The following is a 112,613-nucleotide window of genomic DNA, read 5'->3' as shown; positions in this document are numbered from 1 at the left end:
CGGGGCGTCTTCTGCCGGTGATCGCGCAAGCTCTCCGCGCCGCCGGCCGCCACGACAGGCTTCCTGTCGTCGAATGCGTCGCTTGATCCGCGATGGCCTGGAAGATGGTTGAGCGCTGCTGGCGCCGGTCGTTGCAGGCGACGGCGCCACTTCCGAAGGCCTCCTAGCGGTGCGAAATAGCGCCCCTCAATTGCGCACCTGATCATCGTGCCCTTGCTCCTCCATCCTGGCCATCGATCGCCGTTCAACCGCAACGGCCGGAAGGAGAAACCTCATGAACGCCGACGCCGCGCCATTGCCGCCGCGCTACCTGCGCACTTCTGAAGCCGCGCATTTCCTCAGTCTCTCGGCGCGCACGCTTGAGAAACATCGCACCTACGGCACCGGGCCTGCCTATCGCAAACTTGGCGGCCGCGTGGTCTACGCCGTCGATGACCTCCAGCTCTGGGTTCAGCGCGGCGCGATGACATCGACGTCCGATCCGCATGGCTCGGTGCTGCCCGCCAAGCCTCAGGCCGCCCGCCTGATCCCCTATGCCGGGCGCGAAAGGCGCTGAGCCCGCTGATTTCCCGCTTGTCGGCACGACTACGCCCACCATTGGAGCGCGAACAGCTCGACCTGTTCCAGGCGCTGCCGGGCGTGGTCGCGCCTCGCGATGCGCAGGACCTCATGGCCTATCCCTTCTTCTCCCTCGCCAAATCCAGGCGCATCGCGCCGATCGACTTTCACGCCGGCGATGTCGCGATCCGTGTCGAAGCGATGCCCGATCACGGCATGGCGACGATCTGGGATGCCGATATCCTGATCTGGGCCGCGAGCCAGATCGTCAGCGCGCGGGACGCCGGATTGCGCACATCCCGCCTGATGGCCGCGACGCCATACGAGATGCTTACCTTCATCGGCCGCGGGGTCTCCAAGCGAGACTACCTGCGCCTCAAGGCGGCGCTCGATCGCCTGCAGTCGACAAGCGTCGTCACCTCCATCCGCCAACCCGCCGAGGGCCGGCGTCATCGCTTCTCGTGGATCAATGAATGGCAGGAGCGCTCGGGTCGAAACGGCCGCCCGCTTGGCGTCGAGCTGATCCTGCCAGATTGGTTCTATCGCGCCGTCATGGACGACGCGCTGATCCTGACGATAGACCGGGCCTATTTCGGGCTGACCGGCGGCCTGGAGCGTTGGCTCTATCGCCTGGTACGAAAGCATGGCGGGCGCCAGCGCGCCGGCTGGCGTTTCGGCATCAGCCACCTGCATCGGAAATCCGGCAGCCTCTCGCCGCTCAAGCGCTTCGCCTTCGAGCTGCGTGACATCGTGCGTCGCCAGCCTTTGCCGGGATATCTGCTGTTCACGGAGGTCGAAGCCAGCGGCCGTGTGTTGTTGGCTTTCGAACCCGCGCCGAGGCCTGTGGACAGCGTCGTGCCATCGGGAACCCGAACTATCGTGCCATCGGGAACCGCTTCCTCGTGCTTTCGGGAACCGCGATCGGCCTTAAGGAACGGACCCGAAACGAAAAATCGCGCTCTTAACTTGGAGTCTAACTCTCAATCTAACAGTCTTGCGCACAAGCCGCAGCCTGGGGGCGGGGAGCAAAAGCCGCGATTTGTCGGCCGACGCGGTGGAGGCGACGCATGACGCGGTCTCCTCAATCGACGCCGCGCACCGGCCTCACGATGGTGGAGCTGATCTGGATCGAGAAACGGATCGAGCACCGCATCCGCTTCGGACGCCCTGCCGATCAGACGATCATCGACACGCGGCGTCGCGTCGTGGGATTTGCGCCGGGCAGCGTTTTTGCGTTCGTCCGCTGGGCGGCGAATGACTTTGGCACCATCGTTTCGCGCATCGACATCGTGCGCGCCGTCTTGCCCGCTGAACCCTATCAGACGCTGCCTTACATCCGGCCAGGCGCCGAGATCCTGCTCAAGATCGCAGGCTGGGACCAGGTTGAGCGGGTTCTTCAACTGATCGATGCGATCGAGGCGATCGGCCTCGATCCGGTCGATGCCGCCCCTGACTATTGGCGTCAGTCCCACAACCGACTGGTTGCCGGCGGAACGCCGCGTGTCTATTCGCTCGAGCAGCACCGGGCCTTTCTGTTGCGCAAGCGAGCGACATCATGAGCCGCGCCGCCTGCATGGCCGTGACGCTTGCAGCCGTTGCCGCGATCGTCGCTCCAGCTGCTGTGGAAATGCCGCCGCTGCTGCTATGGAACGCATCGGCCAGCGCACCCCTCGGGCTCTATGCGATCCGGAGAATGGCCGTTCCAACGGCCGGCGCGCTCGCCGTCATCGAACCGCCGGAGATCGTCGCTCGGTTCGCCGCCGAGCGCGGTTACCTTCCGCTCGGCGTGCCAATGCTGAAGCACATCGAAGCGCTTCCTGGACAGGAAGTTTGTCGCGTTGCTGGCGTCATCATGGTCGACGGAATCGCGATGGGCACCGCACTGGAGCGCGATCGCAAGGGACGCGCGCTGCCTGACTGGCAGGGCTGCCACATCATCGCCGCCGACCAAATCTTCGTCATGAACCGGGATGTCCAGGACAGTCTCGACGGCCGCTACTTCGGCCCGTTCCCGGCGAGCTCGATCATTGGGCGCGCAACGCCGCTTTGGACCGACGAGAGGGGCGATGGCCACTTCACCTGGCTTGCTCCCGCGAACTGAAATTCAGCCCAGCCAACAAAAGGAAGGAGACAGACCATGGCCGAAATCGGCGTCTTCCATGAAACGGAATCCGGTTACTCCGGACGCATTCGAACACTGCTCGTGGACGTCGCGCTGGTGCTTGTCCCGATCAGGACGTCCAACGGCAATGCGCCGGATTTTCGCATTCACATCGGCGACGGCAGCGGCCCCGAGGTCGGCGCGGCTTGGAAGGAAACCGGGCAAACGGCTGGTGACTATCTGTCTTGCCGACTGGAGGATCCGCTGTTTGGTCGACGCTTTCGCGCCGGTCTCTTCCGCTCCGATGACGGTTCCTGGTCGCTGCGCTGGATCCGGCCGAAATGGCGGCCGGAGCGTGCTCGATGAGGGCGCCATCGGCGCCGAAATATGCGCACGAAAGCCGCCCCGTCAGCTGGGTGACTGGTCGGAGGCAAGCACGTCGGCTTATCGCTGGCATGCTGATTTTTTGTCACGCGATGACGGAGGCCGTCGCACAGAGCGCCCCGGGGCCACGTATGCCTGCGGACGATCCATATGCCACCCATATCGCCGAGGCATCGCATCGCTTCCGTATTCCTCAGCTCTGGATACGGGCAGTCATGCACATCGAGAGCGCCCGCGACCCACGCGCCGTGTCGCGCAAGGGTGCAGTGGGTCTGATGCAGATCATGCCCGCAACCTGGGCCGAACTGCGTCTTCGTCACCAACTCGGCAGCGATCCCTACGATCCGCACGACAACATCCTTGCCGGCACCGCCTATCTTCGCGAGCTCTATGATCGATACGGTTCACCGGGCTTCCTGGCCGCCTACAATGCGGGGCCGGGGCGCTACGAAGCCTCCTTGAAGGGCCTCCCGCTGCCGGCAGAAACCCGGGCCTATGTTGCGAAGCTTCGCCCTTTGTGGCGCGGCGGTGATGCGCCCGGCGCGCTCACCGCCGGTCATGCCAAGGCCATCACTTGGAACCTCGCGCCGCTGTTCATAGTGCGGTCCGGGTCCTTGACCGATTCCGGTCTCTCGTCCGGCGAGCACGCTTCTGTCGAGGTCTCATCGTCACTGTTGGTGCGCAAACTTTTTGCGGCCAGTTCGCAGCCGCGCCGACTGTTCACCGGGTCTTACGTCCGGACATCGCGGCGATGATGAAGTCTCCGCCAAATCGCGCCCCGGCGCCTCTTTGGGCGTCGTGGCCTTTGAGGCGCATAGGGCACAAGGCAACAACCGAGGGATGGCAAGATAAAAGGGCGCACATTGTGCTGCGGTCGGTTGGTTGCATTTATTGGGTTTTTTGCCGTTTCTCGCACATTGCGGCGCCTCGGCGCAATGTGCTGAGAACATGCAAATTATTGTATTTGCCGTACTTATGGCAAGGTGAGGGCGGGCGCCGTGTCTGATGAGCACGAGTTCCGTATCCGTCCAGGCCTCATTCGCTCGACGCGAGCTCAATCGTCGCGGCCCTTCATCGCCCAAGCGCTTGCGGCAGCGCAAAAGGCTGGCGGCAGCGTGTCCCGGTCAGGCCGGATCGGGACAGGCAAGCGCTCGCAGTTCGGACGCGGCAGGGCAGCGAGCGTTCAAGCCAATCGCTTCCTCACCGGCCGCTCCCGCCTCGCCACGATCAAGACCCGCGTGGTCCGCCATTCGAAACGTGGCGCGCCGCTGGCGACCCACCTCAATTATTTGCGCCGCGAGGGCGTCACACGCGACGACACGAAAGCCCGAATGTTCGGACCGGAGGTCGACGATGCGTCGACTGCGGATTTCGTCGATCGCTGCAAGGACGACCGGCATCATTTCCGCTTCATCGTCTCGCCCGAGGATGCCGCCGAGATGGCCGACCTGAAATCCTTCACCCGTGATCTCATGGGTCGGATGCAGGAGGATCTCGGCACGTCGCTCGACTGGGTCGCGGTGGACCATTGGAACACCGACAATCCCCATGTCCACGTCATCCTGCGCGGCCGGGCCGACGACGGCCAGGACCTGGTCATCTCGCGCGACTATATCAGCCGTGGCATGCGCGATCGCGCCAGTGACCTCGTCACGCAGGAGCTCGGCCCCCGGTCGGATCTTGAGATCCGCCGGCACGTCGAGCGGCAGGTCGAGGCCGAGCGGTGGACCGGGCTCGACCGCCAGTTGCTCCGCGACGCGCGCGACAACGGTGTCATAGATCTCGCGCCACATGCGGATCGCCAGCCTGATGAATTCATGGCGCCAAAGATCGGGCGGCTGCGCAGGCTGGAAACGCTCGGCCTCGCCGAGCAGCTTGGTCCTGGCCAATGGATCCTCAGCGACAGAGCCGAGGCGACGCTGCGCGCGATGGGTGAGCGCGGCGACATCGTCAAACGCATGCATCGCGCATTCTCGGTCCACGATATCGAACGCGCGAGCGCCAGCTATGTGCTGGCCGCTGAGACCATCGACGAGACGATTGTCGGCCGTCTGATCGAGCGCGGACTGGATGACGAACTCAAGGGCACGGCCTATGCGGTCATTGATGGCGTCGACGGACGTTGTCATCACGTCCGGCTCGCCGATCTCGAGGCGGCGGGCGACGGCGCGCCGGGCTCAGTCGTTGAACTGCGCAAATTCGAGGATGCTCAGGGCCGCCGGCGGCTGGCGCTTGCCGTGCGCTCCGATCTCGATATCGACAGACAGGTCGTTGCGGACGGGGCGACCTGGCTCGACCGCCAGGCGCTTGCCCGTCCTGCGGCGGCTCTTTCCGACGGCGGCTTCGGCGCTGAGGTGCGCCAGGCGCTCGATCGGCGCGCCGAGCACCTGGTCGGACTGGGGCTGGCGGAGCGGCGGCCGGGCGGGACCGTCTTTGCTGGCAACTTGATCGACACGCTGCGTCGAAGGGAACTCGACGCGCTGGGCGGCAGGATCGCGGCCCAGACCGGCCGTTCGTTCAACCGTGCCGCACCTGGCGAGTCCGTGTCCGGTACCTACAGCCAGCGCTTTGCGCTTGCGTCCGGCCGTTTCGCGATGATCGATGACGGTCTCGGCTTCAAACTCGTGCCCTGGACGCCTTCGTTGGAACGCCATCTCGGCAATCACGTCTCCGGTGTTGTTCGCGGCGACGGAGGCGCCGATTGGAGCTTTGCCCGCAAGCGCGGGCTAGGTCTCTAGCAGTTGAACGAATGATCCTGCCATGTCCGCCGCGAGAATCCTTTGGGAGCAGATCTCACGGTTTTCCTGAGCCGTGGTGCTGACGACTTGGACGCCGACACAATCGCGGCATGGAGACTTGGCGTTCGGCGGCACCTCGGGCCTCGCTGGTCGGTCGCGCCGGCCTGCCCGTCACTTATGTGCCTGCACGCCCGAGCCGCGCGAGGGATCGGCGAACCATAAGAGGCCTTCGTCACCGCGCGGGACAGCCTGGCGAAAGGGGGCGAAGCTGCGCCAAGAGATTTGGGAAGATACGATCCGGTGTACCGAGAAAGGGCAGTTTTAGCTGCGCAGCAGGGGATCTCGATATCAAATGTCAAGGTTGGGTGACCCTGAATGCTTGTGCGGCCGCCCACTGAGCTTGATCAGTGTATCTCGCCGAGGATTGCCGCGCGCCTGATTATCGCCGACCTGACCGACTCGACGAGCTGCGCGGGAAAGTGACGTGGCAACGACGAAATCACGGCCTCGATCCGCCTCTCGGCGTTTGCGGAGATGTCTTCGAAAATCTTGCGCATCAGGGATCTCCCCACGCCGGAAACCTCGGCGGTCTGCATGAAATGGCGGGGCACAATTTCATGTATGGAATAATGCCGGCTCTTGCCGGCAGACATCGCCAGCTTGAATTTCTTGCGGGGGATCTGTCCAGCATCAAGGCTGGGCTGCGCGGTCAGCACGTCATAGAGCGGCGTCATCCGAAACCGCCCGCCGGGCCCGAGAAAAATGCTGAAGTTCTTCGCGTGACCGTCGGTCGCGCCAATGAGCCAGAATATTATGCAAGCACGCAAAAACAGAGAGATGTCGTCTTCGGGCCTGTCACTGCCCTTAAGAAGCTCGATAATCGACGGCATGCCGGGACCGCCCTCTGACTGGTACTTGCGTGTTGGCGGGACCGACAGTGCTTGACACATATCCTCCTGTGGTAGGCGCATGAGACGGCCATCCCTGGCCCACAACCGGTCGAACCGCTCGACGATCAGCGTACGGCGCTCCCCGAAGTCGGCGATCTCAGTTCTGGCGGCGGGAACGCCGAACGCGTCGATCAGCTTAAGGCACAGATATTCGTTCTCAACGCTGTTGGAGAGATCGATGCCGTTCGGCAACCTGCCGATCTGCGGTTTCAGGATGTGGGTGGTCGCCGCCGTGCCGACCGGCTTGTACCAGCGTCCGTCCTTGCGTAGCAGCGCCGTCTTTTCCTGGGCGCCGGCGATCGAGATGCGGAAATCCTCATCCTCGCCGAGGCCAAGCGGGGCGACAGCGAGGTTTGCGATTATCCCGGCAATCTCCTTTTTGCTGACCGGCTTGCCTTCGCTGCTACCAGGGCTGCCGGGATCGACGCCATCAGGCAGGAATTGCAATGCGCCGACGCAGTCATGGCCGAGGGCGGCAAGCATGCTGTAGGCGTCGGTGCCATCTGCGCCGACACGTTCGGCAATCCGCTTGCGGATGGCGTCATTGTCGGGAAGCAGGTTGTCGAAGACGTTGACTACAGGCGCGCCGATATAGCGGTCCTCCCGCAAGGGAAGCGAAAGCGAGACAGGGAAGGTACCGTGCCAGTCCAGCCATTCGCGGGCATATTGAAAGTCCACGGCGCCGGTGGATTGCCTGCGCAGCACGCCCACCAGCCGACCGTTCACGAAGACATTTAGCGGCGTGTGAGCCGGCCGCCGCGCCATCAGAACAGGTCCGCGATCTCGGTCGCGCTGCTTTTGCTGCGCGGGCGAACGACGAGTTCAAGGTCGAGGGCGGAGAGCGCAGCCATCAACGTACTGAGCTGCACTGCCGGCTCGCCGGCTTCAAGGCGAGACACGGTGGCCTGACGCAGATGGATTTGGCTGCCAAGCATCTCTTGCGTGAGATCGGCTTGCCTGCGGGCGCGACGCAGAATGGCGCCGAGTTGCTTTTCGTTGCGAGCGATCTGGTCGGTCATGATAGTCTCCTGGAGCTTATATATACGCGATCGCGTATGGTTTTGCAATATACCTGATCGCGTATAGATGTGCCGTATACGCAAATGCGTATATAAATCATATATACGCGTTCGCGTATGGCGTCTGCTAATCAAATGCGCAGTCCAAGAGGACGGCGCCCTCGCTCGCGCCCCGGGCTCTTGGGCTTCCCGATTCCCTGTCTTCCTTGCCGACATTACGACACGACGCGATCGGCGTGAGCCCGCTGTTGAATCTCGCGCCAACCTTGCTGACCTCTCGGCACAAGGAGAAGCGAATGTCGGGAACGAAAGTCCTTTGGGGACAGATCGTCGTTGTCTTCCTGATCGTGCTCCTCACGATCTGGGCCTCGACGCAATGGTCGGCCTGGCAGCTGGGCTACCAGGAACGGTTGGGAACGCCTTGGTTCGTCATTGACGGCATGCCAGTCTATTATCCGCCCGCCATCTTCTGGTGGTGGTATTTCTACGACGCCTACGCACCGGCCATCTTCGCGCGCGGCGGTCTGATTGCCGCCTCGGGCGGCTTCATCGCGATCGCCGTAGCGATCGGCATGTCGCTGTGGCGTGCTCGCGAGGCGACGAAGGTCGCGACCTATGGCTCCGCGCGCTGGGCCGAAAGGAGCGAGGTGCAGGCGGCAGGCCTGCTTGCCCCCGACGGCGTGGTGCTGGGGCGCTATGGAACTCACTATCTGCGCCACGACGGGCCTGAGCATGTGCTTTGCTTTGCGCCGACGCGTTCGGGAAAGGGTGTCGGGCTTGTTGTGCCGTCGCTGCTGACCTGGCCTGGCTCGGCGATCGTCCATGACATCAAGGGCGAGAACTGGGATCTGACCGCCGGCTTCCGCGCCCGCCACGGCCGGGTGCTGCTGTTTGATCCGACCAATGCGAGGTCGGACGCATACAACCCTTTGCTCGAGGTTCGCCGCGGTGAATGGGAAGTCCGTGACGTGCAAAACATCGCCGACATCCTGGTTGACCCCGAAGGCTCGCTTGAACGGCGCAACCATTGGGAAAAGACGAGCCACGCGCTCCTGGTCGGCGCGATCCTGCATGTGCTCTATGCCGGACCGGACAAGACGCTTGCCGGCGTCGCGGCATTCCTGTCCGATCCGAAGCGGCCGATCGAATCGACGTTGGCCTCGATGATGACGACGCAGCATCTGGGGGAGGGCGGTCCGCATCCAGTCATCGCCAGCGCGGCCCGTGAGTTGTTGAACAAGTCGGACAACGAACGCTCCGGCGTGCTCTCGACCGCGATGTCCTTCCTTGGGCTCTATCGCGATCCGGTGGTGGCGGAGGTGACGCGCGCATGCGGCTGGCGCATCGCCGACCTGGTCGCCGATCCTCGTCCGGCGACGCTCTATCTCGTTGTTCCACCCTCCGACATCAGCCGTACCAAGCCGCTGATCCGTCTCATTCTCAACCAGATCGGCCGCCGTCTGACCGAGGATCTGCAGGCCAGGACAGATCGCCATCGATTGCTTCTGATGCTGGACGAGTTCCCGGCGCTGGGACGACTCGACTTCTTCGAATCCGCGCTCGCTTTCATGGCCGGCTATGGATTGAAAAGCTTCCTGATCGCGCAGTCGCTCAACCAGATCGAGAAGGCCTACGGCCCAAACAATTCTATTTTGGACAACTGTCATGTACGGGTCAGCTTCGCGACCAATGACGAGCGCACCGCCAAGCGTGTCTCCGATGCCCTGGGCACCGCGACCGAGCTGAAGGCGATGAAGAACTATGCCGGTCACCGTCTCTCGCCCTGGCTCGGTCATCTCATGGTGTCGCGCTCGGAGACGGCGCGACCATTGCTGACGCCCGGCGAGATCATGCAACTGCCGGCAGGCGACGAGATCGTCATGCTGGCCGGCACGCCGCCGATCCGGGCGAAGAAGGCGCGCTATTTCGAAGACCCGCGGTTGCGGGAGCGCATTCTGCCGCCACCGGCTGTCACGGCTCGAGCCGAGCCGGAGCCTGACGATTGGACGGCGCTTCCGTTGCCGCTCCCGCCACCCGGGACGACAGCCGCAACTGCCCTGGCGAAAGTTCAGGAGGAATCGACCGAGTCCGAATTGCGACGTCAGCCCGAGCTCGATCCTCTTCTCCCGGCTGCGGCGGAGCTGCCGCCCGTCAACGAATTCGAGATCGAAGCGCCTGACGAGACGGATAATCTCGCATCGAGCAGCAGCCGGATGGCTCGCCTTGTCCGGGGCGTGGCGCGCCAGATCGCGCTCGACCCTGACGACGGCATGGAGCTGTGAAGGTCATGACAGCACGAACGAAGAAGGTCCAGATTTCCGTCTATCTCGACCCTGCCGTGATGGCCTTGCTGGTCGATTATGCCGCCCGGCGCGATCGCTCGCAGTCGCTCGTTGCTGAGGCGGCGATCGCCTCCTTCCTTTCTCCGGATGCCGACGCGCAACGCGAGGCGGCTATCTCCAAACGTCTCGACCGGATCGATCGCCGGATCGCGCGGTTGGAGCGCGACGTCGGCATCTCGGTTGAAACCCTCGCGGTCTTCATCCGCTTCTGGCTTGCCACCACTCCGGCCTTGCCTGAGCCGATGGCCCAAGCAGCGCGCGCCAAGGCAAGCGAGCGCTATGAAGCTTTCGTTTCCGCGCTTGGCAGGCGGCTGGCCAAGGGGCCGAGCTTGCGGCAGGAAATCCCCGAAGACATCGTGCCATCCAGCGATCCTGAGCGGCAGTGATGCGAGGGCGTGCGGGCGAAGGCGCCGCCCGGGCTCGCGCGGCGCCGCCAGGTCCTGTTGATTGCTGGGCGGCTTCCCGTTGCCAATCCGGTCAGTTGGCGGCTCCGCACAACTGCGAGGTCGTCAATCCTGGCCGCACGTTTTCCGTGGGGCCGAATCCGTACTTCGCCATGATGGTGGCAATCGTGCCGTTCGACATGACCTTGGCCAGCCCCTGATTGTAGAGGTCGCGCAGGTCACCATCATCCTTCCTGAACGCGATCGCGACGTAGCTGATCGACTTCTCGTCGGTCGTGAATGGGTTGGCGCGCTCCAGATCGGGGCTCTTTTTGCCGGCCAGCAGCCCGATGACCGTCGGGGAAGAAAACACCGCGGCGTCGATGCGGCCGGCGCGCAGTGCCGCGATGTTGGTCTCGATGTCGGGAAACTGCAGGATGCGATCGGCAGGGACGCCCTCGGCGATGGCGTTCTGGATGACGTTGCTGCCGCGGCCGCCGCCCATGATGGTATCGGATTTTTTGGCAAGATCCGCATAGCTATGGATCGCCTTGGGATTGCCGGCGAGTACGATCGCTGCATCGTCCTGCCTCAGGTCGGGAGCGCCGAAGGCGACCTGCTGGCACCGCGGCGGCGTTATCGACAAGCCGGACGCCACGGCATCGAAACGCCCGGCCATCAAGCCAGGAATCAACGCGCCGAACTCGGTGACCTGGAAGTCGATCTGCTTGACGCCGAGGTCGGCGAACGCTGCTCTGAGCAGGTCCGGATGCCAGCCGAGCAACTCGCCGGTTTCTTCCTTCTTGTAGCCCCATGGCGCGCGGTTGTGGATGCCGATCACGATCCTGCCCCCTCTCAAGACGCGTTCCTTTGTCGTTTCCGCCGTGGCCGGCAGCACAGATCCAACAATCGCGGCATAGGCGATGCAGGCCAGGCCAATGGCGGCCGATCTGGCTCGAAATTTCATCGTGCAGTCCTCCCGTGAGATTGAGTTGCGCGCAGGGGGTTCGGCCCCAGCCCTTCAACGCTACGTTGAGGGTCGCCAGTGCGTCAATATAGATATACAAAATATGTACAAAATATTGCTGGATGCGCGCCAATGAAAGGTGGGGTGACCGGGGCTGAAGTACTCGGAACCTTCGATTTTCGGCCCCCAAGCCCGCAGTCAGCAGACTCAAGGTCAGGCGCGCCTTTCACGGTTCGGTCCTCGGTGGTCGAGCCCTTTTGGCGGGTCATAGCTGGATTGGCCGTTGAGCGAATGAGGCTCAGCGCTCGATCATCGCCTACAAAGTTTCGAAGAGCTTCAGAAATAGCAGCCGACAGCGCCGGCGGCCGCGATCATATTCAATTTTGCTAAACTCTTCGGAACCGATTGCTCCGGCCCGGTTTGAATCCCGGTCCAGGAGTTCGAGAGCATGCGCAAATCGACCGGTCACCTCGCCTTCATCGAATTCCAATCACCGACGCTGGTCGAGAACGCTCCTGCCGACACGGACTGGCTGCACGAAATCAAATACGATGGCTACCGGACCGAGCTTATCGTTGAAGGCGGCGCGGCACGTGCCTTCACGCGTCGCGGCTATGACTGGTCGCATCGATACAAACGGATCGTCCAGATGGCGGCGAACCTATCGGTCAAATCCGCAATCCTCGATGGCGAAGCGGTCGTCCTCGGCAAGACTGGCTTACCGGATTTCCAGGCTCTCGAGCGGGAGCTGGCAAACCCGAGCTCGCCGAAGCTCATGTTCTTTGCGTTCGATCTTTTGTACCTCAACGGCCGAGACCTTCGACAGCAGCCGCTGATCGAGCGGAAAGCCGTGCTGCACAGGCTCCTGCAGGAAACGGCTCCAACGCTGACCTTTGTCGAACACCTGGACATTAGCGGCGAGGACGTGTTCGACCATGCCTGCCGCATGGGCCTGGAGGGGGTGGTCTCAAAGCGGGCTGACTCTCCCTACCGTTCCGGTGTCCAAACGAGCTGGCTCAAGGTGAAGTGCGTCAAGAGCGACACGTTCCCGATTGTGGCTTTCGTCGAAAAGCTTGGCGCGCAGCCGCGCCGCATTGCTTCCCTGTATATCGGCAGATGGGAGGGCGAGCGGCTGCTTTATGCTGGAAAAGCGCAAAGCGGCTATACGCTGGAGGCAGCCCGGCGAGTTCGCGAGCGACTCGATCCGCTCATCATCAGCAAATCACCTCTCTCAGAGCCGATCAAAAAGCCCAAGGCAACGTGGGTCCGGCCGGAGGTGCTGGCGGAGGTGCAATTCAGTGGCGTCACAGACCGGGGCATCTTGCGCGAGGCGGTGTTCAAGGGATTGCGCGAGGATCTCCAGGTGATCCCGGCGAAGCCGCCGTCGCCCTCCAAGCGCAGGTTGGAGGGCCAACATGGCGTTCCGCGCGAGAACATTCTCCAGCTGCTACCCGATGCAGTTTCACCTTCCAGGGAAGAGCTTGTGGGCTACTGGCGGCGGGTGGCCGACCGAGCGCTGATCCATCTGGGACGAAGACCACTGAAGCTGGTACGTCATGCGCACGGGGCCACCTTCTATCACAAGGGACCGCTGCCTCCGATACCAGGACCGGTGCACCAGATACGCGTTCAGAAGCGCGAGGGCGGCGAAGGTGTTCGGGTCTGGGTAGATGATCTCGACGGGCTGCTTGGGTTGGTCGAAATGGACGCTGTTGAGCTACATCCCTGGAACGCTACGGTTGGCGATATCGAGCATGCTGACCAGCTCGTGCTCGACCTCGATCCTGGCGAAGGCGTGCCATGGGATGCGGTGATCGAGGCGGCGCTGTCGCTACGTGAAATCATGCAAGCGGCTGGGTTGCGGAGTTGGCCGAAGGTCACCGGAGGCAAAGGCATTCACCTGACGGCTCCGCTGGCTTCGGGTGTGACCCACGACACGGCGCGGCAACTGGCCAAATCGCTCGCTCAGTGCCTCATCGATGCCAAGCCGGACCGTTACCTCTTGTCAGCCGATCCAGCAGCCCGACGGGGTCGCATCTTCCTCGACTACCTTCGCAACGGGCGCGGCAATACTGCAGTCGGTACGTTCTCGCCACGAGCGCGGCCCGGCTTTCCTATTGCCCATCCTGTCACGTGGACCCAGATCGAGCGAGGAATCCAGCCGGACGTCTTCACCATCGATCATCCATTCAGGGCTGCTGTTCGAAAGGTAGCGTAGTGCGAAGTCGCTTAACTTGCCGCTCAGTTCACCCACCTTGGACGCCAAGGCGAGAAGCCACGCGGGCCAATGACATTTAAGACCTCCGCCCCTTCGATGCCGATCACCTGCGCTTGCGAAAAGCCATCAGAACGGCGGTCCAGCTATGCACCCAGTAAGCGAGCCCGTAGAGCGCCATCAGATATGCGTGGGCAAAGCACTAATTTCGTCGAGGCGCAACATCCGAGGATTGTGTGCGTTCTTTAGATTGGAGAGCTGCGGCCGATCTGCCGTATCCCTCATGCGCTGAGCGGTCGGAGGCGGCCAGAAATGTCCAAGTTCAAAGAGGCCCTTGAGCGGGGCAAGAAAGCTCACCATCGGCAGGACGAGAGCGCGGATGGGAATGCTCCAAAGGTGGACTTCGGCGCCCAAGCCAGAGATTGGCTATTGGAGGTCGTCGTCGCGTCGTTGGAGGCGGCCAAGGCAGACGTGGCAGGAGAGGTGACCATCGATATAGACCCCATCCCACGCCCCGAGGATAGCGCCATTGCGCCGTCTGTTGAATTCCGAATTTCCGGGAATGGAACAGTGGAGAAAAACCACGCAAGGGCGTTCAAGGTCAGCGTTTCGATAAGTGGGGAGGCGTCGGTTTGTGCACCCGGCAGGGTGGCGGAAGATATAGGAAGCATCGGGGATAAGTCCGACCAAAGATTCCGCCATTTGCTGGCGAGATTGATCGAGGATGCGGCCAGGGGCGCCTGATGCCGGGGGTTCCCTTTTCGTCAGAATTCTCCGGGCGCAATCAGCGGCGCCGATCGACCGCGAAGCCACTCGCTTGCGCTCACGATGTCATCAGAACGAAGTGCGTATGGCGAAAAGCCCGCCGCTTAGCTGCAGCGGACTTCCAACCGGCTGGAGGAAGGAGAGTGTCACAACGGGCCTCCTGCCTGTTCACACTTCCGTCCTGCAGGCCAGACTATCGGCGCGATATCATCAGGCACAGTTGGCGCAGGTCCCGATCGTAGCTGTCCTGACTGCCCAGCACATCGACACAACGCTTTTTCATCCGAGCCAATTGAGTGCCAGACAAGCCAGAGACAGCGCTGGCCACCTTGGGAGTCGTCGGGTTAACCGGGCTTGTCAGGCCGCTCGGATTGGTTCCTACCCCGACCTCGGCAGTAACGTCGTTGCCGACCCCAACACCAACTCCGATGCCCGTCCCACTGGTGCCGCCTACCGTAGCGCCTAAGCCAGCCGTGACGCCGCTCGCACGCCCACTGTCGCCCCAGCGCCTGCGTTCACCCCATTAGAGCCGCCTACGGAAGCACCAGCTCCGGCATTGGCACCACCTGATCCGCCAATGGAGGCACCGAGCCCGGCGTTCACCCGTTGGAGCCGCCCAAGGAGGCCCCAGCCCCGGCATTAACACCTCCACTGCCGCCGACTGATGCGCTGACGCCAATTCCGGCTGCATTTGCCGACACGCACATGATCGCGATGACAGCACCAGCCGCGAAAGTTTTAGCAAGTTTTCCGAAGACGCTGGCCATAACATTCTCCTGTCGTTGCTTTGAGCACCTGCAAGAAGTTCGCCAATGCTGCGAGCCGCGCGTTGCAGGTCACCGAGCGGCGCTTGGCTTAGCCATGATGAATACGCACATTCAACTCACGTAAATTGAAATGCCAACATATTCCGGAACGGCCCATCGCGGACCCGCTCGAGAGCATCACCGTGTCGAGCGAATATGTTTACGTCCCGCTGGGTCGGGTGTGTGGAGCAGCACTCGGTTTCGGCCGGTTTGCTTGGCCAAATAGAGTGCGGCGTCCGCTTTACCCTGTAGCTGCTCCGGTGAAATGGCTTCGTCAGCGGTCTGAACTGCAACTCCAATGCTGAGAGTGACGCTGCGCGAGACGCGCGATCCTGGGTTGGGCAAAGCGGCGGCCTCAACGCTCTTACGAACCCGTTCAGCCACTGAGACAGCCTCTTCCTCTGTCACCCCGGGCAGCAGCACGAGGAACTCTTCCCCACCGTAGCGGGCAACATGATCTCGATCGCGCCTGACGTTTTCCTGGATAATGTTGGCGACCCCCACCAGACAGCGATCGCCCTCGGCATGGCCGAGGTGATCGTTCAGCTTCTTGAAGTGATCAATGTCGCACATCAGCATCGCGGCCCCGTCGAGGCAGCGTTGGTCGGTTCCCCACAGATGGTCGAGCGTTTCCGTCATCCAGCGCCGGTTGGCGATGCCTGTGAGCGGATCGGTCTTCGCCAGCAGTTCCAGCCGGTCGTTCGCTTTGGCCAATTCGGTGACCCTGCGCCGGTCGCGAAGCTCAAACAGGAAAGTCTTTTGAGCGAGAATTGTCATGATGCGCCGGGCTGCAACCGTCGCGAAGATACCGCTGGCGAAGAACAGCGTTCCATCGATCGCGCTGCCATGCTCAATGGCCGGATTCTGCACCTGAAACACGAGATACAGTCCCAGCGCCAGCGCCGCGATCGCGACCGTCCAGACCAGCGGGATGCCGAAGATGATGATGGCTGTAATGGCTACGAACAGCATGACGTTCAATTGCCGTTCATAGAACTCGCCGCCAGCGGCTACGCCGACCAAGGCTACCGACAGCAAAATCAGGAACATACCTGTAATCAGCGAACCCCCTTCGAGCCAGGAAGGGCGCGGCTTCCGCCATACGAGTACCACTGCGATGACGGCAGGGGGGATAATGGCTCCGGGCAGGAGCATGGACTGCGCGATTGCGCTTGGGAGCATCAGCATGTTGAGCGCCAGCGTCAGCACGTCCAACAAGGCCACCCAGATCATCCAGGCGCGGATGATCTTCGCCGTTTGCGACCAGACCCGTGCCCGAAACAGACGCCTGACCTCACCTTTGAGGCGGATGTCGCGCGTTCGGCGCGCCAGAAGTCGGTCAACTTCGGCACTTAAGGCAGGGTCATCCTGCGCATCGAGGTGCATGAGGTCTGACAAGTCGATAGGCCTTAAGCTTCTCCTGATCCTCAACTCGAAGCCTTTCGGAGCTCCGCAAAGCGCGAGCCTGTCAAACTATCCTGAAGATTTCATTTCTAGCATGGTGTGTTTCAGGAAGCTCGGGTGGCCAGAAATCTTCCGGCCGCCATCGGGGGACCAGCTGTGGAAAGCGCAGACCCCAAAAGTTGATTGCTTTTTATCCCGCCGAGGTGGAAGAATTCGGGTGCTTGGGTTGTGGCATTTCTGTGGTGGGCGTTTCCCATTGGCGATAGGCCGCATGGTCAAACTGTGGAGTCGATTCGACAGCTCTCGCCAATGTCCAGCCCGGAGATACAAACTCGTTAAGGAAACTGTTACCGTGAAACCCTTGGGTTTTGCGGGCTCGCGCTCAGTATGCCGTGCCACAGTAAGCGCCAGCAAGGTCGGGCGACGGCTTTTTGGCTCGTCACTTTCCCGTCCATTCTCCAAAAAGGTGATTATCAGCGCAAGCTAATATGTGCTATAGTTAATCGTAGAGCCTGCAGCTAACTGGTGTCTGTCCCCTCACCCACCTCGTCTCTCCTGACGCTGCTGCGAGGCTTTGCTGAAAGAGGGCCGGTCGTTGCGCTAAGCGGCCGACCCTCTTTCTCGTCGGCCACCATGTTACTATCCTGAATTGTAGGTCCGCCGGTCGCTGTCCTCCCAAGACTTTGCGCGGTGGGCTTCAAGGGCCGGGCTGCCGGGTAGACAGTCCCGACCCTCACCCTATTCACACAGATTTTTTGTTGATTTCTGTAGGCCTTGACCCAAGGATAAGCGCTTGGGTTTTAGGGGTGGAGTTGGGCTGGTGGACGTTCAGGCCGATCCTAGGCGGGCGAGCACCGCTAAAGAGCTTGTCCATGCAGCGCTCCTAAGTGCGCCGTTTGGCGAAACGGTCTCGATCAAAGAAACCATCGCTGCCGTCCGCCGAGTCGGTGCCGGACTCCGTGAGAGCGATTGCCAACTTACCGAATTCATCATGTACGAGGCCATACTGTTGGGCCGGTTCATCGCCTTCGACCTGCACGAATAAATGCGTCTCCATGAACAATCCGGTTCTTGGAACGATTCCCTCTCGATCGAGTTTCGTCCTTGAGGGTCCCGATTGGATGCCCTACTGAATGTCCATCATTAGCGCGTCTGCTCGAGCCTTCCGGCAGTTGATCACTTCGGAACACCACCGCCGAAATTTGCGCAACCAGTTGGGATTGGACGTCGAACCGACGCTGCCGACGTCTTTCACTGAATTGTTAGAGGCGCTGGACCGGCGGGACGAGAAAACAGACGACGCAAGCTCGTAGGGCTGGATTGCGCCCACTGCATTTCCTCGCGAATGCGGATTGACCCGATTTTGCCGATATGGCCAAATCACACCCGTTGCAGCGGCACCCCAACGCCCCCGCGTTTAGTCCCCGGCGCTGCAAACGCCCAAGCTCTAAGCCCGGCAGCCCTGCCGGGCTTTTTTCTTTCCCTCAACTTTTAGGGAACGGAATTCCCAATTCGGAAGTTGCGCCCGCTGGGAGGCGGAGAGAGCCAGCCGGAGAGAGCCAGCCGATGTCAGACGAAAATCAGAAGACCCCGCTCGTCCAGAAGCTCATTCGAGAAACCGGCATTGCCGAGGCGCAAGCTTACGAACTTGCCCTCCTGATCGGTTTGAATTGGAACTCGCTCATGCGAGAGGCGAAGCTCATTCAGGCTAGGCTAACGGCCGAGGTCGCCCTGAACGGGCCACCTGTCGAGGATTGACGCCGTAGCGACGGAATTCCTATCGTCACGTTTTGGTGGCCGGGCTGGTGTTGAGTTGATGGCCCACAAAGCTCGACCACACACCCCTAATCTGACGATGCTCGCTGGCCGTCAGAGGAACCAAGGTCGCCTGTGCAGCTGTTTAGGACCGCGGTGGGTGCTACCGGCGTGCCTTTCGGCACCCTTTGGACGGCCATCAGCCTTCGCTGCAGAACCAGCGCTCCCCGCTGCCCGTGGAGATCGCCGTCCGGTCGTGAAACTGAGAGATGGTCTCCCTCGGTTTCGCTCGAAGACTTGAAGAACTGGTTCCGAGCTACTGCGGTGCCTAGCCCGCCCAGCTGGGAAACACGGCGGGCCAAAGACGTGAGCTGAAGCCGGAAGTGTCTCGGTTGCTCGACGCGTTACCGCCCACGCCACGAGGCGAATCATAACATCCCGCGAAGGTGACTTTGAGCGGCTAGCTATATCGCCTCTGCCGCAGCTGCGAGCAAAGCCGATCAGAACTACTCCGGTACTGCCAAGAAGACAGACAAGGATCCAATTGAACAGCTGCGATAGCACCCCGGGCGCGAAGATCGCGCCCGGGCGAATGGATTAATGTTGGGGTACTCAAATGTGACCCATTGAAGGAAAGCGGCAGCTATGAGGGAGCCCCCCACCAACTGAAGTAGTGTGACGAAGAGCGCTTTCATTTTGTCCCGCGCTTGGCTGAAGTTTTTTTCGTCGGTTTGGTGCCGACCTTTCGACCGAGCCCGCTTGACTTCGCCAGAGCGGAGCGCTGCGCAGCGTAGTTGGGTGCCACCATAGGATAGTCGCGAGCCAAGCCCCACTTCTCCCGATACTCATCGGGCGTCAGGCCGTAGTGCACGCCGATGTGGCGCTTCAATGATTTGAACCTCTTTCCGTCCTCAAGGCAAATGATGTAGTCAGGAAATACAGACCGCTTCGGGTTTACCGCTGGAGTATAAATTGGCTTCTCGGGCACAACCGGTTGTCCGACCTTCGCGAGCGACGAATTCACACTTTGGATCAGGTCAGGCAGCGAAGCGACTGGCACTGCGTTCTTGCTGACATAAGACGAAACGATATCCGCGGTTAGGCCCATCAACACAGCCTGTGTGTTCGAAACTTCGTCTGCCACGTAATAGCTCCTGGTCATTAGGGATGGACTTATCTAGCGAATTCACTTGGGATTGCCAGCCAGAAATAACTAAATCCGAAGCGGGCGGCGCGTCGCCTATCTTGCCGTCCCATGCTCATTCAGAATTCGATAAACCTGCATCCGCGAGCAACCCACCAACTTCGCAATTTGCGTCGGATTATGGTTCTGATCACGAAGAGCCAGCACCTGCCCTCTAGCCAGGCGCTGTTTGCCGCCCTTATATACGCCTTCGCGTTTGGCCTGCTCGATGCCATCGCGCTGTCGTTCTTTGATGAACCGACGCTCCATCTGAGCGACCATACCAAGCACGGTAAGCACGATATGACCCATTTCTCCCCGCGTTGACACGTGCGGGTCGAGCACGGTCACGAACGCGCCCTTCTGCTCGCATTCGTAAATCACGTTGAGGACGTCACGCGTGTCGCGGCCAAGCCGGTCTAGGCGCGTCACCATCAATTCATCCCTGGGGCGGAGGAACTCTAGAACGGTTGCCAGTTCGGCGCGGCGGTCGCGGCTGCCGCCCGACACCTTCTCTGACCGAGTGACCTCGCACCCTTCAGCTTTTAGCTTGGCGAGTTGCGTTTCGAGGTCCTGATCAACCGTGCTGACGCGAGCGTAACCAATCCGAGCCATAGCCTGTCACCTCAAGGTCGAAAGGCTCGACGCTACCCTGTCGCAAATAGTCAGTGTCAAGTGACCTCTTCGGCGATTAATACTCGCGTGTAGCTCCTTGCATCTGCACATGACGAGGCCTGCCCGATCCGAGGCGGGCTTGTTCCCGTCCTCGCTGCTCGTCTCTCTAACGGCACCGGCTTCAACACCTCAGGCCACTTCGAATCATTTTTAGCTACTGCTAACAATTGTGATTCCGCAGGAACTGACTTCGGCTTAGCACTCAGCTTAGAAAGAGATTGGGCGGACGCGCGGGTCGGAGCATGACAAACCACGTAAGAAACGGCGGCGACCTATTTGAAGCCGCAATGATCACGGTCATGGCCTTGGCGGTTATCGGTATCATGCTGATCATTGCGGTGGGAATTTACTGACGTCGTTCAGCCCCGCTGTCCAATCGGCCTTGAGCGGCACCCTAGGTAGGCATCGGGGGCAAAGAAAAACAGTTTCATCTGGTCGCCCGCTTAACAAAAGCCAATCAGGCGCTTGGAATTGTGCAGCAAGCACCCTTTAAAAATCAACAGCATAGAGCGTAACGAATATCAAAGGGTATCGTTGAACCCGGTTTGGGGTCACGCCTCCTGGAGCCACGCTTAAGCCGATACCGCGGGGCCGCGACCTCGTGCAGAGGCTTCTGGAAGAAACCGGCATTACCGAGGCAACAAGCGCGAGAGTTGGTCTCACTACTCGGCACGAATTGGTCTTCGCTCGTCCGAGAGGCCAAAGCCATCACCAACAAGCCGAGGCCGCCCAGACTGCGCTCGTAGGACATCTCGCCAAGCTCGCGCTTGGCAGCAAAGCCGCCCGCCAAAATGGAACATTAGCGCCTGATCCCGGTTCGGTACGCAACTCAACCCGGTCACCCAACTTGGCACATGTCCTTTCCCCGAACGTTTTGATCCGTAAGCTTCAGAACATCTCCCATCTGACCCAGTCAGATATAGCTATTTTAGAAGGCATTCCGCTTTCAAAGAGGGAGTGTCGTGCAAACGAGGATATTGTACGCGAGGGCGAGCGACCCACCCATTCATTTGTGGTCTTGGAAGGCTTGGTGGGATCCACCAAGCTTACCGGCGACGGCAAACGGCAGATCACGTCCTTCTTTGTTCCGGGAGATATTCCCGATCTGCACGGTATGCATCTCTCGGTTCTGGACTGCACCTTTTCATCGCTCGCGCGCGCCAGTCTGGGCTTCATGCGGCATGATGCCATGCGAGCCATCTGCGACCGACATGCCTCCATAGCCGCTATATTTTGGCGCTCGACGCTGATCGACGCAGCAATATACCGAGAATGGGTTACCAACGTTGGAAGGCGCGACGCCTATACTCGTATGGCTCACATATTGTGCGAACTGATCGTTCGCCTTCACTCGATGGGGGTTATCAAAGATCATGTAGCCAATCTCCCGGTCACGCAGGCGGCCCTTGCCGACGCGTTGGGCCTGTCAACCGTCCACGTGAACCGAGTGCTTCAGGAGCTACGACGCAATGGGCTGATATTTACCGAGGGCACCCGATTTCATGCTGTTGATTGGGCCGGGCTCGTCCGAGCCGGAGATTTTGACGCCACCTACTTGCATCAAAGGACCGCAACAACATTCTGATGGCGAGCTGGTGCGATGGCGAGATACTTCTTTGATAGCGGTGATCGCGACGTTGTCCTCAAGGATGAGGTAGGCATCGAATGCGATGGGATCGGGAGCGCGCGTCATCAGGCCATAGAAGGTCTGGTAGACCTGACGAGAGAATTCCTTAAGGACCTCAATGGCCAGGAGTTGTTCATCGAAATCCGCAACGAGCATGGAGAAAAGCTGGCAAGGTTGAGCCTATCACTGCATGCGCAACCGAGCGCTCAATGAAGGTTACGGATTTCCGTGACTAGCGGCGGTCTTCGCCGCTTGGAAGCAGACTACCCTTGATGATCGCTGACCGCCTATGTCGCCCGTAGTAAGCATATCATCGCGACGCCAAAAATTGACAGTCGGCATCACCGCAAGCAAAGCAATTCGACCGCTTGTCAATTTGGAAAGCGCTTGGATTGCTTTGCGTTCCTGTACAACCCGCGATTCATCCGGGGAGGCTGGCGACCGAACTGCGGGGCCACACGGAGCAGATTGCCACGCGCCACTAAAATTTGAGCGAGCCTCGCAGCGCCTGGGCCGACACTTTGCGATAGGCTATCCAACGGCAATCCTGGAGGTGGCGGAGAACAAAGCGGCGTGGAAGCCTACGTCGAAGTGAAGAAGCGCTTTCCGATTCTTATCGAGCAGCGAAATAAAGCGTGCTTGGCCGACGTCCCTTACAACCACGGCAGTCGGAGTCTTGATGGTGCCCAGCGTAGCTTGAACGTCGGGTAACGGAGTACCTGTCGGCACTTGGCAAATTTGTTTGACATGTGTCGGCAAGGCCGAAATGGGGATTGCCGCAGATCTCGCGTGTGGCACGAGGGGCATGCACCCGCGGGTGAAATGCCATCGGGGTAGGTGAGGGGTGCCGAACCTCGCGTCAGTTGCCGCGGTGGCCGTCGCGGAATACCCGGCCGATCAGATGGGCAGCACTTCCGAGCGCTTGACCTGGCCCAGGGCAAAGCTGCTTTCGATCGAAGCGATGTTGTCCAGCCGCGTCAGCTTGTCCTTGATGAACCGCTCATAGGCCTCGAGGTCGCGCACCACGATGCGCATCAGGTAGTCGCGCTGGCCGGTCATCAGATAGCAGTCGACAACCTCCGGCCAGCGCAGCACGGCTTGCGAGAAACGGTCGAGATCGTCCTCGCGTTGCCGTTCGAGCTTGATCGACGCGAAAGCGCTGATCGGCAGGCCGAGCTTCTTCTGGTCGACGACCACGGTGTAGCCCTTGATGACGCCGGCGTTCTCCAGGAGCCTGACGCGCCGCGCGCAAGGCGAGGGCGACAGACCGACGGCTTGGGCGAGGTCGTTCGAAGTCGCCTTGGCGTTCTTCTGCAGCGCGGCGATGATCTTCAGGTCGATTGCGTCAAGCGCTGGATTTGGCATCGTTCCCTCGTTTGGGCATCGTTATTGGCTGGAGCAGCCAATATGATCGATCGGTTTGGGCAAGAATAGTCACATTCGGAAGATCGACGCAGGTATCGTTGAGCCGCGATTTCACAGGAGCCGACAATGACGATCCTTTCCGAGCTTGAGCGCAAGGTCCTCTGGCTGGCCGTCTGGATGATTCATCACGCCAATCATCTTCGGGCGTCGACGGACAGCCTCAAGGTCGGCGGCCACCAGGCGTCGTCGGCGTCCGCGTCGACCTTGATGACGGCGCTCTATTTCCAGATCCTGAGGCCGCAGGACCGCGTCGCCGTCAAGCCGCATGCCAGCCCGGTATTCCATGCCATCCAATATCTGTTCGGCAAGCAGACGGTTGAGCAGCTGCAGAATTTTCGTGGCTATCGCGGCGCGCAGTCTTATCCGTCCCGAACCAAGGATATCGACGACGTCGATTTCTCGACCGGGTCGGTTGGACTGGGCGTGGCGCAGACCCTGTTCTCGTCCCTGGTCCAGGATTATGTCACGGCAAAAGGCTGGAAGACCGATCGGCCGGAAGGCCGGATGGTGGCCCTGCTCGGCGACGCCGAAATGGATGAAGGCAATATCTTCGAGGCGCTTCTCGAGGGCTGGAAGCATGGCCTGCGCAACACGTGGTGGGTCGTCGATTACAACAGGCAGAGCCTCGACGCGGTAGTGCGCGAAGGCCTGTGGCAGCGTTTCGAATCCATCTTTCGCAACTTCGGCTGGGATGTGGTGATCCTGAAACATGGGACGTTGCAACAGGCCGCCTTCGAGGAAAAGGGCGGCGAAAAGCTGCGGACCTGGATCGATGCATGCCCCAATCAGCTCTATTCCGCGCTGACCTTCCAGGGCGGCGCTGCCTGGCGCAGGCGCCTGCTGGACGATCTGGGCGATCAAGGACCGGTCAGCCGTCTGATCGAGAAGCGCAGCGACGATGAGCTTGCGGCCCTGATGGCAAATCTCGGCGGCCACGATCTGGCGAGCATCATCGATGCCTTCGAGCAAGCGCGCGGACATGATCGTCCGACCTGCTTCATCGCCTATACGATCAAGGGCTTTGGCCTGCCGCTCGCCGGCCACAAAGACAACCACGCCGGACTGATGACACCGGCGCAGGTCGACGTGCTGCGGCAAGGCATGGGAGTCCGCGAGGGCCGCGAATGGGACATTTTCGAGGGCCTTGCCTATGACGAGGCTGCGATACGATCCTTCCTCGCGTCGTCGCCTTTTGCGCAGCCAGCCCCGCGTCGTCACAAAGCCCCAGCTGTTCCGGTGCCAGCGCGCATCGGCTTCGGCGCTCAGCCGGCCATGTCGACACAACAAGGTTTCGGGCTTTTGATGCACGAGATCGCAAAATCGGACAGCGAGTTTGCGAGCCGTGTCGTCACGACATCCCCCGACGTCACCGTCTCGACCAATCTCGGCGCCTGGGTAAACAAACGGGGTCTGTTCGCGCGCGGCGACCAGGCGGACATTTTCCGCCAGGAGCGCATTCCCTCCACCTTCAACTGGACGTTTGCGCCGTCGGGACAGCATATCGAACTGGGCATCTCGGAGATGAACCTTTTCACCATGCTTTCGGCGCTCGGGTTATCGCACTCGCTCCACGGCGAGCGACTGCTTCCGGTTGGCACGCTCTATGATCCCTTCATCGAGCGCGGCCTCGACGCGCTCAACTATGCCTGTTACCAGGACGCCCGCTTTATCCTGGCGGCGACGCCCTCCGGTGTGACGCTGGCTCCAGAAGGCGGAGCGCATCAATCGATCGCCACGCCGCTGATCGGCATGGCGCAGGACGGTCTGGCGACGTTCGAGCCTGCCTATGTCGATGAACTGGCAATCATCCTGCGTTGGGCATTCGACTACATGCAGCGTACCGGCGAAGCCGAGCCTGACGACCATACCTGGCTGCGAGATCAGACCGGAGGTTCGGTCTACTTGAGGCTCTCGACGCGCTTGATCGAGCAGCCGACACGCCCGATGGAAAGTAAGCTGGCGCGCGACATCGTCGATGGCGCCTACTGGCTGCGCCCGCCCGGGCCAAACGCCGACCTGGTGATAGCTTATTCCGGCACAGTCGGGCCGGAAGCGATACAGGCGCTGGGATTGCTGGCCGGCGATCGGCGCGATGTCGGGCTTCTGGCCGTGACCTCGGCCGATCGGCTGAACGCCGGCTGGTCAGCCGCGGCCCGGGCGCGCCAGTACGGCCATCCACGCGCTTCAAGTCATGTCGAGCGCCTTTTTGCCGGTCTTCCGGCGTCCTGCGCCATCGTGACGGTGTTGGACGGGCACCCCGCGACGCTCGCCTGGCTGGGGTCGGTCCATGGCCACCGTACACGCGCTTTGGGCGTCGAGCATTTCGGCCAGACTGGTACGATCGCCGATCTCTACCGGCATTACGGGATCGATGCGCAAGGTATCATGGCTGCAGCGCAAGCGGTTTCGGTTGGCCGGCCGCTGAGGCACCTCGGCTCCGCCGCCTGACGATCGATCCCCCGCCTCCCGGCCGGCTCGTTCGACAGGAAGCCGTCAATGCCGGAATTCATTGAGAGCGGGCCTGACCCGTCAGCGCCATCTTCCTCCGCTGCGAGAAAGCGCGGGGGAGATGAAAATGGCTGGCGCCGGCAATCTTGTGAGCCGTGAAACGCTGCGGTCTGCGATCGGGACGGGGGCGGCGATTGCGCATCACGGCGAGCTCATCCAGGGCGTCTTCAAGGATGATGGCGGGCGCCTTCATCGCGGGCTGGTCACGCTGCCGATCTCCGCTTTGAGGTCCGAGGCGACCTTTGCCAGAACCGACGGCGATGCGGTCATTGTCCACCCCGATCATAAGATCAAGGCTTCGGCAGCCGCGCGGCTCACACTCGATTTCTTGAATGTGACCGGTGGTGGCGTGCTGACACTTCAAAGCTCGATTCCCGTGGGGCACGGCTACGGCTCATCGACCGCGGACGTCGTCGCTTCCATTCGCGCTGTGGCCGCAGCCCTCAAGGTCCAGTTGCGGCCCTCGAGCATCGGGCGTCTCGCCGTTGCCGCCGAGCGCGCCAGCGACGCGATCGCATTCGATGAGCATGCGGTCCTGTTCGCGCAACGCGAGGGCACGGTGATCGAGAATTTCGGCGGCTCGCTGCCGCCGCTGCTACTGGTCGGGTTCAAGGCGAATGGCGGCGTCCCGGTCGACACATTGCAGCTGCCGCCGGCGCGCTACGACAGTGCCGAAATCCAGGAATTCGGCGTGCTTCGGGCGCTGGTGGCGCGCGCGGTTTACCGTCAGGACCCAAATCTTCTCGGACGCGCCGCCTCGGCCAGCGCCGTGATCAGTCAACGGCACTTGCCGAAACAACGGTTCGACGAGATCGCCGAAATCGCCAGGCGAGCCGGGGCCTGCGGGGTGCAAGTCGCCCATAGCGGCTCGTTGTTTGGTCTGATTTTCGATCTTTTCGCATCGAACCTGAAGCGACGGGCAGCTTTGACCGCACAACAGATAAGACGCGCCGGCTTCAAGGACGTCGAGGTCCATCTGGTCAATGCGGAGGGCTGGACATGGTGACCCTCGCAGTCGACTATTTCAGGGACCTTGAGACCCCACGCCTTGCTCGCCTGGCGCCAAATCTGGTGGCGGCGGCTTTTCCGTTGATGAAGCTGATGCCGGCCCGCTACATTCTGGATCGGGCTGCGTCGAATGGCGAATTGAAGGCAGGCTCCCACATCGTCGAGACGACGTCCGGCACGTTCGGCATGGCGGTGGCGCTGCTCGCGGCGGCGCGTGGCTATCGCCTTACCCTCGTCACCGCTTCGACGCTTATCGATGCCAAATACAAAGCCCGGCTGGAGCGCATCGGCGCCACGGTCATAGCGCTCGACGATCCACGCGGCGACGGCAATCAGCCTGGTCGGCTCGAGCGCCTGCAGGAAATCCTGGCCACGGAGCCGGACGGCTTCTGGACCCGCCAATACGACAGTCCGGGGAACTGGCTTGCCTATGCGCGGCTGGCTGAACTTTTCATCCGGGCAATGGGAAAGGTCGATTGTCTGGTCGGCTGCGTCGGGACGGGCGGTTCGCTATGCGGCACCGCGTCCTTTCTGCGAACGGTCTTTCCCCATCTGACGGTGTTTGCCGTCGATACCCATTGCAGCATTCTGTTCGGGCAGCCCGTCGGCAAACGCATGCTGCGGGGCCTGGGCAACAGCGTTCTGCCGAAAAACGTCAGGCATGAGCTTGTCGACGAGATTCATTGGGTCGGCGCCTATCCGGCGTATCTGAGCGCGCACCGTTTGCTGCGCGAGCATGGCATCTTCATGGGGCCGACCAGCGGCGCCGCCGCGTTGGTGGCGCGATGGGTTGCAACGACCCTTCCGGACGCACAGGTCGCGGTCATCATGCCTGACGAAGGCCATCGCCATGCCGAGACCGTCTACAATGACGACTGGCTTGCGACCCTGCCTGGCTGGCCCTGCAAGGAACCGTCTGAGCCGAGGACGCTGACGACAATCGCACCGGCGGCAGAGACGCAATGGACGCGCTTTCTTTGGCTGCGGCGCAGTCTCGACGATGTGCTCAAAACCCAGGCAGCAAGTGCGGTGCCGTCGGCTATCGGTGCGGTGGAGAATCTATGAGGCGAGATCCAACCCGCTTTTGTCGAGCCAGCGCCAGGCGTCTTGGGTCGTCCGGAAGATTCGATCGTGTCCGTTCGATTCAGTGGACCGATCGAGGTCCTTGAGACCGCTGGCGGTCACAACAGCCACGACGCGGTCGGTGGCTGCGATGATCCCTTGGTCCTTCAACGTCGATATGGCGATCAGCGGCGTAACCGATGCCAGTTCGGCAAAGATTCCTTCGTCGCGCGCAAGGCGTTCCTGCATCGCGATCAGGTCATGATTGTCGACGGGGACCGCGTGCCCGCCGGATTCGCGCAGAGCCTTCAAAGCCTGGAACGTGCTGCGCGGCGTGCCGATCGATACGGCAAGACTGTCGAAGAGCATCTTGCGCTCACTCAAGGCATCGGCACCGCTGGCAAGGGCGTCCGCCAACGACCCGTGCACCTCCGCGGCGACGAGACGGGGCAGCTGCGTGATGGTCCTTTGGGCGTACAACTCGCAAAAACCCGCCCACAGGCCGGACAACGCATCGCCATAGCAGACCGGCAGGACGCACCAGTCCGGCGCCGCGCCATCCGATTGCTCGACGATCTCGTAGGCGATCGTCTTGTAGCCCTCGATGCCGAGCGGATGGCTGCCGACGACCGGACCGTGATAGGGCGAGGCGATGAACCAGTCATAGCGGGCAGCCGCCTGTTCCAGCAGCGACCATCGGTCCATTTTGTTGACCAAGGGCAGCACCGTCGCGCCATATTTTCGGATCTGCGCCAGCATCGCGCCGGCCGACCCGGCGAAAGTAGTGACAACGCACTTCAGCCCGGCTCTGGAAGCGTAGGCCGCCAGCGAGGCGCCGGCGTTGCCAGAAGACGCGGTCGCAACGGTCTTCGCGCCACGTGCGCGCGCCACGCTGACCGCGACGGTCGAGAAGCGGTCCTTATGCGACCAGGTCGGGTTCCGGCCTTCGTCCTTGATTGCGAGGTTGGGCACGCCGAGAAGCGCGCCGATGCGAGGCGCGGCAAGCAACGGTGTCAAACCCTCGCCAAGGCTCACTGCATCCGCGGCTGTGCAAGGCAGCATATGCGCAAAACGCCATAGCGAGCGCGAGGCGGTCGCGCCGTCCAGAGGATGAGGGGGAGGATCCGAATAAACCGGCCGAAGATTTGCGGGTGCGGTCTCCTGACACCGCGCGCACCCTTTGGAGTCGATGGTGATATCGGCGGGGTAGGCGGCACCGCATCGGATGCAGACGAATTCCAGAACCCGGCTTTCTTCCCTTCCGGGTCGGCTAATGTTGCCTGAGGAATGCACGGAACTGTTGTGCGCGAGGTCGCGAAACGGCCGGCTCGGCATGGCTATTCCTGTGTCAGGAAACGATGAATTCGCTGGTTGTTTCAAACAGCCAACAGCACCGCTGTCAATGCGGAATGTGCACTATAGTGTGTCGCACCATAGTGCGCGTCGTAGCATCCGTTGTTTGATGAAACTTCGCGGCGTTTTTGGTTTGAACGTGCAGCGGCTACGGAGAGAAAGAAAACTGTCTCAGGAGCAGTTGTCTTTCGTTTCGGGCCGCACGCGAGCCTATATCAGCAGCGTCGAGGCCGGTCGGCGAAACGCCACGCTGGATACAGTCGAGATCCTGGCGAAGGCTTTGGATGTGGAGCCGCAAGAGTTGATCGCGGCCGTTCCATCGAATCGGCGAGCAGCCCGCGGGACAAAGCAGACGACCCTAAAGTCAGCGGAATGAAGCGCGGTCTGTTAAGCCAGCATTGATACGGCTTTCAGGCTCTTTATCTTTGTGCCAGCTAATTGACTCCTGAAGTGTACATTCGGCGCAAGTCCCATTGAATATATCGCATCTGTGACCGTAAGTTTCTGGCCGGGACGGGGCCTGACTCTTGTCGAGGTCTGCCGATGGAGATCGATAGTCTTGTCGGGTTGTTTGCAGCGATCTCAAGGATCGATGCCGCGTGCTCGGTGGATGGTATCCTCCAAGAGTTCCGCTCTGCCATCGAGCGTTATGGCCTGCGTTATTTTCTGATCACCGGCCTGCCGGTGCCGCACGACACCGACTGGAAGCGAGAGATCCTGGTCGATGGTTGGCCGCCCGAGTGGTATCTTCGCTACATGTCAGAGGATTACTTTTCGCATGATCCCTGCGTCGCGCAGTGCCGGCATTCGTCGAAGCCGTTCCTGTGGGAGGAACTGCCGCCGGCAAAGCTTGTTGCGCGCGCAAAGCTGGTGATGGACGAAGCGGCGGATTTCGGAATGGGCCAAGGCCTCTGTGTTCCCGTCCACGTGCCGCTGGCGGGCCCAGGCGTCGTCACGGCAGCGGGCGATCGGATTGAAATAGCGCCGAGCGTCGTGCCGTTCATCGAGACGCTTTGCGTGCATACGTTCCGACGCCTGTCAGGGCTGGAAGAATCCGCCCAGGGCGCAGAGGCCGCGCCCTTGACGCCGCGCGAGCGCGAACTCCTGGAGTGGAGCGCCGAAGGCAAATCGAACGAAGACATCGCCTGCATCCTGGGCGTCACCAGGAACACAGTTGAAAGCCATCAGCGCAACATTCGAGGCAAGCTGGATGCAGCCAATGTCTCGCATGCCATCGTCAAAGCTCTGCGACGACAGGAAATCCAGATTTAGCAATACCTGAATACCATCATACGGGCACGAAGCGTGTTTTCCTACGACCTCCACTTTTGGAGGCGACATGGTCCGTATTCATCTGGTCACCTGGGAAAACAGGAAGCAGTATAGAAAAGTGCTGGAGCGCTATTTTCGCATCCGGTACGACATTTACGTCAAGCATAGACGATGGCGCGCCGTCGCCCGCCCCATCAACATCGAGATCGACGCATTCGACAACGAGCATACGCTTTATGTTCTGGCGCTCGACACCAACGGCAGGATCGTCGGCGGCTCCCGTCTTGTTCCGACGCTGGAGCCGCATCTGATGAGCGAGGTCTTCCCCGTTCTCGCCGGCGGCACGCCTCCGCGAGCGGCTGAAATTTTCGAATGGACGCGTTTTTTTGTCGTCCCATCGCTTCGCACGCACGGAACGTCGTCGCCGATCGCCGGCTTTGTTCTGTGCGGCCTTCTTGAGACGGCGCAAAGCCTGGGAATTCGACAGATCAGCGTGGTGTGCGAAACATTCTGGCCGAAACGCCTGCGTGCGCTTGGCTGGACGCTTTACGAACTCGGCAATGCTCTCGAGCATCCGGATGGCGATATCATCGCGCTGCTGATCGATGTCACGCCTGAGGCCATTGAGCAGACGCGCCGCGCTTACGGCATCAGCGGCGTCATACTTGCGGATAAAATCTAGGCTGATTGCCACCGGCAGCTGAAGGCTCGCCCGCCAGAGGATATTGTCATCGCGCCCATTTGCGCGGTAGTCAGCGCTATGATGCACCGCATTGGGTTGATGGACTCATGACGCCGCTGGTCCTGATCTCTTCGAACGACCCGGATTTCTTTCTGGTTTTCGGGCACATCCTTTCCGCAGCCGGCTTCGAAACCCGCCTGATCACGGCTGACAAGGAGGTTGCGCGGACCATTAAGGCCGAAACGCCGCTTGCCGTTATCCTGGACTGTCATCCGGGCGACCGCGCAATCGCCAAGCAATGCCTGTCGCTGAAGTCGTCCGAGGCGACAAGAGCAACGCCCCTTGCAGGTTTGGTCGCGCCTCGTTCCGGCAAACTGCACCTGGACCTTATCAAGGCGGGCGTCGACGAGATATTTTCGCGACCGTTCGCGCCCGAGCAGCTTTTGACCTGGCTGCATGGCAAAGCAGGTGTCGCGAAGCTCTCGCGCGAAACCAAGACAGGCGATCTGGTGCAGGGCGATTTCCGCTTGGACCGACAGACCCACCGGACCTTCTTCAAGCAAAAAGAAATCGTTATGCCGCCGATCGAATTCAAGCTTTTGCGCAGCCTTCTGGCGCAACCTGGCAAGGTCTTCAGCCGGGAGGAACTGGTCGCGACCGCATGGCCTGAGCACGCCGCCGCAACCGATATACGCGGTGTTGACGTTCATATTGCCAGGTTGCGCAAAAGGCTTCGGGCATCTGTGGGAAGCGATGTGATCCGGACCGTCCGCTCTGCTGGTTATGCGTTCGCGCCGGACTGGTAGTCCGCGCGGCGATTCCGGCGCCGATCCAGTTGTCATGTTGCCGATCGCGCCGCGGTTGCATGCGTGACGTTCACCAGGTGTCGGCTCTCAATGGCTCAGGATGGTGTCCAGGAACAGCCTGGCGCGCGGGTGAGCGGCTCCAGAGAAGAAATCACTGGAAGACGCGTGCTCGACGATGCTGCCTTGGTCCATGAAAACGATCTCATCCGCGACTTCGCGGGCAAATCCCATTTCGTGCGTCACGCAGACCATGGTCACGCCGGTTTTCGCGAGCGCGATCATGACGTCGAGCACTTCCTTGATCATTTCCGGGTCGAGCGCGGAGGTGGGTTCATCGAACAGCATGATACGGGGATCTAGGCACAGAGCGCGCGCGATCGCCGCCCGCTGTTGTTGGCCGCCCGACAGCTGGGCCGGATAGGCGCGCGCCTTTTCGGGGATGTGCACCGCCGTCAGATGCCGCATGGCGATCTCTTCGGCCTCATGCGCCGACTTCAAGAGGACCCGGCGCAGCGCCAGCGTGCAGTTGGCAAGCACGGTGAGGTGAGGGAAGAGATTGAAGCTTTGGAACACCATGCCTGTCAGGCGGCGCGCCATCGCGGCATCGCGATCGCTTTTTCCCAGACTTCTGCCTTCAAACTCTATCGTCCCCTTTTGGAAACGCTCAAGACCGTTGATGCAGCGTATCAATGTCGACTTGCCGGACCCGGAGGGTCCGCACACGACGACGCGCGCACCCGGCCGTAAGCTCAGATCGATGTCTTTCAAAACGTGCAGGGCACCGAACCACTTGTTCAGACCGTCGATCCGCACGAGCGGGGAGGATTGAAGCGTCGAGGTCGCAGGCGCGCGTCGGTCGAGCATCAGCGGCGCCCGCTCGCAAGCAGGAGCTTCTCCATGCGCTTCACCCCATAAGAAACGATCAGCGCCAGGGCGAGAAACAGAACGCCGGCGACGGTCAGCGGCTCCGCGTAGCGATAGGTCTCGGAAGCGATATCGAAGGCGCGCCCGAGCATTTCGGGCACGGCCAGGATCGCGAGATAAGGCGTCGCCTTAAGAATGGAAACCAGGTAGTTGCCCAGGGGCGCGGCGATGTTGCGCAGCATTTGCGGTGCGATGACGAAGATGACGGTGTCGCGGCGGGTGAGCGACAAGGCTCTCGCTGCTTCCTGCTGGCCCCTCGGAATAGCGTCGATGCCCGCCTTGAACACCTCCGCCAGATAACCGCTGTAGTACAGGCTTAGCCCCAATATGCCCACCGTCATGGCGCCAAGCCGGATCCCGTAGAAGGGCAGGACGAAATACAGGAAATAGAGCCAGGCCAAGACCGGCGTCGAGCGGATGAAGTCGATCAGGAAGCGCATGGCGAGGCCGGGCGCACCGCCCCCGCGGCGCATCATTTCGAAAGTGAAGCCAAGCGCCGACGCACCGAGGCAACTCAAGACCGTGGCGAGCAGGGTAGTCCCGATCGCACCGATTATGATCGGGATGGTCGAGAGCGCGAAATCGAGGTCAAATCCCACGAGGCGCTCCTCTTTCGGGATTGACCCGCGCCTCGAGCCAGCGGCCGGCGAGCGCGATTGGATAGCAGACGACGAAGAAGGCCAGCAGCAACGCCGAATAGATCGCGACCGGGTCGTATTCGGTCTGCGAGATTTCTTTGGCGCGAAAGGTCATGTCCGTCAGCGTGACCAAAGAGACAAGGGAAGTCGCCTTCACCAGCTGAATAAGGTTGTTGACGAATGTGGGACTCATGGCGACCAACGCCTGGGGCAGCTCGATCAGAAGCAGGATCGCGGGGCGAGAGAGGCCGAGCGCCATTCCAGCCTCGCGTTGGCCGGCAGGAAGAGATTGGAGCCCGGCGCGCACCGCTTGGCTGGCATAGCCGCCGCTATTGAGGCCGAGCACCAATGCACTGACGGTCATCGCCGATAGGGTGACCCCCATGACCGGCAGAACGTAGTAGAAGACGAAGAGCAGGACGACGACCGCCGAACTGCGCCAGAATTCGATGACTGCCGTGACCAGAAAGCGCGTCAAGCCAGTGGTCAGAAACTGCGCGACGCCGAAAACAAGCGCGAAGGGCACCGCGAAGACCAAGCCATAGGCGGTGACCGCTGCCGTTATGCGCAGCCCTTGCAGGATCCCAAGCCAGATGTCGAGCATGCTCATGAAGCTTCGCCGCCCCCTGCCGTCAAGGGGCGCGGCGAAACGAGCGTCGGGGCGTTTCGAGCATGTTTTGAAACGCCTGATTGGCGCCGCGACACCGAGCCCTCGGGACCGAACCGCATGACAATCCTCCGCGCCGTGGAAAGGGCGATCGCCGCCACTGCCAGGCCATTTCATAAACCCGGCGGGAGTCATATGTCAATAAACATGTACGTACCATTGCGCGCGTTCACATTCTGCCGATGTTGGAACGCCGCGATACGCTGGCCTTAAAGCTTCCTGAGCTCGGCGCCGCCGTTCGCCGGTTTTTACTCGCTGCGCTACGACGGCGGTCGAAAGCTGTTGAATCGGGCTGCTTCAGGCCTCTTTTGCTTATCCCGACCGGGAACTGCTCGATGAGTTCCCGCACCAAACGGGGACAGCATGGCTATCTTGCACAACGATACCGAAGGACGCGCGCGCAGCTCGCGTATGCTGCGCACCGCGCTCGGGCCCGCCATCGCCCGTTTCCTGGACGACCCCGCGATCATTGAGGTCATGCTGAACCCGGATGGCCGGATCTGGGTCGATCGGCTTTCGGAAGGTTTGGCCGATACGGGCGAAATGCTGGCGCCTGCCGCTGGCGAGCGGATCGTGCGGCTTGTCGCCCATCATGTCGGTGCCGAGGTCCATTCCCGTTCCCCGCGCGTCTCGGCCGAGTTGCCGCAAACCGGTGAGCGTTTCGAAGGCCTGCTGCCGCCTGTGGTCGCCGCGCCGGCCTTCGCCATCCGCAAGCCCGCGGTCGCCGTCTTCACGCTCGATGACTATGTCGCGGCGGGCATCATGACGTCTTGTCACGCCGCTGTTTTGCGCGGCGCGGTTGCTGGCCGCGCAAACATCCTCGTTGCCGGCGGCACGTCGACCGGCAAGACGACCCTGACCAACGCGCTGCTTGCCGAAGTGGCGAAAGGGACGGACCGGGTCGTCATCATCGAAGACACCCGCGAACTGCAATGCGCGGCCCCCAACCTCGTCGCGATGCGCACCAAGGATGGCGTTGCCACGCTTTCCGACCTGGTTCGTTCCTCGCTGCGCCTGCGGCCCGATCGCATTCCGATCGGCGAGGTGCGCGGCGCCGAGGCGCTGGACCTCTTGAAGGCGTGGGGCACCGGGCATCCCGGTGGCATCGGCACCCTTCATGCGGGCTCCGGTATTGGCGCTCTGCGCCGACTTGAGCAGCTGATCCAGGAGGCCGTCGTCACTGTCCCGCGTGCGCTGATCGCCGACACCATCGGCCTTGTAGCCGTGCTCTCCGGACGCGGCGCCGCGCGACGGCTTGTCGAACTGGTCAGGGTCGAGGGTCTGGGCCCCGATGGCGACTATCGCATCGCTGAAGCCACACCGATCAACACAGGAGACATTTCATGATCCGCCTTTCTTCGCGCTGCCAAGCCAGCCTGGCCGCGGCCAGCGCCGCCATTGCCTTCAATCTCATGCTCGCGCCGGTCGCCCTTGCGTCGGGCTCCTCGATGCCGTGGGAACAGCCGCTCGAGAAGATCCTGCAGTCGGTCGAAGGACCGGTATCCAAGATCATCGCCGTCATCATCATCATCGTCACCGGTCTGACGCTGGCCTTCGGCGACAGTTCGGGTGGCTTCAGGCGGCTGATCCAGATCGTTTTCGGCCTTTCGATCGCCTTCGCGGCGTCGAGCTTTTTCCTTTCGTTCTTCTCTTTCGGCGGCGGAGCGTTGATCTGATGACGACCGCTTTCGAACAGCTCGGCGCTGTGCCGGGGTGGACGGTGCCGGTGCACCGGGCGCTCACCGAGCAGATCCTGCTCGGGGGCGCGCCGCGTGCAATCGCGATCCTGAATGGCACGCTGGCGGGCGCTGTCGGTCTTGGGCTGCGGCTCTGGCTGGTCGGTCTTCTCATATGGGCAATCGGACATTTTACGGCGGTATGGGCTGCCAGGCGCGATCCGCTTTTTTTCGAAGTCGGCCGCCGGCACCTGCGGCTGCCCGGGCATCTGTCGGTTTGAGGGCACTGCCATGATGAGCCTTGCCGAATACCGCCGGACTGCTGCTCGCCTTGCCGACTTTCTGCCTTGGGCGGCACTCGTCGCCCCCGGGGTCGTGCTTAACAAGGACGGCAGCCTTCAGCGCACCGCGAGATTTCGCGGACCCGATCTGGACTCCGCCGTAGCGGCGGAACTTGTTGCGGTGGCGTCGCGCATCAACAATGCCTTTCGCCGCCTCGGCTCGGGCTGGAGCATCTTCGTCGAAGCGCAGCGGCACGAAGCGGCTTCTTACCCCGAAAGCCAGTTTCCCAATGCGGCCTCCGGCCTGCTCGATGCCGAGCGCAAAGCCGACTTCGACGAGGAGGGGGTTCATTTCGTATCGAGTTACTTTCTCACATTCCTGTTCCTGCCGCCGCCCGAAGACGCCAGGCGCGCCGAGGGGTGGCTTTATGAGGGTCGCGACCAGGCCGGCGCGGATCCGGGCGAGGTCGTCCGCGCTTTTGTCGACCGGACTGAGCGCGTGCTGTCCCTGCTCGACGGCTTCATGCCTGAATGCCACTGGCTCGATGACGGCCAAACGCTGACCTACCTGCATTCGACCATCTCGACCAAGCGTCATTCGGTGCGGGTCCCCGAGACGCCAATTTATCTCGATGCGCTGCTGGCCGACGAGCCGCTCGCCGGCGGGCTCGAACCGCGGCTTGGCGACAAGCATCTTCGCGTGCTCACCATCGTCGGCTTCCCGACCGCCACGACACCCGGCCTGCTTGATGACCTCAACAGGCTGGCCTTCCCGTACCGCTGGTCGACGCGCGCGATCCTGCTCGACAAGGTCGACGCTGTCCGCCTTTTGACCAGGATACGGCGGCAATGGTTCGCCAAGCGCAAGAGCATCGCCTCGATCCTAAAGGAGGTGATGACCAACGAGGCATCAGCACTCCTCGACACTGACGCCGCCAACAAGGCGGCCGATGCCGACACGGCGTTGCAGGAGCTCGGCGCCGACATGGCTGGCATGGCCTATGTCACCGCCAGTGTCGCCATATGGGATTGCGACCCGCGCGTGGCCGACGAGAAACTGCGGCTTGTCGAGAAAATCATCCAGGGCCGCGACTTCACGGCCATTGTCGAGACCGTCAACGCCGTCGACGCCTGGCTCGGCTCATTGCCCGGGCACGCCTATGCCAATGTCCGCCAGCCGCCTATCTCGACGCTCAATCTCGCCCACATCATCCCCCTTTCTGCCGTGTGGGCGGGGCCGGAACGGGACGAGCATCTGGTCGGTCCTCCCTTGCTTTACGGCAAGACCGAGGGCTCGACCCCGTTCCGGTTGGTCCTTCATGTCGGCGACGTCGGTCACACGCTGGTCGTCGGCCCGACCGGTGCCGGCAAGTCGGTGCTGCTGGCGTTGATGGCGCTGCAATTCTGCCGCTACCGCAAGGCTCAGATCTTCGCCTTCGACTTCGGCGGCTCGATCCGCGCGGCGACGCTCGCCATGGGCGGCGACTGGCACGATCTCGGGGGTCTTCTCACCGAAGGCATGGAGGCTTCCGTTGCGCTGCAGCCGCTCGCCCGCGTTCACGATGCCTACGAGCGCGCCTGGGCGGCCGACTGGATCCGCGCGATTCTGACGCGAGAGGGCATCCAGATCACGCCGGACGCAAAGGAGCATATCTGGGCGGCGCTGACCTCGCTCGCCTCGGCCCCGGTCGAGGAGCGCACCATCACCGGGCTCAGCGTGCTTCTGCAGGCCAATGACCTGAAACAGGCGCTTCGCCCTTACTGTGTTGGTGGCCCGAACGGCCGGCTGCTCGACGCAGAGGCCGAACACCTCGGCCAGGCCTCCGTGCAGGCGTTCGAAATCGAAGGCCTGGTGGGCATGCCGGCCGCGCCGGCCGTCCTGTCCTATCTGTTTCATCGCATCGGCGACCGCCTCGACGGTCGTCCGACCCTGCTCATCATCGACGAAGGCTGGCTTGCCCTCGACGATGACGCGTTCGCCGGGCAGTTGCGCGAATGGCTGAAGACGCTCCGCAAGAAGAATGCCAGCGTCGTCTTCGCCACCCAGTCGCTCTCCGACATCGACAATTCGGCTATCGCGCCGGCGATCATCGAAAGCTGTCCAACCCGGCTGCTGTTGCCCAATGAACGCGCGATCGAGCCGCAAATTACCGCCATCTATCGCCGCTTCGGCCTGAACGACCGCCAGATCGAGATCCTGGCCAGAGCCACACCCAAGCGCGATTATTACTGCCAATCCCGTCGCGGCAACCGTCTCTTCGAGCTCGGCCTGTCCGAGGTCGGGCTTGCGCTTTGCGGTGCGTCCTCCAAGAGCGATCAGGCCCTGATCGGCAGCATCATCGCCGAGCATGGCCGCGACGGTTTCCTGTCGGCCTGGCTGCGTGCCCGCGAGGTCGGCTGGGCCGCCGACCTCATTCCCAACCTCACCGTTTCCGAACCTGAAAAGGATTCCAAACCATGACTGTTCGTCAAAGCCGCCGGCGCGTCCTTCTTGTGGTCGCGGCGACGCTCGCCACGCCGACAGCGCCGATGATGACTGCGCCAGCGCATGCCTTGATCGTGTTTGATCCATCGAACTATTCCCAGAATGTGCTGACGGCTGTGCGTTCGCTGCAGCAGATCACGAACCAGATCACCTCGCTTCAGAACCAGGCCCAGATGCTGATCAACCAGGCGCGCAACCTGGCGAGCCTGCCTTTGTCCTCGCTGCAGCAACTGCAACAGTCGGTGCAGCGTACACAACAGCTTCTCGGCGAAGCACAGAACATCGCCTTCGACGTCCAGCAGGTCGACAAGGCATTTCAGCAGCAATACAGCAGCGTCTCGCTCTCTGCTTCCGACCAGCAACTCGTCACGGACGCGCGCTCGCGCTGGCAAAACACAGTGGGCGGTCTCCAGGACGCAATGCGCGTCCAGGCGGGCGTCGTCGCAAACATCGACACCGCCCGCGCGCAGATGTCGGCGTTGGTCGGGGCCAGCCAATCGGCGACCGGTGCGCTGCAGGCGACGCAAGCTGGCAACCAGTTGCTTGCGCTTCAGGGCCAGCAGCTTGCGGATCTGACCGCCGTGGTAGCCGCCAATGGTCGCGCCCAGGCGCTGACCGAGGCCGAACGTGCTGCCGCGGTCGATCAGGGGCGTGAGCAACGCCGCCGCTTCCTGGCGCCTGGCTCCGGCTACCAGGCCGGCTCGGTCCAGATGTTCAACCGCTGAGGTCGATCGCCATGGACGGCAAAACCCTGGCTCGCGTCGTGGCCGTCGTCTTCATCGCCGTCGCCATGACGGCGACGGCGCTCGAGATGAGCCGGAAGGAACCCAAACCGGTGGGGGAGGGTCAGCACACACCGGCGGCCTCGGTCCCGAATTCGCTTCGCGATGGCCTGCGCCGCTGCCAGGCGCTCGGCGAGGCTGCCCTGCGTGATGATGGATGCGCGCGGCTGTGGGCCGAACAGCGTGATCGCTTCCTCGGTCTCGAAAAGCCGGCGGCGATCGTCGAGCCGGCCACTTCGCGGTCGCCGGATGCTGGCCAGCACGAGGCCCGGTAGGCATGGGCAATACCGGCGTCATCGACCAATTCCTGGCCACCTTCACCCGTTATATCGACAGCGGCTTCGGCCTGCTCGGCGGCGAGGTCGCCTTCGTCGCCACCACCCTGATTGTCATCGACGTGACGCTTGCCGCGCTCTTCTGGAGCTGGGGCGCCGATGACGACATCCTCGCGCGGCTTGTCAAGAAGACGCTCTTCGTCGGTGTCTTCGCCTATCTGATTTCCAACTGGAACGGTCTCGCCCGGATCGTCTTCGAGAGTTTCTCCGGTCTCGGCCTCAAGGCAAGTGGCACCGGCTTTTCGGCACAGGACCTGCTGCACCCCGGCAAGGTGGCCCAAACCGGCCTCGACGCCGGACGACCATTGCTTGAGGCGATCTCCGGTTTGATGGGCTACATCTCCTTCTTTGAAAACTTCATCCAGATCGCCTGCCTGCTCTTTGCCTGGGCGCTCGTCCTGCTTGCCTTCTTCATCCTGGCGGTGCAGCTCTTTGTGACGCTGATCGAGTTCAAGCTGGCGACGCTGGCCGGCTTCGTGCTGATCCCCTTCGGTCTGTTCGGCAAGACGGCCTTCATGGCCGAACGCGTGCTCGGCAACGTCATCTCGTCCGGCATAAAGGTTCTGGTGCTTGCCGTGGTCATCGGCATCGGATCGACCCTCTTCGGCGAATTCACCCAAGGTTTCGGCGGCGAGAACCCCACCATCGACCAGGCGATGGCCATTGTGCTGGCGGCGCTGTCGCTGCTTGGCCTCGGCATCTTCGGTCCCGGTATCGCCAACGGCCTCGTCGCGGGTGGACCGCAGCTCGGCGCCGGCGCGGCCGTGGGGACTGGCCTTGCCGCGGGCGGCATCGCAGTTGCAGGCTACGGAGCAGCCAGCCTCGCGACGCGAGGAGGGAGAGCCGCATTCGCGGGGGCGGCGTCAACCGCGCGTGGCGGGACATCACTCGCTGGCGGCGGTTCGGCCGCCTATGTGCTTGGCGCCGCCGGCCAGTCCGGCCTGGCAGGCGTCGCCTCCGGCCTGGGCGGCGTTGCGCGCGCCGGCGCTTCGGCGGCAGCCTCGCCACTCAAGCGCGCCGCCGCAAACACCGCTCAATCGCTTAGGTCAAACTTCGCGTCTGGCGCCCGTTCGGCCGCTGAAATCACCGGCGGTTCGTCGACCATGGGAACGATTGGCGGCGCCGCTGCGCCAACCCCGGCGGAAGCGTCCGGCGTGGGCAAGCCATCCAGCGCTCAAGGACAGCCCGAATGGGCCAGACGCTTGCATCGCTCCCAATGCCTCGCCCACGGCGCCCAGACCGCCGCCCACGCGGTGCGCGCCGGTGACAGCCATGGCGGCGGAGCCTCGATTTCTCTTTCTGAAGGCGAATGACGAAATGAACATCTTTAGGCGCCCCGCCGTCCACTACGGCAAGAGCCCTCGACCGGAAACCCCCTATCAGAGGGCGCAGCAGATCTGGGATGAACGCATCGGCTCCGCACGCGTGCAGGCACGCAACTGGCGCGCCATGGCGTTCGGGTCGCTCATCCTGTCGGCGGGGCTCGCCACCTCACTGGTCTGGCAGTCGGGCCGCGGCACGGTCGTGCCCTGGGTCGTGCAGGTCGATAAGCTCGGCCAGGCTCAAGCGATCGAGCCCGCAACCGCCGACTATAAGCCGACCGATCCGCAGATCGCGTGGCATCTCGCCCGCTTTATTGAGCAGGTACGCTCCATCCCCGCTGACCCGATCATCCTGCGCCAGGACTGGCTGCGCGCCTATGATTGGACCACCGACCAGGGTGCTGCGGCGCTCAACGACTATGCACGCGTAGCGGATCCTTTCTCCAAGGTTGGCAAGCAGCAGGTCGCGGTGGACGTTTCTTCGGTCATCAGAGCCTCGCCGGGCTCCTTTCGTGTCGCCTGGATCGAGCACCACTACGAAAACGGTCAGCTTTCAGGCACCGAGCGCTGGACCGCGATCCTGACGATCGTGACGCAGATGCCAAGCGACGCCGAACGGCTTCGCGCCAATCCGCTCGGCCTTTACGTCAACGCCATCAACTGGTCGCGGGAGATGAGCCAATGAGCCCGACATCGCGTCTTGCCGGCACCAACTTCTGGAAATATCTGCTGTCAGCTCTGGTCTCGGCGACAGCGCTGCTTGAGGGTTGCGCCACGCCTGCGAGGAAGCCGCCGACGATCAGCTACGATACCTACGTTCCGCCCTTGCCGCCGGCTCCGGCCGCCGCGACCGACCAAAGGCCGAAACCTCTTCGCGTGCCACCAGGCTGGGCGCCCGCGTGGGGCGGCGCCGTCGGGCAAACGCCGGCCGCCCGTGTCGAGAACGCAAACGCCGCGGCGAGGGTGGAACCGCGCCGTGACGGCTACTACAACGCGATTCAGATCTACCCGTGGAGCGAGGGAGCGCTCTATCAGGTCTACGCCTCACCTGGCCAGATAACCGATATCGCGCTTGAACCGGGCGAGAACCTGACTGGAGACGGTCCGATCGCGGCTGGTGACACCGCGCGCTGGATCATAGGCGACACCGAAAGCGGCTCCGGCATTGCCCGACGCGTCCACGTCCTGGTGAAACCCTCGCGGGCGGACATCACAACGAACCTTATCATCGCGACGGACCGGCGCAGCTACATGCTTGAGCTACGCTCAGGCGCCAAGCCCTACATGCCCGCCGTTGCGTGGTCCTATCCGGCTCTGAAGGCGGGCCTCCTGCAGACGATCGCCACAACGCCGATCATACCGCAGCTTACGGCGCGAAATTATCGCTACGGCATCACCGGCGACAGCCCTCCCTGGAAGCCGGTGAGCGCCTACGATGATGGCCGCAGGGTCTATGTCGAGTTTCCCCGCGGCATCGTGCAAGGCGAGATGCCGCCGATTTTCGTCATCGGTCCGGACGGCGAGGCTGAAATCACCAACAGCCGCGTCGATCAGAACATCCTCATTGTCGACCGCCTTTTTGGCGCGGCCGAACTGCGTCTTGGCGCCGGCAAGCGGCAGCAGACCGTCAGGATCGTGCGCGTCGACAGGAGAACCGATGGGTTGTGGCGGGGCCCAAGCGACAGCGCAGCGTCGACGCTGCCGAACGCAGTGCACAGAGGAGCGCTGCAGCCGTGAACGAGAAGAATATGGCCGTCGAACCCATGCGGCTTCGCGCCGACCCGCCGCGTGTGACGCGTCTGTCGCGCAAAATGCTCGCAGGCATCGGCTTCGTCGCCTCGCTCGGTCTAGGCGGCGCGCTTGTTTATGCTCTGCAGGATGCCAACAGGTTCAAGCAGGGCGAGGAGCTCTACCCTACCTCCAACCGGCCGCCCGCCGACGGACTGGCAAAACTGCCGCGCGACTATGCCGGCCCGATCCTTGGGCCGCCGCTGCCTGGCGACCTCGGCAGGCCGATCTTCGATGCTCAGAACAAGGGGCAGGCGGTCGTGCCGCCCTCAATCGCAAGCCCCGCGATTGACGAAGCCGAGCAGCGCCGGCGAGCCGAAGAGGAAGCGGCCAGAACCTCGCGCGTCTTCTTCCAGACAGCGCAAGGAGATTCCAGGACCGCCGAAGCGTCCGCCCCTGCGCTGAGCGATTTTCCCGGTCAGAACGCTGCGCCAAATGCGCAGGATCGCCAGCTTTCCTTCCTGTCCGCCGCCGCTGACCGGCGGACGCTGGCGCCGGATCACATCAGACCTCCTGCGTCCCCCTATGTGCTTCAAGCCGGTGCCGTGATCCCGGCCGCGCTCATTACGGGTATCCGGTCGGACCTTCCCGGGCAGATCAGCGCTCAGGTGACCGAAAATGTCTATGACAGTCCCACCGGCCGCTCGCTGCTCATCCCGCAGGGCACTCGTATCGTCGGGCAGTACGATAGCGGGATCGGGTCCGGGCAGCGCCGCGTGCTGCTTGTCTGGAACAGGCTGATCTTTCCCGATGGGCGCTCCATCGTGCTGGAGCGGCAGCCTGGCGCGGACGCTCAGGGCTATGCCGGCCTGGAGGATGCCGTCGACTATCACTGGGGCGAGTTGTTCAAGGCCGCCGCTTTGTCGACCGTTCTAAGCGTTGGCGCGCAGGCGGGTTCTTCCGATCAAGACAGCGATATCGTGCGCGCTCTGCGAAGCGGCGCCTCCGATAGCGTCAGCCAAGTAGGTCAACAGGTCGTTCAGCGGCAACTCGCTATCGCTCCGACGCTCACGATCCGGCCCGGGTTTCCCGTTCGCGTCCTCGTTACACGCGACCTTGCCCTTGAACCATATGGAGGTTGACATGGCCAAGTTGAAACTCGCAACGATCGAAGACGACAAGCCAGTGAAGATTACGGTGGAACTGCCGGCGCCCCTGCATCGCGATTTGGTGAAATACGCAGAAATCCTTGGACGGGAGACCGGGCGGCCATCTGCCGATCCATCGCGCTTGATTGCGCCGATGCTTGAACGGTTCATTGCGACGGACCGCGGCTTTGCGAGAGCAAAGAAGGAGATACTTGAACCTAGCTTTCCTATGGCCGCCGACCGGCGAGCGTCTTGAGCCGATAGGATGGTCTGCTGTCGATGGCCTACGTCCCAATACGGCTCGAACGGCCCATTCCCTCGGCGCTCAAGGGCCTGGATCGCCGGCGCGTCGCGTCGGCTGGGGTGTTATCGCAAACAGGCCCACACTGGAATGCGATTTCCCTGGGAGGCCCGGCAAAGAGCCCGCTGTGGTTTTTCCACAGCGGGTTTTTGTGACTGTACTCTTGCCGATCAGTCGGTGCAGAGAAATATATTCCGATGGTGCGGCGACCCCGAAGACACGCTTGGCAAGAAGCTGGCGGCCGGCACTGGACTGTCGGTCTATTGCCTCACATGCAGCCGGACTGCGCTACTCGACGTCGCCGAACTGGTCAAACGGCTTGGCCGGATCACTCCTGCATGCACTGGGGCTTGATCAAAGTGATCTACTGCCACGAGTGTCGCGCCGCCGGCCGCGATGACCGGAACCTCCAGTTCACCAATCACGCTCTAACGCCGGAGCAGCGCAAGGGCTGGACGCCTTGCCGATAGAGCGGCCCGACAGTTCCGCGTTGGGGTTTGCGTTGGGTTGAACCGCCGGGCGTAACCGACTCGGTAGTAGGGGTGAGTCGGCCAAAGGGGAGGCTAAATTAGCATTTCTGCATTGATATAGATTTTCATGCAATTTTCCACTGGTTTCGCTAAAACTCGCCGGGCAAGGCCCCCAACTACAGCCTCAAGCCCGACGAGCTGCCGGGGATCAAACCGGCAAATCTCTGCTGTGCAAGGCCGATGCCAGCGTTCCCGTCCTACAACGATACAGACTTCCAAAGCCGCGACTTGGTCGGGGGTCGTGTCTCAGATTGAATTTCTGCTATGGCCGAGAGAGACAAATCGCCGCTATGTCACCAATGGCCGAAAGCGTGAAGGGCTGATGGGCGAGAGCCCATCGACATCTCTTGTTGAGGAGGAACGTTAGGATGAGCACCGACCGGGACACCGTGCGATCCTATGATGAAGACGCGGCGCAGTACGCGGCCGAGGCCGCGACGATGCCCGAATGGGTCGCGACAGAGATCGATTCGTTTGTGACCGGACTGGGCGGCTCGGGAAGAGTGCTGGAGATCGGAAGCGGTGGCGGGCGAGATGCAGTTGAGCTTGAGAAGCGGGGGATTAGCGTCCGACGCACGGACGTGGCGAAGGGTTTCGTCGAGCTTCTTCGCCAGAGCGGTTTTGAAGCCGACCGGTTGGACCCGCTGACCGACGACCTGGCCGACCCGCGCCGTCCCGGCATGCCGTACGACGGAATCTGGGCCTGTGCGTGTATGGTTCACGTCGCGCGCGAGGATTTCGGCACAGTGCTGGGAAGACTTGCCGAAGCGACCAGAACCGGCGGCCGACTGCATGTCTCGGTCAGAGACGGCGATGGCGAGGATGTCTCGATACGCGGTAGCGCTGCAGCGCCCCGATGCTACCTCGAGACGTACTGGCGCGAGCCCGCCCTGCGGTCCGAACTGACAGACGCTGGGTGGACGGTCAGCGAGATACGTCGGTGTATGGGCAGGCCCGATGATTGGTGGCTGAGCGTTCGGGCGAGCCGTGCATGACATCCGTTGAGTTCGGGCTGGATCGAGGCGCTGCATCACGTCGCAAGTGACAGGAGATCGAACGTCCGGTTCGGAGTCTGAAATTCGATCTGAGACACGACCTGGTCGGGCTGGCGCTTGTGTCGAAAGCCATAGCGTATTTCCATGGTAGGTGGAAATAGTCGCCCTTCGTTTCCCTATAGGTCACCCCTTGAGCCCGCCTGGCACAGAAACAGCACAGATATGTTCGAATGTTTTGCTCTGTTCACGTTCATTTGGGGCCGATTTCGCAGTGAAATCAGAGAACGCACTGCATTGACATTGCAGGGTCACAAGTTCAATCCTTGTCACGCTCACCATCCTTTCAATAACTTCTAAGCCGTCGTGCAGCTTGGCGGAGAAACGGCACAGAAACGATCTCTAGGCGCCTGCCTTATCTAGCCGCTCTGCGGCCTGATTGATCACGTGGATCAGCGACGTCCTGGCTTCGGCCATGACTTGTTTGTTGGCCGCGCCCTGTGGCGATTAGGTTTCCAAATCTCGGAGCAATGCTTCTTTGACCATCTCGAGGTGCGTGAGGGAGTCCTTCTGCCGAAGGCCTAGCGCCACAAGTTGCGACCTCATGAAAAGTTCGTGCGCGACAATCCGCCCTTCTAATTGTTCATCCACGTGCGCGTGCCTTTTTGGCTTGGTTTCAAACTGAGTGACAGCAATTCATTGCGGCAAGGTTCCGCAGGAGCCTCACTATTTAACGAACGCAAGAGGGCCGAGCGTTCGTCCCTCGGTCGCCTCGGGCGCGGCTTTCAGCATCTGCGAACTCATCAAGCACAAGGGCGCCGACGAGGTGCGCCAAATTCGAGAAGAAAAACAGCATGCGATTCAGAGGGGCATTCATGCCCGCATGTATTTTGACGACTGCATTGATGCTGGCGGCGTGTACGACTTCCGGCGCCAACGGTGTTCCAGCCCTACGCTCCGCCCTCGGGGTACTGGAATGGCGGCTTCGGCTCTGGCTTCCTGATCGCGGCCTATTGATCCGACATCCGACGATAGCGGGCTCTTTCAAGCCCGCCCCTCTGGAAGTGACCGGCGCCCGTTGCCTGTCGGGGAAATACCCCGGCGCTGGCCCGGCGAATCAGAAGCTTCGCCGCGCATCAGAGCTAGCCGACTGGGCTCCGCCTCCGCGACCGCAAAAGATAATAGCCACGGGCTGCGATGCTGCGGGCGCCATGCCATTCACCGTTATGAAGATAGCAGACCACAATCCGGCCCGCGGGGTCTTCACTGTGTGGTTTGCCATCCAGCGGCAAGCTCTACGACTTGAGGGGTGCCCCGGAGACTTACGCCGCGTTACGGTCTGCATTTGTCTGAGGTGCTATTTCAATCCTATTCGAAATCAGCTCCGATATCCGCCGCATCCGTTCAACCTATCTGACCGCGCAGGGGAACGGCCGCCTGGAGCGTCAGCTCCCAAACGGAGCGACTGGAGGAAGCGTTGGCGGGCCAAGCGCCGCGATGGCGAGCCGATCATGCACATTCGCCGTTCGCACCAGGAACATTTGCGGCTCGCCCCACGTTGGTTGTCCGAGATAGAGGAGCACGATGATGCACAAGGACGAAGTAAAGGGATCTGCTAAGAAACTACGCGGCGAGGTCAAGGACAAGATCGGCAAGGCTACAAGCGACGACAAGCTCCGCGCCGACGGGGCGGCTGACAAAGCCGAGGGCACGCTGCAAAAGGGCGTAGGCAAGGCAAAGGACGCTGTCCGAGACGCCTTGAAGGACTAATCAGCGCGCCCAGTCCCTGCAAAGCTCCTACGAGGGTATCGCCGTCCGAGCTTCGAAAGCTGCTCGTCCGTTCTACAATGAAAGCCAAAGCAGGGCCTGTCTGGCGCGGCACCCGAAAGGAGCTTACGCGGGAAAGGCCAGGCCGAGTGGCTGAATGTTAGGGTCCAAACCGGAAGGGCGAGAAGACCCTGCACGACGTGTCGCTGACGCGTATGGAAAGAATCGCAGATGGACATGCCCCGGTCGGGCGATCCCGCCGGGGCATTCAGGAACCGCTCGTCAGTTGGCGCCGCCGAGTTCCTTGGTCATCTTGCAGAAATTGTCGTGCTGTTTGGCGATGCTATCGTCGCCGCAGTCCTTCTTGATCGAGGTCCGATCCTCTTCGCTCATAGCCAGCCATGCCTTCTTGAACTCATCGCCAGATCTCATGGTCTTCATGCCGGCGTCCGTGAAGAACGGCGACATCTTGGCGGGATCGTCGAGAGCCGAAGTTCCGGTGTTGGAGCCCGCAAAGGCAGACGCGGCTGAGAGGGAAAGCGACAAAGCAGTCATGCAGATGATATGGATTTTCACGGAAAAGTCCTCCTTGGCCGATCGTGTTCAGTTGAGGCCACTTCCGAGAACGAACCTGCGACTTTTAGGTTTCGCACCGACAGCGATTTTGCTGGTGGACGTCTAGGCGGACTTCGGCCGGGCCATTTCTTGTGCACCTACCAAAAGTCAATTGCCGAGGCGCCACCGGTTCTCTCGCATGGTCCACGTGCCATGGAGGTGCGAAGATATTCACATGGAGGTGCGAAGATATTCATTTGCGGCAGGCGGCATGCGTCACCGGGGACCTAATTGTGACCGCCACGGAGAGGTGCGCCACAGATCTCGCATGCAATCGATTCCATGATTGTTGAGGACGCCAACCTGCTCGGCAATCGCGGCAAGCCCTCTTTCACCGCGAGGCCGTGACATTTGGGACTTCAGCTACGATCCTCACCCCACGTTCTGACCAATCGCGTTGCAGCGATCCCTGAAGCTGTTTGCGAATTGTTGCATCACCGATCAGGGTTCCAAATCCTTTTTGTCGACGCCTCGGTGGGGGTGGTCCACCGATCTCCTCCCAAACGAGGACGACGCCATCGTTCTGCGGTCTGTCTTGCCAATTGACTTGCACACGACCCGTCGCTGTCGAGAGCGAGCCGTGGGAAGCCGCATTAATTGCTAGCTCATGAATGAACAGCGCCAACGGCTGAACAGAATGTGCTGCGAGAGCAACGTCCGGTCCGTCCAGCAGAGCGCGAGTGGCTCCATACGGCTCGAGCTGTGACGAGATTGTTTCCCGTAATGGAATGTGATGCCAGGCCCGCTTCGACAGCAAGCTATGTGCTCGAGCCAGAGCCTGTATGCGCCGCTGGACCGATGCTGCATATAGGGCAGCGTCGTCAGATCGCGTGAGGCGAACAATGCTGTCGACCAGAGCAAGCACATTGTTGGCTCGATGGTCCACCTCCAGGAGTAAGCGATGCTCCGACGCCTCCAGGCTCTCGATCCTCCGATAATCTGTGCGGTCAATTTGCGACGCGAAATGATAGACTAGCCGGCCACCCTCGTCATGGATTGGACTGAGGTACAGCTGGTTCCAGAAAGCCGAACCATCCTTTCGATAGTTGAGCAATTCGACGTTGATCTCACGCTCCTCCAGCAATCCCGCTCGGATCTCAGCGATTGCCGCCGGGGAGGTCGCGGGACCTTGAAGAAACCGGCAGTTGCGTCCGAGGACCTCATTTGCTTGGTAGCCCGTGAGGTTCAGAAACGCCCGGTTCGCCAGCACGATTGGATGGCCTTTCTGAGTGGCATCAGTCACCACCATCGGCATTCGCGTGCGTTGGAAAGCTATTGCAGCCAGTTCGTTGCGGTCAGCAATGGTGCGATCGGTGATCGCGGCTGGACTATCACCGTGCAGGCTGGAGGCGCCTTCCTTGTCCATCGTCCCATTTCCTTCGGCTGACGGCTCAGGAAAAACGTTGATGCAGCTAAAACGTTTCCCATCAGCTTGTTCAGCACACCTCCAAGTCGGTCTAAGCTGCGGTGGCTGATCAAGGCAAAGCGTGCACGACAGCGGACCATTAGCGCTCATCAGATCAGCATCGCCGATAACCAAGCGGTGTTCCCAGGCCAGTGCCGCCAGGCGAGGGGCCTTTCCCCACGGTGTCAAAGGAGTGGGGAATGGTGATAGCGGCGGGCGCCGCCAACCGTGTCCATTCCAGAACTTGCCAAGGCGGCTTCACCCCAACTTCGCGCGCCACTGTCCCGGCGAGGCGGCCACCCCGTGGCGGGGCCGGCGCCCGCCAAATGAGGCGCTGTCCGAGAAACCAAGAGCGGGACGGTCACAAGCCGGCGTCGAAACTAGGTGGAGGTCGGGTATGTAGATGTCGCGGCTGCGCAGCCCTTGAGCGGCAGCTCGCGCGGATCGGGTCCCGAGCCGCCATTGCGCGCCTGGTCGCCACGGCTCGGGAAAGCTGCCCTTGCGTTCGCCGACGCTGGCGAACTCGGCTGATAGATTGGTTATCTTGCGAGCCACGAGGTGGACCACTTCGCCCTCACGCTGGATACGGCCCCTCACCGCGATCATGACCGCCGCCAGAACCGTGCGCCAGAATGGGCTTCAACTTTGCTGGAGCGATCATGCTGATTGTCGCGTGACCCAAATGGCAGCTATCGCCCGATGGTGCCTAAAGGCCTGTCCGGAAGGCGGCATTCCGGTCGAAGCAGGGCAACGGCTGCATTGAATCAGCTTTTGCCAGCGCCTAGACGCGTACATCATTGAGGAGCCCATCTCAGGCGGAATTTTCCACTTATCGTCAATGTCCAGATTTCCGGCCGGGCTCTTTGCAACCAAAACATCACGGACACGTTGTGTTTCGGTCCGTAATCAGGAGGAGGATGCCGTGAACGGAATAATCTATCTTGTTGGCCTCGTCGTGATCGTTTTGTTCATTCTATCATTTTTTGGACTTCGGTAAGACCATGGCCAAAATAGCCCCAACGGAAAGCGCTGCAGTGACCCCAACAGTGGCTACATCGTCCTATCTCGAGTGGGGAGGCATATTTGGCGGGGGTGTCATCGCTTGCGCCATTTCGGTGGTTCTTCTGCAATTCGGATCGAGCGCTGGTTTGGCGCTGGGTTCTCCGACTCTTCCCAACGGTGGCGCCTCCTGGAATGTGCTGGTGGCCGGGCTGTGGGTAGTTATCGTTGCTATAGCAAGCTCCGCAGCCGGCGGTTATGTAGCTGGACGAATGCGCACGCGCTGGGAAGATAGCAGCCAAAGCGAAAGCGAATTCCGCGATGGCATACACGGCATCGCAGTCTGGGCCCTAGCCACACTTGGAGCAGCGTTTTTCTTGGCAATGATTGGTGGGCACGGCGCGGCCGCCGTGGTCAATCGCCCCGAGGCGCAACTCAACGAAAGCACGGTGCGGCTTTCAGCCCACATAACTGCCATTTTTAGCTTCGCGACTGCTGCAGGCTCCGCGCTTGGCGCTGCGGCAGCATGGTTTGCAGCGATTACCGGAGGTGAACACCGCGATGAGGGAATCGCTTTTCACCACGTCGTACCGGTCTTATTGCGCAAGCGTTAGTGCGCAACAATCCACTCGCCCGCCCGGCTAACCAACCGTAGCTCCTCCAAGAGTGTCAACTTCTCGCCAAGCTTGTCCAAACTGGACGGGCAGAAAACGCGAAATAGAGAGATGACGGTACTTTTCGGTGGTTCTGGAGCGACGCCAAGCAGCCGAAAATAGTTTCGAGAGGCGATCGACGAGGATAGGGACAGGGGAACCGCGATCAATGCGTGGAAAGTCGGATCACCAGCCCGTCATTGATCCAGTGCGAGACGGCTGCGGCCATCAGCCGTAGGATGCCGCCGGCGGCCTCGCCGTCAGGAACTAGCGCAGGATCTACGTGGATCTGGGCATGACTGCGCTCCTACTGGCAATCCACTTCGCCGTCCGCTGTTCTATGGGGCAAGAAACCTGCCTTGACTCAGGCAAAATTCGATCTTTCAATGTTAGGCGAGGGGAATGGGCGCTTGGAGGTCATGATGCCCCTTAGGAGAAACGTATTTACCCCGACAGAGTTGGCGCTGCTGGGTAGAGTCTTCAGCCGGCAGAAGGATTTGCCGGAAACGGCTGACCAGCGGGAGCAAACGGCTTCCCGGATTATAGCCTACTATCAGGCCGGCATAGTCGATGAAGCCGAATTGAATGAGCTCTCTCGCAGGCCGCTCGGTCGCTAATCCTAACAAATTACACTTGATAGACCGCTGCTTTGCTTGAAGAGGAATTCAGACTCATCCTCTCCCCATTGAGGGCAGGGCTATCGCATATGGGTTAGCGCCTGGACTAGGTAGTCGTCGTTCCATGCGCATTTCTTGATGCGATGACTGATGGGGACTTCGTCAACATCGGCGGCATGAAGGATGTCTCTGGCGATGCGGGTGGGAAGTGCGGTGTTGGCGGGGGCATTGTCCTTGCGGGCACGGGATTGATCCTCATCGAGATGACCGTCGAGCATCCAATGCAGGCCGTTTCTCGATCTGCCAATGGGCTCTCGTGATCTCGAGCGCGCGCTGTGGCGACAGCAAAGTGGAAGGCATGAACAGGCGCGGCGCGTCATCGGCTTGGCCTGATCTCGCTGGCTGGTGATGCGGATGAAGGCTTCGTGGCCGGCCATCGGTGGCTTGGTGGCGGCCGCGACCTCGGCCTGGCGCCATTCGCTGCGACCATGGCTGGTTCGCTCCGCTCCGCCAGAGCGAGGTAACCCTCCGGCAAAGGCCGCGGTGGCGCCGATATTGGACGAAGGCCGTTAGTGGTTGCCGAACTCAGGTCGGGCACTCACCAGAAGTTTGGCGACCCGATCGCTTCTCTCAGCTAGCTGTCCGCGATCCGTTAGTCCCATATGCTCGGTAGCTACGGCGAATAGATAGGCTGCGATGTCACTCGCGGTGGCGCTTTCGTCCATCAACATCACGTAGACCGTGTCGGCGTAGGCGTCATATTCGCCGGTGGCATCTGGTATGCCGGGTTTCCAGTTCCACGGCAGGAGTTCGTTCAGCCGGCCTTGCGGCGTGTCGGCGATGCGGGCGAGCACGTCGCGCAGCCAGGCCCCTGTGGATCGACGTCATTAAGCTTCGCCGTGCCAATCAGCGTATACATCATGGCAGCGCGGTCGGCGCCACGGTCTGAACCGGCGAAGAGCCACGACTTTCTGCCGAGAGCCAGACCACGCAGCGCCCGTTCGGCAGCATTGTTCGTGAGACAGATACGCCCGTCTTCGAGGAAACGGGTGAAGCCTGCCCAGCGCTTGAGCATGTAGTCGATCGCCTGGGCAACTGGCGCGTGGCGCGAGAGCTTGGCCCGCTCGCCACGCAGCCACTCTTCCAGGTCAGCGACGAGTGGCGCAGCCCGTTCCGACCTGACGCCGAGGCGCTGCTCGGCAGCCATTCCATTTATGTCGCGCTCGACGTCGAACAGGAGATCGATGCGTTTGACGGTCTCGAAGGCGATCGGCGAGATCGGCGGCGCCGTCTTCCCTCGACGCGCACTGGCGGCAATGTCGGCAAGGACGAAGAACTTGCGCCGCGCATGGCTCCAGCACAGCGCTTCCGTGACCGGTCCGGGTCTCCGGTCGGGGAGATAAAGCCCGTTGTAGCCGGCATAGGCATCGGCCTGCAGAATGCCGGTGAACTGCCTTGAGTGCCGCTCGTTGCACCCGAGCTACAGCCCGGTCAGAACTGCATTAGGAAAAGCCTTGTGCGGGGTTCCTGGATCCGGCGGACCATCCGGGAAGCGGAGCACAAGTTAGTTTGAGGGAAGAAGGGCCCCCGTTGGCTTCGGTCGGCGGGCTTTTTTCACTTTCTGTTACGCCTGATCCGCACCGGAAACCTTCCCGCTCACATCCAGTTCGGCGCGATTCATGGAGTTTCGGATGTGTCGCGGAGCAAGAGACGACAAGAAAGACCTGGCTGACCTATTCGTTCGGCGGCTGGTTGAGGAGACGGGGATTTCCAAAGACCAAGCCCGAGAGCTTATCGAGATGATCGGCTTGACTGGGCATCGCTCATGCGAGAAGCGCGCTTCCTGAAGCGAGCGCATTGATCCCTGCGGAACATTCCCGTCACGCCGATGTTGAGTAGCTGCGACGCGTCCCCTCCCGAGCATCCCACGGCGTCGCGTCGGGGATGGGCACATTCCCGACATGAGCCCGCATCGTTCCCCCCGGTGCGGGCTCTTTCATTGCCGCCCACGCAATTCCGTCGCGAGCGCCTCAAGGGCTTTCACGTCCTCTGCGTAGGATGCCACCTGTGCAGGATACCGCTCCATCTGCTGGCGATAAAAATTCAGCCACTTCGGCAGGTCCGCAATCGGGAACGTTCCTCGCCAGACGCCCTTCTCCAGCGTGAAGGCAGCCGAATCGTAAGTCGCTATCGTCTTCATGCCTGCGTCATAGCAAGAGTTGGGAGAGTGTAAGACCCTCGATGTTGTTCCGGCGGAGGATCAGATCAAGGGCTATGAGCTCGATAACGGTGACTTCCTCGAGATCGGGCCGGACGAGATCAAGAAGCTCAAGCTGACGTCGCACCATACGCTGGAGGTCGACGGCTTCGTTGCGATCAATGATATCGACACGATATCTTGAAAAGCCCTATTACGTCATTCCGGCCGACGGCACAGCGTCTTCGAGGATCTGAATAGCCCCAATTCGACAAGGACCTTCTGGAGATCGCCGGGCTGCTGATCGACAAGAAGGTCACGAAGTTCGACCCGTCGAAGTTCGAGGACACCTACGAGGATGCGCTGATTGCCATGATCGATGCCAAACGCAAGGGGCAAGAAGCCGCCCGAGCCGGCGCCGAAACCCAAGGAGAACGTTGTGGACCTGGCGGCGGTGCTGAAGAAGAGCCTGGCCAAAGAAGGTATCAAGGACCGGCCAAAGGCAAAGCCGGCACGAAAATCAGCGTAGCGGCCGCATCTCTCACCGTGAAAAACAGGCAGAGCCGCCCGTGTTTCTTGGTCAGGGGCAGCATGTGCAGCGATTACGAGCAGCACGTCGCCTGGGCCGAATACTGCCGGATGATGGCCTCGGTGGCGTTGCAGATTCCAGCTCATCAGACTGAATTCGATCTTCCCCAAGCCGACGACATTCGCATCAACGATCCGGCGCTAATCATACGGATGGCGGCGATGCAATCGAGCTCGCGTCAACGATGTTCGGCTTTCCACCGTCCGGACCGAAGGGAGGGCCGGTATTCAACTGCCGCTCCGAAGGCAGCCGTTCGCCGACAGCAAAGGCTGCCTCGCGCCAGCGTCGGCGTTTTTCGAGTTCACGGGCACGAAATAGGCAAGTGGTCGTTCTTCAACCTGAGGCAAAGCAGCTATGATTAGGCGAGGGGAGACCTTGATGAAAAAGGAATTCACCCTCATCCTCTCCGCCACGGGAGGGATGGCCGTCCCGCGTGGCCCGTGCAGTGCCGGCTGCCGAGGCATGAAGTCCCCCTTCGCGGTAGCCGGCGCGCCCTCATTCGGCTTGCTCGGCCGTCAGTCCCAGCTTCTTGATAAGCCATGGCATTGTCAGGCCCTGGACGAAGATCGAGAACGCCACCGCGGCAAACGCCGTTACAATGATAACCCCACGCTCAGCTATGTCCTGTGGCAGCGCAAGCGACAGGGCAAGCGCGAGCGCACCGCGCAAGCCGCCCCAAACCAGGACATGCTGGTACTTGAGATCCACCTTCAGCGAAGTCGGCTTGAGGAGCGCGCAGAGCGGATAGATGGCCATTACCCGGCCGAGCAGTACGAGTGCCACGGCGACTGCCGAGCTAGCCGCAAAGATCCCGAGCGGCTGGTGCGCCTCATGGCCGCCAATAAGGATGAACACGATCGAGTTGGCGAGGAAGGCGGCATAGCCCCAGAATGCCAGCACGTGGCTTCGCGCGTTGGCCGATATCGCGCCTTTCCAGCCCACATTCCCAACGAGAAGCCCGGAGGTGAGCGTCGCAAGAACGCCTGACATGCCGAATTTCTCGGCAATCAAAAACGATCCATAGGCCGCGATCGTGGTGAGAGTGATCTCCACCAGGTGATCCTCCGTCCGCCCCGCGATGAGAAGGAGCACTGCTGCGACGGCCGCGCCGGTCGCGATGCCGCCGGCGACGATCCAGACAAAGGAAGAGGCGATGGCCACGGGCGTGGCGCTGGCGCCTGACGCCATGGCGACCAGGATAGCGAAACCGACTGCCGCCGCGCCATCATTGAGCAGGCTTTCGGATTCGACCAGAAGCCCGAGTCGCGGCTGCACCTTCATCTCCTTGAAGGCCGCCAATACCGAAACCGGATCCGTCGCCGCGATCAGCACACCGAAGAGGCTTGCGCCAGTCCAGCTCCATCCGAGTAGCCAATGCATCCCGAGCGCTACAACAGCAGCAGCGATCGCCACCCCCGGAAAGGCAAGCAAAGCAGTCACCGGCAGGTTGACGCGGAAATGACGCCATTCGATTTCAAGCGCCGCCTGGAAAATCAGCGGCGGCAGAAACACCGTGAAGATCAGGTCCCGGCTGAGTGGCAGCTCGGTTCCACCTGGGACAAAGCCGAGCGCTATACCGGCAGCTACCAGCCCGACGCTGTAGGGAAGGCGCAGCCGCCTCGAGATCATCGCAACAAGCGAGGCCGTCAGGAGTATGAGCCCGAGCGTGGGAATGGAGAGTTCGTCCATCCCGGATTATGGCTAGGTGGGATAGGATTCGGCAAGCAAAAGCCGTTGTCAGCAACAAGCGCGGTCGTGGATGGCGCCAGCTGTGGACACGAGAGCCTGAACAGGCCAGGAAGGTCTCGGCCGATTTCGCCTTCGAGGACGGGTTAACCTGCCGTCTGATGATGCGACACCGACGGCGGGGAAAGCCACCGGGTACCGGTCCCTTCGCACGCACGGCGCCTCCAAGACGGCAAGTGCCGCCGTCGGAATCCTGCCGCGCAGCTCAGGTAAGGCGCTCTGCGCGTGCAGCCAAACGCTCGCCTGGCCGCAGGAGACGGTCTATCGCAACGCCGTTGGTCTTCTTGGTGCGAGCGCAAGATCGAAGTAACCTGGCAGTTGCTGGCGTGTGTCGCGGATCGAAGCCGTCTTGTCCGGATCGGACGGCAGAAGGACGACCATTCGTGCTTGGCGCCTCGGGAAGAGCGGCCTGCCGGCAACCAGGAAAATCAGGGCGAGGCCACATATCAGCAACATAGCGGCGAACATATTTGCAATGATCTCGCCCAGCCGCATCCCCATCCGCCTCACTCTTGCTCCAGCCGGAGTTGTCGACGAGCCGGCCTCACGTTGATACCGTCGAGCAGCGGTTTCTATTCCAGCTTGCTACAGCGGCGAGCGTCGGCCCGCCTCCCAAGAATTTTCCCTGTTGCTTGGAATAGTTTCCGGCCGGCCTTGGTAATTGGTGCAAGGAGGGGGAGCACAAGACCTGTCCAAACCAATATCGGACACGGGAGCGGCGCAAGCATCTGAGGATACATGGCACCCAGATCTTGGAACCGGGAGGAGCACGCTCCCAGTCGGCCCAGCGGAAGCTGTCCCTGCCCGCTGGGCCGTCTACCTGTCAGTAAGATCCAAAATGGAGATCCTGAAGTGACGCAAAAGAGTATATTTTTGGTGATATGAAGACCAGGTTGGACGTCATACCGCACCTTGAGGATCTTTGGCGTTACGGTCGCGTCCTGACCGGCAACGATTCTGATGCGGACGACTTGGTCCAGGAGGCGCTTGCCCGCGCACTGACAATGGCCGCCAGCTACGACACCTCACGTCCCTTGCTGCCCTGGCTCATCACCATCGTCCGCAACACGTTCCTCACGAATGCCAGCCGGGCCATTGCCACCCGGCAGCGCATGGCATCGTTTGCCGATGTAGCGGAGTCGGCCTTGCCGCCCTCGCAGGAGCATTCGGCTGAACTCGCGAAGATACAAAGGGCGCTGACGCGAATGCCGGCCGAGCAAGCCGAAATACTGCATCTGGTCGCGGTGCTGGGTTTCACATATTCAGAGACCGCCAATCTTCTGGGTGTGCCGGCAGGGACTGTGATGTCGCGCCTCAGCCGCGCCCGAGCGGCGCTGAAGCACAACCTGGAAGACAAAGATGGCGGGTCTTCCCGTCTCAAGATCGTGGGAGGGCGCGATGCGGCCTACTGATGGGATTTCCGAAGAGGATATCGGTCGCCTGCTGGATGGTGAGCTTTCCGCTTCGCAGAGATCCGAGCTGCAAGCCCGCCTCGCACGTGAGCCTGAGCTGGCGGCGGAGGTCTTTGCTCATGCACAACGCATGGAGGCGTTGCGCGCCTCACAGCCACAGCGGCTGTTTCCGCCTGGCGCGAGTGTGGAGAAGGCGAAGCAGCTGGAGAGTGCCTTTCGCCGCGGAAAGATGTTGGCCCTGTTGAGGCTCCAAGTCGCCGCCGTCGTGCTGGTCGCGATAGGCTGGGGTGCGAACTCGTTGACAGTGCCGCTCCGCCAGGGCGGCAAGACGGCTGATGAGACCTTCATCTTGGCCGCGCGAGACGCGTTGCGGGTCGCGCAACTGAATGCAGGCCCGGACAGAGGTGTCGAGCCGAAGCAGGACAAGATCGAACGACTGGTCGGCGCCGTCAACGTCAGCATGCCCACCCTGCCGTCGGTGTGGGTGGTGAGGGACGTTCAGGTGCAGCCGTGGAACGGGAAACAAAGCCTCGTCGTCACAGCCGATACGCCAAGCGTTGGTCGTATCACACTGGTGGCAGCCCCGATGAATGGCGAGGACGCAGTGCCTCCCACCCCGGCGACGGACGGCCGCGTGCCAACGGTCTACTGGCAATCTGGAGGCACCGCCTATGCCTTGATGGGATCCGCTGCGCCGGACCGGCTCGAAGTGGAAGCAAAGCAGATTGAAGTCGCCACGCGCAGGAATGTTGCTCCCAAGACAAGAGGTTGATCGTCGCCTAACATTGACCCGCCTTCCCATCCTACCAATCGGCTGCCGCCGCTGCCTCAGTCTCGGTACGTCGCTCTCGACAAGATCCGAAAGAAGGCTCGTGTGATGAACGTTTTGTCGTTTGAGAGAAGATATTATCCCTCAAAATGTCCGATCTGCGCTGGAGCCGCCTTGGCGGCAGATATCGCGCTCCGCAAGGTGGAGTTCCAATGCGCTTCTTGCGGCCCCTTTGAAATCACTTCGGCAGCGCGCACGGCAATGAAGGGGCTCTCCGAGGAGAACCGAAGGATGTGGCTGTCGCAGGCTCGGCAACAGAATTCGACTATCCCGGTCCTTGCCTGTGTAAACGAGACGCTGTCGCGGGGTGGATCGTGAATCCGCGTCACGGCAGTCAGGAAGTGCGCCCCGCGCGGACACTTCCTTGCGGCCCGGCATCGAGTTGGTGTGGTGCCGGGCCGTTCGAGATGTTCTTGTGTCCGATTGAACTACCGAAGGTAGCTGACTTGAGTGCAGCAAACGCGATCCGTAAGCTTGAAGACTACGAGGAAGTTGGGCTCATCGGCTATCCCTGCGATGGAGATTACATCGCGGTGGTCGGCGCCAAGGCCCGTGAAGATTGGCTGCTTGGAGGCGAGTTGTGCGGCTTGAACGGTGCTATTATTGCCGAACAGGCGGCCTCCCTGCCGCGCTATTACCCGCAAGGCTGCCGTCTCGTGCTCGCCACGATCAGGCAGGACTGGGTTGTCTGCATCCGGAGTTACGATGACACTCAGGCCGACGAGCGGCCGGAGTTGCCGTCATGACGACCGGATCAGACGCCCGAGATGCGCTCGCCCTTGATGATGCGCCTTCCGAGATCCGCGCCGCGGCAATGCTGCGCGAATCCGGGTCGATGTCGTTCGACGCCGGCGTCGAAGCGGCGTTGGTCGCAGCCGCCGCTGAAATGAGCGTCGCAAGATCGGAAGTCGTCCGCCTTGCCGTTAGTGAATGGCTGACGGCGCGCCAGCGCGGAAGTGGCTGCTGACCCACGCCGAGCCAGTCCGAAGGATTGAGAGCTGATGCCGAGGCCTGAGGAATCTCTGAACGGTCGCTCAGCGCTGACCTTGTACGAGCCGATTAATGTTCTCAAGCCGGTCGCTTCGGACGTGTGGATCGTGGATGGACCGCCGATAGAGTATGACCTCAGGCTGATGAAATTTCCCTTCAGCACCCGCATGACGGTTCTGCGGCTGCGCAATGGTGACCTGGCGCTCCACTCGCCGGTAGCTCTCACGCCGGCGCTGCGATCGGCAGTCGATGTGCTCGGACCGGTCCGATTTCTGATTGCTCCGAACTCGTTGCACTACTGGTGGGTGCCCGATTGGAAGGCCGCCATTCCCAACGCCGAAGTTCTGGCCGTGCGCGGTTTGCAGAAGCGCGCCAAGCGTCCGATTGCCGTGGACCGGCTTCTGGTCGGGCGGCACTCGCCATGGCCTGGCGAAGTCGACCTTTTGGTGGTTCGCGGCGATGTGCTGACCGAAGCTGTTTTGTTCCACCGCGCCACACGAACCCTGATCCTTACCGACCTGATCGAGAACTTCGAGCCAAAGCGGGTACACAGCTGGTTCTTGAAACTGCTGGTAAGACTCGCGGGCGCCGCCGACCCCGACGGCAAGGCACCGTTCGACATGCGGCTGAGCTTCTTCCGACGCCGCAGAGCGCTGCGCATGGCAGTGCAAGAGATGCTCGCCTGGCATCCGGAGCGTGTCATCATCTCGCATGGCCGATGGTATGACAAAGACGGCACTGCCGAGTTGAGGCGGGCGTTCCGCTGGGTGCTGTGAGGCTTTACGTCATTTGATTGGAAGTGAGACGCGGGCGCTGGCTGGTAGAAAATCACGCTGTTGTTAGGCGCTCGCTGACAGCTTCAGCGCCATCGGCGCCGTTCCTCGAAGCCCGGGTTGGTGCGGGCTTTCGATCGCTCGTGCGCAACTATATTGCCCCTGGCGGCTAAGGTTTGACTGCATCGTCAGCACCATCCAGCCTGCGCCTCCGGATCGCCTCGGCCACGAACACGCGCGATAACGCGTGATAGAGCGGCTCGCGCGAGACGAGGCGAGCCGTGCCGTAGCCCAACATCGCCGCGCACATCAGGGCAATGACGTTGTCGTGATTGCCGGTCATTTCGAGGATGATGACGAAAGCCGTCATTGGCGCCTGCACCACGCCGGCGAAATAGCCAGCCATGCCGAGCAGGGCCGCGATGCCCGTACTGGTGCCCAAAACCAGTCCGAGTGTGCTGCCGATCCCTGCTCCGACCGCAAGCGACGGCGCGAAGATGCCTCCCGGAATACCGGACACCATCGACAGGACGCCGGCTGCGAATTTCTCCAGGAAGAAGAAGGCGGGCAAAGGGGTTCCCTCGATAGCCACGCGAGCCTGCATGTAGCCGGTGCCGAAGGTGAGTCCGCCCGATGCGATTCCTGTTACCGCCACAGCAAGCCCGCAAACACCTGCCACGACCAGTGTTCGCCAGAGAGGTTGCAGCGCATTCCAGCGCCGGATCCGGCGTGTGACCGTCAACGCAAGCAGCGAAAAAAGGGAGCCGAAGCCGCCGCCTATGACACCGCAGGCGATCACCAACGGCCAGTCGGCGCCGAATGCCACCGTGTCCTTGGCGACGCCGAAATAGGTGTAGTTGCCAACGAGGCCGAGTGAGGCAAGGCCGGCGAGTATCACCGCGGTAAGCACCAGTCCGTTGGTACGCGCCTCGTAGGTCCGCCCCATCTCCTCGATGGCAAACACGATGCCTGCAAGTGGTGTATTGAAGGCCGCGGCAATGCCGGCGGCCGATCCGGCAAGGATCAGGCCGCGTGCCTGTGCCATGCCACCCCAGCGCGCAGCTTGCAGCATCAGCGAGGCGCCAACCTGTACCGTCGGCCCCTCTCGTCCGATCGAGGCCCCGCAGAACAGACCTATCACCGTAAGCGCGATCTTGCCGGCTGCCAGCCGCAGCGACAGGATCCGGCTGCGATCGTTTTCGTCGCGCAAGTGCCGGGCGGCGATCGCCTGCGGGATACCACTGCCTTGCGAACCCGGGAAGAATACATGCGCCAACCAGGCGCAGAGCACGAAGCCGAGCGGCGTCATCACCAACGGCAGGTAAGAGCGCCAGCCGCGCCGTCGCCGCCGACAAGAGCACGAAACAGCCCCTGTGCCTGATCTGCGAGTGCCGCGAACAGCACGCTGATCAATCCGATCGAGATGGCTCCAGCCCAGAAGACAAACCGCGTTGCCAGATGCGACGCGAGGTCCACATTGCCCGCGAGCGCCGCAGCATGGGGTATTTTCGTGAGATGCCTGCCATGCCTGTCCTCGTGGGAAAACCTGCCCGAACACAGGGACGGCGCTGATCAAATCGGCCGAGCCGAACTAGCGGACCAAAGAAGTGAAATGAGGATCAAATGGCCGTCTCAGCAGCTGGGCTCTTGGAGGCAGTCGTCCGCGTGAGTTACCCATGCCGGGCACCGACCAGAGCAGCGGCAACCTGCCTTCCGAGAAGTGGAGGCTTGCAGCCCGATCCACCGCCAGGCAACGGCTTGGGAGGCGTTTCCAAGAGAGACGTTCGGTGCTGGCAGAGCTAGGACCGACTAACGCCAGTGATAGTCGGGGAGGTGCAGTGCGTCAGTAATTTCTTTTCCGATCACCAGACGCGCCAGGCCGGGTATTATAAATGCATTTGTCACCAGATTGCGGAACAAAAGTCCGAGCCGCGTTCAGGGCGCTGGCGAATCTCGCTGCTCCCTGCTGCTTGGTTCGTATGTAGTTCCGTAGAAGCGCTTCGTAGCTGCCGAAAGCCTCTTCATGTCGAGCATCCGCCTTTAAGAGCTCCCCTGCCGGACGTAGGCGGAAATCATGGCCAGGACCGAACCCTGTCCGGCCAGCAGGGAAACGCAAAATGCGGCATCGCCGGTCAACACTACGCGACCTTTGGACCATCTGCTCATCGCGATCTGGCTGACGCTGTCGAAGTAGAGCTCATCGGTGTGGCCCAGTTCCTCCAGGATGCGAGGGCATTCCCATCCGCCGTCGGCATACTCGTTGCGCAGCATTTCCTTTTGCAGGTCCAGGGCCCTTGGCAGAGGACTCTCACCAACAGTGAAGACGAACAGGAAAAGGGTGCGGTTGCCATGCAGCGTAAAACGGCCGAGCATCCGCCCCGGCAGGCCGTACATCAAATACATGTCTTCATCGCGCGGCCGGTAACCCTCGACCTCGAACGCCGCGACGGCGTAGCCGAGTTTCCTCTCAAACTGGTGCTGGGGCCCGAACGCGAGCCGCCGAACGCCTGAATGCAAGCCATCGGCGCCGACTACCAGAAAGTAGTCGCGTTCGCCTCCACGTTTCAATTGCGCCCGAACACCGTCCGAGTTTTGTTCGAGCCCGACGATCTCATCGCGGAAAATGACCTCGGTGGTGTCTGTGATCTTTTCGAAGAGCAATCGCGAGAGATCGCTGCGTGCGAGGGTCACGTAGCGGCCGTTTGTCAGCTCGCTGAAGACGTCTGTGCCAAAGCCTGCGACACGCTTGCCGTTCTCACCCACGATGCGCATTTCGCGCACGTGATATCCTTCGCGATTGATATCTGCCTCAAGGCCCATCCACGAGGCGATGTCATAGCCAAGACCCCAAAAATCAATGACATAGCCCCCTGTGCGCAGTTGGGGCGCCGGTTCGATCAGCGTCGGCCGGAAACCGGCGGCTGCAAGCCAAAAGGCCAGTGCCGGACCGGCAATTCCTCCACCTGAAATCAACACCGTTCGGTCGGCCATCCAGAGCACCAGGTTAGAGCACTTCGCCCGGGTACACGCCCCATAGGCCGGTTTGTTTCATGAAACCTGTTGAGGCACCCGAGGCGACCGCGCACCATTGTCCGTCGCACCGGGTCAGCTTGACTTCCACGCGAGGCTCGAGCCAAGCAACGATCGCGCTGTCCGCCGCCGGCTTCGCGAACAAGGCGAGCGGCTGCTTAGACCATGGGGCGACGACGCCGGTTCTGCGCCCTGACAGGAGCGAGTGATGGATCCAGCCGGAGCTTCCGTCCCAATCTCTCACCCGGCGCCAATTGCCGTACTCCTGATAGATCTCCAGGGGGACGCCACGTCGCTTGAAGACCCATTCGATACTATAGCCCAAACCCGGCCCAACACGCAGATTGGCGGACGAAGCCTTTAGCGAGACAAAACGAGGCAGGTGAAACGAGCCAGCTTCTGCTCGGCCCCCCGTGGCGTTGGCCGACGCTGCGACCAACAGAATAGCAAGGGTGACACGGACGAAACCAAGCCGCCCGCGAGGTCTAATTTGCCGTCTGGCCGGCAGGAAGCCGAACGGAGCTCCGCGTTTTGCCATGGCGACGCGCAACTTACTCGACGAGCATATGGGCCTCTCAAGCCGCGTCGACCAAGGCGTTCCTGGCGACGTCAGCCGCGATACCACCGTTCATCGCTTGCCGGCACGCCCTGAGCGCCGCCATATGCTTCGGGCTTCCCGCACTTCGCCAGTGCTTGGAAAGGAGGTCGACCGCCTGCCTGGCATTGGAAAGGTTGTTGATCTCGCCGGACACGCCGGTGGCCACTGGCACGGGCCTTGAAAACCACGCTTCATACATGGCTGCGCCTCCGTCGCGAGTTGCGCCCGGCGACACACCGTTCGCCGGGCGAAATCAAAGCAATCAGCTCTTGGTGTTCTCCTGAGCCACGCCGTTCGTCGGGATCGTGTCCATCGCTGACAGTTTATCGGCACACAGATCCGCCGCACCCGGCACATCGCTCTTTATCCCCGCCAGTTTCACCCATCCGCCGTCGCTGATGAAGCTGTCTCGCTGATAAGAAGAGGTTTCCTTCAGCTTGGCGAGGTTGTCGCTGGCATCGGAGGCTGTAATGAATTTCTGGACGCAGAGATTAGCTGCCAGCTCGGCCTTTGCCTTGAGGGCGGATGTCTTGGCCATCTCGGCTGCCGTTCCAGCCGTCGTCCAGCCTCCGGCCGTGAAGCCTACGATCATCGTCAGCACAACGGCACATACGACCGTCCAGAACCACAGGGTCTTGGACGGTCGGTAAGCGTCGAAGCGTTGTGAAAGCGGTTGTTCCATAGTTTCCTCCCTTTGAGATGCCTGTGTTTCAGGTTGCTTTCCAGCGCCCGGGTGGACGCTGATCATGTGGCGATCGGCCTAGCGACCGACATGGTGAGGTCTTCTTGGCGGGGGCGACCCAGATCAAGAGGCGGGGCAGGGGGATGCCGGGTCCGAGTGGCAGAACTTTCGGTCTCGAGCGCGTCGATGGAGATCCTCGTGGGCTCGTGTCCCACATTGCAGCGCCAGAAACGCTATGCCTGAGCACCTGAAAATTGCACAAAGTGGCGAGCACGGACAAACTTCACCTCATTGCTGCATATACCGAGGTCGATCCGAAACTATTCCATGCCGCCGCGATTATGTGAGACTCCGCAACATCGCTGTGCCGGAAGGTACCGTTCGCTATTCGCCGGCCCGGAAGCCGTCCAGGCCTTCATGTCGGCCTCGGCGTCTGCGATCAGGCCCGGCGCTCTCCTTGCAAAAGATTTTCAAGAAAATGTCGTCAGGCCGGGAATAGTTCGCCCGCCTGCCTGGTAAGTCGAACAGCAAGGGCGAACCTTCGGCCTATCCGGCAACCCAGCATGCCTGTCGGAGGAGGTACCGGGGGTAACGGACCGAGTCATGACGGCGAGCGCTTTGCGTTCGGAACGACGCTCCCGTCAGCCCAGCGGTTGTTGTCTCCATGCAACCGCTGGGCCGCTAGAGGGTGCGCAAGTGTACGACAGAACTTAATGCCAAAAAAATGCGGTGCCCGCGAATGAACGTTTTGCCGTTTGACAAAGGCCGTAAATATTATCCATCAACCTGCCCGATTTGTGAGGGAGCCGCCCTGGAAGCCCATCTGGCGCACCGGCAGGCAGAGTTCCAATGCGCCTTTTGCGGCGCCTACGAAATCACCCCCGCGGCGCGCTCCGCCATGAGAGGTCTTGCTCAGGAGCATAGAGCCGTATGGTTGTCTCAAGCCCGGCAACAAGCCGGAGCCACGCGACAACTTGCGCTCGTGGCTTGCGCCAACGAGTCGTCGATGCCTCGGTCGAGCAGCTCTCGATGATCCATCAGGCATGTGTTCGAGGAAGTGCGACCGCGCGGGCACTTCCTTGCGGCCCGGCACCCGTTGGGGTGGTGCCGGGTCGCCCACGACACGCGCGGGATCTTGCCAGCCATAGATTTGAAATCGATGTCCTTCGGAGAGATGTAAACGCACATGCGCGAATTGGAAGAATATGAGCAGATAGGCTTGATGGGTTACCCGGCCGACGGGGACTACATTGCCGTTGTGGGCGACAGGATTGGTCAGAATTGGTTGCTCGGGGGTGCGTTATGCGGAATTGATGGTGCAACCATAGAAAATCAGGCGGCGGCATTACCGAAATACCATCCGAACGGCCGGCTCGTGATGGCTACTGTCCGAGGCAGCCGTCTCGTCGACGTTCGGGACTATTGAATGGAATTACAGCAGGAAGGAGAATTTCCGCTCTCATCGGATTGGTCCAGGCCTGTGGATAGACAGCTGGCCTGCTTCTCCAAAGAACACCACGGCAAAAGCTCGGGCCTGGTTGTCAAACTCGCGTTACGCGACCTGCGAGCGAATTAGTTTTCCGCTACTTGCGCGGACAGCTCCCATCAAACCCCGAGATAGCGTTGCAGGAGTTCGGGCCTGGCCTTGACCTCGGCTGCCGTCCATTCCTGGGCGATGTGCCCGTTGTTGATGATGTAAACGCGCTGTGCAAGCGCCAGCGTTGCGGCAAGATTCTGTTCCACCAGGACCATGGTCCGCCCGGCCTCGGCGAGTTCTCGACAGGCTTTCACGAGATCCTGGACAATGACCGGCGCAAGCCCTTCGAACGGCTCGTCCAGCAGTATGATCTTCGGGTCACGTACGAGTGCGCGGGCGATCGCCAGCATCTGCTGTTCGCCGCCGGAGAGGTCGGTTCCGCGGCTGGCGCTCCGCTCTTTCAGACGCGGAAACATCTCGTAAATCCTGTCGAGGGGCCATCTGTTCTCAGCTGTCAGTCCGGCGAGGATCAGGTTCTCCTCGACATTCAGGCTGCCGAAAATGCGCCGCTCCTCGGGCACCAGCTGCATACCGAGCCGGGCGATGCTGTGCGCCGTTTTGCCCGCCAGTTCCTCGCCGCCGAGCGTGACGCTGCCTGAGCGCGGCGCGACGATACCCATCAGACTCTTGAGGGTCGTGGACTTGCCGGCGCCGTTGCGGCCGAGAAGCGCGACAACCTCGTTCTTCTCCACGCGTAGCGATACGTCGAACAGAATATGGCTGTCCCCATAATAGCTATTCAGTCCTTTGACTTCGAGAAGGCTCATGCCATCTCTCCGTGGACGCCGCCGAGATAGGCTTCCTGAACCTGGGGATTGAACTTGATCTCCTGCGGCGTGCCATGAACGAGCACGCGGCCCTCTTGCAGAACAGTGACCGTTTCGACCAGTTCGAACAGGGAATCTACGTCATGATCGATGATGATCATCGTGCGGCCGCGCGCGATCGACTTCAACAGCGCCACCGTCTCGATGCGTTCGCTCGGGCTCATGCCGGCAAGCGGCTCGTCCAGCAACAGCAGGCTCGGCGAGGTCGCGAGCGCTAGCCCGATTTCCAGCCGCCGCTTCTCGCCATAGGCGAGATCCGAAACCGGCGTGTCCAGGCGGTGCATCAGGCTCACCAGAGCCAGCGTGCGCTCCACCTGCTCGGCAACGCCAGGGATTTTGTGGATGTTGCGGAAAAGGTCCAGTCTGAATTTGCCTCGGATTTCGCCGAGTGCAGCAATCGTGAGGTTTTGACCGACCGTCAGCCGATCGAAGAGCTGGTTGATCTGATAGCTTTTGGTCAGTCCGAGTTGGCAGACGTCCGTCACGCTCATGCCGGTAATGTCACGATCCTCGAACATGATCTTGCCCGAGCTTGGCGGGACCTCGCAGGTAAGCATCTTGAAGAACGTGCTTTTACCGGCGCCGTTGGGGCCGATGATACCGCGGATTTCCCCATGATTGACCGTGAAATCGATATCGCTATTGGCCATCAGACCACCGTAGCGCTTGCTTAAACCCGTAGCCCGAAGGATAGGGCTGGAAGCGCGGTGCGTCGGACGCGCTGGCGGCAGCATCGCCTCGGTGGCAACCGGCGTGATCACCGGGGCGGCCATTGGCTTCTCGGCCGGTTCCGTCGTTTTCCTTGCGCCTTTAGCCATGCGGTAGAGATCCGCAATGGCGCCGACGATGCCGCGCCTCAGAAAAACGACCAGCAGCACGAACACGATGCCGAGAACCAGCTTCCATGTCGCGCCCAAGTGCAGTGTGTTCTGGAAAAAATCGCTGAGGAAAAGCCACACCGTCGCGCCGATCAGCGGCCCGAACAACGACCCGGCTCCGCCTATTGCAGTTTGCATGACGAGTTGGCCGGAAGTGTCGAACATGAAAGCGTCCGGCGGCATGAACCCCTGCATGACGCCAAGCAGGCCGCCGGCGAAGCCGGCGTAGATCGCGGCTGCCACGAAGGCAGTGTGCTTATAGGCGTGGATATTGTGGCCGAGTGCCGCCGCGCGCAGCGGATTGTCGCGGATGGCAGAAAGGATCGCCCCAACCGGCGAGCGCACGATGCGAAGCGCTGCCACCAGGCCGACGAAATACCAGAACGCCAGGAAAACGTACATGGCCCTGTCGGAATGGAACGTCAGCGTGGTGAACCCAAGAAACACGCTCGGCGTCGGCACGCCCGGCAGGCCGTTCTCGCCTCCGGTGTAGCGAGACAGCGGGTTGAATTCCACGAAAAAGAAAACTTCCGAAATCGCCACAGTGATCATGGCGAAATAGATGCCTGTCCGCCTGAGCGCGACAAGCCCAACAAGGTAGCCGACCAGGCCGGCGATGATGGCGCCTAAGATGATCGCGCCCATGACATAAGGAAAATCCAGTTCGGTCAACAGATAGGCAGCGAACATGCCGCCGGTACCGAAGAAGGCGGACTGACCGAAGGAAAGCAGGCCAGTGTAGCCGAAAAGGATGTCGAACCCGAGCCCGAACAGCCCCCAGATCAGGATGCGGTTGATGGTTGTCGGCGCGAAGCCGAGGTCCGGCAGGATGAAGGGTGCGGCGATCAACGCGATCGCCGTCAGCACCTCGACGAGAAAGGGATGCTTCTGGTTCATAAGCGGACCGCGTTCACTCGCGCCCTGCCGCGCCAAGCAATCCGTAAGGACGCCATACCAGCACGAGGGTCATCGCCACGAAAAGCATGACATACGCATAGCCAGGGTTGAACATCGAGGTGATGGAGATGATCTCGCCGGCGATGATGCCGCCCAGCACCGCGCCCGGGAACGATCCGACACCTCCGATGACAACCACGACGAAGGTCTGTACCAGGATTGCCTCGCCCACGTCCGGCGCGATCGACACCACCGGCGCATTGACGATGCCGGCGAAGCCAGCCGCCATGGCGCCAATGCCGAACACCAGCATGAACACCTTGTAGACGTCGATCCCCAGCGATCCGACCATGACGGAGTCCTCTATGCCGGCACGCACGATCATGCCGAGGCGGGTGCGGTAGAGGACCAGGTAGAGCGCCAGCAGCGCGACCGTGACAATGCCGAGCGAGGCGAGGCGATAGGTCGGATAAACCATGAAGCCCAAATTGGTGATGCCCTGGAACAGCGCCGGCGGCGGCACCGTCTTGGACAGGCTGCCGAAGAAGAAGCGCACCGCCTCGACGAAGACGATGCCGAGACCGAAGGTAACCAGGATCTGATCCTCCTGCGGACGCGTGTAGAAATGGCGAATGATCAGCCGCTCCATCAGCACGCCGACCAGCATGACGAACAGCGAGCCGGCGATCAGCGCGACGATGAAAGAGCCCGTGTAATCATAGGCCACCCAGCCGGCATAGCCGCCGAGCATGAACATGGCGCCATGCGCCAGGTTCAGGACGCCGAGGGTGCCGTAGATGATCGTCAGGCCGGACGAGATCAGTGCCAGCAGCCCGCCAAGCACCAGACCGTTGAAGCATTGCGATAGGAAATTAGCCCAATTGATCACGCTGCCGCCCGAAGTGAGGTTGACGAATTGCCTGTCGCATCGCTGACTGTCGCTCGGCCAGAGTCAATGCGCGAAGAAATTGCTTCGCGCACTTTTGAGCTGGCGACGCAGCCACGATCCTTGTCGGCGCCGGCGATGCGCAGAGGATTGTCGTGAGCGTCAGGTGTAGTCACCGAGCTGGCAGCCAAACGCATCCGGCTTCTGCATCAACCCTTCGCCAGGCACGATCTCCACGACATCCCAGAAGTCTTCCGCGTTCTTCATATCCTTGGCAGCCTTGCCGCGGACGATGACGACGGGACGGATGAGCTGGTGGTCCTCGGGTCGAAATTTGACGTCTCCGACCATCGAGGGGAAAGTCTCGCCCTTTTCATACTGCTTGATGACGTCCGGCGGATAGAAAGTGCCGGCTTCAGAAACCATCCGCGCCCAGATGGCGAATTGCATGTAGGCGTTCTCAGCACCCCATTCGGGCCGGTAATCGTATTTCTTCTGGAAGGCGTCGACGAAGGCTTTCGCAAGCGGATATTTGTCCTCCATCGTCCACCAGAAGTCCGTGGCGGCGAAGACCCCCTCGGTCAGGTCCGGGCCGACTTCCTTTGCCAGAAACGGAATTTGGTAGGGGATCACCATCTTCATGGTTGGCGTCAGGCCGAACTGCTTTGCCTGCTGCACCGAAAGCACGGCATCGCGGCCCCAGTTGACGTTGACGATGAACTCAGCGCCGGAATTGGCGATGTTGGTGAGATACTGGCTGAAGTCCTGCGTTCCGAGCGGCGAAATCTGGTTGGTGACCATCTCCCAACCGCCCTGGGAGGTAAGATAGTCATTGACCGACTTCGTCACGGTGTGGCCGTAGGTATAGTCAGGCGTCATAAAGGCCGCCTTCTTGCCCTTGCCGAAATTCTTGACCAGCACCGGGCCGATCGCATTGGCGCAGGTCTCTCCATAGACGCACTGGCGGAACGAATAGCGCGCGCAGTCCTTGCCGGTGGTGTCGTTGGAGCCGGAGATTGCCACCAGATATAGGATCTTCTCACGCTGAGCGAACTTGTTGAGTGCAACCGCGACGGCCGAAGAGGTAGATCCCGTCATGGCGATGATCTTGTTGTCGTTGATGAAGGTCTGCTGCGACTGCACCGCATTGTTCGGCTTGGCGGCCGAATCGGCAACGACCAGGGCCACCTTCTTGCCGAGAACGCCCTTGTCGGTCTTCGGCGCGATCTGCTTGAGCAGGTCGTTCCCTTCATTGATGTGCTCGACGGCCAGTTGCATGCCCTTGAGCTCGTCCTCGCCCTGCACGGCGTAGGCGCCGGTGCGCGGCACAGTAGCACCTATATAGACCGTATCGCCTTGCGAGCCGACCGGCCATGTGCCCAGCGCCGGCTGATCCCCGGCGGCAGAGGCCGGGCTGATGAGCGAGACAGGCAGCATCATGCTGCCCGCAAGGCCAGCACCGGCGTGCAGCAAAGTGCGGCGAGACAGGCCGGCTCGTTTGTCGTCGTTGAATGGCATTGGATTTTCCTCCCTAGGCTAAAAGCCTCTGGGGCTTTCCTGCTAGCCCCGCTTCGTCCAACCGACAAGGAAACAGGTCGGATCCAAAGGCCATTCGCAGCCGCGCTGGCGGTCCGGTCAATGCAACTTTCGTTGGATGATTTCGATTAATGATCTAGATTAACAAGTCGCCGCATGATGCGGTGGGCAACGACCTTCGACATCGGACGCTGCATGCCGCTGAACGGTCACGCGATCAAGACCAGACTGACCCGCGTCATGAAACTGAACGCGGCCGACGTCGCAGCGCTTGAAGCGATTTTCGAACGCGACGTTTGTGTCAAGAAACGGCAAGAACTCATCATCCAAGGTTCCCCGTTTCGAAGCCTGTGCTTTGTCCAAGATGGCTACGCCATACGCTACAGGCTGCTCCGGAGCGGCAAGCGCCAGATTCTCAAGCTCATCCTGCCCGGGGATGTCATCGGCTTTCCGGTGAGCTTTTTCGATCGGTCAACCTATGCCGTCGAGGCGCTGACGGATCTGACGTACACCGTGTGTGGGATCGATCGCTACACCCGTCTCTGCTACGAACAGCCGCAATTTGGCCTGGTGCTCAGCTGGCTGGCAGCACAAGAGGCGGCGAGCTATGCAGAGCACATCGTCAATCTCGGCAGGCGCACACCGATAGAGCGGCTGGCTCACCTTTTGCTTGAGGTTCATGCGCGTCTTTTCGAGGTGGGTCTGGCGCAGGAGACGAGCTTTGATCTGCCCTTCTCCCAGCAAGTCATGGCAGACGCCCTCGGGCTGAGCGTGCCGCATCTGAACCGCGTCATGCAGCAGCTGCGAGCCGAACGGCTGATCAGCAGCAACGCGCGGCTGATTGTTTTGAGCGACTCCGCGGGACTAGGAACACTGGCGCAGTACCAGCCGATCAATCTTGCCCCGATCCCTCTGCTTGAACGGCCCTGGTAACGGCAGAAAGCCGCATGGGAATTTTGGTTCTGGCCTGGACCGCATCGTCGCACGTGTGGCCTCCCGAGAACGTCGACGCATCTATGGGCCGCAGTTCCGCAGATCAGCGCTCTGAGGCTGGATCATGTTCGCCCTGGTCGGACGAGCCGGCGGCATAACACACGCGGTACGGACATCTATGAAAAGCTACGAAGAAGCGGGTGTATCGGCTTGTGTCGACGTGAGTTTCCGCTCCCGAGTGCCATCCGCTGGGCAGTGATGACTTGCCACCATGTCTACACCGCGCCCGCCCGACAAACGCTAAGGAAATGATCATCCGTCTGGAATAGTTTCCGGCCGAGTCCAGTAAATGGTGCAACGAGGGCGAACACAACGTGGCGAGACCACCTTTGGAGACAGGGAGCGGCGGCGAGTTCTGAAGCTGCGGAATTTTCAGAGCTCGCCATCGGGAGGAGCAGGCTCCCGTCCGGCCCAGCGGTTGCTGTCCTGGTCCCTAGCCCTGACCGCTGGGCCGTCAAATTTTACTGCGCTATGAGCGCGGGTGAAAGCGGCGTTCAACGTCGTTCCGCATCGGGAGGATATTTGGCGCTGTTGCCTTGTCCTCACCGACAATAAAACCCGATGCAGACCTGATCCGAGAGGGCGGCAATAGGACGCCCAGGTTATCGCCGGAACGAGTCAGTCCAACGCCGTCACTGTGCGCGAACGTGCTGGCGTTCCCTGACGTTTGGTTGCCGGCATTCGCCGCGTCAAGCTGGGACCTAAGTCTCACGCACAAGCGCATTGGGCCCTTCACTTTTTTGTGCCGAAACATGGGTGCGACAAGCTCATTGATTCATGGATTGCCGAGAGGCCCGTCGGCGGTTCCGCTGCATCCGACAGCGTTGAAGAAGGGGCACATACGAAGGAGAATTGAAATGAAGACGTTGATCACCAACTCTGTTGCCGGCCTGTTGCTCTTGTCGGGCATTAGCGTCGCAATCGCGGATACGGTGGTTCTGGCCCCGGAACAGGAAACGACCATCCGCGAATACGTGAAGAAAGAACCGCTGGCTTCCATCAAGTTGCCGGGGGTTGAACTGAAAGTCGGGAGCACGCTGCCGGAAAAGGTTGAACTCCATAAAGTGCCGAACGTGAAGTACGAATACACCGTGATCGACAATCGGACCGTGGTCGTTGATCCCGAAACCCACACGATCGTCAAAGTGCTCGACTGACAGTCCAGCGGGAGCGCCAATCCGGCGCTCCCGCTGTTGCATCTGTTTGTGCGACTCCTGTCGCACAACCAGAAACTCCGAGCGGCATCGGGGGCAAATTCATCGATGACTGCCCGCCTGATGCCACCGGTGTCGCTTGGGTCTTGCGTCGCAACCCGTGCTCTGTTCACATCCTTCACCAGCTCGTAGCGCGTTCACGTCGCTCGTCGAAGCTGCATTCGTCCTGATGTTTCCCGAAGAGTTCCGCGCGAAGTTGCACCGGGTCGCTCGTCGCACGACAGGATGGCGCCGCTATGCATCCAGGCCAGCGCGGTTACTGGAATGCCCGTCGAGCCGATGATCTGGGTGAAAGACCCACCTGCCTCATCGTGGCCTGCCTGCGTTGCGGTCAAGGCCATAGGGCTGCAGTCGCCCGCCGCCGGCGATCTTTATCTGCGTCAGGTCCGGCGAGCACTGATGCTCGAGGGGCGCAATGTAGCGCGCGACAAAGTGCTGGTCGAGCTTGCCCGTGAGCTTGCCAAAGCTCGCCCCGCGACCAGTTCGATCACGCCCGCTTCGTGAATGAATTCGCCGGGCGCGACGCGAAGGCGGCACTTCAAGACGACGTGCGTGAGGCCCGATTTCGCGGCGTGGGACGGTTTCCTTGCCTCTGCTTGAGCCGCCCTCATGCAAATCCGGTTTGGATTATTGGCTGGCTGCCCTGGCAGGCGCTGCTGGAACAGGTGCGCGCCTATGCGCCTGAACTCGGTTCGGAGAGGATGCCGGCCAGCCGCCAGGCCTATTCCTCCTGTTGGGGCGGGGTCGTCGAGCGAGAGGTTGAAGTGGCATTCGGTGGATCGCACGAAGAAGGCTTATTCAACGCTCAAATCGCGAGCTCGTCGGACTCCGGCTAGTCGGCGCCCGAGGATGCGCCCAGGCGACCGCAGAGCCTGGACGTCGCTCGGAGCGCGCTTTACGCCCGAAAGGGCAGCAGTCAACGTGGCAGCGCGTAGGCAATGATCGAATCGCCTGCCTTTGTGCCAGTCGACCCATGACCGCCCGCGACCACGACCAGATACTGGCGGCCATCCGCAGCTTGATACGTGGACGGCGTGGCCTGCCCACCCGCCGGCAGGCGATCGCGCCAAATCTCTCGGCCTGTGCGAAGATCATAGCCTCGAACGTAGTTGTCCATGGTGCCGCTCAAGAAGGCGACACCGCCCGCGGTGACAATGGGGCCGCCAATGCCTGGCACTCCCATCTTGAACGGCAGCGGGACAGGAGAGAGGTCGCGAACGGTGCCGTTGACATGGCGGTATACCGTCTCGCCCGTTCTTAAATCCACGCCAGCGACATACCCCCACGGTGGCCGCTGGCACGGTAGATTGAGGAAGGAGTAGAACGGGCCCATTTTGGCAGCGAACGGAGCGCCGAAGTTTTCATTGAACACCGGCGCGCCCTTCTTGCTGACGACGCGGGTAGTGTCGTCTGGCCGGGGCAGCAACTGCGAGGTGAAAGCCAGATAGACCGGCATGGCGAAGGCAATGTCGCGTTGTGGATCGACGGCAATGGCGCCCCAGTTGAAGACACCGAAGTTGCCCGGATAGACAATGCTGCCGCCGAGCGAAGGCGGGGTGAACGCACCGTCGTAACGGAGTTGATGCAAGCGAATGCGGCAGTAAAGCTGGTCTATGGGGGTGGCGCCCCACATGTCGGCTCCGGTAAGTGGTTTTGGCCTGAACGACACCGCGGAGTGCGGCTGTGTTGGCGCTGTATGATCGCCGCCGACAGCGCCCTGCGGCGCAGGCTCCTCCTTGACCGGCAAAACGGGTTCGCCGGTAAGGCGGTTCAGGACGAACAGCTCTCCCTGCTTCGTGGGAGCCACCAGAGCCGGGACCTCTCGCCCGTTGATCGTCAGATCAACCAGACTCGGCTGAGCCGGCACGTCGTAGTCCCATAGGTCGTGATGAACGGTCTGGAAGACCCACGCCACCCGTCCCGTGTCCGCACGCAGCGCCACGATCGACGACGAAAACCGCTCGGTGTTCGACTCGCGGTTGGCGCCGAACTGATCGGGCGACTCGTTCCCCATTGGAAAATAGATCAGCCCGAGCTTGGGGTCGTAGCTGGCGACACTCCACGAATTTGGGGCATTGTGGGAATAGGTCTGGCCGTTGGGAATTGGAGCGGTCGCATCCGGGTTCTTGCTGTCGAAGTTCCAAACCAGTGCCCCCGTATAGGCGTTGAAGGCCCGGATCACGCCTGACGGTGAGGTCGTCGCCACGTTGTCGTTGACGGCGCCCGTGACGACGATCAGATTCCCAGCGACAACTGGAGGAGACGTCGAATAGAACGAGCCGGGCGTCACGTTGGGCATGTTGGCCCACAGGTTGACCGTGCCGTCTGAACCGCCGAAACCGGGACAAAGCTTGCCGGTGTCGGCGCTGATCGAGATCAGCCGGCCATCCGACGTGGGGACGAAAAGTCGCCTCATGCAGTCGGCGCTCAGGGTCACGTGAGCCGGGGGCTGCTCGCGGTTGACCGCCGGATTGGGAGCTCCAGCTTGCGCGTGTCCGGTCACCACATTCTGCGGTACGCCAGCGGCCTGGGTCGTCACCTCGTCGACGCTCTGTTGGAGATCGGCTGCAGCCTGTGCGCCGGCCGCGGCCGAGTCAGGTGCGAGAGAGACTTCCGGCGGCAGGTCGGCCGGTGTGGCCTCCTGGTAGGCCACGCCTCGGCAGGTCATATGCTGGGTGGTGTCCCGAGGCGGCTGCTTGAGCTTCGGGTCGAACCGCCATTTCTCTTTGCCCGTCTCGGGATCGAGGGCTATCACCGTGCTGAACGGAGTGCAAATATACACCGTGCCGTTGACCATAAGCGGAGTGACCTCATAGGTCGTTTCCTGGGGATCGTTCTGGTCACGGATCTGTCCGGTCTTGTAGGTCCACGCGACTTTTAGCTTGTCGACGTTCGCCGGCGTGATTTGAGCGAGCGGCGAGAAGCGCTGGCCCATTGAGGTGCGGCCATAGGCAACCCATTGTCCGGGCGGAATTCCCCCGTCCGTTGCCGCCGCCGCTGCCGCCATGCGTTCCTGATTGAATGTGCCGGAAACGTCGTCTGGATCCTGAAACATCGAATAGATGCCGACAGCCGCCGCCAACACGATGACCGCGGCCAGCGCTGCATTGTTTGCGTCAAACCCGGCCGTGATCCGATAGCGCCCATTGAACGCGTTTACGATGGCCGGCAGGAGCACGAGGATACCGAGAACGAGCAACAGCCCGCCCCGCGGTGCTAGCGCCCACCAGTTCAAGCCGACTTCCCATAAGGCCCAACACAGCGTGACCAGGATGGTAACCGCGTAAAGGCCCGCTCCAGCCGGTCTGCGCATGGCGATCAACGCCCCGGATGCGGCGAGCATCGCACCCAGCACGACGTAGAACCAGCTACCGCCCAGGGCAGCCAACCAGAGGCCTCCGAGGACAAGGACAGCGCCTGTCAATATGATGATTGCCGAAAGCACAAGCCGATACATCGGGCAGCCTCCTGTTGGAAATGATTTATCGGCCCCGACCCGCGGCGGGGCGAAGGGCAATGTGCGCCAGGCAAGACGAACTTGCCGCTATGGGCGCGTATCGAGGGCGTGCGGGGTCTCTCCGCCCGATCCGCCCGCGGAAGAGCCTGCGCCCCGAAGCACGAGAAAGCCGGCGAACAGGACGACGACAACAATCAGGGCAATTGCTATTCCGCGAGTCACGTCTCGGCTCCACACTTGCTTGGCCTGAGGGGCACCAGCTGATCTTGGCGGTCTACAAGCCTATTCATAAGGGGATCGGCACTGCCGGCGAGGGCCGTGGTAGGGCTGGAAAGTATTGTCCGATGCCCGGTAGGACCGGTAGTGGTCATAGCACCATTGGATGTGCCGGCTGGATACGGGACCATGCTGGCTGAGGGCGCCGCCGATAATGGCACCCAGGGCGAATGCCGCCGGTGGAAACCACCATCCATTGTATCGGCGATAACCCGGCCGATAATGCCGGTAGCCTCTGTGGCCATGCCAGTATGCATGGTTTCGCCGCAGTATGAAACGATGGCCATGCCGGTACCGCGCATGCGTCACATAAGAAGGGACTGGGGCGCTCAAGATAGGGGCTGGCGCCGCGACAGCTGAGCCGACGGGTTGGGCCAGGAGCAGGCACGCGACAGAGCCGCTGATGATTGTAGAACGAGTTAACATGAGTTCCTCCCGACAGTGTTCTATAGAGGGCGAACCAGAGAGGATTGCGTTTGTTCCGCTTGAGCGCTCAAGTTTATTTGACATTTTCTTCCGGCCCCAAGCATGCTGAAGCGCTCGCATCTTTAGTATCGAACTTCCGCCCCAGGCTTGCGCCGGGACAGTGCCATTGCTGTCTCTGTTCGATGCCTTGCAAAACGACAGCTCGAGTGTCGTCTCTGAACAAATCCGGCCGCAATCCTTTTAGGCGCTTGGCCCCCAAAGCGTGAGCACTCGTCAACGAAACCGCCCGGCCGCTGCGTTGCATCTGCCGTTCTCCCGGCTGCACCGTGACAACGAGATCCCCGGCGTGGTGGGCGATCGATTGCCGGTGCAAGACCTAGGTGATGATGCGATCGCAAGCTGGATTCGGCTTGCAAACGCCACCGGAATTAGATTTGCGAAAGCTCCGGAACGACATGGTACCCATCTGGCTGCATGTGCCCGGTGTGTCAGCGGCATTCTGGTGGCAGGCTGGATTGGATGGGATGAGACGCGCCGTCCGCAGCCGATGTGGATCATGAACGTCGTCTGGCCCGTTGCCGCGCTTTTCGGAACGGTGCTGGTGTGGGGCTACTTGAAATTCGGAAGATCGGCTAGCGAGAGCGCGGCCAAGTCTCGGCGGCGCACGCCCGACACCTGTTCGGGGGTTCTCCCGCGCTACGTTGCGTGACGTATGGGAGCCACCGCCGATCGGGTGTCGGGCCGGGTCGCCATGGTCGAGCGACGCTTTGCGCTCGAAGATAGATCAAGAAACCGCGCAGCCCCAAAACCAAAAAGGGCCCCCGGTCGGGAAGTCAAGGTGCCGGTCAGCGCTTCTCGAAGCTGCAACGTTGCCATGACTGCGAACGGGTGAGGGCAATCTAGGTTCTGGGGCGCGAGATGCTGAATGTGCCTACGCCATCGCCAAGCCCGGGCAGGTTTACTTGTTAAGTCCGTTGGCCATGTCCAGATGATGCTGCAGATGCGGCAATGTGGCCGCTGCCCATGCCTTTAGATCGGCCTGGTCGCCGCCCTCGCTGTAGCGCTTGAAGAGATCGACCGCATCCTTGTGCGCATCGACCTGATCGGAGTGGTACTGCTTGGTGAAGTCATTGCCCTGCAGCGCCTTCAAATCGTTGAGGGTCGACTGCTGCTTGTCGGTCATGGCCGTCGGAAGCGTGGCTTTCACCTTTCCGCTGGTCACGAGGCCTTTCAGATCGGCGGTGGTCTTCTCATGGTCGGCGACCATCTGCTTGGCAAAGGCCTTCGTTGCATCGTCGGACCGTTCGAGCGCGAGCTTGCTGGACTCGATCTCGAACATGTCGCTGGTGGCTGCTTCGGTAACGAAATCCTGTGTCGACGGGGCAACGCCCAGAACCGAATTCACGCCGGTCTTTTCCGTGGTCGAGGTTGATTGGGCCAAGGCCGGCAATGCAAGCATAACCGCCGCGACCGTCAGAGCGAACGTTTTCATCGACTTGTCTCCGTTGCGATTTCCCAACCGAAGACGCGCCGGTTTGTTCCCCACATCGACATGAGTTGGCCGCGCTGTCTGACAGTCCGCCGCCTGTCGCATCAGGGCATCATATGGGCCTGGTGGGCGCTCATCGAAGCCATGTTCTGGCTGAGGTGAGTCATGATCCACACGGAACCGAGCACGACGAGGGCGACGATCAGAACGCCGAAGGCGAGGGCGAGGACATTGTTGGTGTTGTCGGGTCCTGTGGTGACGTGCAGGAAGAAGACGAGGTGCACGCCCATCTGCGCGATGGCGAGCACCGTCAGGGCTGAGATCACCGCCGGCTGGTAGATCACGTCGGTCTGCGCGGCGAGGAAGGAGGCGACCGTCAACAGGATCGCCAGACCGAAGCCGAGCAGATAACCCGTAAGGCCCCCCGCGAGCTCATGCTCCTCGGCGCGCTCTTCACCCGGTGCCGCGTCGCGATGATCGAGCTCCTGGTCATTGCGACTTTCCGTTTCGCTCATGATGATGCTCCCAGGAGATAGACCAGCGTGAAAATGGCGACCCAGATGATGTCCAGCGCGTGCCAGAACAGGCTGAAGCAATGCACCCGGCGCAAGATCTCGGGCCGGAATCCCTTCACCCAAAGCTGAGCCATCATTGTGCCGAGCCACAGCAGACCGAGGCCCACATGAGTGCCGTGGCAGCCGACGAGGGCGAAGAAGGCGGAAAGGAAGGCGCTGCGCGAGGGGCCGGCTTGCTCGTTCACCATCGTTGCGAATTCCTGCACTTCCAGGAACAGGAAGGCCGCGCCGAGCAAACCGGTGACAAGCAGCCAGAATTGCGCGGCAGCCATCGACCGGCGACGCGTCGCGAGCATTGCCAGGCCACCGGTGAAGCTCGACGTGAGCAGCAGACCCGTCTGCGCCGCAACGCGCGTGAGCTCGAACAGGTCCTTGCCTGTCGGTCCGTCGGCCGTCGCCTTGGAGAGGACAGCGTAAGCCGCAAAGAAGCCCGAGAACATGATGATGTCGGACAGGAGGAAGATCCAGAATCCATAGGCTACGGTGACGAACTTCGACGCCGGTCCGCCTTCGCCATGGCCGGTCGCCGAGAACAGGCCATCGCCGTGGCCGCGGCCCAGCCGATAGGGATCGCGCGGTGCGCTGCCAGCCGTGATGTCGCTCATGCCGGACGCTCCCGCCTGCGCATCCAGGCAAGCTGCGCCGCCCGGCTGCCGCGATCGATGCGTTCGACCTCGCTGGCGGGAATCTCATAATCGCCATGCTCGCGCCACGCGAACACGACGAAAGTGATATAGGCGCCGACGAAGCCGACTATGGCCAGCCACCAGATGTGCCAGATGAGCGCGAAGCCGATCAGCGTGCTGAAGAAGGCGCTGACGAAACCCGTCGGGCTGTTGCGCGGCATCTCGATCGGTTCATAGTCGCCCTTGCTCTCCGGCGTCTGCTCGTCGGCAGCCCTTTGCTTGATGGTCCAATAAGGCTCCTCATTTTCGACATGCGGCAGCCGCGCATAGTTGAACACGGGTGGCGGCGAGGGCGTAGACCACTCAAGCGAGCGTCCATCCCAGGGATCGCCCGTCTCGTCGCGCAGGGCGTTGCGGTCCCTGATCGATACGATCAACTGTGTGATCTGGCAGCCTGCCCCGACGATCATCACCGCAATGCCGAAGGCCGCGACCATCAGCCACGGCGTCCAGAGGTCCATGTCAATGTGCTGGAGCCGGCGGGTCATGCCGAGCAGCCCGACGACATAGAGCGGCACGAAGACCAGCAGGTAGCCGGCAAGGGTGATCCAGAATGCCGCCTTGCCCCAGCCCTCGTGCAGGCGGAAGCCGAAGGCCTTCGGGAACCAATAGGTGAAGCCGGCAAAGGCGGCGAACAGCACGCCCGAGATGATGACATTGTGGAAATGCGCCACCAGGAAGAGCGAATTGTGCAGCATGAAGTCGGCCGGCGGAACGGCGAGCAGCACGCCGGTCATGCCGCCGATGATGAAGGTGGTGACGAAGCCTAGCGCCCACAACATCGGCGTGTCGAAGCGCACGCGCCCGCCATACATGGTGAAGAGCCAGTTGTAGATCTTGACCCCAGTGCCGACGGCAATGACCGAGGTGGCGATGCCGAAGGCTGCGTTGACGTCGGCGCCGGCGCCCATGGTGAAGAAATGATGCAGCCACACCGTGAAGGAGACGATGCAGATGAACAGCGTCGCCGCCACCATCGAGCGGTATCCGAAAAGCGGCTTCGACGAGAAGGTGGAGAAGATCTCCGAATAGATGCCGAAGGCGGGCAGCACGAGGATGTAGACTTCAGGATGGCCCCAGGCCCAGATGAGATTGACGAACATCATCTGGTTGCCACCGGCTTCGTTGGTGAAGAAATGGAAGCCGAGATAGCGGTCGAGCGTCAGCATCGCGAGCGTGGCTGTGAGGATCGGGAAGGCCGCGACGATCAGCAGGTTGGAAGCGAGCGAGGTCCAGCAGAACATCGGCATGCGCAGATAACCCATGCCCGGCGCACGCATCTTGAGGATGGTGGTCACCAGGTTGACGCCGGTGAGCAGCGTGCCAACGCCAGAGATCTGGATCGACCAGAGATAGTAGTCGACCCCGACGCCTGGCGAATAGGTCATCTCGGAAAGGGGAGCGTAGGGCAGCCAGCCGGTGCGCGCGAACTCGCCGACGACGAGCGAAATGTTGACGAGCAATGCGCCGGTCGCGGTCAGCCAGAAGCTCACCGAATTCAAGGTCGGGAAGGCGACGTCGCGGATGCCGAGCTGCAGCGGCACGACGAAGTTCATCAGTCCGATCATGAACGGCATCGCCGCGAAGAAGATCATGATGGTGCCGTGCGCGGAAAAGATCTGGTCGTAATGCTCCGGCGGCAGATAGCCCGGCCCATGGATGGCGAGCGCCTGCTGGCTGCGCATCATGATGGCGTCGACGAAGCCGCGCAGAAGCATCAGCGCCGCCAACACGATGTACATGACGCCGATCCGCTTGTGATCGACCGAGGTTATCCATTCGCGCCAGAGATAGGGCCAGTAGCCTTTCACCGTGATCCAGACCAGCACCGCGGCGGCCGCCAGGAAGACGACCAGGGCTGCGCCGAGCGGGATGGGCTGGTCGAAGGGAATGGCCGACCAGTCGAGTTTGCCGAGCATCGTCATCCTCCTTCTTTGGGCTGGTGCGTCGTGGCCGGCGCCCCTGCCTTCGGCTCGACCTTCGGGCTCACCTGCGGCTCGCCGGCGGCGGTTTCGGACGGCCCCGGTCCGGGCGGCAGGGTCTGGCGCAGCACCGCGTCGAACAAGCCCGGTTCGACCTGGCCGAAGGCGGCAGGCGGCATGTTGATGCTCTGGCGGGCAAGCGCGCGATAGGCGTCGGCGTCCAGAACGCCTTTGCCATGCAGCGATGAAGCCCAACTGGCGAACGCGTCCGCCGAGACCGCCCGTACACGGAAATTCATGTCGGAAAATCCGTCGCCGCTGAAATGCGCCGACAGGCCGAAATAATCGCCTTCGCGGTCGGCCTGCAGATGCAATTCGGTCTGCATGCCGTTCATGACATAGACCATGCTGCCGAGCTGCGGCACGAAGAAGGTGTTCATCACGCTGGCCGAGGTCAGCCTGAAATGGACCGGAACACCCGCGGGAATGACCAGCTGATTGACCGTTCCCACACGCTGGTCTGGGTAGAGGAACAGCCATTTCCAGTCGAGCGCCACCACCTGGACTTCCAGGGGGCGCTGGCCGGACTCGATCGGCCGGCGCGGATCGAGGTGGTGGGATCCGTAGTAGATCAGCCCGCCAAGGAAGAGGATTGTGAGCGTCGGGATTGACCAGACGATCAGCTCGATCTTGCCGGAATAGGTGAAATGCGGATTGTAGCGAGCATTGCGGTTGGTGGCGCGGAACATCCAGGCAAAGGCCAGCAGCGCGATCAATGTCGGGACGACGATGACCAGCATCACGGCGAGCGAGTTCAGGAGGATGGTGCGGTTGCCGACGCCGATCGGCCCCTGCGGATCGAGCACGCCTCCCGCGCAGCCGGGCAGGGTAGCCATTGCGGGCAACCAGAGGAGCGGGCGCAGTGATTCGAATCTACCGGGAAAAAACACAATGGTTGGTCACGTGTTTGGGACAGTGCGTCCAACAAGACGCGCGTGGAAATCTTGGATCAGGTCTCCGAGAGCTGACGCGGTTTCTGCCGGCACCCAATTCCCGGAGACACGCCCCAACTGTCACAGCAGGCGGTTGTTCCAACTACTTTCGCGGGCACCAGGCGTTAGAACGAAAAGCCCGTTTTCGATGGCGATATGGCGGTCAAGGTGAGTGCGCCTTCGGGTAAAAACCGATCGCCCCTAGCCCTCTGATCGGCGGCATCAGCGACGCCATCTCGCGAATGAGAGGGTGTCGGAGAGCAGCGCGCCAGGTCAGTAAGCGCCCGTGACGCTGTCGGTGGAGCTGCGCAGTTTCCGGACCGTTTCCGCAGTCACCGGAGCGGCCTGGTTGCCCCAGGCGTTACGAACATAAGTGGCGAGCGCCGCGATCTGATCGTCCGACAACTTCCACCCGAACGACGGCATCGTTTTGTCATTGGGGTTCTTCGGTGTCGCTGCGGCATGGCCACCGTTCAGAATGAGGCGAAGCATCGACAGCGGTTGTTCTGATTGCACGACCGCGTCGACCCTCAGCGACGGGAACGCACCTTCGACACCTTCGCCGCCGAGCTGGTGGCATGCAGCGCAATCATCCCCGTAAATTGCTTTTCCGGCGCTGAGCATCTTCTGATCGGCATTCCCAGCAGAATTGGGGGTGAAGGCAGGCCAGGATTTGAGGAAGGTGGCGATTGTCTGCAGATCCTGGTCCGTGAGCTTCGACGTGGAGTCCTTGATCACTGCGCCCATCGGACCATAGGCGGTCGTGCGGGCATTGTGGCCTGTTTTGAGGAAGGCCACGATGTCCTCTTCGCTCCAGGAGCCCAGGCCGGTGCGTTTGTCGCCCGTCAGGTTGGGCGCGAACCAGTTCTGCACCTCCGCGCCTTGGAAGGCATCCGACGTCTTCGACGAGCCGAGAATATTCTTGGGCGTATGGCAGGCCGCAATGGCCTGGCCCCTCTGCCAGGTAGGCCCCGCGATACCATTCGGCAGACTGGTCCTTGCCGGGCTGGAATTCGCCGGGCGTGAAAAACAGGCCGTTCCAAGCGGCCATGGCAGTCCTGTGATTGAGTGGCCAGATAAATTCGTTGTCGCGCGGTTCGGCCCGCGCCGGCGTGAGCGTACGCAGGTAAGCGCGGATGTCGTCGACGTCCTCGCGCCTCACCTTGGTGAACGAGGGATAAGGAAAGGCCGGGTAAACCGCCGGCCATCGGCGGCCAGCCCCTCGTGCATGGCGCGGTAGAACTGCTCTTCGGAGATCCTCACCGGCAGTGCCTGTCGGGGGCGGTCGTCCGCGCGCGTAACGGTCTTGCTGCTCAGGACCACCACCCGACTTCACCGGCGCCGTCGGGCACCTCGACGAGCGGGAACTACAGCGTTCGAATCTCTAGTCTGCCTGCTCTCAGGCGACTGATCGTTTCTGGGTCAAATCCGGGGAGCCGCGCAACTTCCCGCCAACTCGCGAGCGGCCTGGCCTCGATAACTGCACTTGCCTGCGCGAGGTGGAGCCCTCCAGCCGCCATGAGTTCGTCAATGGTCGCCGAATTTATATCGACCACCTCTCCGGCATGATGAGCTTCGCGCGTCTTCGGACCTGCCATTGCCACTGCTTTCGTCGTTACCAACGTGCAACCAATCCACTCAGAAGGAGTTCCGCGCGCCTCCAACGCCTTAATAGTCCGCGCTCAACAGGAGCCTATAGTGGATCGTTTGAAGACGGATCAAACCGTCCTGAATGAAGAAGGTATCGGCACCGTCCGCAGCGTCGAAGCGCTCGGAACTCGCACGCCAGATAAGCAATGCGAAGCGCTCACGCACTTGCTTCTTGATCAACTCGAATTTCGCCCCGGGCAGTTGATCTCTCAACCTTCTTGCCGAGTTCCGGAGCGCGTCATGGCCACAGTCATTCGAGTTGACTGTAAGGAGAACAACGTCAGCGGCGTAGTTGCGCGCCAGATCCTCCTCGAGACGACCTTGCAGCCTCAGCCGGAGATGATCCTCAAACACCTGTTGGGCCGAACGTGTGGACAGCTGCGAAGTTTCGGGGGAAGGGACCATGCAGAGCCAAACTGGGTCGCTGTGGCAAAGTTCCATCAGAGGGATGGTTCCTTCCAGGCTCCGCTGAATGAGCCTCGACAGGACCGGGGCGGCTCGCTGCGGAGAGCTGCTGGCCGGCGTCGTCATGCCGGCGGTTCTCATCGGCATGAGGTATTTGCACTGTCATCAGCCGATAGGCTACCAATTAGCTCCCGCTTTGGGCAAATCGAGAGATCTGTCCGCAATCCTGAGAGATCTTGCAGGCCCCTGGCGACTTGGGGGAGCACAGAGCACATCTGGCTTACGTTTTCCCGGCGGCGGTTCGGGGGTGTTGATACCGCCGCAGGGAAAATCTGAACGTTGATGCCTCAGCCCTTGCCGACCGGCAGCGCCACGAAGCGGTTCGAGTCGTCGCGGGTGATCTGCATCAGCACGGCCTTGCGGCCGGCCTTGGCGGCATCGGTCATCGCCTTGGACACGTCGTCGGTGGTGTTCACCTCGTTCGAATTGATCGAGGTGATGACGTCGCCGGGCTGGATGCCGCGGTCGGCCGCCTCGCTGTCGGGATCGACGTCGGTGACCACGAGGCCCTTGCCGTTGTCGGACTTCGTGACGGTCAGGCCGAGATCGGCGAGCTTGTCGGGCTTGGCGGCGGGCGCCGACTGCTTGTTGCTGTCGTCGTTCGAGGCCTGCTTGTCGCTGGCGGGCAGCGTGCCGAGATCGACCTTGACCGTCTCGTCCTTGCCGTTGCGCCAGACGGTGACGTCGACCGATTTGCCCGGCGCGAACGCACCGATCATGCGGGCGAGCTCCTTCGGCGAGGCGACATCCTTGCCGTCGACCTGGGTGATGACGTCACCGGCGACGATGCCCGCCTTCTTGCCCGGCCCGCCATCCTGGGCGCTCGACACCAGCGCGCCCTTGTCCGACTTCAGGCCGAGCGACTCGGCGATGTCCTTGGTGACCGGCTGGATCTCGACGCCGAGCCAGCCGCGCTGGACCGAGCCGCTCTTCATCAGGTCCTGGACGACCTGCTTGGCGGTCGAGGCCGGGATGTCAAAGGCGATGCCGACGCTGCCGCCCGACGGCGAGAAGATGGCGGTGTTGATGCCGACCACCTGGCCGTTGAGGTTGAAGGTCGGGCCGCCTGAATTGCCGCGGTTGACCGGGGCGTCGATCTGGATGAAGTCGTCATAGGGGCCGGCGCCGATGTCGCGGCCGCGGGCCGAGACGATGCCCGCGGTGACAGTGCCGCCCAGGCCGAACGGATTGCCGACGGCGACCACCCAGTCGCCGATGCGGACCTTGGAATCGTCGGCGAAGTCGACATAGGTGAACTTATCGCCGCCGCCATCGACCTTGAGCACGGCAAGGTCGGTGCGCGGATCGGTGCCGATCAGCTTGGCGTCGAGCTCCTTGCCATCATTGGTGACGACGCTGAAATCGGAGCCTTCCGAGACGACGTGGTTGTTGGTGACGAGATAGCCGTCTTCGGAGATGAAGAAGCCCGAGCCCTGAGCGATCGGACGCGGCTGGCCATTGCCATGGTCGCGGTGGTCGAAGCGACGCATGCCGAACGGGCCGCCCTGGTCGCCGAAGCCGCGGAATTCCTTGAAGAAGCGGCGCAGCTGCGGGGGTAGATTGTCGAAACCCTCCTGGTAGTCAGAGCCGTCGTCGGCGGTCGGCTGGATCTTGGCCTTGACCCTGACGCTGACGACCGCCGGCGAGACGTGCTCGACGAGATCGGCGAAACTCGGCATCTGCGGGGCTTCGACGCGCACGGCATCGGCCAGCACGGGCGCGGTGCCGGTGGCAAGCGCGCCCGCGCCGACCGCACCGATAACGGCCAGGGAAGCGACGGCGGCCAACAGGCGCTTGCGGGTGCTGGAAGACATGCTAGGGGAATTTTTCATGATCTCGTATCCTCTTCAAGATTGTGCCCTGAAGGACGTCCTGTTTAAGAAGAATAGAGAGGGGAACATTACGATGTCATTTCCAGTGCATGAATCTTTAGTAAGGTTTGGCTGTACAGTACGGACTTTAAAATGGTCCGGCTGCGGCCATTCATGCAGGGATCATAAGCTTTCATCTTAGACAAAGCCCGTTCATCAGCGGCTCTTACGCTCTAATCTCCTGCCTCTGGAATGAAACGTAGGCGATGGTGAACAGCACCAGAAGTGCTGCGATCATGCCGGCGACCTGCGGCCAGATGAGGGCGACGCTCAGCGAAAAGGGCAGGGGGGCGCCCATCAGGGCCCCGCTCAACTGATCGGTAAACAGCAGACCGAGCGAACGCGTTGCCGGATTGAGCAGGGCCAGCGTGGTTTCTCCGTAGAGGGTGTTGGGCGAGATGCGTGCGATGGCCTGCTGAACATCGATCTGATGAACTGCCGTCAAGGGATCGAGCGGGTCGACCGGCGCGACGGCTCCGGCAATAAGCGGCGCCAGCATGGGCCAGAACACCGTGAACAGCAGCCATGCCGTGAGCGCGCAAAGCGCCGACGTTGCCGGCGATTTGACGATTGTGGAGAAGGCCATCGCTACCGCCAGCCAGACGCCGGCGTAAACGAATGAGGCGAACAGGAAGGCAACACCGCGGGTGATCTCCTCACCGCTCGGTGGCAGCCCCAGCAGGAGCATGCCAAGACCGGTCACTAGCAGCCAGAGAGCCAGCAAGCATATGGCGATCACCAACAAACCGCCCAGGAACTTGCCGGTAAGAAGCGCGTCACGATAGATCGGCTGTGACAGGACGCGCGACAGCGTGCGGCGATTGTATTCGCCATTGATGGCGTCAAAGCCAAGAGCAATAGCCACCAGAGGCACCAGGAAGCCGAGGAAGAATACGAACGATGGCAATGGTTGTTGCGCGGTGGTGAAAAGGCGCAGGAAGAGGAACTGGTCCTCACCGACTGTGGCCTTGATCTGCCCGATCGCGGCATAGACCGAGCCGACGGCGGTGAGGAGCACCAGGACCATCAACAGATGAATGCGAATGCTGTTCATATGATCGGCTGCTTCCTTGAGCGCGATCGTCGACAGGCCGGCAAATGGCGATCCTTCACGCCGCGACGTCATGGTTTTCTCCCTCGAAAAAGCGAACATAGACCTCGTCGAGAGTGGCCTGGCGCATGGTTATGGAATGAAGTGCTCCGCCGGCGCCAACGATATGATGCGCAACGTCTGCCCTTACGTCCGCGTCGGCGTCGATGCGCCAGCGGCGGTCCTGCAAGGGCGTCAGGCCGGACACGTGCCGCACCCCGGCCAGGACCTTCACCAGATCCGCATTCTCGATTTCGACTTCGATCCTGAACGTGCCGCCGAGGACGTTGGCGGTGAGATCTTCAACCCGGCCGACGAGGCCGACTTGGCCCCTACGGAAAAGGGCCACCCGGCCGCAGATCGTCTGCATCATCGCGAGTTGATGGGAGGACAGCACGAACGTCACGCCCTCGCCCGCCAGCTCGCGGATCAAGTCCAGCAGCTCCTGGGTCGACTGCGGGTCGAGACCGGAAGTCGGCTCGTCGAGAATGGCGATGTCGGCCTGTTTGACCAGCACCTCCGCCAGCCCGAGCCGCTGGCGCATGCCGCGCGAGAAAGTCGCGACGCGGCGATTGGCGGCCTCCTCGAGCCGCACCCTGCCGAGGGCGCCGGCGATGCGCTCGTCGGCCTCTTTCGATATGAGGCCCGCAAGCCTTGCGGTGTAGGCGAGATTTTCCCATGCGGTCAGATGATCATAAAAGCCGATCTGGTCCGGCAGGTAGCCGACCCGCCGTTTGACGGCCAGCGGCTGGCGCAACGGATCGAGTCCGAGAACGCTGATCGAACCGGCAGTCGGCTCAGTGAGTCCGAGAAGCAAGAGGATCGCGGTGGTCTTTCCCGAACCATTAGGTCCAAGCAAGCCGAAGACCTCGCCCTTCTCGACAGTGAGATCGATGCCATCAACCGCCGCGAAACGACCGTAGCGCTTAATAAGGCCGCGCGCTTCTATGACCGTCGTCATCGGCGTCCATACCGCGTTACGGCAAAGGCGAGCATCAGCGCAGAGGCGCCGATAACCCCGAGGCCAGTCACGCCCCAAAGCGTGGATGTGCGCACCGTCACCCGGAAATTGGCGCTATCGGATGCGCCATCTCCATTGGCGCGGACCGAGACCATATAGTCGCCGGCGATCGCCTGGTTCGAAGGTGTCATTGAGACGCCGACGTCGGATGTTCCGCCTGGTGCGATCTCGTCGACTTTCTCAGGATTGAAGGTGACTTTCCAGCCAGCTGGCGGGCTTGCGGAAAGCTTCAGATCGCGGGCAGGGGCCGACCCGCTGTTCGACAGTGTGAATGTGAAGGTGCGCTCCTGACCCGCCGTGGCATCGCCCGAAAGCCGGCCCTGGGGACCTGAAAGAGAAACGGATGGCCTGCCGGTGATGTCGAGCAGCAGTTTGGTATCGGCGCTGGCGGCGCCGCCGCTGGCGGCTACGGCCACCGGATACTGGCCCGCCTGGGCGTTGTCGGGCGGCTGGACGCTGACGGACAGCGTTTTCGATTCTCCCGCCTTCAGCGGCAAGCTGGTCAGTTCCTGCGAGCCGTAGCCCTGCTTGAAGGTCACCTGGAAGCCGGGTGGCGCCTTCGAAAGTAGGTTGACGGTCGAATCCTCCTGGCCGTCGTTCTTGATGTCGACCTGGAAGTCGAAAGCCGATTTGGCGGTGCCGCGCAACGCCGGGAGCTTGGGTTCCAGCGTCAGCTTTGCAGGCTCGGTCTTGGTGAGCGTCATCGCCATCGGCAATTTCAAACCCTCGGCGGAGGTCTTGCCGGACACGGCAAAGTTGACCCCTTTGCCGATATCGCCTTCAGGCGGCGTCAATTTTAGCGTCAGGCCCACCGTGCCATCAGGATCAGCGATTGCCGCCGTAACGGGTTTGCCGGCGCCGTCGATCTCCCACTTCCAGCCACCAGGCAGGCCATCGACTCCGAACTCGACGCGTTGAGGCGGCAGTCCGCGGTTAGCCAGCTTCAAGGGCACGCTGACGTTCTTCCCGGCCTGGGCCGAGAACTCCGGATAGGGCGTGGTCAGCCATAAGCCGGTCGGCGACTGAGCAGCGGCACTCGCGGCGGACTGTGCGTGTGCCTGGGGCGCTGTTGAAGCCAGGCCGATTGCCGTCAGGCCTGCTGCGATCCAAGTTGTCGGGGTCGAAAAGGGCGCGCAAATACCCGCAGGAATCATGCATACCTCCCGCTCATAAACCGAAAATTTTGTTTCCTTGCAACGCCTTGGAGGCATTTAGCGGGGAGAAAATTGCAGCCGCCAATGTGGCGCGAGTTGGGCGATTTCAGCCGATCAGGCTGTGTTCACGGATTTGTGCCTTTTTGTAATGCCGCGTGATGACAGCGATGTCGTTCACGGCCGAAAAGGCGGCCCAACTGGCCGAAGCAAACGATGCGCAATGACGAAACGGCGATCTCGGGAACCTTGGCAACAGTTTTCCACGGGCACGGCATAGTCGCGGAATATCTAAGGCTGGATCGCTCGTTCCGTCCGACCGGTCGGTTCGGTCAAAATTGCGCTACGCAACAGGACATAGGAACGTTCCTTTTCCCCAGGCATTTCCATAGGTCTGCATCTCATCCACTCCTACTTGCCGGGGCCCGGAAATTTGTCAGCCACGGAGCATAAGTTTGCGAAGCCTGACGCCGGTGAGATCTCGATCGTCGCTCTCATTCCTGCCTTGCGGGCTTTTGCCCGAACCTTCTGTCGCGTGCCCGACGATGCCGACGATCTGGTGCAGGAGACGTTGACCAAAGGACTTGCCAATCTGGACAAGTTTGAACCGGGCACGCGCCTGAAATCCTGGCTCTTCACCATCATGCGCAACACGCACTACACGCGTGTCAAAGCGGCGGCCAGGGAGGCGCCCGGGCTGCTCGACTGCGCCTCCAGCCGGCCGATTTCGGAACCCTCCCAGGAATGGTCCGTGCAAAGCAGGGAAGTGCATCAAGCCATCCAGAAGCTGCCGTCCCATCAGCGTGAGGTTTTGATGCTGATCGGCGTGCTGGGCGTCAGCTACGAAGAAACGGCGGAGATCTGCGGTTGCGCTGTCGGCACCGTCAAAAGCCGCCTCAACCGCGCCCGTGCCGGCGTTCTGGAATTCCTCGGAGAAAGCTCGCCGCAAGCGCTGATCGAGCCACGACGTCAATTTTCGGAGCACCATCGGGATACTGGCGCGCAGGACGCCAAGACCGCCGAAACCTAGCTGCGCTGAGCTCCCCTCATCGCCTTCCCCTGTCTCATCAACGAGGCCGAATTCAGGCCGAGTAGAGTTGAGCGCCTGCTTGACGACCGGAGCGGAGTGGCCCGGCAATGGCTTTCAAAGCTGTTCGTTGCCGTCTCCAGCCTGCCAGGCATCGCGTAACGAGGCGGCCGACCGTATTGGGCGCCCAAATCCCCGCAACTGCTGCGCCACGGTATCGACCAGAACCGAATTCGATGCCGCCATCGAACCGTCCGGCAGCAGAAGATTGTTTTCGAACCCGACGCGGACGTCTCCACCAAACAATGCTCCCCCGCATACGCAAGCAGCCTCGTCACGACCGAAGGCGCAGACCATGAACGACCGGAAGCGTGGAATGCCGGGCGAAAGAAACGGCAGCAGGTCGTTCGGGGCAGATTGCTGTGACGCCGTATAGCGGCCGAGAACCAGAAGCACGGGAATGTGATCCCAGGGGATCAGGCCGCGCCGGTGCAGGTCGAGCAGATTCAAAGCCTCGTCAGGCTCATAAAGGATGATCTGCGGCATTATGCTTTCACGCTTCAGCCAAGCCAGGAACGCCGCAAAATCTGACTCGGCATCTCTGCCGGGGACAAGCTCACGCAGCGCGAGCGACACCGCCTCGGGTCTGGCCTCGCGCACCACGTCCATCTGCCTTCCAGGCTCGTAGGCGCCAAGCGACTCGCTTGTGATCTGCACCACCATCGCGTCTCCGACTGCTTGGCGAACGGCAAGGATGGCAGCCCGATAGGCGTCAGGATCGAGAATGTGCTGGCCGTGCCGGTCGCGCACGTGGAGGTGGATCATTGCTGCTCCCGCCTCGAGGCACTCGGCCGCCGCTCGAGCGAGTTCGGCAGGCGTCATGGGCAAGGCCGGATGGTCGGCCTTGGTGCGCCGGCCGCCATTCGGCGCAACGGCAATGGCAACCGGCTTGTGCGAGGATCGGGACATCATGCCGTGATCAGACAATTGGATCATTACGATACCTTGTGAATCACTTGTTGCAAATAGGATTGAGGCGCGCCAGACTGCCTTGATGGGTCAGGGGCCTTTGACGGAACGCATCATCGCAGAGTTCGACGGCATGTCGACGCAGCTGCAGGCCGCAGCGCGCTACATGCTCGACCATCCGAGCGATGTGGCCCTTCTTTCGATGCGCGAACAGGCGCGGCAGGCAGGCGTGCAGCCGGCCACGATGACGCGTCTCGCCAAGCATCTCGGCTTCGAAGGTTACGACGTCATACGCGATACCTACGCGGCAGCGGTTCGGAGCGGATACCAGGGCTTTGCCGGAAAAGCCGGGATCCAGGTGCTCAGCCAGAAGCTCAGGGGCGATCGTGGCCAGGCCGCCGAGATGATGGATGCGCTCGCCGCCCATATCGACCGGCTTTCGAGGCCGGAGGTTCTGGATCAGATCGTGGCGGCCGCGAGTTGCCTCTCGTCGGCGCGGCGGATCTATTGCCTCGGCCTGCGCTCCAGTCACCCCGTCGCCTGGCACGTGCACTACGTCCTGTCGCTCGTCGGCAATCGATCGGTGCTGCTCGACGGCGTTGCCGCAACCGGCGCCGACGCGATAGGCCGCGCCACCCCCGACGACGTGCTGCTGGTGGCGAGCGTGCTCCCCTACACGCGCCAGACGGTGGAGATCGCCGAATATGCCGCCAGACGCGGTGTTCCGGTCATTGCGATCACGGACAGCGAGGTGGCGCCGCTCGCCCAGATCGCAACGAAGGTCATCCTCGTGCCGACGCAAAGTCCGTCCTTCTTCCACACCATGGCGCCGGCCTTTGCTGTCGCGGAAATTCTGGCTGCGCTCCTTGCCGGCCACGGCGGCGAGCAGGTCCTGGCGGAACTGCGACGTACCGATGAGCATCACGCAGCGCTCAACGTTCACCTCAAACCGCGCCTGGGCAAGAAATGACCCATCTGCTCCACCGCACCATCAAAGGCTCGCTCCCCTTCGCAGTGGGCGGCAAGGGCATCCGAATATTCGACAGCGACGGCCGCGCTTACATCGATGCATCGGGCGGCGCGGCCGTCTCGTGCATTGGCCATGGCCATCCAGATGTCATGGCGGCGCTGCGTGATCAGCTCGACCGCATTGCCTATGCCCATACCAGTTTCTTCACCACCGAGATTGCCGAGCGGCTGGCCGACCGCCTCGTTGAAGATGCACCCGCTGGTATCAGCCATGTCTATCTCGTCAGCGGCGGATCGGAGGCCGTCGAGGCCGCGCTGAAGATGGCGCGGCAGTATTTCGTGGAAAAAGGCGAGCCGCAGCGCCGCCACGTCATCGCCCGCCACCAGAGTTATCACGGCAACACGCTCGGCGCGCTCGCTGCAGGGGGCAATGAATGGCGGCGGCGGCAGTTTCACCCGCTGCTCATCGAAACGCACCACATCGATCCGTGCTTCGCCTATCGCTATCAACTGCCCGGCGAAAGCGACGCCGAGTACGCTGCGCGAGCGGCGCAGGCCCTTGAGGACAAGATACTCGAACTCGGCGCCGGCGAGGTCATCGCCTTCGTCGCCGAAACGGTGGTCGGCGCGACTGCCGGAGCCGTGCCGCCGGTGGCTGATTACCTGAAGCGCGTCCGAACGATTTGCGACCGCTACGGCGTCCTGCTCATCCTCGACGAGGTGATGTGCGGCATGGGCCGCACCGGCACGCTTCACGCATGCGAGCAGGAAGGCGTCGTTCCCGATCTCTTGACCATCGCCAAGGGACTCGGCGGAGGCTATCAGCCCATCGGCGCCGTGCTGCTCGGCCGGCATATCTTTGACGCCTTCGCGAATGGCTCCGGCTTCTTTCAGCACGGCCACACCTATATGGGCCATCCGATGGCCGCGGCGGCTGGGCTCGCCGTCCAGGAGGTGATCCGCCGCGACCATCTGCTCGACAACGTCAGGGCAACGGGCCTGCATCTGGAGCGGCGCCTGAGGGAACGTTTCGGCAATCATCATCATGTCGGCGACATTCGTGGCCGCGGCCTGTTCCAGGCGATCGAACTCGTGGCGGACCGTGGTTCTAAGGAGCCTTTCGATCCGGCGCTGAAACTCAACGCGCGCATCAAGCGCGAAGCGATGAACAACGGATTGATGGTCTATCCGATGGGCGGCACGATCGATGGCGCCCGCGGTGACCATGTGCTGCTCGCGCCGCCGTTCATTTCCACCAGCCAGGACATCGACGCCATCGTCGAACGGCTCGGCGATGCCGTCGATGCAGCCTTGCGCGCTCCCGATTTTTCGGGACGCGCCTGACCAGAGCCCGGCGCAAGGCCGGGGCACCACCAGGAGGAAGTCGAATGCGTAATTTGCTGAAAACGTTAATAGCCGCCGGCGCGGCGGGCTGTCTGCTGGCAGCCACACCTTCGTTTGCGGAGCAGAAATTCGTCACCATCGGCACCGGTGGCGTGACCGGCGTCTATTATGCCGTGGGCGGCGCCATTTGCCGGCTCATGAACAAAGACAGACAAAAGACCGGCATACGCTGCTCGACCGAATCGACGGGTGGGTCGGTCTTCAACGTCAACTCAATCAATACCGGCGACCTCGATTTCGGCCTTACCCAGTCCGACGTGCAGTTTCAGGCCTATAACGGCGTCGGCCCTTTCGACGGCAAGGCCATAAAGGACTTGCGCGCGGTCTTCTCGGTCCACCCCGAACCGTTCACCGTTCTGGCGCGGCCGGATGCCGGCGTGAAAGTCTTCGAGGATTTCGAGGGCAAGCGCTTCAATGTCGGCAATCCCGGTTCCGGAACGCGGTCCTCGATGGAAGAGCTGTTGAAGCAGATGGGTTGGACATTGAAGGACTTTTCGCTCGCCGCCGAGCTCAAGGCCGACGAACAGGGCAGTGCGCTTTGCGACAACAAGATCGACGGCTTCTTCTACGGCGTTGGGCATCCGTCCGCCGCTATCCAGGATCCGACCACGGCGTGCGGCGCCAAGCTCGTTCCGCTGACTGGTCCGGCCGTCGACGCGCTGGTGAAGGCACACCCCTATTATTCCGTCGCGACCATCCCCGGCGGCATGTATGCCAACAATCCCGATCCAACGACGACGTTCGGCGTGCGCGCCACCGTGGTGACCAGCGCCAAGACGCCCGACGATGTGGTCTACGAGATGGTCAAGGCGGTTTTCGAGAACTTCGACGACTTCAAGAAGCTGCATCCGGCCTTCGCCAATCTGGATCCGAAGGAGATGGTCAAGGCCGGCCTTTCGGCGCCGCTGCATCCGGGCGCCGAGCGTTACTACAAGGAGAAAGGCTGGCTCTGAACCTTCGGCATGGCCGGACTGCCTTGGAGGGCAGCCCGGCCGTAAACCGAAACGCCAATATGAAAGAGTAGGGGCCGAAGGAGAGCGATGACAGATCAGTTCCGCCAGGTGGAAGCGCCTGAAGACGTCGACCTCGACAAGCTGAACGAAATCGTGGCGGAGGCCGACACTGGTGGGCGCAAGCCGACAGGTCTCACGGCGTATCTTGTTGTGGCTGCGTCTCTGGCCTGGTCGCTGTTTCAGCTTTGGTACTCCTCGCCGATCCCTTACATGCTTGGCTTCGGCGTCGTCAGCGACGGGATTGCGCGCGCGATCCACCTGGCCTTTGCACTGTTTCTGGCACTCGTCACGTTTCCCGCCTTCAAAAGCTCCTCGCGCACTCGTGTTCCGCTGCCTGACTGGGTGCTGGCCGTGGCCGGGGCCGCCGCAGCGCTCTACCTCGTCGTATTCTACAGCGAGATTGCAACGCGGCCCGGGCTTCCCACGACGGCGGACCTCATCATCTCCATCGTTGGAATTGTCGTCCTGATGGAAGCTGCCCGGCGCGCCGTCGGCCCGGCAATCACCGTCATAGCCGGGCTGATGCTGATCTACATCTTCGTTGGGCCCTATATGCCCGGCCTGCTGGCGCACAAGGGTGCCACTCTGTCGCGCGCTGCCTCGCAGATGTGGCTCACCTCGGAGGGCGTGTTCGGCGTCGCGCTCGGCGTCTCGACCAACGTTGTTTTCATGTTCGTGCTGTTTGGAACATTGTTGGAGCGAGCAGGGGCAGGCGGCTACTTCATCCTGCTTGCCTTCTCGATCCTCGGCAAGTATCGCGGCGGCCCCGCCAAGGCCGGGGTCGTGGCATCTGGCCTGACCGGAATGATTTCAGGATCGTCGATCGCCAATGTCGTGACCACCGGCACCTTCACCATTCCCCTGATGAAGCGTGTCGGCTACACGCCGGTCAAGGCCGGCGCCATCGAATGCGCGGCCGGTGTCAACGGGCAGATCATGCCGCCGGTGATGGGGGCGGCCGCCTTTCTCATCGCCGAATATGTCGGTATTTCCTATGCTGAGGTAGTCGAGCACGCCTTGTTTCCAGCGCTGCTCACCTACGGCTCGCTCTTCTACATCGTCGACATCGAAGCGATGAAGATGGGCCTGAAGGGACTGCCGTCGCGCAGCCGTCATCCCGCCTTGCAAGGGGCCGTGCGATCTCTGATGGGTATCTGCGCGTTCGTGATCCTGGCTGGCCTCGTCTATTACGGCATCGGATGGACAAAGACTTTCTTCGGCAGCGCCGCCACGTGGATGATCGTCGCGGCGCTCATCATCGTCTACGTCGTTCTCGTCGCCTACAGGGCTAAGCATCCCGACCTGCCCCTGGAGAGCCTCAAAGGCGACATTCGGGAAATACCCCATTTCGGCGAGACGGCACGAACCGGGCTGCATTTCCTGCTGCCGGTCGTCCTCCTCATCTGGTGCCTGATGGTGGAAGAGCTTTCGCCAGGGCTCTCCGCCTTCTGGGGTTCCGCCGCGCTGATGGCGCTGGTCGTCACGCAGCGCCCGTTGACGGCGTTCTTCCGCAAGGAGCGTCAGCTTGCGCCGCGTTGGCGGGAAGGCTTCGTCGATCTCATCGAGGGACTGTCGGCCGCCGCACGCAACATGACCACGGTCGGCATCGCCACGGCAACGGCCGGCATCATCGTCGGCACGGTGCTCCTGACCGGCGTCGGTCTGGTAATGACCGAGCTTGTCGAGTTCATCTCGGCCGGCAGCTTCATGATTATGCTGCTGTTCACCGCCGTCATCTGCCTCATTCTGGGAATGGGCATGCCGACCACCGCCAGCTATGTCGTCGTGGCGACGCTGATGGCTCCGGTGATGGTCAATCTCGCGGCGCAGAACGACCTGGCCGTGCCGCTGGTGGCGGTGCACCTTTTTGTCTTCTATTTCGGACTGATGGCCGACGTGACGCCCCCTGTCGGTCTTGCTGCATATGCAGCCGCCGCGATTTCGGGCGCCGATCCGGTGAAGACTGGCTTCCAGGGATTCAAGTACGAAATCAGGACGGGGCTGTTGCCGTTCATCTTCATCTTCAACAACGGCCTGCTTATGATCGACCTGCAGGGCCCGCTGGATTTTGTCCTCGTCGTAGGCACATCCGCGCTGGCAATGATCGCCTTCGTTGCAGCGACGCAGAACTGGTTCCTTGTTCGAAATCGCTGGTACGAGGCCATAGCCCTCTTGCTGATCTGCTTCACGCTGTTCCGGCCCGGCTACTGGCTCGATCTGGTCGATGAGCCCTTTGTTGAAAAACCCGTGTCGCAGTTGAACCAGACTGTTGATGCGACCCCGGCGGGGCAGGCGGTTCGCCTCAGGTTGAAGACGGCCAACATCAATGGGGACGAGATCGAGAAGCTGGTCAGGCTCGATCTCGCCGAAGGCAAGAATGCCACGGAGCGGCTGGAGAGCGCAGGACTGAGCGTCAGTGAGCTGGGTGATAGCATGACGGTCGGCATCGTGCGGCTCGGAAGCCAGGCGGCGAAGTTCGGGCTGCAGCCCGGTGACGAAATCACCGGGGTCATGGTGCCAAACGACCGTCCATCGCGCTACTGGTTCGTGCTTCCCGCGCTTTGCCTGTTCGGTCTGGTTTTCTGGCTACAGAGGCGCCGAAAGCAGGCCGGCTTGCCAGTTGGAGCCGCTCCCTGAGGTATTGCCCTGTGTTTCATTTCAAGGGCCATACCTCAACTAGGCCGTGCGCGACAGCGCAGGGGACGTGCGAGATTTTGTCGATAGCGTCGCCCAGGTCAGCAGCTTCGATGACGGCAAATCCGGCGATCGGCAGGTCTGACGACATGAAGGCACCCTCCTGCGTTCTCACACCCGATGCATCCGGATTACGCACCTGCACCGGCGTCCCCACCCTCCCTATCAGGGCGCCTTCCGAGCGCAACCTCGCGTCCTGTTCATGAGCAGCATCCCTGACCGGTTGAGGCGTGCGATCGTATCCGGCCCGGTCGCCGTATTGGATTGTAACGAATTTTGGCATTGGGACGTCTCCTTTCGCGGTTTGCGGCGTGAAGCTCAGGCGAGAAGCTAACTCGGGCAAGACGAGATTGGCACGACTGCGTCGCCGTCTTGACCTGATTGCCGGGAGATCTCCTACCGCATGTCTTCACCGCCAGAGCCGTGCAAGAAGGACTGGATCTCATCCATGTCGACCTTCCCATCGCCATTCTGGTCGATTGCAGAGAAGATGCGCCCGACAGCATCCTGAACCTCGTTCTCGGACAACGATCCGTCGCCATTCGTGTCCAAGAACGCGAACATCAGTCGCATTCCCGCGCCGCGCATCATCATACGCGGGCCATGGTGTCCAGCCATCCTGTGCTCGCCGGACAGTCCGCCATAACGGTTTTTGTGCCACGGGGCCCCATGACGATCTGCGCTGTCCTGAGCGTTGTCATCCTCGTCTTGACGATTGTTGGCCACGTCAGAGCTTCTATCCTGCTGCATCCGCTCCTGGATGGCTTGGTCAATCATCTGGCGGATCATTTCACGCGTTGGGCCGCCCGCTTGCCCATTGGCATCCGGCAACTGCCCGGCGCCAGGCTGTTCGGTCGCCGGGGGAGGCACAGGGGTTCCGTTTGTCTGGGCGAGAGCAGGGAAACTAGCGAAAATAAGAACGGCGGCCGCAGCCGACGTGCAGCGAGGGAATCTCATGACATGCTCCATTTGGTTGGCCGTGGTCTGCCTCAAGCGGATTGGGCTGCCCAAACTGGCGGTATACTCGATTGTTCCGGCCGGTGTTTCTTCGGCAAGAGGGCATGAGGGACGGGTCGGGCAAACATGGTCAGAGCGATCGAGATCCGGAGCATCAAGTAGCTCATTCGTCCTCGTTTGGAACGCTGATACTTGAAACGGGTGTTGTAGCGGACCTTGCAAGTACGGGCTGGTGGCGGGAATTCGAAAACGTCGCAGGTGAGATCGATTCTGAAAGCGTTCCTCAAATATCCCGTTGATTGTTTATTCCGACCCGCGCATTATCTCCACGGGTGGGGACATGACGAAATTACCAGACGCTACTGATGTCGACGTTGTGGTGGAGATTCTGCCACAGTTCGAGAAATATGCCGATGCCGCGATGCTTCGGCTGCAGGTACTTTACCCCGCTTGCCGCATCGCGAGGCAAGACGGTGAAATATCAGTGAGATCATCCGGCTGGCTTGCCGAAGATCAGTTTCGCAAAGATGTTCTGCACTTCGTCTATCGCGAGAAAATCTATACGGAAACTCTGACATTGCGCCAGGCGCTCGTCGCCGCGGTCACGGCCCGATGAACGTCTGGCCGTTGAAGTTCCGCGACATGCCGGACGGTTCGGTCTTATTCTGCGACGATGCAGGCGGGTTTTTCAAGTCGAGGCACGGCTTCCTGGGTCGCTACGCCGCCGATAGCCTGACTACCGTCGACGAAAGCTTTCTAAGGGAGGGGAACCACGGTTTCGATCGGGAGTTCGACCTGCCCTGGACATCGTTCGCCTACAGGTGGGCGAGGCGGCAGGCGAGGCCGACGAGAATGAACTACGTCATCCTCGTGCCGACGCTCAGGTGCAATCTTGCTTGTGGTTATTGCCAGGTCTCCCGGGTTGCCGAGAAGGCTCGCGGCTTCGACTGGTCGGTCGAGACCCTTGCCGGCGTTCTTTCGTTCCTCGGCCGCTTGGACGGCCCGGACATCAAGATCGAGTTTCAGGGTGGCGAGCCCTTGCTTCGGGTCGATCTCCTGCAGGCTGTTCGGGATTTCTGCCGCGGAAAGTTTCCGCAATCTCAATTCGTCGTCTGCACGAACTTGCAGGCACTCGACGAGCGTGCATGGGCTTTCCTGGATGCGGATGACACATTCATCAGTACGTCGCTAGACGGAGACCGGACCACGCATGAGCGTCAGCGGACCCACGGCAGTGCGGTCACGGATGTGTTCCTTCGAAATCTCGAAGCGGCCGTTTCCCGCTATCCACAAGGGAAGATCTCGGCCCTGCCTACGGTGGACGTCGCCAACCCGCCGGATTTCAACGCGCTGCTGGACAACTACGAGCGCTATGGAATCCGGTCCGTTTATCTGCGCCCGATGAACCATCAAGGGTTCGCGCGCAAGGTTCAGCAAGGCGACAACGTCCTCGCGCGCTGGAATCGTCTCCATTCCGAATTCATCGACCTTCTCATCGCCCGCAACCATCGGACCGGGCGCTTCATGGAAGAGTACTACTTCAGCCAGTGCCTGAAGCGTGTGCTCCGGTTCGATGCCGACAACCACGTCGACATACGGAACCCGAACTACTTCGCCTCCGACTATGTCGTGATAGATCACGACGGCCGTTTCTATCCGACGGACGAAGCCCGGATGCTGTCCAGGATCGGCCGCATCGATCTCGGTATTGGTGACATCGGAACTGGCATCGACCGGGCGAAGGTCGACCTTCTCAATTCGGGGGCACTCAACCACTTCGATCCGGATTGCGTCCATTGCGCCTATCAGCCGTTCTGCGGCACAGACGTGATCGACGACATCTCCCGGTATGGCCGGATTGACGTTCCGCGGCCTGACACATGGTTCTGCGGCCGCCACTTATCGCTCTTCGACAAGGTCTTTGAGATCCTCTACCGCAAGGACGAGCCGACGCGCGCCTCGCTGGCCGCCTGGCTCGGGCTGGGCCGCTGGGACGACAGCATGGCGCCGGCACACCAATGATACCCTTGCGCATCAAGGTGGAGGCAAACGCTGACCAGCCTTTCGTCGTCCGGCTTCGCTCGTTTGAGGGCGTTGCCCGCGAACACAAGGCTGGACAACTGGCACCTTTCGACGTGGTGCTAGACTGCGTCGGCCCGGAAGGCGCCCGCTACGTCGGCGAAGGCGGTCCGATACGAATTCTTGGCATCGATCCTGCCAAGGTCGATGGAGACGTGCTGCTCGTGAACCCGCGGCGGGGAACCGCGGACCGCCTCATCCGCAACTCGTCGCGGCACAACACGTTCCTGGTGACGGAGCGCTGCGACCAGGTCTGCCTGATGTGTTCCCAGCCGCCGAAGAAACACCATGTCGACCTGTTCCCGTATTTCGAGACCGCGGCGTTGCTGGCTCCGGAAGGCGCAACGATCGGCATTTCCGGCGGTGAGCCAACCCTTTTCAAGGGACAGCTTTTCGATTTCTTGCAGCGGGTCTTGGCCGCACGTCCGGACCTTTCTTTCCATATCCTGACGAACGGCCAGCATTTCGCCGAAGGAGACCGGGAAGCGGTGAGCCGTATCGATCGGGGCAGGGTGGTTTGGGGTATACCCCTCTATTCCCGCGATCCCGCCGTTCATGACGAGATCGTCGCGAAGGCCGGCGCGCACGAGCAGTTGCTGGAAAATCTCGCGCTCATGTGCCGCCTGGGTGCCCAGATAGAGCTCCGCACCGTGCTAATGCGTCCGAATGCGGACGGGCTGCCCAAACTCGCAAGCTTCATTGCCGCGACTCTGCCGTTCGTCCGGACCTGGGCGATCATGCAGATGGAGAACATCGGATTCGGCCGGATGAACTGGAAGACCCTCTTCTACGACAGTTCGGAGGGATTCGACGTCGTCGGCCGTTCCATCGATCTCGTGAGGAGCCGAGGGATAGATGCCTGGCTCTACAATTTCCCGCTGTGCACGGTACCGGAGCCCTACCGTCTCCTGGCGCCATCCACGATCTCCGACTGGAAGCGCGCTTACCGGGAGGAGTGTGACGGATGCTCGGTGAAGGATCAGTGCGGGGGATTTTTCGAGTGGCATCCAGCGAACCACGGATATAGCAACTGGGGGGCTATCCAATGACGAAACGGCTTTTCGCGATACCGTCGCTGCTCGCGGCGGGATTCTTGCCAGCAAATGCGCAGGCGCTGCCGACCAAGCCAACTTTGGACGGCGATGCCGGAAAGACGAAGTCGCTCTTCGACATCTTCAAGCTCGACCACCTGTATACGCTGGCCGGACATCGCAGCCACAGCAGTCACAGCAGCCACAGTTCGCACTCCAGCCACAGGTCGTCGACGGGCGGCTATTCCTTTGTCCCGCCGGCGCCGAGCGAACCGGCTCCGTTGTATAGTGCCCCTTCAACGCCCGCGCCGAGCTACCAGGCGCCCGCAATCGCACCAACGCCCGCGCCGCTCAAGACGCTTCCGGGCAACGCCTACAAGTTCAAGGAGATCGTCCAGGAGGTCCAGTTCGCCCTGCTCGCATTCGGCTACTACAGCGGCGAGATAGACGGCGAGATGAATCCTGAATTGAGGGCCGGGCTGTTGCGCATGCAGGCGGACTACTCGCTCAAGGTCACCGGGACGATCACGCCGGAGACGCTGACTGCGCTGAGGATTGAAGCGCGCTAGCTCCAGGTTGCAGGGCCAGCCTGCATGACCGAACCAGCTAGCTAGTCGGCGCCGCAGCTTGAAAGATTCGACAGGGCTTGACGAACGACACGCGCGAATCCGGCCGCGACGTGCCGTCACAAAGCAGGGCCGCGCCGGTGTGCTTGCAATCGCTTTCGCCCGCAAGGAGAGCGGCTCCCAAGCTGGCGGACTGGTGGTGAGGAGAGGAATTCCGTTCTCTAAAGCCGTCAATCCTCGACGAGTGGCCCGATCTGGGCGACCTCAGCCCTTGCCGCATCCGCAATGAGCTTCGCCTCTCGCATCAGCGAATTCCAATTCAAGCCGATCAGGAGAGCAAGTTCTTGCGCCTCCCAAATGCCGGTTTGTTTTCTTTGGCGGCGCTCGCCGGCGTGTGATCGAGATCGTTCACCACCCAAACTCCACCCTGAAACCAAGTGCCATCACTGCGGCAAGGTTCACGGGAAATTAAGAAAACTCTGTGTGAAAGAGAAAGCGGGCCGGCCGTTAGGGCAACGACCGGCCCACTTCCATGAAGCCTCGCAGCAGCGTCCCGGAGAGACGGGGGTAGGTCAGGGACAAACAGCGTCTACAGGCTCTACCTTAACCATAGCATACATTAGCAAGTGCTGATAATCAACTTTTGGCGAACGGAACGTGAACCTCGAGTGGAAAGGGGTAAGCGCTGGCTGCGGCCGTTCGGCTTCTTCTGGCGCATCCTCTTGCCGCTCGCTAAGCCCCGGTTCTGGCAGGGTGGCCGTCTTCACCGCCGCCGCCAGGTGGAGCAAATTCTTCCGGCCGCTGATCGCCACCAACTCCGGCGAGACCCGCAGGCGCTCGGGCTGGCAACTTTGGTCGGCGACGCGGCATTTTGATCAAGTAAAGCGTGCTGATCGCGTCCGCGGCCGTGGCGACGCTGCCGACGGCTTCCTACTCGCCTTGGAGCGCCACTTCGTGCGCGGCATCGCCGCGACGGGCATCAGGGCTGACGATGGGCGAACATCGAGATCGCCGTCGACGATCTGCGCCGCGGGCTCTCGACGCAAGGCGGATCGATCTGGCGGCCGGAGATCAATCTCGGCCAAGCCTGACGGCCGCTGCTATGCCGCAAGGCTCGGATCGCGATGCGCTAAGGCCGGCTGCTTTCCATTGATCCGTTCGACAATAAGGTCAGCGCCGCCAGTTCCTTGGCTGATCGGACTAATGTCGTCCGACGTCCAATAGCCTGAGACAAGCAGTGTACCTGCATGGCGACAATTGGCTTGGCGACTGGCTCGTTCGAGGGGGCGACGCCGAGGCATCACTGTCGATCCCATTTCAGGCAGAGCGTCATCCCTATCGCGCACTACAAACTTCGAATGCGAGGGATGAGCTTCGAGGCGATCCTCAGGTCGGCCAGCGGACGATGCCGCTCGGGCCCCTCTGGCACCGCTGTTTTCCGCTGAGACCGGCGACCACACCTGAGCGCCGGCGGCGTGGAAGCCGGCGCCTTCGGGCCCCACCGAAGCGCTTGATTTCAGTGGGCGGAGAACGCGGCCGCGTCGTTGGGCCAACAAGCATCCTGAGACGGCGCGGCCTCCATCGTCTGGCCAACGGGCACATGCGGCTCGGCGTCGAGACCGCTCCTGTGCTGTCACACGACTTTCCTGCCGATTGGCACGTTCAGCCTTCCACATAGACGATGCGGCGCGTCGACGGCTCAACCAACACCGGTCGGTTGTTCACATAGACATACCGGTACCGGTAGTTCGGGATCTTCTGCAGGGCTACCGTCGCAGGCAGAGTCGCGCCTGTCACAACCTTGCCTTGAAGGTAAACAGGCTTGACCCGGTGCTCGGTGATGTAGGTGCGCACCTGTTCGGGGGGAGTGATCACGGTACCAGCCGCACCGCCGCCCACGATCCCCGCCGCGCCGCCCACAGCAGCGCCTACCGGTCCTCCGATGATAGCGCCGGCGATCGCTCCGGTGGCGCCGCCGGCGACGGCTCCAGCATTAGCCTGATCGCGAGGAGCTTTCACGACCGCGATGCCTGAATTGGCCGGCCGCTCGGTTAAGACAACCCGATTGCCGCCAAATTCTGCGGTGACGAAATCGGAATAGACCCAGCCTTGACCACCGGCCTCGGCGATGGTGCACCATTTCGAGTTTTGCAGACAGCCGTTCAGTGTGGCCGTCTGGCCCGCCCGCAGCACGCCGATCACCGGATACTGCGAGCCCGGACCAGCACGAACGTTAAGGTTTGTAGTAGCCGATACGCGGGTATCGGCAAAAGCTGCGCCCGACAAGGCGACAAGCGCGCCTGCCACTGCAGGTAACAAAAGCCTTCTCATGGTTCTGTCTCCATTTCATGATTCCCTTCAGAGCCAAAAACGAGGAAGAGCCATGTGCGTTCCGCTGGCGGAATTGCTGAACGGATATCATTTGGGTCGCTCTGCAGCCCCCGCTTAGTCTAGACATGTCATCGTCGAAGCGGTCTATCTCGCCGGATGCCATCGACATGACTTCACGCACCACCGGCGGAGCACAGAGTCGTTGAGGTTCGACCGCTGGAACAGCCATCGTCGCGAGGAGAAATGGCGCAGCTCTTGAAATGCCGGCATTGCTGACGCTATATTGCGTCATAGTTTTTGGCGGTGCACGGAGGTGCTGCGATGGGCCTGGCACGATATGCGGATAACGGTTTGTTCGCACCGAAGAAGATCGCGGACGCTTTCCGCACCACGAGCGCGGAGATCGCCCGTACCGCTGGTCTGGGGAAAGATGCGGTCCAGCGCCGGGAGCGGGTGCGCTCAGACAAGACGCAGCGCCGCCTGCGCGAGATGGTGGAAATCGTGAACAAGGTCGAGCCGCGATTTGGCTCCGCGCTCATGGCCTATGCCTGGTATCGGTCCGAGCCGCTGCCGGGATTTTCGGGGCAGACGGCCATGCAGCTCGTGCGGGAAGGTCGAGCCGATGAGGTTCTCGACTTCATCGACGCGGTCGATGCGGGGATTTACGCCTGACCATCGCCGCCATCGCCTATTCGGGCCGGCTCTACCGCGCTCTCAATCCGATGTATGCCCGCGAGCCTATGTCGGGACGCGGTGCCGAGCTTTATGGAGGACGTTTCAACCCCAAAGGCATGCCGGCGCTCTATGCGTCGACCTCGGTGCTGACGGCTTTGCGCGAAGCCAACCAGGTAGGCGATCTGCAGCCGACGACGCTGGTCGCTTATCGTGCCGAGATCGAGGCCGTCTTCGATGCGGGCGACCCCACTGCTCTTGCAGCAATGGGCCTCGATGCGGCGGTCCTGGCCGATCCAACATGGCGCGACCAGATGAGAGACCATGGCGAGGCGCATACACAGCGATTTGCCCGTGAGCTGGTCGCGCAAGGCTATAATGGCCTGCTCGTGCCGAGCTTCGCCAAGGGCGCCGCACTCGGCGACTTGAATCTGGTTCTGTGGCGATGGGGTGACGCTGCCCCATCCAGACTCGAGCTAATCGACGACGAGCACCGGCTCGGTTGATCTAGCCGGCCGCTGCCCGCGTTGCCAACTATGCTGCCTTCGACAGGAGACGGGAACTCAAGTCTGACGGAAAGAGTGCTTGCACTTTCAGCCCAGTACGGTGCCGCTGTGCTTAAGCCATCCGGGTCATTTCGTCGCCACCTAGCGCGACCTTGTCGATCATCTACATCGGTGGGGAAGTGCCATCAGTTGGCGGTTGGAAGACGTGCCGGAGAGCGTAACGATTACGAAGCCGTTCGCCATGGTGCAAATCATCACTGCTTTATCGATTCTGATCCTCACGGTCTTCCAGAAATCCCGGATAATGTTGGCCGCGGACCCCGCGTGCAGGTGCACGTTGCTAGCCCTGATCCTTTCGCCCCCTCCGATCAGGTCTCCGAGTGGTCGAACGGCGCGGCCAGGTTGAGGGTGCCGGCGAGCGTTTATTCATATCCGGATGCGGGCCATTTTTTTACTGACAGCGAACTTGCCGACTATGACGCCAAGGCCGTGAGACGCTTGGAAGCGGGCCATCAGGTTCTTGGAGGTGGTCGTCGTCTCCTGAGTCTCCAATGTCTCGCGGCCGGCCCTGGCCTAAAATGACCACGATTTCGCGGTTGCCAGGCAACGGCTTCGAGTTCGAGTTCGTTGGCGTAGCCCAGGGCAGGAGATCGTCGATTTGGCTATTTGGGTGGCCGTTGACGAGCCGTGTTCATCACTCAACCGTGAGATGTGCGAACGACCTGGCAGCGCGTGCAGGAACACGCTGGCTCGGCGCCGAAGGGCCTGAAGCGACCCCCACGCAATAGGTTCGGCCGGGCTTAATAGGGCGACTGCAACACATGCGCGGCGAAGACGACCTGCGACACGCGTCATTGCAGGACTTACCCGAGGATGGAACGTAAGGCGCCTGGCAGCCTTAGTTGTCGGGTGACGCACCCTCGCCAGATGGCGCGTTATCCTCGGACTGCCCACTGTCCGAGAGCCTGCCATCCGTCCCTCGCGGGTGGCAGGCTCAAAAAGCTTATCGATTTCTGGGAAACTGAACGAAGTCGGAACCCCCGGCGGGCGCCGGTGTTTCTTCGTCTAACGGAGGATGAAACATGGCAGCGCCGCGCGCGGTTTGGAAGGGTTTCCTGAAATTTGGATCGGTCGCATGCGGCGTAAAGCTGGTGGGAGCAACCACTGAGGCGGGGAAGGTCCATTTCAAGATTCTGAACCGCGAAAACGGCTTGCCGGTTAAGAGCGCCTATATCGATGAAGGAACCGGCGACGTCGTTCCTTCAGAAGATCAGATCAAGGGCTACGAGGTTGAGAAGGGCGACTTCCTCGAAATCGAGCCGGACGAGATCAAAAAGCTGAAGCTCACGTCGCAGCACACGCTCGACATTGAGGGTTTCGTCACGATCGATGAGATCGACACGAGGTATCTGGAAAAACCCTATTACGTCATCCCGGCCGACGGCGCCGCTGTTGAGACGTTTTCGGTGCTGCGGGAAGCAATGGCCAAGAAGCGGGTCGCGGCGCGATCTTGTGTTGTGCTGTACCAGCGGGGCAGGGAAGTCATTATCCAGCCCTTCGGCAAAGGAATGCTGTTGACCGAGTTGCGAACCCACAACGAGATGATTTCAGCAACGAGCGTCTTCGACCACGTGAAAAGCCCCAAATACGACAAGGATCTCCTCGAAATTGCTGGGCTGCTGATCGACAAGAAGGCAACAAAGTTCGACCCCTCGAAATTCGAAGATACCTATGAGGATGCGCTGATCGCCATGATCGAGGCCAAGCGCAAGGGCAAGAAGCCGCCCAAGCCGGCGCCGAAACCCAAGGAGAACGTGGTGGACCTAGCTGCAGTGCTGAAGAAGAGCCTCGCCGCGGAGGGCATCAAGGGGCGGCCAAACGCAAAGCCCGCGCGAAAATCCGCGTAGCATGGCAACGGACGGCCCCGTTCGGATTCCTTTTGTGGGGACAGCATGTGCAACGACTATGAGCAGCATGTCGCCTGGGCCGAATATTGCCGGATGATGGCTTCGCTGGCGCTGAAGATCCCGGCTCATCAAACTGAACTCGATCTTCCCCAAGCTGATGATATCCGCATCAATGATCCGGCGCCGATTATGCTCGCTGCCGGAGACGGAGTTGAACTTGCGTCGATGACGTTTGGGTTTCCGCCGGCCGGCCCGAAGGGAGGGCCAGTGTTCAACTTCAGATCGGAAGGACGTCGTTTCGCTGACAGCAAACGCTGTCTGGTCCCGGCCTCGGCGTTCTTCGAATTCACTGGCACCAAATACCCGAAGGCGAAACACCGCTTCACTCTGAACGGCGCTCCTTTCCTGGCTATCGCCGGGCTCTGGCGGGAAGCGGCCGGCAACAAGCCGCCCACCTTCACCATGTTGACGACCGATCCCGGGCCGGATGTCTCGCCATATCACAATCGCCAGGTGGTCGTTCTTCAGCCCGAAAACTGGTCAGCGTGGCTTGATTTGTCGAGACCGGAGAGAGAGTTGTTGCGACCCTTGCCGGCGGGATCGTTGTCCGTTGAAACGGTACGGCCAGAGCGCGCCTGAGTTCAGTTGCGGAGAGGCTCCGGCACACTGAGCGGTCCAATCTCGAAAATCCGCTGATAGAGGCCCTTGCGGCGCCAGGCGCCACGTGCGCGTCCATTCTCCCTGTCGCGCTTGGGATCGAACATGATCCCGCCGAAGTGGTCAAGGAATGCGGCGGCGGCATCGCGATCAGCGAAACAATGCAGTCGCCATTGCTCCTGCTTGCCGTCTTCCCAGATCGCGATCACGGATCGCGTCCGGCAAGATAGCCGTTGCTCCTCAAGAAACCGCCGGATCAGCGTGAAATTGTGTGCCGTGCAGATGTCGTCGGGCAGCGCCACCTGGTGCGGCATATCGCGATCGATCATCGTTGGCGGCGGAATGCTTCGGCTGCGGGCAGCCATTAATTGCTCAATTTCCGTCGTCTGGTTTCAAAGGCTTGCTGCAAATCGATGTCGGTCTGGTCGCGCATCGCATCGGAAAGCGATATCGCCAGGTCAAGGCTGTCGGGGTAGATCGCCATGATCCAAGCGGCCGTCAGCTCTGTAATCGCCTGCTTCTGGCTGACATCTGACAGTCCACGCAGGTGCTTTGCCATCTTTTGAGCTGCTCGGTGGATGGCAGGCATTTCGCGCCTGACGGTTGCGTAGATTTCGGGCTGCTCGGCTTCGGTCGCACGCGTCGGTTTCATGGTTCTGTCTCCTTTCGCAAACAGTGAACGAAAAGAGAACAAAAAGTCAAGACTCACCTTGACCGCATGAGAATATGTTCCTCAATTCAGAGGATGCCGGAACAACCTGAAAAGTGGCCACGAGGCCAGGCTTGGACGCTGATGCATGCCCATGAGGCAGGGCAGATCGCACGCATCTCCTGCGGCCATTGCCACATAACACGACATTACAAACCGATCGAGCTGCGCGAGGTGATCGGCAATGTCACCATAAACCAGGTGCGAGAAAAGGTACGTTGTCAGGCCTGCGGCAAGCGGGAGTGGATGTCGGCGGAACTCTTCCATCCCTACGGACAGGAGCTTGTGAGCATCCGTTTCCGGCGCCTTAAGGAAATACGATGGGAAAGGCGTGTGATTTGGCGCGACGAGTAAAGTCTATTTGAGAACCGTCAAGTTATGAAACTCTTCGAAACGACCAGGGAAATTGCGTGCGAGATACCGCACCACCCTGGAATTATCCATCAGCCGGTCAAAATAGCGGCAGGCGGCCACGAGTTCCAGGGTCGCTGGTCCGCGCCGGTCGAGCGCATTCAAAAATGCGCGGCTAAGGTTGGCCAAATCGCACTCCATTTTTCCCCTCCGGTCTTCGGAAAGGCTGGCGAGCTCAGGTTGCGGATGGAAATCTTCAACCAGGAGCGACCGTTGCGTGAGGGCGACGAGCATCTTCACATAGTTGAGACTGACCGGCCCCCTGGCAATCATCAAGCGCGCAATCTCTATTTGCCGGACCGGAAGCACCGTCCGCAGCAATGCGAAAAGCCCCGCGGGCCCGGTGCAGTCCCTCAGCAGATCGAGGACGTCCGGGCAGATCTCGCCGGCTGAAATCGGATTGGCGTCGGCGGAGATAAGTTGCGATGAGGTCTGCGCAGGCGGCGAGCCGCTGATTCTCCGCGCCAATGTATTTGGCATTGTGGCAAGGCCTTCGGATGCCAACAGGTCGCGGAACTGCCCGTCGCCTGCTATCAGGCGTACCGCCACTGCGATCGTGTCCAAACGCTGCTCCAGTTCTTCCACCTCTGCGATGAAGGCACGCTTGCGGCTGCATTCGGCGTCGTAAATCCTAAGGAACTCGGGAGTGGAACGGCGCATCTTCGGGCGTAGCTGATCGGAGGCCAACGCCCCGGCATGTCGGCGGTCGTTGTTGAGGAGAATCTTGTGGGCAGCTTCCCGGCTCAGCCGCTTCGGCCTCATGTTGCGCTCTCGACAGCGACCCGCTCCGCCAGAGCAAGCAGCGGCATCAATGTGGGGAAAACATAGGAATCCAGAAACGCTCCGTTGTGGGCGTGCAGATCACGTTTGCCGGCGATCTCACGGGCGGGAGCAATCAGGTAGTCTCGAATGGTGAGGTCGCCGGGATTCATCCGGATCAGGACATAGATGTCCGCCAACGGTTGCCGATCAGTCTTCACAAACCATCGTGGATAACCGAAGTAGGAGGCTCTGCAGCGCGCTATTGCGATCGCAACAGTGACTTCCTCGTTGATCTGCACGATGCCTGTCTCCGCGTCATAGGCCGCAACCGCGCCTCGCGCTTCAACTGCGGCCACGAAATCCTGAATCGCCTGCAGCCTCACGGCATCCAGTCGTCGGTTGACGTGGATGTAGCGGTAGTTCTTGGGCGCCTGGTATCCGATCAGCTCATAGGCTTTGACGAGTGTCCCAAAGCGCCACCAGTATCGTTGGGCGGGCGGGCAGTCGGGTGCGGCGTCGATGATGAAGGTGGACAGGGCACCACGGCGTGCCAGCAGCGCCTTGAGGGCGTCCAACATCTCCTGATCGGACATGTGGCGGTGGATAGTCTTAAGCAAAATCTGCGCGCGTCTGAATAGCTTGCGATCGACGATCGGCTCCAGGACGTTCTCCACCCGAAGCCACTGTTCAGGAGGATTGTGGACTCGATGGCTTTTGAGCCTGGTCGAGCCCCTGTTCCAGACGCTGTTGCCAATGTAGTTCTCGTTGGTCAGCAGCGAGTGGACAGATTCTCGCGTCCAGCGGCGCTCCAGGTCGGTCAGCAGGCCGCGGTTGTTCAGGGTTCGGGCAATCTCAAGCTGTGACTTTTGTGTTCTGACAAAGTGGTTGAAGATCCATCTCACGGTCGCAACCTCGTCGGGCGGTCCATGGATCAGAACGATGCGATCCGTCTGCAGGTTCTTGTACTCGTAGGACGACAGGATGCCTTTGGGATGCCCATGTTGATCGACAAGCAGGCGCCGTAGGCCAAACCCTGCCTTGCCGCCCTGTCGGAAACCCATCCGGATCAGCCTCGCCTGGCCAATGAAGACTTTCTGCGACAGCATCCTGCTGTGCTCCGCGGCCATGCTGCGCTTGATTGCCTTGAGCACATCGGATCCGATGCTGCCGTCGTTCGCGAACTCTTCCGCGCAGAATTCGATGCGCACGCCAGCCATCTGGCATCGGTACTCGTATGCGGCGCTCTCATCAATATTCTGGAACCGGCCCCATCGGCTCACGTCATAGACGACGACAGTCTCGAAATCGGCCAGCCCATGTTCGACGTCAAACAGCAGCTTCTTGAGGCCGGGTCGGCTTTCCATATGCAATCCGCTTCGGCCGGGATCTTCATATGTGGCAACGATGTCGT

General features: G+C 61.4%; 109 protein-coding genes and 4 pseudogenes (1 of these 113 cut by a window edge). 64 read left to right on the top strand and 49 right to left on the bottom strand.

All coding sequences use genetic code 11. The annotated features are described in order from the left end of the window. Positions 1-274: 274 nt before the first annotated feature. From LB526_RS16380 to LB526_RS16350, 7 genes are all read left to right on the top strand, one after another. Positions 275-556, top strand: a complete 282-nt coding sequence (locus LB526_RS16380) for a helix-turn-helix transcriptional regulator (protein ID WP_041002472.1) — start codon at positions 275-277, stop codon at positions 554-556. 17 nt (positions 557-573) lie between these two features. Next, positions 574-1,629 carry a replication initiator protein A gene (locus tag LB526_RS16375; RefSeq protein ID WP_224628475.1) on the top strand — a complete coding sequence of 352 codons (1,056 nt, stop codon included), beginning with the start codon at positions 574-576 and terminating at the stop codon, positions 1,627-1,629. Beyond that, positions 1,626-2,117 carry a DUF2840 domain-containing protein gene (locus LB526_RS16370; RefSeq protein WP_224628474.1) on the top strand — a complete coding sequence of 164 codons (492 nt, stop codon included), beginning with the start codon at positions 1,626-1,628 and terminating at the stop codon, positions 2,115-2,117. The genes LB526_RS16375 and LB526_RS16370 overlap by 4 nt, the downstream gene beginning before the upstream one ends. Further along, positions 2,114-2,659: a S26 family signal peptidase gene (locus LB526_RS16365; RefSeq protein WP_224628469.1), complete on the top strand. Its 546-nt coding sequence runs from the start codon at positions 2,114-2,116 to the stop codon at positions 2,657-2,659. The genes LB526_RS16370 and LB526_RS16365 overlap by 4 nt, the downstream gene beginning before the upstream one ends. A 36-nt stretch (positions 2,660-2,695) precedes the next feature. Beyond that, positions 2,696-3,025: a DUF736 domain-containing protein gene (locus tag LB526_RS16360; protein WP_224532297.1), complete on the top strand. Its 330-nt coding sequence runs from the start codon at positions 2,696-2,698 to the stop codon at positions 3,023-3,025. Further along, positions 3,022-3,798, top strand: a complete 777-nt coding sequence (locus LB526_RS16355; protein ID WP_411967656.1) for a lytic transglycosylase domain-containing protein — start codon at positions 3,022-3,024, stop codon at positions 3,796-3,798. Before LB526_RS16360 ends, LB526_RS16355 begins: the two co-directional genes overlap by 4 nt. A 243-nt stretch (positions 3,799-4,041) precedes the next feature. Then, on the top strand, positions 4,042-5,781 hold the full coding sequence (locus LB526_RS16350; protein ID WP_224628468.1) for a relaxase/mobilization nuclease domain-containing protein: 1,740 nt from the start codon (positions 4,042-4,044) through the stop codon (positions 5,779-5,781). Positions 5,782-6,185: 404 nt separating this feature from the next. Here LB526_RS16350 and LB526_RS16345 read toward each other — a convergent pair whose 3' ends face one another. Both LB526_RS16345 and LB526_RS16340 read right to left on the bottom strand, forming a co-directional pair. Continuing rightward, positions 6,186-7,496: a type II toxin-antitoxin system HipA family toxin gene (locus LB526_RS16345; RefSeq protein ID WP_224628467.1), complete on the bottom strand. Its 1,311-nt coding sequence runs from the start codon at positions 7,494-7,496 to the stop codon at positions 6,186-6,188. Beyond that, a complete protein-coding gene (locus LB526_RS16340) occupies positions 7,496-7,750 on the bottom strand; it encodes a helix-turn-helix domain-containing protein (RefSeq protein ID WP_224608055.1) in 255 nt (84 codons plus the stop codon). The genes LB526_RS16345 and LB526_RS16340 overlap by 1 nt, the downstream gene beginning before the upstream one ends. A 296-nt stretch (positions 7,751-8,046) precedes the next feature. Between LB526_RS16340 and LB526_RS16335 the strand changes: the two genes are divergently transcribed. After that, positions 8,047-10,032, top strand: a complete 1,986-nt coding sequence (locus LB526_RS16335; RefSeq protein ID WP_224628466.1) for a conjugal transfer protein TraG — start codon at positions 8,047-8,049, stop codon at positions 10,030-10,032. Between the two features lie 5 nt (positions 10,033-10,037). Next, positions 10,038-10,478, top strand: a complete 441-nt coding sequence (locus LB526_RS16330) for a CopG family transcriptional regulator (RefSeq protein ID WP_224628465.1) — start codon at positions 10,038-10,040, stop codon at positions 10,476-10,478. Between the two features lie 91 nt (positions 10,479-10,569). On the opposite strand, the gene ehuB is transcribed toward LB526_RS16330, so the two are convergent. After that, positions 10,570-11,442 (bottom strand): ectoine/hydroxyectoine ABC transporter substrate-binding protein EhuB, encoded by an 873-nt coding sequence (ehuB, locus tag LB526_RS16325; RefSeq protein WP_224628464.1) that lies wholly within the window; start codon positions 11,440-11,442, stop codon positions 10,570-10,572. Positions 11,443-11,890: 448 nt separating this feature from the next. Between ehuB and ligD the strand changes: the two genes are divergently transcribed. Together ligD and LB526_RS16315 are read left to right on the top strand one after the other, a co-directional pair. Continuing rightward, positions 11,891-13,660: a DNA ligase D gene (ligD, locus tag LB526_RS16320; protein WP_224628463.1), complete on the top strand. Its 1,770-nt coding sequence runs from the start codon at positions 11,891-11,893 to the stop codon at positions 13,658-13,660. Between the two features lie 309 nt (positions 13,661-13,969). Beyond that, a complete protein-coding gene (locus LB526_RS16315; protein ID WP_224628461.1) occupies positions 13,970-14,401 on the top strand; it encodes a hypothetical protein in 432 nt (143 codons plus the stop codon). 965 nt (positions 14,402-15,366) lie between these two features. On the opposite strand, the gene LB526_RS16310 is transcribed toward LB526_RS16315, so the two are convergent. Next, positions 15,367-16,614 carry a GGDEF domain-containing protein gene (locus LB526_RS16310; RefSeq protein WP_224628501.1) on the bottom strand — a complete coding sequence of 416 codons (1,248 nt, stop codon included), beginning with the start codon at positions 16,612-16,614 and terminating at the stop codon, positions 15,367-15,369. Between the two features lie 838 nt (positions 16,615-17,452). On the opposite strand from LB526_RS16310, the gene LB526_RS16305 reads away from it, so the two are divergent. Both LB526_RS16305 and LB526_RS16300 read left to right on the top strand, forming a co-directional pair. Further along, the gene (locus LB526_RS16305) at positions 17,453-17,677 is read left to right on the top strand and encodes a hypothetical protein (RefSeq protein ID WP_224604965.1); all 225 of its coding nucleotides are present in this window, start codon (positions 17,453-17,455) and stop codon (positions 17,675-17,677) included. A 521-nt stretch (positions 17,678-18,198) separates the two neighbouring features. Further along, positions 18,199-18,390 carry a hypothetical protein gene (locus tag LB526_RS16300; protein WP_224604962.1) on the top strand — a complete coding sequence of 64 codons (192 nt, stop codon included), beginning with the start codon at positions 18,199-18,201 and terminating at the stop codon, positions 18,388-18,390. Between the two features lie 688 nt (positions 18,391-19,078). Here LB526_RS16300 and LB526_RS16295 read toward each other — a convergent pair. Beyond that, on the bottom strand, positions 19,079-19,549 hold the full coding sequence (locus tag LB526_RS16295) for a MucR family transcriptional regulator (RefSeq protein ID WP_411967652.1): 471 nt from the start codon (positions 19,547-19,549) through the stop codon (positions 19,079-19,081). A 78-nt stretch (positions 19,550-19,627) separates the two neighbouring features. Next, the gene (locus LB526_RS16290) at positions 19,628-20,185 is read right to left on the bottom strand and encodes a recombinase family protein (RefSeq protein WP_224628459.1); all 558 of its coding nucleotides are present in this window, start codon (positions 20,183-20,185) and stop codon (positions 19,628-19,630) included. Positions 20,186-20,846: 661 nt separating this feature from the next. On the opposite strand from LB526_RS16290, the gene LB526_RS16285 reads away from it, so the two are divergent. Then, positions 20,847-21,830: a Crp/Fnr family transcriptional regulator gene (locus LB526_RS16285; RefSeq protein ID WP_224628457.1), complete on the top strand. Its 984-nt coding sequence runs from the start codon at positions 20,847-20,849 to the stop codon at positions 21,828-21,830. Positions 21,831-21,845: 15 nt separating this feature from the next. Further along, positions 21,846-22,085 (top strand): DUF6894 family protein, encoded by a 240-nt coding sequence (locus tag LB526_RS16280; RefSeq protein ID WP_140695510.1) that lies wholly within the window; start codon positions 21,846-21,848, stop codon positions 22,083-22,085. A gap of 684 nt (positions 22,086-22,769) precedes the next feature. Here LB526_RS16280 and LB526_RS16275 read toward each other — a convergent pair. Then, the gene (locus LB526_RS16275; RefSeq protein ID WP_224628456.1) at positions 22,770-23,237 is read right to left on the bottom strand and encodes an Lrp/AsnC family transcriptional regulator; all 468 of its coding nucleotides are present in this window, start codon (positions 23,235-23,237) and stop codon (positions 22,770-22,772) included. Between the two features lie 126 nt (positions 23,238-23,363). On the opposite strand from LB526_RS16275, the gene LB526_RS16270 reads away from it, so the two are divergent. The 3 genes from LB526_RS16270 to LB526_RS16260 all read left to right on the top strand — a co-directional run bounded on the left by LB526_RS16270 (position 23,364) and on the right by LB526_RS16260 (position 27,878). Continuing rightward, on the top strand, positions 23,364-25,745 hold the full coding sequence (locus tag LB526_RS16270) for a transketolase (protein ID WP_224628455.1): 2,382 nt from the start codon (positions 23,364-23,366) through the stop codon (positions 25,743-25,745). A 127-nt stretch (positions 25,746-25,872) separates the two neighbouring features. Further along, complete coding sequence (locus LB526_RS16265) at positions 25,873-26,811, top strand: kinase (RefSeq protein WP_318013272.1); 939 nt, start codon at positions 25,873-25,875, stop codon at positions 26,809-26,811. Continuing rightward, positions 26,805-27,878, top strand: a complete 1,074-nt coding sequence (locus LB526_RS16260; RefSeq protein WP_224628449.1) for a PLP-dependent cysteine synthase family protein — start codon at positions 26,805-26,807, stop codon at positions 27,876-27,878. Before LB526_RS16265 ends, LB526_RS16260 begins: the two co-directional genes overlap by 7 nt. Here LB526_RS16260 and LB526_RS16255 read toward each other — a convergent pair. Further along, entirely contained in the window at positions 27,873-29,210 is a 1,338-nt protein-coding gene (locus LB526_RS16255; protein WP_224628444.1) for a threonine synthase, read from the bottom strand. The two genes, LB526_RS16260 and LB526_RS16255, sit on opposite strands and share 6 nt — an antisense overlap. Between LB526_RS16255 and LB526_RS29725 the strand changes: the two genes are divergently transcribed. The 4 genes from LB526_RS29725 (at position 29,101) to LB526_RS16235 (ending at position 31,988) form a co-directional block, all read left to right on the top strand. Next, positions 29,101-29,604, top strand: coding sequence for a helix-turn-helix transcriptional regulator (locus LB526_RS29725; RefSeq protein WP_318013271.1), 504 nt, complete (start codon positions 29,101-29,103; stop codon positions 29,602-29,604). The two genes, LB526_RS16255 and LB526_RS29725, sit on opposite strands and share 110 nt — an antisense overlap. A gap of 167 nt (positions 29,605-29,771) precedes the next feature. Beyond that, positions 29,772-30,500 (top strand): LuxR family transcriptional regulator, encoded by a 729-nt coding sequence (locus tag LB526_RS16245; RefSeq protein WP_224628442.1) that lies wholly within the window; start codon positions 29,772-29,774, stop codon positions 30,498-30,500. A 118-nt stretch (positions 30,501-30,618) separates the two neighbouring features. Beyond that, positions 30,619-31,182, top strand: coding sequence for an acyl-homoserine-lactone synthase (locus tag LB526_RS16240; protein ID WP_318013270.1), 564 nt, complete (start codon positions 30,619-30,621; stop codon positions 31,180-31,182). Positions 31,183-31,289: 107 nt separating this feature from the next. After that, the gene (locus LB526_RS16235; protein WP_224628440.1) at positions 31,290-31,988 is read left to right on the top strand and encodes a winged-helix domain-containing protein; all 699 of its coding nucleotides are present in this window, start codon (positions 31,290-31,292) and stop codon (positions 31,986-31,988) included. A gap of 87 nt (positions 31,989-32,075) precedes the next feature. On the opposite strand, the gene LB526_RS16230 is transcribed toward LB526_RS16235, so the two are convergent. Genes LB526_RS16230 through LB526_RS16220 form a run of 3 tightly spaced genes read right to left on the bottom strand, consistent with a single transcriptional unit; the run spans position 32,076 to position 34,160 of the window. After that, positions 32,076-32,852, bottom strand: a complete 777-nt coding sequence (locus LB526_RS16230; RefSeq protein ID WP_224628439.1) for an amino acid ABC transporter ATP-binding protein — start codon at positions 32,850-32,852, stop codon at positions 32,076-32,078. Then, the gene (gene ehuD, locus LB526_RS16225) at positions 32,852-33,511 is read right to left on the bottom strand and encodes an ectoine/hydroxyectoine ABC transporter permease subunit EhuD (RefSeq protein WP_224628438.1); all 660 of its coding nucleotides are present in this window, start codon (positions 33,509-33,511) and stop codon (positions 32,852-32,854) included. The genes LB526_RS16230 and ehuD overlap by 1 nt, the downstream gene beginning before the upstream one ends. Continuing rightward, positions 33,501-34,160, bottom strand: a complete 660-nt coding sequence (locus LB526_RS16220; protein ID WP_224628437.1) for an amino acid ABC transporter permease — start codon at positions 34,158-34,160, stop codon at positions 33,501-33,503. The genes ehuD and LB526_RS16220 overlap by 11 nt, the downstream gene beginning before the upstream one ends. A 420-nt stretch (positions 34,161-34,580) precedes the next feature. Between LB526_RS16220 and trbB the strand changes: the two genes are divergently transcribed. The 13 genes from trbB (at position 34,581) to LB526_RS16155 (ending at position 47,567) form a co-directional block, all read left to right on the top strand. Continuing rightward, on the top strand, positions 34,581-35,564 hold the full coding sequence (trbB, locus tag LB526_RS16215) for a P-type conjugative transfer ATPase TrbB (protein WP_224604911.1): 984 nt from the start codon (positions 34,581-34,583) through the stop codon (positions 35,562-35,564). Continuing rightward, the gene (locus LB526_RS16210) at positions 35,561-35,893 is read left to right on the top strand and encodes a TrbC/VirB2 family protein (RefSeq protein ID WP_224628436.1); all 333 of its coding nucleotides are present in this window, start codon (positions 35,561-35,563) and stop codon (positions 35,891-35,893) included. The genes trbB and LB526_RS16210 overlap by 4 nt, the downstream gene beginning before the upstream one ends. Then, positions 35,893-36,174: a VirB3 family type IV secretion system protein gene (locus tag LB526_RS16205; protein ID WP_224547826.1), complete on the top strand. Its 282-nt coding sequence runs from the start codon at positions 35,893-35,895 to the stop codon at positions 36,172-36,174. Before LB526_RS16210 ends, LB526_RS16205 begins: the two co-directional genes overlap by 1 nt. A gap of 10 nt (positions 36,175-36,184) precedes the next feature. Then, positions 36,185-38,635: a conjugal transfer protein TrbE gene (trbE, locus tag LB526_RS16200; RefSeq protein WP_224628435.1), complete on the top strand. Its 2,451-nt coding sequence runs from the start codon at positions 36,185-36,187 to the stop codon at positions 38,633-38,635. After that, positions 38,632-39,384 (top strand): P-type conjugative transfer protein TrbJ, encoded by a 753-nt coding sequence (gene trbJ / locus LB526_RS16195; RefSeq protein WP_224628434.1) that lies wholly within the window; start codon positions 38,632-38,634, stop codon positions 39,382-39,384. The genes trbE and trbJ overlap by 4 nt, the downstream gene beginning before the upstream one ends. Before the next feature lie 11 nt (positions 39,385-39,395). Beyond that, positions 39,396-39,716, top strand: a complete 321-nt coding sequence (gene trbK-alt, locus LB526_RS16190) for a putative entry exclusion protein TrbK-alt (RefSeq protein WP_224628425.1) — start codon at positions 39,396-39,398, stop codon at positions 39,714-39,716. A gap of 2 nt (positions 39,717-39,718) precedes the next feature. Then, positions 39,719-41,089: a P-type conjugative transfer protein TrbL gene (gene trbL, locus LB526_RS16185; RefSeq protein WP_224628423.1), complete on the top strand. Its 1,371-nt coding sequence runs from the start codon at positions 39,719-39,721 to the stop codon at positions 41,087-41,089. A 4-nt stretch (positions 41,090-41,093) separates the two neighbouring features. Beyond that, the gene (gene trbF, locus LB526_RS16180; protein WP_224628421.1) at positions 41,094-41,783 is read left to right on the top strand and encodes a conjugal transfer protein TrbF; all 690 of its coding nucleotides are present in this window, start codon (positions 41,094-41,096) and stop codon (positions 41,781-41,783) included. Beyond that, positions 41,780-42,835, top strand: coding sequence for a P-type conjugative transfer protein TrbG (trbG, locus tag LB526_RS16175; RefSeq protein ID WP_224628420.1), 1,056 nt, complete (start codon positions 41,780-41,782; stop codon positions 42,833-42,835). Before trbF ends, trbG begins: the two co-directional genes overlap by 4 nt. 11 nt (positions 42,836-42,846) lie before the next feature. Further along, a complete protein-coding gene (locus LB526_RS16170; RefSeq protein ID WP_224628496.1) occupies positions 42,847-43,968 on the top strand; it encodes a TrbI/VirB10 family protein in 1,122 nt (373 codons plus the stop codon). A gap of 1 nt (position 43,969) precedes the next feature. Beyond that, a complete protein-coding gene (locus LB526_RS16165) occupies positions 43,970-44,230 on the top strand; it encodes a DUF2274 domain-containing protein (RefSeq protein WP_224628418.1) in 261 nt (86 codons plus the stop codon). Positions 44,231-45,173: 943 nt separating this feature from the next. After that, positions 45,174-45,800, top strand: a complete 627-nt coding sequence (locus LB526_RS16160; protein WP_224628417.1) for a class I SAM-dependent methyltransferase — start codon at positions 45,174-45,176, stop codon at positions 45,798-45,800. 1,581 nt (positions 45,801-47,381) lie between these two features. Continuing rightward, a complete protein-coding gene (locus LB526_RS16155; protein WP_318013269.1) occupies positions 47,382-47,567 on the top strand; it encodes a CsbD family protein in 186 nt (61 codons plus the stop codon). 279 nt (positions 47,568-47,846) lie between these two features. On the opposite strand, the gene LB526_RS16150 is transcribed toward LB526_RS16155, so the two are convergent. Both LB526_RS16150 and LB526_RS16145 read right to left on the bottom strand, forming a co-directional pair. Continuing rightward, the gene (locus LB526_RS16150) at positions 47,847-48,140 is read right to left on the bottom strand and encodes a hypothetical protein (RefSeq protein ID WP_224628416.1); all 294 of its coding nucleotides are present in this window, start codon (positions 48,138-48,140) and stop codon (positions 47,847-47,849) included. A gap of 370 nt (positions 48,141-48,510) precedes the next feature. Continuing rightward, positions 48,511-49,545: an HWE histidine kinase domain-containing protein gene (locus tag LB526_RS16145; RefSeq protein ID WP_224628414.1), complete on the bottom strand. Its 1,035-nt coding sequence runs from the start codon at positions 49,543-49,545 to the stop codon at positions 48,511-48,513. A 1,040-nt stretch (positions 49,546-50,585) separates the two neighbouring features. Between LB526_RS16145 and LB526_RS16140 the strand changes: the two genes are divergently transcribed. Then, positions 50,586-51,197, top strand: a complete 612-nt coding sequence (locus LB526_RS16140; protein ID WP_224628413.1) for a hypothetical protein — start codon at positions 50,586-50,588, stop codon at positions 51,195-51,197. A gap of 736 nt (positions 51,198-51,933) precedes the next feature. Here LB526_RS16140 and LB526_RS16130 read toward each other — a convergent pair. The 3 genes and pseudogenes from LB526_RS16130 to LB526_RS16115 all read right to left on the bottom strand — a co-directional run bounded on the left by LB526_RS16130 (position 51,934) and on the right by LB526_RS16115 (position 54,053). Beyond that, positions 51,934-52,290, bottom strand: a complete 357-nt coding sequence (locus tag LB526_RS16130; protein ID WP_224628411.1) for a hypothetical protein — start codon at positions 52,288-52,290, stop codon at positions 51,934-51,936. Between the two features lie 351 nt (positions 52,291-52,641). After that, positions 52,642-53,315: pseudogene (gene tnpC, locus LB526_RS16120) on the bottom strand (IS66 family transposase); the annotation flags it as partial. Between the two features lie 534 nt (positions 53,316-53,849). Next, complete coding sequence (locus tag LB526_RS16115; RefSeq protein WP_224628409.1) at positions 53,850-54,053, bottom strand: hypothetical protein; 204 nt, start codon at positions 54,051-54,053, stop codon at positions 53,850-53,852. 19 nt (positions 54,054-54,072) lie between these two features. Between LB526_RS16115 and LB526_RS16110 the strand changes: the two genes are divergently transcribed. Together LB526_RS16110 and LB526_RS16105 are read left to right on the top strand one after the other, a co-directional pair. Next, positions 54,073-54,255 carry a Ku protein gene (locus LB526_RS16110; protein WP_224628407.1) on the top strand — a complete coding sequence of 61 codons (183 nt, stop codon included), beginning with the start codon at positions 54,073-54,075 and terminating at the stop codon, positions 54,253-54,255. A 386-nt stretch (positions 54,256-54,641) separates the two neighbouring features. Further along, positions 54,642-54,954: pseudogene (locus LB526_RS16105) on the top strand (SOS response-associated peptidase); the annotation flags it as partial. Positions 54,955-55,134: 180 nt separating this feature from the next. On the opposite strand, the gene LB526_RS16100 reads toward LB526_RS16105, so the two are convergent. Both LB526_RS16100 and LB526_RS16095 read right to left on the bottom strand, forming a co-directional pair. Further along, positions 55,135-56,328, bottom strand: a complete 1,194-nt coding sequence (locus LB526_RS16100) for a cation:proton antiporter (RefSeq protein ID WP_224628405.1) — start codon at positions 56,326-56,328, stop codon at positions 55,135-55,137. Between the two features lie 318 nt (positions 56,329-56,646). After that, positions 56,647-56,880: a polymerase gene (locus tag LB526_RS16095; protein WP_224628400.1), complete on the bottom strand. Its 234-nt coding sequence runs from the start codon at positions 56,878-56,880 to the stop codon at positions 56,647-56,649. A gap of 398 nt (positions 56,881-57,278) precedes the next feature. On the opposite strand from LB526_RS16095, the gene LB526_RS16090 reads away from it, so the two are divergent. The 5 genes from LB526_RS16090 to LB526_RS16070 all read left to right on the top strand — a co-directional run bounded on the left by LB526_RS16090 (position 57,279) and on the right by LB526_RS16070 (position 60,392). Continuing rightward, positions 57,279-57,797 (top strand): sigma-70 family RNA polymerase sigma factor, encoded by a 519-nt coding sequence (locus LB526_RS16090; protein ID WP_224628398.1) that lies wholly within the window; start codon positions 57,279-57,281, stop codon positions 57,795-57,797. Further along, positions 57,784-58,569, top strand: coding sequence for an anti-sigma factor family protein (locus LB526_RS16085; RefSeq protein ID WP_224628396.1), 786 nt, complete (start codon positions 57,784-57,786; stop codon positions 58,567-58,569). Before LB526_RS16090 ends, LB526_RS16085 begins: the two co-directional genes overlap by 14 nt. Positions 58,570-59,072: 503 nt before the next feature. Further along, positions 59,073-59,372, top strand: a complete 300-nt coding sequence (locus LB526_RS16080) for a hypothetical protein (protein WP_224628394.1) — start codon at positions 59,073-59,075, stop codon at positions 59,370-59,372. After that, on the top strand, positions 59,369-59,593 hold the full coding sequence (locus LB526_RS16075; RefSeq protein ID WP_224628392.1) for a hypothetical protein: 225 nt from the start codon (positions 59,369-59,371) through the stop codon (positions 59,591-59,593). The genes LB526_RS16080 and LB526_RS16075 overlap by 4 nt, the downstream gene beginning before the upstream one ends. Before the next feature lie 34 nt (positions 59,594-59,627). Beyond that, positions 59,628-60,392: a DUF4336 domain-containing protein gene (locus tag LB526_RS16070; protein WP_224628390.1), complete on the top strand. Its 765-nt coding sequence runs from the start codon at positions 59,628-59,630 to the stop codon at positions 60,390-60,392. Between the two features lie 166 nt (positions 60,393-60,558). Here LB526_RS16070 and LB526_RS16065 read toward each other — a convergent pair. From LB526_RS16065 to LB526_RS16045, 5 genes and pseudogenes are all read right to left on the bottom strand, one after another. Continuing rightward, positions 60,559-61,915: pseudogene (locus LB526_RS16065) on the bottom strand (chloride channel protein). 514 nt (positions 61,916-62,429) lie between these two features. Further along, positions 62,430-63,380, bottom strand: a complete 951-nt coding sequence (locus LB526_RS16060) for an FAD-dependent monooxygenase (RefSeq protein WP_224628388.1) — start codon at positions 63,378-63,380, stop codon at positions 62,430-62,432. Positions 63,381-63,393: 13 nt separating this feature from the next. Continuing rightward, positions 63,394-63,957 (bottom strand): SH3 domain-containing protein, encoded by a 564-nt coding sequence (locus LB526_RS16055; protein ID WP_224628385.1) that lies wholly within the window; start codon positions 63,955-63,957, stop codon positions 63,394-63,396. A gap of 37 nt (positions 63,958-63,994) precedes the next feature. Further along, positions 63,995-64,216 carry a DUF982 domain-containing protein gene (locus tag LB526_RS16050; RefSeq protein WP_224628384.1) on the bottom strand — a complete coding sequence of 74 codons (222 nt, stop codon included), beginning with the start codon at positions 64,214-64,216 and terminating at the stop codon, positions 63,995-63,997. 63 nt (positions 64,217-64,279) lie between these two features. Continuing rightward, the gene (locus LB526_RS16045) at positions 64,280-64,699 is read right to left on the bottom strand and encodes a hypothetical protein (protein WP_140845509.1); all 420 of its coding nucleotides are present in this window, start codon (positions 64,697-64,699) and stop codon (positions 64,280-64,282) included. Between the two features lie 1,186 nt (positions 64,700-65,885). Between LB526_RS16045 and LB526_RS16040 the strand changes: the two genes are divergently transcribed. After that, positions 65,886-66,125, top strand: a complete 240-nt coding sequence (locus LB526_RS16040; protein ID WP_224628382.1) for a hypothetical protein — start codon at positions 65,886-65,888, stop codon at positions 66,123-66,125. A 179-nt stretch (positions 66,126-66,304) separates the two neighbouring features. On the opposite strand, the gene LB526_RS16035 is transcribed toward LB526_RS16040, so the two are convergent. From LB526_RS16035 to LB526_RS16020, 4 genes are all read right to left on the bottom strand, one after another. Further along, positions 66,305-67,003: an ABC transporter ATP-binding protein gene (locus LB526_RS16035; RefSeq protein WP_224628380.1), complete on the bottom strand. Its 699-nt coding sequence runs from the start codon at positions 67,001-67,003 to the stop codon at positions 66,305-66,307. Next, entirely contained in the window at positions 67,000-68,838 is a 1,839-nt protein-coding gene (locus LB526_RS16030) for an ABC transporter permease subunit (protein ID WP_224628377.1), read from the bottom strand. Before LB526_RS16030 ends, LB526_RS16035 begins: the two co-directional genes overlap by 4 nt. 13 nt (positions 68,839-68,851) lie before the next feature. Next, on the bottom strand, positions 68,852-69,727 hold the full coding sequence (locus LB526_RS16025) for a branched-chain amino acid ABC transporter permease (protein ID WP_224628375.1): 876 nt from the start codon (positions 69,725-69,727) through the stop codon (positions 68,852-68,854). A 159-nt stretch (positions 69,728-69,886) separates the two neighbouring features. Next, complete coding sequence (locus tag LB526_RS16020) at positions 69,887-71,242, bottom strand: substrate-binding protein (RefSeq protein WP_224628373.1); 1,356 nt, start codon at positions 71,240-71,242, stop codon at positions 69,887-69,889. A 174-nt stretch (positions 71,243-71,416) separates the two neighbouring features. Between LB526_RS16020 and LB526_RS16015 the strand changes: the two genes are divergently transcribed. The 4 genes and pseudogenes from LB526_RS16015 to LB526_RS29805 all read left to right on the top strand — a co-directional run. After that, the gene (locus LB526_RS16015) at positions 71,417-72,193 is read left to right on the top strand and encodes a Crp/Fnr family transcriptional regulator (RefSeq protein WP_224628371.1); all 777 of its coding nucleotides are present in this window, start codon (positions 71,417-71,419) and stop codon (positions 72,191-72,193) included. Positions 72,194-73,110: 917 nt separating this feature from the next. Then, the gene (locus LB526_RS16010; protein WP_140845499.1) at positions 73,111-73,410 is read left to right on the top strand and encodes a DUF1236 domain-containing protein; all 300 of its coding nucleotides are present in this window, start codon (positions 73,111-73,113) and stop codon (positions 73,408-73,410) included. Between the two features lie 282 nt (positions 73,411-73,692). Then, positions 73,693-73,971, top strand: coding sequence for a DsbA family protein (locus LB526_RS16005; RefSeq protein WP_224628369.1), 279 nt, complete (start codon positions 73,693-73,695; stop codon positions 73,969-73,971). A 143-nt stretch (positions 73,972-74,114) separates the two neighbouring features. Beyond that, positions 74,115-74,303 (top strand): annotated as a pseudogene (locus tag LB526_RS29805) (hypothetical protein); the annotation flags it as partial. Between the two features lie 80 nt (positions 74,304-74,383). Here the strand turns inward: LB526_RS29805 and LB526_RS15995 are convergent. Both LB526_RS15995 and LB526_RS29800 read right to left on the bottom strand, forming a co-directional pair. Next, the gene (locus LB526_RS15995; RefSeq protein ID WP_224628366.1) at positions 74,384-76,924 is read right to left on the bottom strand and encodes a membrane-bound PQQ-dependent dehydrogenase, glucose/quinate/shikimate family; all 2,541 of its coding nucleotides are present in this window, start codon (positions 76,922-76,924) and stop codon (positions 74,384-74,386) included. A gap of 282 nt (positions 76,925-77,206) precedes the next feature. Further along, positions 77,207-77,626 (bottom strand): BA14K family protein, encoded by a 420-nt coding sequence (locus LB526_RS29800; protein ID WP_411967635.1) that lies wholly within the window; start codon positions 77,624-77,626, stop codon positions 77,207-77,209. A 298-nt stretch (positions 77,627-77,924) separates the two neighbouring features. Between LB526_RS29800 and LB526_RS15985 the strand changes: the two genes are divergently transcribed. Beyond that, positions 77,925-78,335, top strand: a complete 411-nt coding sequence (locus tag LB526_RS15985; RefSeq protein WP_224628365.1) for a hypothetical protein — start codon at positions 77,925-77,927, stop codon at positions 78,333-78,335. A gap of 249 nt (positions 78,336-78,584) precedes the next feature. On the opposite strand, the gene LB526_RS15980 is transcribed toward LB526_RS15985, so the two are convergent. The 12 genes from LB526_RS15980 to LB526_RS15925 form a co-directional block, all read right to left on the bottom strand. Continuing rightward, positions 78,585-79,118, bottom strand: coding sequence for a DUF4142 domain-containing protein (locus LB526_RS15980; RefSeq protein WP_224628488.1), 534 nt, complete (start codon positions 79,116-79,118; stop codon positions 78,585-78,587). A gap of 101 nt (positions 79,119-79,219) precedes the next feature. Next, complete coding sequence (cyoD, locus tag LB526_RS15975; RefSeq protein WP_224628364.1) at positions 79,220-79,630, bottom strand: cytochrome o ubiquinol oxidase subunit IV; 411 nt, start codon at positions 79,628-79,630, stop codon at positions 79,220-79,222. Beyond that, complete coding sequence (gene cyoC, locus LB526_RS15970) at positions 79,627-80,295, bottom strand: cytochrome o ubiquinol oxidase subunit III (RefSeq protein ID WP_224628363.1); 669 nt, start codon at positions 80,293-80,295, stop codon at positions 79,627-79,629. Before cyoC ends, cyoD begins: the two co-directional genes overlap by 4 nt. Then, positions 80,292-82,295, bottom strand: coding sequence for a cytochrome o ubiquinol oxidase subunit I (gene cyoB / locus LB526_RS15965; RefSeq protein WP_224628362.1), 2,004 nt, complete (start codon positions 82,293-82,295; stop codon positions 80,292-80,294). Before cyoB ends, cyoC begins: the two co-directional genes overlap by 4 nt. A 2-nt stretch (positions 82,296-82,297) precedes the next feature. Further along, the gene (gene cyoA / locus LB526_RS15960) at positions 82,298-83,194 is read right to left on the bottom strand and encodes a ubiquinol oxidase subunit II (RefSeq protein ID WP_224628361.1); all 897 of its coding nucleotides are present in this window, start codon (positions 83,192-83,194) and stop codon (positions 82,298-82,300) included. Positions 83,195-83,563: 369 nt separating this feature from the next. After that, a complete protein-coding gene (locus tag LB526_RS29720) occupies positions 83,564-84,163 on the bottom strand; it encodes a c-type cytochrome (protein ID WP_224628359.1) in 600 nt (199 codons plus the stop codon). Between the two features lie 494 nt (positions 84,164-84,657). Continuing rightward, positions 84,658-84,888 (bottom strand): helix-hairpin-helix domain-containing protein, encoded by a 231-nt coding sequence (locus tag LB526_RS29795; RefSeq protein ID WP_224628357.1) that lies wholly within the window; start codon positions 84,886-84,888, stop codon positions 84,658-84,660. A 70-nt stretch (positions 84,889-84,958) separates the two neighbouring features. Next, complete coding sequence (locus LB526_RS15945) at positions 84,959-85,471, bottom strand: hypothetical protein (protein WP_224628355.1); 513 nt, start codon at positions 85,469-85,471, stop codon at positions 84,959-84,961. Positions 85,472-85,692: 221 nt separating this feature from the next. Then, on the bottom strand, positions 85,693-87,237 hold the full coding sequence (locus LB526_RS15940; RefSeq protein WP_224628353.1) for a Do family serine endopeptidase: 1,545 nt from the start codon (positions 87,235-87,237) through the stop codon (positions 85,693-85,695). A gap of 205 nt (positions 87,238-87,442) precedes the next feature. Continuing rightward, positions 87,443-88,402: an ABC transporter permease gene (locus LB526_RS15935; RefSeq protein WP_224628352.1), complete on the bottom strand. Its 960-nt coding sequence runs from the start codon at positions 88,400-88,402 to the stop codon at positions 87,443-87,445. Continuing rightward, positions 88,386-89,327, bottom strand: coding sequence for an ABC transporter ATP-binding protein (locus LB526_RS15930; protein WP_224628342.1), 942 nt, complete (start codon positions 89,325-89,327; stop codon positions 88,386-88,388). The genes LB526_RS15935 and LB526_RS15930 overlap by 17 nt, the downstream gene beginning before the upstream one ends. After that, positions 89,324-90,541: an NEW3 domain-containing protein gene (locus tag LB526_RS15925; RefSeq protein ID WP_224628340.1), complete on the bottom strand. Its 1,218-nt coding sequence runs from the start codon at positions 90,539-90,541 to the stop codon at positions 89,324-89,326. The genes LB526_RS15930 and LB526_RS15925 overlap by 4 nt, the downstream gene beginning before the upstream one ends. 430 nt (positions 90,542-90,971) lie before the next feature. On the opposite strand from LB526_RS15925, the gene LB526_RS15920 reads away from it, so the two are divergent. Continuing rightward, on the top strand, positions 90,972-91,568 hold the full coding sequence (locus LB526_RS15920) for a sigma-70 family RNA polymerase sigma factor (RefSeq protein WP_224628487.1): 597 nt from the start codon (positions 90,972-90,974) through the stop codon (positions 91,566-91,568). 114 nt (positions 91,569-91,682) lie between these two features. On the opposite strand, the gene LB526_RS15915 is transcribed toward LB526_RS15920, so the two are convergent. Then, on the bottom strand, positions 91,683-92,561 hold the full coding sequence (locus tag LB526_RS15915; protein ID WP_411967629.1) for a 3-keto-5-aminohexanoate cleavage protein: 879 nt from the start codon (positions 92,559-92,561) through the stop codon (positions 91,683-91,685). A 58-nt stretch (positions 92,562-92,619) separates the two neighbouring features. Here LB526_RS15915 and LB526_RS15910 point away from each other — a divergent pair, with 58 nt between their 5' ends. The 4 genes from LB526_RS15910 to LB526_RS15895 all read left to right on the top strand — a co-directional run bounded on the left by LB526_RS15910 (position 92,620) and on the right by LB526_RS15895 (position 98,557). Then, positions 92,620-93,504: a MurR/RpiR family transcriptional regulator gene (locus LB526_RS15910; RefSeq protein WP_224628339.1), complete on the top strand. Its 885-nt coding sequence runs from the start codon at positions 92,620-92,622 to the stop codon at positions 93,502-93,504. Further along, positions 93,501-94,847: an aspartate aminotransferase family protein gene (locus LB526_RS15905; protein WP_224628337.1), complete on the top strand. Its 1,347-nt coding sequence runs from the start codon at positions 93,501-93,503 to the stop codon at positions 94,845-94,847. The genes LB526_RS15910 and LB526_RS15905 overlap by 4 nt, the downstream gene beginning before the upstream one ends. Positions 94,848-94,891: 44 nt before the next feature. Then, positions 94,892-95,860 (top strand): TAXI family TRAP transporter solute-binding subunit, encoded by a 969-nt coding sequence (locus tag LB526_RS15900; protein ID WP_224628335.1) that lies wholly within the window; start codon positions 94,892-94,894, stop codon positions 95,858-95,860. An 87-nt stretch (positions 95,861-95,947) separates the two neighbouring features. Next, positions 95,948-98,557 (top strand): TRAP transporter permease, encoded by a 2,610-nt coding sequence (locus tag LB526_RS15895; protein WP_224628331.1) that lies wholly within the window; start codon positions 95,948-95,950, stop codon positions 98,555-98,557. 16 nt (positions 98,558-98,573) lie between these two features. Here the strand turns inward: LB526_RS15895 and LB526_RS15890 are convergent, their stop codons facing one another. Together LB526_RS15890 and LB526_RS15885 are read right to left on the bottom strand one after the other, a co-directional pair. After that, positions 98,574-98,897 carry a transcription initiation protein gene (locus tag LB526_RS15890; protein WP_224628322.1) on the bottom strand — a complete coding sequence of 108 codons (324 nt, stop codon included), beginning with the start codon at positions 98,895-98,897 and terminating at the stop codon, positions 98,574-98,576. Between the two features lie 113 nt (positions 98,898-99,010). Further along, a complete protein-coding gene (locus tag LB526_RS15885; RefSeq protein ID WP_224628319.1) occupies positions 99,011-99,445 on the bottom strand; it encodes an EF-hand domain-containing protein in 435 nt (144 codons plus the stop codon). A gap of 466 nt (positions 99,446-99,911) precedes the next feature. Between LB526_RS15885 and LB526_RS15880 the strand changes: the two genes are divergently transcribed. The 4 genes from LB526_RS15880 to hxsA are packed head-to-tail and all read left to right on the top strand — an operon-like array spanning position 99,912 to position 103,250. After that, positions 99,912-100,187, top strand: a complete 276-nt coding sequence (locus LB526_RS15880) for a hypothetical protein (protein WP_224628311.1) — start codon at positions 99,912-99,914, stop codon at positions 100,185-100,187. Then, entirely contained in the window at positions 100,184-101,593 is a 1,410-nt protein-coding gene (gene hxsB, locus LB526_RS15875; RefSeq protein WP_224628310.1) for a His-Xaa-Ser system radical SAM maturase HxsB, read from the top strand. The genes LB526_RS15880 and hxsB overlap by 4 nt, the downstream gene beginning before the upstream one ends. Then, positions 101,590-102,699 (top strand): His-Xaa-Ser system radical SAM maturase HxsC, encoded by a 1,110-nt coding sequence (gene hxsC / locus LB526_RS15870; RefSeq protein WP_224628303.1) that lies wholly within the window; start codon positions 101,590-101,592, stop codon positions 102,697-102,699. The genes hxsB and hxsC overlap by 4 nt, the downstream gene beginning before the upstream one ends. Continuing rightward, entirely contained in the window at positions 102,696-103,250 is a 555-nt protein-coding gene (gene hxsA / locus LB526_RS15865) for a His-Xaa-Ser repeat protein HxsA (RefSeq protein ID WP_224628301.1), read from the top strand. Before hxsC ends, hxsA begins: the two co-directional genes overlap by 4 nt. 1,659 nt (positions 103,251-104,909) lie before the next feature. Here hxsA and LB526_RS15860 read toward each other — a convergent pair. Beyond that, on the bottom strand, positions 104,910-105,578 hold the full coding sequence (locus LB526_RS15860; protein ID WP_224628299.1) for a DUF1236 domain-containing protein: 669 nt from the start codon (positions 105,576-105,578) through the stop codon (positions 104,910-104,912). A gap of 321 nt (positions 105,579-105,899) precedes the next feature. Between LB526_RS15860 and LB526_RS15855 the strand changes: the two genes are divergently transcribed. The 5 genes from LB526_RS15855 (at position 105,900) to LB526_RS15835 (ending at position 109,302) form a co-directional block, all read left to right on the top strand. Continuing rightward, complete coding sequence (locus tag LB526_RS15855; protein WP_224532281.1) at positions 105,900-106,250, top strand: antitoxin Xre/MbcA/ParS toxin-binding domain-containing protein; 351 nt, start codon at positions 105,900-105,902, stop codon at positions 106,248-106,250. Positions 106,251-106,261: 11 nt separating this feature from the next. Then, positions 106,262-106,756: an RES family NAD+ phosphorylase gene (locus tag LB526_RS15850; RefSeq protein ID WP_224605184.1), complete on the top strand. Its 495-nt coding sequence runs from the start codon at positions 106,262-106,264 to the stop codon at positions 106,754-106,756. A 30-nt stretch (positions 106,757-106,786) separates the two neighbouring features. Next, positions 106,787-107,338 carry a dienelactone hydrolase family protein gene (locus tag LB526_RS29790; protein WP_224628298.1) on the top strand — a complete coding sequence of 184 codons (552 nt, stop codon included), beginning with the start codon at positions 106,787-106,789 and terminating at the stop codon, positions 107,336-107,338. A 500-nt stretch (positions 107,339-107,838) separates the two neighbouring features. Continuing rightward, positions 107,839-108,663 carry a Ku protein gene (locus LB526_RS15840; RefSeq protein ID WP_224604887.1) on the top strand — a complete coding sequence of 275 codons (825 nt, stop codon included), beginning with the start codon at positions 107,839-107,841 and terminating at the stop codon, positions 108,661-108,663. Between the two features lie 45 nt (positions 108,664-108,708). Then, positions 108,709-109,302 carry an SOS response-associated peptidase gene (locus LB526_RS15835; RefSeq protein WP_140843250.1) on the top strand — a complete coding sequence of 198 codons (594 nt, stop codon included), beginning with the start codon at positions 108,709-108,711 and terminating at the stop codon, positions 109,300-109,302. Between the two features lie 2 nt (positions 109,303-109,304). Here the strand turns inward: LB526_RS15835 and LB526_RS15830 are convergent, their stop codons facing one another. Both LB526_RS15830 and LB526_RS15825 read right to left on the bottom strand, forming a co-directional pair. Next, positions 109,305-109,685 carry a hypothetical protein gene (locus LB526_RS15830; RefSeq protein WP_140843252.1) on the bottom strand — a complete coding sequence of 127 codons (381 nt, stop codon included), beginning with the start codon at positions 109,683-109,685 and terminating at the stop codon, positions 109,305-109,307. After that, positions 109,685-109,972 carry a hypothetical protein gene (locus LB526_RS15825; RefSeq protein ID WP_140843254.1) on the bottom strand — a complete coding sequence of 96 codons (288 nt, stop codon included), beginning with the start codon at positions 109,970-109,972 and terminating at the stop codon, positions 109,685-109,687. The genes LB526_RS15830 and LB526_RS15825 overlap by 1 nt, the downstream gene beginning before the upstream one ends. Before the next feature lie 141 nt (positions 109,973-110,113). Here LB526_RS15825 and LB526_RS15820 point away from each other — a divergent pair, with 141 nt between their 5' ends. Continuing rightward, positions 110,114-110,383 carry a hypothetical protein gene (locus tag LB526_RS15820; protein WP_140843256.1) on the top strand — a complete coding sequence of 90 codons (270 nt, stop codon included), beginning with the start codon at positions 110,114-110,116 and terminating at the stop codon, positions 110,381-110,383. Between the two features lie 3 nt (positions 110,384-110,386). On the opposite strand, the gene LB526_RS15815 is transcribed toward LB526_RS15820, so the two are convergent. Next, positions 110,387-111,202 carry a plasmid partitioning protein RepB C-terminal domain-containing protein gene (locus LB526_RS15815; protein WP_224628296.1) on the bottom strand — a complete coding sequence of 272 codons (816 nt, stop codon included), beginning with the start codon at positions 111,200-111,202 and terminating at the stop codon, positions 110,387-110,389. Continuing rightward, positions 111,199-112,613, bottom strand: the 3' portion of a protein-coding gene (locus tag LB526_RS15810; RefSeq protein ID WP_224628293.1) for a recombinase family protein. It continues 145 nt past the right edge of the window; only the last 1,415 of its 1,560 coding nucleotides appear in the window; its start codon lies beyond the right edge, outside the window — the gene reads right to left on this strand; it ends in the stop codon at positions 111,199-111,201. The genes LB526_RS15815 and LB526_RS15810 overlap by 4 nt, the downstream gene beginning before the upstream one ends.

Source organism: Mesorhizobium sp. CA6, from assembly GCF_020165035.1.
GTDB lineage: Bacteria > Pseudomonadota > Alphaproteobacteria > Rhizobiales > Rhizobiaceae > Mesorhizobium.
The sequence above is the reverse complement of the archived record's forward strand: the minus strand, read 5'-3'. Positions and strand labels throughout refer to the sequence as shown.

Coding starts and splice junctions, on each gene's coding strand:
- LB526_RS16380 (WP_041002472.1), top strand. CDS start 275: ATGAACGCCGACGCCGCGCCATTGCCGCCGCGCTACCTGCGCACTTCT.
- LB526_RS16370 (WP_224628474.1), top strand. CDS start 1,626: ATGACGCGGTCTCCTCAATCGACGCCGCGCACCGGCCTCACGATGGTG.
- LB526_RS16365 (WP_224628469.1), top strand. CDS start 2,114: ATGAGCCGCGCCGCCTGCATGGCCGTGACGCTTGCAGCCGTTGCCGCG.
- LB526_RS16360 (WP_224532297.1), top strand. CDS start 2,696: ATGGCCGAAATCGGCGTCTTCCATGAAACGGAATCCGGTTACTCCGGA.
- LB526_RS16355 (WP_411967656.1), top strand. CDS start 3,022: ATGAGGGCGCCATCGGCGCCGAAATATGCGCACGAAAGCCGCCCCGTC.
- LB526_RS16345 (WP_224628467.1), bottom strand. CDS start 7,496: ATGGCGCGGCGGCCGGCTCACACGCCGCTAAATGTCTTCGTGAACGGT.
- LB526_RS16340 (WP_224608055.1), bottom strand. CDS start 7,750: ATGACCGACCAGATCGCTCGCAACGAAAAGCAACTCGGCGCCATTCTG.
- LB526_RS16335 (WP_224628466.1), top strand. CDS start 8,047: ATGTCGGGAACGAAAGTCCTTTGGGGACAGATCGTCGTTGTCTTCCTG.
- LB526_RS16330 (WP_224628465.1), top strand. CDS start 10,038: ATGACAGCACGAACGAAGAAGGTCCAGATTTCCGTCTATCTCGACCCT.
- ehuB (WP_224628464.1), bottom strand. CDS start 11,442: ATGAAATTTCGAGCCAGATCGGCCGCCATTGGCCTGGCCTGCATCGCC.
- ligD (WP_224628463.1), top strand. CDS start 11,891: ATGCGCAAATCGACCGGTCACCTCGCCTTCATCGAATTCCAATCACCG.
- LB526_RS16315 (WP_224628461.1), top strand. CDS start 13,970: ATGTCCAAGTTCAAAGAGGCCCTTGAGCGGGGCAAGAAAGCTCACCAT.
- LB526_RS16310 (WP_224628501.1), bottom strand. CDS start 16,614: ATGCACCTCGATGCGCAGGATGACCCTGCCTTAAGTGCCGAAGTTGAC.
- LB526_RS16300 (WP_224604962.1), top strand. CDS start 18,199: ATGTCAGACGAAAATCAGAAGACCCCGCTCGTCCAGAAGCTCATTCGA.
- LB526_RS16295 (WP_411967652.1), bottom strand. CDS start 19,549: ATGACCAGGAGCTATTACGTGGCAGACGAAGTTTCGAACACACAGGCT.
- LB526_RS16290 (WP_224628459.1), bottom strand. CDS start 20,185: ATGGCTCGGATTGGTTACGCTCGCGTCAGCACGGTTGATCAGGACCTC.
- LB526_RS16280 (WP_140695510.1), top strand. CDS start 21,846: ATGGCGAGATACTTCTTTGATAGCGGTGATCGCGACGTTGTCCTCAAG.
- LB526_RS16275 (WP_224628456.1), bottom strand. CDS start 23,237: ATGCCAAATCCAGCGCTTGACGCAATCGACCTGAAGATCATCGCCGCG.
- LB526_RS16270 (WP_224628455.1), top strand. CDS start 23,364: ATGACGATCCTTTCCGAGCTTGAGCGCAAGGTCCTCTGGCTGGCCGTC.
- LB526_RS16265 (WP_318013272.1), top strand. CDS start 25,873: ATGGCTGGCGCCGGCAATCTTGTGAGCCGTGAAACGCTGCGGTCTGCG.
- LB526_RS16260 (WP_224628449.1), top strand. CDS start 26,805: ATGGTGACCCTCGCAGTCGACTATTTCAGGGACCTTGAGACCCCACGC.
- LB526_RS29725 (WP_318013271.1), top strand. CDS start 29,101: ATGCAGACGAATTCCAGAACCCGGCTTTCTTCCCTTCCGGGTCGGCTA.
- LB526_RS16255 (WP_224628444.1), bottom strand. CDS start 29,210: ATGCCGAGCCGGCCGTTTCGCGACCTCGCGCACAACAGTTCCGTGCAT.
- LB526_RS16245 (WP_224628442.1), top strand. CDS start 29,772: ATGGAGATCGATAGTCTTGTCGGGTTGTTTGCAGCGATCTCAAGGATC.
- LB526_RS16235 (WP_224628440.1), top strand. CDS start 31,290: ATGACGCCGCTGGTCCTGATCTCTTCGAACGACCCGGATTTCTTTCTG.
- LB526_RS16230 (WP_224628439.1), bottom strand. CDS start 32,852: ATGCTCGACCGACGCGCGCCTGCGACCTCGACGCTTCAATCCTCCCCG.
- LB526_RS16220 (WP_224628437.1), bottom strand. CDS start 34,160: ATGAGCATGCTCGACATCTGGCTTGGGATCCTGCAAGGGCTGCGCATA.
- trbB (WP_224604911.1), top strand. CDS start 34,581: ATGGCTATCTTGCACAACGATACCGAAGGACGCGCGCGCAGCTCGCGT.
- LB526_RS16210 (WP_224628436.1), top strand. CDS start 35,561: ATGATCCGCCTTTCTTCGCGCTGCCAAGCCAGCCTGGCCGCGGCCAGC.
- LB526_RS16205 (WP_224547826.1), top strand. CDS start 35,893: ATGACGACCGCTTTCGAACAGCTCGGCGCTGTGCCGGGGTGGACGGTG.
- trbE (WP_224628435.1), top strand. CDS start 36,185: ATGATGAGCCTTGCCGAATACCGCCGGACTGCTGCTCGCCTTGCCGAC.
- trbJ (WP_224628434.1), top strand. CDS start 38,632: ATGACTGTTCGTCAAAGCCGCCGGCGCGTCCTTCTTGTGGTCGCGGCG.
- trbK-alt (WP_224628425.1), top strand. CDS start 39,396: ATGGACGGCAAAACCCTGGCTCGCGTCGTGGCCGTCGTCTTCATCGCC.
- trbL (WP_224628423.1), top strand. CDS start 39,719: ATGGGCAATACCGGCGTCATCGACCAATTCCTGGCCACCTTCACCCGT.
- trbF (WP_224628421.1), top strand. CDS start 41,094: ATGAACATCTTTAGGCGCCCCGCCGTCCACTACGGCAAGAGCCCTCGA.
- trbG (WP_224628420.1), top strand. CDS start 41,780: ATGAGCCCGACATCGCGTCTTGCCGGCACCAACTTCTGGAAATATCTG.
- LB526_RS16170 (WP_224628496.1), top strand. CDS start 42,847: ATGGCCGTCGAACCCATGCGGCTTCGCGCCGACCCGCCGCGTGTGACG.
- LB526_RS16165 (WP_224628418.1), top strand. CDS start 43,970: ATGGCCAAGTTGAAACTCGCAACGATCGAAGACGACAAGCCAGTGAAG.
- LB526_RS16160 (WP_224628417.1), top strand. CDS start 45,174: ATGAGCACCGACCGGGACACCGTGCGATCCTATGATGAAGACGCGGCG.
- LB526_RS16155 (WP_318013269.1), top strand. CDS start 47,382: ATGATGCACAAGGACGAAGTAAAGGGATCTGCTAAGAAACTACGCGGC.
- LB526_RS16145 (WP_224628414.1), bottom strand. CDS start 49,545: ATGGACAAGGAAGGCGCCTCCAGCCTGCACGGTGATAGTCCAGCCGCG.
- LB526_RS16140 (WP_224628413.1), top strand. CDS start 50,586: ATGGCCAAAATAGCCCCAACGGAAAGCGCTGCAGTGACCCCAACAGTG.
- LB526_RS16130 (WP_224628411.1), bottom strand. CDS start 52,290: ATGGCCGGCCACGAAGCCTTCATCCGCATCACCAGCCAGCGAGATCAG.
- LB526_RS16115 (WP_224628409.1), bottom strand. CDS start 54,053: ATGAAGACGATAGCGACTTACGATTCGGCTGCCTTCACGCTGGAGAAG.
- LB526_RS16100 (WP_224628405.1), bottom strand. CDS start 56,328: ATGGACGAACTCTCCATTCCCACGCTCGGGCTCATACTCCTGACGGCC.
- LB526_RS16095 (WP_224628400.1), bottom strand. CDS start 56,880: ATGCGGCTGGGCGAGATCATTGCAAATATGTTCGCCGCTATGTTGCTG.
- LB526_RS16085 (WP_224628396.1), top strand. CDS start 57,784: ATGCGGCCTACTGATGGGATTTCCGAAGAGGATATCGGTCGCCTGCTG.
- LB526_RS16075 (WP_224628392.1), top strand. CDS start 59,369: ATGACGACCGGATCAGACGCCCGAGATGCGCTCGCCCTTGATGATGCG.
- LB526_RS16070 (WP_224628390.1), top strand. CDS start 59,628: ATGCCGAGGCCTGAGGAATCTCTGAACGGTCGCTCAGCGCTGACCTTG.
- LB526_RS16060 (WP_224628388.1), bottom strand. CDS start 63,380: ATGGCCGACCGAACGGTGTTGATTTCAGGTGGAGGAATTGCCGGTCCG.
- LB526_RS16055 (WP_224628385.1), bottom strand. CDS start 63,957: ATGGCAAAACGCGGAGCTCCGTTCGGCTTCCTGCCGGCCAGACGGCAA.
- LB526_RS16050 (WP_224628384.1), bottom strand. CDS start 64,216: ATGTATGAAGCGTGGTTTTCAAGGCCCGTGCCAGTGGCCACCGGCGTG.
- LB526_RS16045 (WP_140845509.1), bottom strand. CDS start 64,699: ATGGAACAACCGCTTTCACAACGCTTCGACGCTTACCGACCGTCCAAG.
- LB526_RS16040 (WP_224628382.1), top strand. CDS start 65,886: ATGCGCGAATTGGAAGAATATGAGCAGATAGGCTTGATGGGTTACCCG.
- LB526_RS16035 (WP_224628380.1), bottom strand. CDS start 67,003: ATGAGCCTTCTCGAAGTCAAAGGACTGAATAGCTATTATGGGGACAGC.
- LB526_RS16030 (WP_224628377.1), bottom strand. CDS start 68,838: ATGAACCAGAAGCATCCCTTTCTCGTCGAGGTGCTGACGGCGATCGCG.
- LB526_RS16020 (WP_224628373.1), bottom strand. CDS start 71,242: ATGCCATTCAACGACGACAAACGAGCCGGCCTGTCTCGCCGCACTTTG.
- LB526_RS16015 (WP_224628371.1), top strand. CDS start 71,417: ATGATGCGGTGGGCAACGACCTTCGACATCGGACGCTGCATGCCGCTG.
- LB526_RS16010 (WP_140845499.1), top strand. CDS start 73,111: ATGAAGACGTTGATCACCAACTCTGTTGCCGGCCTGTTGCTCTTGTCG.
- LB526_RS16005 (WP_224628369.1), top strand. CDS start 73,693: ATGGCGCCGCTATGCATCCAGGCCAGCGCGGTTACTGGAATGCCCGTC.
- LB526_RS15995 (WP_224628366.1), bottom strand. CDS start 76,924: ATGTATCGGCTTGTGCTTTCGGCAATCATCATATTGACAGGCGCTGTC.
- LB526_RS29800 (WP_411967635.1), bottom strand. CDS start 77,626: ATGTTAACTCGTTCTACAATCATCAGCGGCTCTGTCGCGTGCCTGCTC.
- LB526_RS15980 (WP_224628488.1), bottom strand. CDS start 79,118: ATGAAAACGTTCGCTCTGACGGTCGCGGCGGTTATGCTTGCATTGCCG.
- cyoD (WP_224628364.1), bottom strand. CDS start 79,630: ATGAGCGAAACGGAAAGTCGCAATGACCAGGAGCTCGATCATCGCGAC.
- cyoC (WP_224628363.1), bottom strand. CDS start 80,295: ATGAGCGACATCACGGCTGGCAGCGCACCGCGCGATCCCTATCGGCTG.
- cyoB (WP_224628362.1), bottom strand. CDS start 82,295: ATGCTCGGCAAACTCGACTGGTCGGCCATTCCCTTCGACCAGCCCATC.
- cyoA (WP_224628361.1), bottom strand. CDS start 83,194: ATGGCTACCCTGCCCGGCTGCGCGGGAGGCGTGCTCGATCCGCAGGGG.
- LB526_RS29795 (WP_224628357.1), bottom strand. CDS start 84,888: ATGGCAGGTCCGAAGACGCGCGAAGCTCATCATGCCGGAGAGGTGGTC.
- LB526_RS15945 (WP_224628355.1), bottom strand. CDS start 85,471: ATGACGACGCCGGCCAGCAGCTCTCCGCAGCGAGCCGCCCCGGTCCTG.
- LB526_RS15940 (WP_224628353.1), bottom strand. CDS start 87,237: ATGAAAAATTCCCCTAGCATGTCTTCCAGCACCCGCAAGCGCCTGTTG.
- LB526_RS15935 (WP_224628352.1), bottom strand. CDS start 88,402: ATGACGTCGCGGCGTGAAGGATCGCCATTTGCCGGCCTGTCGACGATC.
- LB526_RS15930 (WP_224628342.1), bottom strand. CDS start 89,327: ATGACGACGGTCATAGAAGCGCGCGGCCTTATTAAGCGCTACGGTCGT.
- LB526_RS15925 (WP_224628340.1), bottom strand. CDS start 90,541: ATGATTCCTGCGGGTATTTGCGCGCCCTTTTCGACCCCGACAACTTGG.
- LB526_RS15915 (WP_411967629.1), bottom strand. CDS start 92,561: ATGATCCAATTGTCTGATCACGGCATGATGTCCCGATCCTCGCACAAG.
- LB526_RS15910 (WP_224628339.1), top strand. CDS start 92,620: ATGGGTCAGGGGCCTTTGACGGAACGCATCATCGCAGAGTTCGACGGC.
- LB526_RS15905 (WP_224628337.1), top strand. CDS start 93,501: ATGACCCATCTGCTCCACCGCACCATCAAAGGCTCGCTCCCCTTCGCA.
- LB526_RS15900 (WP_224628335.1), top strand. CDS start 94,892: ATGCGTAATTTGCTGAAAACGTTAATAGCCGCCGGCGCGGCGGGCTGT.
- LB526_RS15895 (WP_224628331.1), top strand. CDS start 95,948: ATGACAGATCAGTTCCGCCAGGTGGAAGCGCCTGAAGACGTCGACCTC.
- LB526_RS15890 (WP_224628322.1), bottom strand. CDS start 98,897: ATGCCAAAATTCGTTACAATCCAATACGGCGACCGGGCCGGATACGAT.
- LB526_RS15880 (WP_224628311.1), top strand. CDS start 99,912: ATGACGAAATTACCAGACGCTACTGATGTCGACGTTGTGGTGGAGATT.
- hxsB (WP_224628310.1), top strand. CDS start 100,184: ATGAACGTCTGGCCGTTGAAGTTCCGCGACATGCCGGACGGTTCGGTC.
- hxsC (WP_224628303.1), top strand. CDS start 101,590: ATGATACCCTTGCGCATCAAGGTGGAGGCAAACGCTGACCAGCCTTTC.
- hxsA (WP_224628301.1), top strand. CDS start 102,696: ATGACGAAACGGCTTTTCGCGATACCGTCGCTGCTCGCGGCGGGATTC.
- LB526_RS15860 (WP_224628299.1), bottom strand. CDS start 105,578: ATGAGAAGGCTTTTGTTACCTGCAGTGGCAGGCGCGCTTGTCGCCTTG.
- LB526_RS15855 (WP_224532281.1), top strand. CDS start 105,900: ATGGGCCTGGCACGATATGCGGATAACGGTTTGTTCGCACCGAAGAAG.
- LB526_RS29790 (WP_224628298.1), top strand. CDS start 106,787: ATGCTGCCTTCGACAGGAGACGGGAACTCAAGTCTGACGGAAAGAGTG.
- LB526_RS15840 (WP_224604887.1), top strand. CDS start 107,839: ATGGCAGCGCCGCGCGCGGTTTGGAAGGGTTTCCTGAAATTTGGATCG.
- LB526_RS15835 (WP_140843250.1), top strand. CDS start 108,709: ATGTGCAACGACTATGAGCAGCATGTCGCCTGGGCCGAATATTGCCGG.
- LB526_RS15830 (WP_140843252.1), bottom strand. CDS start 109,685: ATGGCTGCCCGCAGCCGAAGCATTCCGCCGCCAACGATGATCGATCGC.
- LB526_RS15825 (WP_140843254.1), bottom strand. CDS start 109,972: ATGAAACCGACGCGTGCGACCGAAGCCGAGCAGCCCGAAATCTACGCA.
- LB526_RS15820 (WP_140843256.1), top strand. CDS start 110,114: ATGCATGCCCATGAGGCAGGGCAGATCGCACGCATCTCCTGCGGCCAT.
- LB526_RS15815 (WP_224628296.1), bottom strand. CDS start 111,202: ATGAGGCCGAAGCGGCTGAGCCGGGAAGCTGCCCACAAGATTCTCCTC.